Source organism: Streptomyces sp. NPDC008317 (assembly GCF_042955955.1).
Lineage (GTDB): Bacteria > Actinomycetota > Actinomycetes > Streptomycetales > Streptomycetaceae > Actinacidiphila.
In genome coordinates, this window is sequence record NZ_JBIBFQ010000001.1 from 742,879 (window position 1) to 856,226 (window position 113,348).

Genomic DNA, 113,348 nt, shown 5'->3' on the forward strand with positions numbered 1-113,348 from the left:
GGCATGGGCGGCTTCGGCGGCGGCGGACGTCCCGGCGGCGGTGGCGGTGGCCGCGGCGGCATGCCGCCCGGCATGGGCGGCGGCCCCACCAACGGCCAGGGCCAGGGCCAGGGTCAGGGCCAGGGCCAAGGTCAGGGGCAGGGCATGCCCGGCGGCCAGAACGGGCAGACCGGCCAGGGCGGCCCCTTCGGCGGCGGCCAGAACGGCCAGACCGGTCAGAACGGTCAGACCATGCCCGGCACCGGCCGCACCGGCCAGGACGGCGCCCCGGGCGCCCCCGGCGGCAACGGCGGCGGCATGGGCGGCCTGCTCAACGGCACCCAGGTCAGCTCCGCCATGAAGAAGCTGCTCCTCGCCGATTCCGGCGACTACACCTGGGTCGCCGCCGCGATCGGCTCCCAGAACCAGGCCAGCTACCAGCTCGCCACCGGAAAGCCGGTGATGTCCATCGGCGGCTTCAACGGCAGCGACCCCTCGCCCACCCTCGCCCAGTTCCAGAAGTACGTGGCCGAGGGGAAGATCCACTACTTCCTCGGCGGCGGCCAGGGCGGCGGCGGTGGCATGGGCGGCAGCGGTACCGCGTCCGCCATCACCACCTGGGTCGAGGCCCACTACACGGCCAAGACCGTGGGCGGCACGACGGTCTACGACCTGACCGCGCCCACGTCCTGACGCTCTCGTCCCCCGACCGCGCCGCGGCGGCGCCCCGCACACCCGGGGGCGCCGCCGCGGCGCATTCCTTTACGGCTTCGCAATCCACCCCATGTTTAGCTGAATCCGGCGCGACGGGTGCGACGGCCACGACGTACCCCCACGCACGCCGTACGCGGCACGCGTGAGCGCGCCAGGACGTACGGAACAGCGGAACAGGCGGAAGCGAGGAAGCCATGCGGGTGCTCATCGTCGAGGACGAGGTGTTCCTGGCCGAAGCGATCCAGACCGGCCTGCGCCGGGAGAGCATCGCGGCCGACGTGGTGCACGACGGCGACACCGCCCTCGAACACGTCGCGGTCAACGACTACGACGTGGTCGTCCTCGACCGCGACGTCCCCGGCACGCACGGGGACGACGTCTGCGCGCGGATCGTCGCCGACCACCCCCGTACCCGCGTGCTGATGCTCACCGCGGCGCGGACCCTCGACGACAAGGTCACCGGCTTCGAGCGGGGCGCGGACGACTACGTCGCGAAGCCGTTCGACTTCCCCGAGCTGGTCCTGCGGCTGCGCGCCCTGGAGCGGCGCAATCAGCCCGCCGCGCCCCCGTCCCTGGAGGCGGCCGGGGTCGGCCTCGACCCGTACCGCCGCGAGGTGAGCAGGAACGGACGGCAGGTACGGCTCAGCCGCAAGGAATTCGCCGTCCTCGAACTGCTCATGCGGGCCGGCGGCGGTGTGCTCAGCGCCGAGCGGCTGCTGGAGAAGGCGTGGGACATGAACGCCGACCCGTTCACGAACACCATCCGCGTGACCATCTCCAACCTCCGCAAGAAGCTCGGCAAGCCGTGGGTGATCCAGACCGTCCCCGGCAGCGGCTACCGCTTCGGCGCCCCCGTACCCGACGCGACCGACCGGGACCGGCCGTGACCGACAGGACGTCCCCCCTCGGCATGCTGTCCTGGCGCCCGCGGATGACGATGCGCGCCCGCCTGACCCTCACCTACGCGACCCTTCTGACGGCCACCGGCGCGCTGATGCTGGGCACCGTGTACGTCTTCATGCGGTACGTGCCGACGTACGCGATCCTGCCGTCGAAACTGGAGGAGGGCATGTCCGTGCCCGGGGTGAAGGTCGCCCCGTCGCCGGTCAGCCCCACCAACAGTGACGCCGACACGGCCTCGGCCCTGCACCTGAGCAGCGCCTCCGACATCCTCAACACGCTGCTGATCGTCTCGGCCGTCGTGCTCGTCGTCCTCGCGGTGATCGGCGCGGTGATCGGCTGGGTCGTCGCGGGCCGGGTGCTGCGCCCGCTGGCGGCGATCAACTCGGCCGCGAAGCTCGCCGCGACGGGCGCGCTCGACCACCGCATCGGCATGCGCGGCCCCGGGGACGAGGTGCACGACCTCGCGGACACCTTCGACGACATGCTCGAAAAGCTCGACAGCTCCTTCCAGGCGCACCGCAGGTTCGCGGCCAACGCCTCCCACGAGCTGCGGACGCCCCTGGCGGCCAACCAGACGATGCTGGAGGTCGCGCTGGCCGACCGCGAGCCCGACCCCGAGGTCGGCTACCCCGAACTGCGCGAGGTCGCCGAGCGCGTCTACCGGACCAACCGGCGCAACATCGAGACCGTCGACTCGCTGCTGACCCTCGCCGAGATCGGCGCGCGCGGCGTCCGCCGGGACGGCCTCGACCTCGCCCGGATCGCGGCGGACGCGCTGCGCGACCTGCACGACGAACTCGACGCCTCGGGCGTCCGGGCCGGCCTCGACCTCCGCCCCGCCGCGGCCGTCGGCGATCCCGTGCTCCTGCACCGGGCGGTCGCCAATCTCCTCCAGAACGCGGTGCGGCACAACGTGGCGGGCGGCTCGCTCCAGGTGCGTACGGGACCGGCCCCGGAAGGCGGCGCCGAGGTGCGCGTGGTCAACACCGGACCCGTGGTGCCGGAAGGCACCGTCGCCTCCCTCACCGAGCCCTTCGTGCGCGGCACGGGACGTACGGCCGGGCGGTCTGAGGGGCGCGCCGGCGGGCAGCGGCATCACGGCCTCGGGCTGGCGATCGTCGCCGCCGTCGCCGACGTGCACGACGCGGCGCTCGGCATCGCCGCGAACCCCGGCGGCGGGCTCACCGTGACCTTCGCGCTGCCCGCGCGCGGTGTCATCAAAAGCTAAAAGAATCCCTTGACTCCCTCGCAACCGCGCGATCGATGGACTGTCCGGGACGAGCGGCACCACGGGGTGCCGCGCCGAAAGGACGACACCATGTTCCTTACGAAGCAGCGCCGGCGCCTGCTCGGGTCCGTGGCCGCGGTACCGCTGACGATCGTGCTCCTCGGGGCCTGCGGCGGCGGCACCGACGGCGGCGGCACGGCTGACACCGGCAAGCCCACCGCCAAGGCGAAGAGCTTCGAGGACTGGCAGCTCGCCTTCTCCACGTGCATGCGCGACGAGGGCATCGACTTCCCCGACCCGGGCAAGGGCGGCCTCGCCGTCACCGAGTCGCAGGACGCCTCGGAGATGGCCGCGCTGGAGAAGGCCAGTACGAAGTGCCGCGGGACGCTCGGCGACCCGCCGCCCGTACCCGGCATGGAGAACAAGACGGACGAGCAGTTGCAGGAGGACGCGCTCAAGAGCGCCAAGTGCTTCCGCGACAACGGCGTGGACGTCCCCGACCCCGGCAAGGGCGTCATCGGCCTGACCGTCCCGCAGGACGCACCCAAGGACGTGGTCGCCAAGTGCGCGAGCGGCGGCAACGCGGACATGGGGGGCGTGCGCCCCAATGGCTAGGAAACGCTTCGCCGTGACCGGCGCCGCCCTCGCGGTCGTCCTCCTGCTCGGGGGCGGCGGCGCCGCCGGGATCTACGCGTACGGCAGTGACCGCTCGCCCGCGACCGCCAAGGAGACCCCGCACGTCGAGACCGCGCCGGTCGAGCGCGGCACGCTCACCGGTACGACCAAGAACTCCGGCACCCTCGCCTTCGCCGTCGCGCGCGACATCGCGGGCGGCCTGGACGGCGTGGTCACCCAACTGCCCGCCACCGGCACGCGGATCAGGCTCGGCCAGCGGCTCTTCGCGGTCGACAACGTGCCGGTGTTCCTCTTCCGCGGGCCGCTTCCCGCCTGGCGCGCCTTCCGCGCCGGGATGGACGACGGGCCCGACGTCAGGCAGTTGGAGCGCGGCCTCGCCAAGCTCGGGTACTTCGGCCTCGCACCCGACGAGAAGTTCACCGCGCGCACCGCGGAGGCGGTCCGCGCCTGGCAGAAGGCCACGGGCCAGCGCCGTACCGGCACCGTCGAACTCGGCCGCGTCGTCTTCGTGCCGGGGGACGTACGCGTCGCCGCCGTGAAGGTGTCCGTCGGCGACCGGCTCGGCGCGGGCGCGCCGGTCCTCGGCATCACGGGACTCGACAAGAAGGTGGACGTCGACCTCAAGCTCGCCGATCAGCAACTGGCCGTCGTGGGCGGCAAGGTGACCATCGACCTGCCCTCGGGCACGTCCACGAAGGGCACGATCACCGGTGTCGGGGTGCCCACGGAGAAGGAGGGCGGCACCGGCAAGGCCGTGGTGATCCCCGTCGTCGTCTCGCTGGCCGACCCCGCCGCGGTGGGCGCGCTCCAGCAGGCGACGGTGACCGTCAACTTCCCATCGGCGACGCGCGAGCACGTGCTGTCCGTACCCGTCGGCGCCCTCCAGGCCCTCGACGGCGACCGGTTCGGGGTCGAGGTCGTCGGACCCGACGGCAGGACCACGCGCGTCCCCGTGAGGACCGGCCTGTTCGCGGGCGGCCGGGTGGAGATCTCCGGCGACGGCGTCGCCGAGGGTCAGAGGGTCGTGGTGCCGGGACTGTGAGCGACACCAGGGAACTCAGCGGCGGCCGCGACGAGTTCGGCGGCGGCGACAGCGGCGACAGCGGCGACAGCGGCGACAGCGGTGACAGCGGTGACAGCGTTGGCATCGTCGTACTGCGCGATGTCGAGCGCGGTTACGGCGAGCCTCCGGTACTCGCGTGCGCGGGAGTGAGCCTGACCGTGCGGAAAGGCGAACTGGTCGCGCTCGTCGGCCCCAGCGGCTCCGGCAAATCGACCCTCCTCAACCTGATCGGGACCCTCGACCGGCCCACCGCGGGCTCGGTCGCCATCGAAGGGGTGGATGTGAACGACCTCTCCGACCGTGCCCTGTCCGCCTTGCGCGCGCACCGGATCGGCTTCGTGTTCCAGCAGTTCCACCTGGCCGACGGCGTCACCGCGCTCGACAACGTGGCCGACGGGCTGCTCTATTCGGGCGTCCCCCGCTCCGAGCGGCGCGAGCGCGCGCGGGCCGTCCTCGACCGCGTCGGGCTCGCCCACCGCCACGACCACAAGTCGAACCAGCTCTCCGGCGGCGAGCGGCAGCGCGTCGCCATCGCACGCGCCGTGGTCGGCGACCCGCCGCTGCTCCTCGCGGACGAGCCGACCGGCAACCTCGACTCGGCCTCCGGCGCGGGGGTCGTCGAGCTCCTGCACGAGATCAACGCCCAGGGCACCACCGTCCTGGTCATCACTCACGACGCCGAGCTGGCCGCCCGCCTGCCCCGCCGGATCGCCATCCGCGACGGACGAGTCCTGTCGGACTCGGGCCCGGCCGGGGCGTCCACAGCGCCCCGGCCTGCCGGAGCGGCCGAGTCTGCCGGAGCTGCCAAAGCGGCCGGTGCGGCCGGTGCGGCCGGTGCGGCCGGAGCGGCCGGTGGTGCGGGAGCCGGTGGGGATAGCGGGCCCTCCGGGGGAGTGGCGCGAGGGGCGTCCTCTGTCGCCTCCGGCGAAAGGGCGTCGGCGTGAGCGCCCAGGCCACGGCGGCGGCCTCTCCACCGCGTCCGGGCCGGAGGCCGCCCCGCTCGCGCCTGCTCGGCCGCGACCTGCTGCGACTCGGCACGGTCGGGCTGCGCACCCGTCCCGCCCGCGCGCTCCTCTCGGCGCTGGGCATCGCGATCGGCATCGCCGCCATGATCGCCGTCGTCGGCATCTCCGCGTCGAGCCAGGCGAAGCTCAACGCCCAACTCGCCAAGCTCGGTACGAATCTGCTGACCGCGCAGGCGGGCAAGAGCCTCTTCGGGCAGGACACGAAGCTGCCGCAGGACACGATCGCGAAGGTCGGCCTCCTGGACGGCGTCGAGAGCACCAGCGGCTACGGCGACCTCAGCGTCCCGGTGTACCGCAGCCACTTGTCCGACAAGGACGCCACCGGCGGCATCACCGCCCGCGCGGCCGACCTCCGCCTGATCGGCACCGTGGGCGCCAGACTCGCGGCCGGATCGTGGCTCAACGCCGCCACCGCGAAGTTCCCCGCCGTCGTCCTCGGCTCGAAGACCGCCGAGCGGCTGGGAGTTGTCTCCCCCGGCTCCCAAGTGTGGCTGGGCGACCGGTACTTCACCGTGGTCGGCATCCTCGAAGCGGTGCCGCTCGCCCCGGAGCTGGACACCTCCGCACTGGTCGGCACCCCCGTCGCGCGCTCGCAGTTCGGCTACGACGGCAGCCCGACCGTGGTGTACGAGCGCTCGGCGGACGCGGCCGTGGACTCCGTACGCTCCCGCCTCGGCCGTACGGTCAACCCGCAGGCGCCCGACGAGGTCACCGTGTCCAGGCCCTCCGACGCGCTCGCCGCGAAGAACGCCGCCGACCAGGCGTTCACCGGGCTGCTCGTCGGGCTCGGCTCCGTGGCCCTCCTCGTCGGCGGCATCGGCGTGGCCAACACGATGATCATCTCCGTGCTGGAACGCCGCCGCGAGATCGGGCTGCGCCGCGCGCTGGGCGCCACCCGCCGCCATATCCGGGCGCAGTTCCTCGCGGAGGCCCTGCTGCTCTCGGCGCTCGGCGGCGTCCTCGGCTCGGCCCTCGGCGTCGCGGTGACGGCGGGCTTCGCCGTCATCAAGGGCTGGCCGCTGTCGGTGCCGCCGGTGACCCTGCTGATCGCGGTCGGCGCGACCTTGTTCATCGGCGCGGTGGCCGGGCTCTACCCGGCGATCCGCGCCGCCCGCACCCACCCGACCGCCGCCCTGAGCGGCTGAGGGCAACGACCGCTCAGGGGACGGGAGTCGGAACCCCCGACGGGACGTGGAGTGCGCGCTACGCCAGCCGGGCCGGGAAGCCGCCGGTGGCGATGGGGCCCCACCGCTCCGGGGTGACGCGGATCAGGGACTTGCCCTGCCGCACCATCGCGGAGCGGTACTCGTCCCAGTCGGGGTGTTCGCCCGAGATGTTGCGGAAGTACTCGACCAGCGGCTCGACGGACTCGGGGCTGTCGATGACCTCGGCGGTGCCGTCGACCTGCACCCAGGGGCCGTTCCACTCGTCGGAGAGGATCACGACCGAGGCGCGCGGATCGCGGCGGGCGTTGCGCGTCTTGGCCCGCTCGGGGTAGGTCGACACGACGATCCGGCCGGAGTCGTCGACCCCGCAGGTGAGCGGGGACGCCTGCGGGCGGCCGTCGGAACGGGTGGTGAGCAGGATCGCGCGGTGCCGCGGGCGCACGAACTCCAGCAGCTCATCCAGCGTGACGGACGTATTCGTGGCGATGTTGGGAGCCATGCCAGCACCCTACGTCGGGCATCCGCGGATGCGGCCGCAGGCGCCTGCGGCCTTACGCCGAAACGGCGTCCGACGAGAGGGGGCGGGCCGCCGTGCCGTGACATCGGCTCCGGCGGCACGCCCTTCGTGCTGGGTCCCGGTGGACGGCCTCGGCCGTCCCCTGCTCCGGCCGTCCTCCGGGACCCGGTCCCGTCCGCCGCCCTGGACCTCTCCGCTGTGGGAACAGGACAGTCGGCCGGGAGTTCCTGCGGGCCGGGTGACCGGCCCTCCCGGTTACCGGGTCTGGTCGCCCGACCGGTCCCGGACGGCTTCCGCCTCGGGCGTACCCGTCTGGGTGGCGGCGATGTCCGCCGCGCCGGTCTCGGCCGCCGCCAGCTCCGCGACGGCGACTTCCGCCGCCCGGCCCGTACCCGCCTCAGCCTGCTGCAAACCGCTGCGGGTGCGCAGGGCGGTCTCCTTGACGAAGATCACCAGCAGGAAGGAGAGCAGGGCGAAGGGCGCGGCGTACAGGAAGACGTCGCCGATGCCGTGGCCGTACGCGCTCTCCACGATCCCCCTGACGGGGGCGGGCAGTTGCTCGACGTCCGGGATGCCGCCGCCGGTCCCGGCGCCGGTGATGTGGTGGTCGGCGAGGCCCGTGGTGACGAAGTGCGTGACGCGGTTGCCGAGCACCGCGCCGAGCGCGGTGACGCCGACCGCGCCGCCCAGCGAGCGGAAGAAGGTGACCAGGGAACTGGCCGAGCCGAGGTCCGCGACGGAGACCTGGTTCTGCACGGCGAGCACCAGATTCTGCATCATCATGCCGACGCCGAGGCCCAACAGGGCCATGTAGACGGCGACTTCCCAGTACGGGGTGTCGTTGCGGATCAGGCCGAGGGTCGCGGAGCCCGCGGTGAGCAGGACCGCGCCGGAGACCAGGAACGCCTTCCAGCGGCCGGTGCGGGTGATGATCTGGCCGGAGACGGTCGAGGCGATGAACAGGCCGCCGATCAGCGGGATCGTCATGATGCCGGACATCGTCGGGGTCTTGCCGCGGGCGAGCTGGAAGTACTGGCTCAGGAAGACCGTGCCGGCGAACATCGCGATACCGACGAAGAGGCTCGCGATCGAGGTGAGGGTGATCGTCTTGTTGCGGAACAGCCGCAGCGGGACGATCGGTTCGGCCGCGCGGGTCTCGGTGTAGACGAACAGCGCGCCGAGCACGAGGGACAGCGGCACCATCACGTAGCTCTGCCAGGACACCCACGCGTAGCTCTCGCCGGCGAGCGAGATCCACACCATCAGCAGCGAGACGGCCGCGGTGATCAGGAAGGCGCCGGTCCAGTCGATCCGCACCTTCCGCTTGACCACCGGCAGGTGCAGCGTCTTCTGGAGCACGACCAGCGCGGCGACGGCGAACGGCACACCGACGTAGAAGCACCAGCGCCAGCCGAGCGTGGAGTCGACGATGACACCGCCGATCAGCGGGCCGCCGACGGTCGCGATGGCGAAGGTCGCGCCGAGGTAGCCGCTGTAACGGCCGCGCTCCCGGGGCGAGATCATCGCGGCCATGATCACCTGCGACAGCGCGGACAGACCGCCCGCGCCGACGCCCTGGACCAGGCGGCAGGCGATCAGCATGCCGGGGTTGGTGGAGAAGCCGGCCACGATCGAGCCGACCACGTAGATCACCAGCGAGAGCTGGATCAGCAGCTTCTTGCTGAACAGGTCGGAGAGCTTGCCCCAGATCGGGGTGGTCGCGGTGACCGCGAGAAGCGAGGCGGTGACCACCCAGGTGTACGCGCTCTGCCCGCCGCCGATGTCGGCGAGTATGCGGGGCAGGGCGTTGGAGACGATCGTGGACGACAGGATCGCCACGAACAGGCCGAGCAGCAGCCCGGACAGCGCCTCCATGATCTGCCGGTGCGACATGGGCGCGGATTCCTGGCCGCCGTGGCCCGGTTCCGGTGCCTGCCCGTCCCGCTTGCCGGCCTGGGTTGTTGTTGCCATCTTCAGTCCTCTTCAGCCCGTCTGGGCGCGCGATATGTGGTGGGCGCCGCCGCGCGAGGCGGCGGAGCGGCAGTCGCCGAAGCTGTCACGCAGCCGGGCGAGCAGTTCGGAGAGCCGGGCCACGTCGGCGTCCGGCCAGTCGGCCAGATGGTCGGCGACCACGGCGGCGGCCCGGTCGGACGAGGACCGCAGTGTCCGCGTGCCGTGTTCGGTGAGCCGCAGCAGCCGTGAGCGGCGGTCCAGCGGGTCGGGGGCCCGGTCGATCCAGCCGCGCTCGACGCCGAAGGCGACATGACGGCTCGTCACGGACATGTCGACGTCGAGGAGTTCGGCGAGCCTGCTCATCCGCAGCTCGCCGTGGCGGTCGAGGGCGCCGAGCACCATAACCGCCGTGAGCGGGGTCTCGGGCGGCAGCCCCCGGGCGATCTCGCGGCTGACGACGAAGGTGGTGCGGAGCTGGTGTGCGAGTTCCACGCACTGCTCGCGGTCCGCCATGCGACGGTCACCTGTCCTTCCGCTGCGGGAGCTGCCTGTGAGTCCGCTGTGATCTTTGGTTGCCTGAAGCAACTGTAAAGTAGTTGGTTGTGCCAGACAAATTCTTTGCCCGGAATCGCGGCAAAGATTCAGCAAAGGAAACGCCTGTATCCGCCCAAGAGGTACGTGTCCGGGTTGCCTGAACGGCTCGGGCCGGAGGCCGTGTGGCCGCCGGGCGGGCCGGGGGTGCGGGCCCTTCCGTCGAGACGCTAGGGTCAGGCGGCATGTCGAACCCTGAGAACAACTACGACCCGGCCGGCAACACCCAGATGTTCCGTGCCTTCGTCGACGAGCAGCCGCCCGCCGCCGAGGTGCAGCGGGCGCAGGGCCGCAGCAAGGTCGGCCTGGTGATCGGTGTGATCGTGGCGGTGGCCGTGGTCATCGGAGTGGTCGCGCTCGCGATGCGCTGACCGCCCGGCCTGCCCGTCCCTACGCAGCAGGATGTGCCAACGGGGGCATATCGCCACGGATGTCCGTGGACAGGTCGGCAGGCAGGTCGGTGGGCAGGTCCGTGGACGGGTCTTGACGGGTCCGTTGTCGGGGCTGTCCTTGGGTCCACGGGCGGATCGGGGGACAGGCCGGGACCGGGTCGGCGCCAGGACGGCGCCGGTCAGGACAGCGTGACGTCCCTGGTCTCGATGTGCATGCCCAGCGGCACCCGCCAGGCGTCCACGCACAGGTCCCAGGAGGCGGTGCGCGACGCCCCGCCCGCCAGCGGCACCGGCACGGGCTTCGCCGTCTCCACGGTTGCCCAGTCGATGCCGAGCCCGCCGATGATGTGGGTGCCGAAGGTGACCGTGCCCGCCGTCACCGGCAGACCCCCGGCGTTGGTGAAGGTGACGGCGACCTTCTCGCACCAGCGGTCCGCGTCCGCCGTACGCGTGGGCGCGCTCACGGTCAGCCGCGCGGCCGTCGTGGCCCCGCCGCCCGAGCCCGTACCGCCCGAGCCCGTGCCCCCTGCATCCGTACCCCCTGAACCCGTGCCGCCGCCCGTAGCCGTGCCCGAGCCCGTACCGGAGTCCGTGCCGCCGCCCGCTTGGGCCGTCGAGCCGCTGGCCGGTCCGCCGGGGGTCGTGGGGGTCCCGTGGGGCGAGGAGGGTGTCCGGGGCGCTCCGGAGGAGGGTGTACGCGGCCCCGTGCCGGTGTCCGTGCCCGAGGGCGTACGGGAGGGCTTCGCGGCGCCGGGGGCCGGGCCGTCGAGCGGGACCAGGACCACGTCGCCGTCCGGGGGGACGTCGTGGGGAGCGCTCGGGGAGGGGCCGACGCCGCCGATCGCGACATGGCCGGTGGTGCCGCCGCCCGCGCAGCCGGTGGCCATGACGAGCAGGCCCAGCGCGGCGAGCGCCGGAGTCGTGGTGCGCAGCAGGGCTTGGGTCTTCCTCAACGCGACGTACGAGACCAACGCGACCATCACGTCAGTTTACTGACGGGGTGTCAGGTCGTCACCACCCCGTCAGTGCCACCTCATGCCTCTGCGGTGAGGCCGTCACGGAGCTGTGCGAGGGTGCGGGTGAGCAGCCGGGAGACGTGCATCTGGGAGATGCCGACCTCCTCGCCGATCTGCGACTGCGTCATGTTCGCGAAGAACCGCAGCATGATGATCTGCCGTTCGCGCGGCGGCAGTTGGGCCAGCAGCGGCTTGAGCGACTCGCGGTACTCGACGCCTTCGAGCGCGGTGTCCTCGTAGCCGAGGCGGTCCGCGAGGGTGCCCTCGCCGCCGTCGTCCTCGGGCGGCGGGGAGTCCAGCGAGCTGGCGGTGTACGCGTTGCCCACCGCGAGGCCGTCGACGACGTCCTCCTCCGACACCCCGAGGCAGACCGCCAGTTCGGCGACCGTCGGCGACCTGTCCAGCTTCTGGGAGAGGTCGTCGCTGGCCTTGGTGAGCGCCAGCCGCAGTTCCTGGAGGCGGCGCGGGACCCGGACCGACCAGGAGGTGTCGCGGAAGAATCGCTTCACCTCACCGACGATCGTCGGCATCGCGAAGGTCGGGAACTCCACCCCGCGCTCGCAGTCGAAGCGGTCGATCGCCTTGATCAGGCCGATCGTGCCGACCTGGACGATGTCCTCCATCGGCTCGTTCCGACTGCGGAAGCGAGCGGCTGCGTACCGCACGAGTGGCAGATTCAGCTCGATGAGCGTGTCACGTACATAGGTGCGTTCCGGGCTGTCCACCGGCAGTTCCGCGAGGCGCAGGAACAGCGATCGGGACAGCGTGCGGGTGTCGATGGCCTCGCCGTGAAGAGCATCGTGCGGTGCGGTCGCCGTGTCGGGCTTGAGCACCTTGGGACTGCCCACCTGTACGGACATGCCACCCCCTTGAGGTCGCGGACGGGTGTCGCGAGCGACGGTTGTTCCTCCACTGGAATACCGGAGGCCGGCTCGCGACAAACGCGGTACCCGCAGAATGTCACATGTCGGCAACACGCTGTAGCGCCATGTCGACATATCCGTGCAGGTGACTTAATCCTCTTCAGCTACGCTTCGAGCTGGTTTGCGGACCTCAGCCGCGCGAAGCTCCGGGACAGCAGACGGGACACGTGCATCTGCGAAACCCCCAGTTCCGCACTGATCTGGGACTGCGTCAGGTTGCCGAAGTAGCGGAGCAACAGGATGCGCCGCTCCCGCTCGGGAAGCTGGACCAGAAGATGGCGGACGAGGTCGCGGTGCTCGACCCCGGACAGCGCCGGGTCCTCGTAGCCGAGCCGGTCGAGCAGCCCCGGCGCCCCGTCGCCCTCCTGTGCCGCCTCCAGCGAGGTCGCGTGGTAGGCGCGGCCCGCCTCCAGGCACGCCAGCACCTCCTCCTCGGCGAGCTTGAGCCGCTCGGCGATCTCGGCCGTCGTCGGCGACCTGCCGTGCAGCACGGTCAGGTCCTCGATCGCGCCGCTCACCTGGACCCACAGCTCGTGCAGGCGGCGCGGCACGTGCACGGTCCGCACGTTGTCCCTGAAGTAACGTTTGATCTCGCCGACGACGGTCGGCATCGCGAAGGTCGGGAACTGCACGCCGCGCTCCGGGTCGAACCGGTCGATCGCGTTGATCAGGCCGATTGTGCCGACCTGGACCACGTCCTCCATCGGTTCGTTGCGGCTCCTGAAGCGGGCCGCCGCGTAGCGCACCAGCGGCAGATTCACCTCGATCAGCGCGGCCCGCACCCGTGCGTGCTCGGGGGTGCCGGGCTCCAGCTTGGTGATCTGCTCGAAGAGCACCTGGGTGAGCGCTCTCGCGTCCGCCGCATTGGCACTGGGCGTACGGGTTCTGCCTCGGGGATACGTTGTTGACGCCGTATGGGCCGACACCGGCACACCACACCCCTTATCGGTCCACTCATCCGGCAAAAGCGGTCATAGCATCACAATTCATGTCCGCTTTGTGCAAGCACCGCATATTGCCGTGTTGTACGAACCGGCGGCCCGGAAGTCCCCCGTCCGGCGGTGTGAATCCGGAGCGAAGGGTGCGCGGAGGTGGCGCGCGAGGGGGCTCAAAGGGCGCGAAAACGCCCCCCGCGGGTCGGCGGGGGGCGCGTGAACGCTCGTCGTGCGCTCGGCCGGGAGGTCAGATCTCCAGGTCCGCGATCACCCAGGTGGCGAACTCCGACCAGAGCGCGACGGCCGCCCGGTGCTCCGGGTGTTCGAGATACGCCGTCAGCGCCGCCGCGTCCGCGACGGTGGAATTGATGGCGAAGTCGTAGGCGATCGGGCGGTCCGTGATGTTCCAGCCGCACTCCCAGGAGAGCGTTTCGGGCACCTTCTCGCCGAGCTCGGCGAAGGCCCGCGCGCCCGCCTGGACACGCGGTTCGTCCTGCCGCACGCCCTCGTTGAGCCTGAACAGGACCAGATGCCGGATCATGGGACTCCCTCGCCGCCGGCATGCCGCCGCGTGCCGCTGGGTACTGGTGGTGCGCCGCCGGAGCGGCCGGGACGGCCCGCCGGTCAGTTGGCCAGGTCGTGCATGAACTTCCCGATGCTCTTCGCGGCGTTCGATATGCCCTGGAAGCCTACCTGGACGAGATCAGCGGCTCGGGCCGGCTGATTGATGATCGTGTAGAGGATGAAGATCACCAGTACGTACATGGTGATCTTCTTCGCCTGCGCCATGCGCCTTTGCCCTCCCCAGCCCGCAGCCCGCACCGACGGTCACAAGTGTGCAATCACGGAAGTCTATCCATCAGATGGCGTAATCAGACGGCCTGTTGTCCCAATCATCCTCTTAGAAGATGAAGGTCGGGCTCGGGTTTGCGGCAGGTCCGGAGCGTGGGATCGGCCTGTCGGCACCGCTTGCTGCCGCTTGCCGCTGCTTACCGCCCCTTGACCTCGCTTTGCCGTCGCTTTGTTTCCGCCCGCCCGCTGTCACGTCCTGCGGCGCCGGAGCAGCAGCAGCCATGTGCCGCCCGCCGCCGTCAGCAGCACCACCAGGGCGGACCCGCCGGCGATCTCCGTGCCGGTCAGCCGGGCGCCCCGCCCCGAGGCGGCGGGCGCGCCCGTACCCGGTCCCGCCGTCGTGGCGTCCGCGGCCGACGCCGTACCGCTGCTGGTACCGCTGCTGATACCCGTGGTCGTACCGCTCGCCGTACCGCCCGACGCGCCTTCCGGGAGCGGGGTCCGGCGGCCGGGCGTCACTCGTACCGGCACGGTCTTCGCGACCGAGCCGTCCGCGTTCAGCAGCACCGCGCGCTGCTGGGGCCGGGCGAAGTCGAACATCGGGTCGAGCGGGTGCGCGGTCGCGTCGAAGGAGCCGTCGCCGATCCGGCCCGTCCCCCAGTTGTCCTCGATGAAGCGCAGGACGGACGACTGGGTGGTCAGCGCGTGCTCGACGTGATCGCGCCGGGTGTAAGGGGACACGACCAGCAGCGGCAGCCGCGGTCCCGGACCGCAGCGGTCGAGGTAGCCGCCCGCGGCGGGCGGGCCGTCGGCGCACATCGCGGTGTCCGCGCCCGCGTCGGTGGAGCCGTTGGTGATCGCGGCGGCGACCTGGTCGTACCAGCCGTCGGAGTCGTCGTACGCCACGATCACCGCCGTGCTCGCCCACTGCGGCGACCGCTGGACCGCGTTGATCTCGCGGACCAGGAAGTGCTGCTCGTCCAGCGGGTCGGAGTAGCCCGCGTGCCCGTCCTGGTACTCGGCCGCCTTCAGGAACGACACCGCGGGCAGATTCCCGGCCGCGAGCGCCGTGTCGAAGTCGGTCAGGTCGTACTGGTGGTTGGCCCGGTCCTGGCGGCCGATCATCGCGGCGGACGTCGGCGGCAGGTGGTGCGGGTTCGCCGTCGACTCGTAGTACTGGAACGGCTCGTGGTGCGGCGAGTAGTCCACCGACGCGTTGCCGCCGACATTGGCGTGGGTCGCGCCGCAGACCGCCGTGCCGCCCGGCGAGGACGTCGGCGCGAAGCCGCCCTGGAACCAGCCCCAGCTCACGCCCTTGTCGTTGAGCAGGTCCCCGACGTTGCGGCCGCGCATCGCGGTGAGCTGGCCGCTCGCGGTGTGGTTGTTGTCCGAGCAGTCGTCGTACGCCGGGTCCGGGTCGGTGACGACCGTGCCGACCCCGGTCGTCGGGTCGGGGCTGCGTACGGTCGTGGACCGCTCCACCGGGACCTGCTCGCCGGTCTTCGGGTCGATCGAGACGCCGCCGTGCGTCTGCCCGGAGACCAGGCCGAGCGCGCCGGGCGTGGAGGGGCCGAAGACGTCGCCGAAGCTGTTGTCGCCCAGCGTGTAGTTCTGGGCGTAGTTCCACAGCGCGGTGACGGTGTTCCCGTCGAAGTAGTCCATCGTCAGGCCCGGACTCCCGTACAGGCCCGAGCACTTGTCGCTGCTCGTGTGCTGCACGAATTGGTCCATCGCGCCGCCGTCGTACGCCTGCTGCTCGGGCGTGTAGCTGTGGTTCTGGTCGCAGGTGAGCGCCTGCGACGGGCTCAGGCGGCGCGGCTGGTACTGGTTCGGGTTGTGCGTCAGCAGCCGGGAGCCGTCGCTGAGCAGATTCACCGGGGCCGGGGTGCCGGGGGCGGCCGTGAAGCGCGTGCCGTCGGTGTTCGCGGCCTTCGGATACGTACCGAAGTAGTGGTCGAAGGAGACGTTCTCGTCGAAGATGACCACGACGTGTTTGACCGGCGTGGCCGTCGCGGCCTCGGGTCCCGGAGCGCCGGACGCCCCGGACGCCCCGGACGCCCCCGGCGCCACGGCCAGCACGGCGGCGGCGGTCAGGGCCGTCGCGGCCAGCGCGATCCGCCCGCGGTGCGCGTGTCCGCGGTGCGCGTACCCCTGGTGTGCGTGTCCCTGGTGTACGTGTCCGCGCCGGACCCGCCCTCGGCTTCTCGTCCGCTCAGCCAGGTCCATGCTCCCGATCCCACCTTCGCTCTCGTGCCGCCCACACCAGACATATCAGGACACACCGACCGTCGCGCCGCCGTCGCCGATCCGCCCTTCGGTGAACGCGACCCCGACTCCGTACGAACGTACGGAGTCCGCCCTCCAAGGGGAACGCCCCCGCCCGCCCCGGCCGCCCCCCGCGCGACGAGATCAGGCCACCCCGGCCAGCCCCGCGAGGTAGGTCGCGTTGAGGGACGGTTTGACGTATTGACGGGATGATGGTGTCATTGCGTCATGTTGTATGAAACGCCTGGCCTGGACGACGTGGATGAGCGGGTCCTCGGTGAGATCGAGGGGATGCGCGACCGGCTCCGGCTCCACCTGCGGACGCCGCGCCGTTGGGAGGGGCAGCTCCGCCGCAATCTGACAGCGCGGGCGATCGCCGGCTCGAACACGATCGAGGGATACGCGGCGAGCGTCGCCGATGTCGAAGACATCATGCTCGGCGAGGCGCCGATCGAGGCCGACCAGACGGTCTCCGCCGAGATCGAGGGCTACCGGCAGGCCATGACGTACATCCAGCGACTGACGGACGCCGGGCCGGACTTCGCCTACGGCAAGGGTCTGCTCAACGGTCTGCACTTCATGATGCAAGGCCACCACCTGCTCAAACGTCCGGGCTGGTGGAGGTCCGGTGCGGTGTACGTGACCTCACCCGAGGACCCGACCATCGCGGCCTACACCGCGCCTGACGCCGACTCGGTGCCGGATCTCATCGCGGAACTGGTCGTCTGGCTCAACGAGGGCGACCTGGAAGCGCCCGCTCTGGTGCGAGCCGCGATGGCGCACCTCAATCTCGTCGCGATCCACCCCTGGGCGGACGGAAACGGCCGGATGTCCCGCGCGCTCCAGACCTTGGTCCTGGCGCGGGAAGGGATCGTCGCGCCGGAGTTCTCCAGTATTGAGGAGTGGCTGGGCCGGGCCCGCAACACCTATCGCTACTACGACGTACTGGCGGAGGTCGGCGGCCCGGTCTGGACGCCGGACCGGGACACCCGCGCCTGGGTCCGGTTCTGCCTGCGCGCCCACCATCAACAGGCCCAGGCCGTACAGCGGCAGGTCGAGACCACCCGCACGGTGTGGTCCGCGCTTGAGGAGGCCGTCGAGCGACAAGGGCTGCCCGAGCGCACGCTGTACGCCCTGTACCCGGCCCTGATGGGAAACCGGGTCCGGCGGGCGACGTACCAGGCGGACGCGGAGTTGAGCGAGCAGCAGGCCCAACGTGACATCCGTGAACTCGTCAGGGCGGGATGGCTGTCGGCCCACGGTGAAGCGCAGGGGCGCTACTACGCACAGGGCCCCGGGGTGCCGGAGGAGATCGTTCGCGGAGTACGTGATCCGCGACCGCTCATCGAGCCGTACTCCGCGACGTGAGGCCCGCGAGGTAGGTCGTGATCGCTTCGGGGGGCCAGGTGTGGGCTTCGCGGAGGCCCGCGGCGAGGTGGGCGAGGTAGGCGGGGGACGGGGGGACCGGCTGGGCGTCGGGGGCGTGCCAGGGGGCGGTGAAGGTGAGGAGGGGGTGGGTTTCGAGGTCGCCGAGGTGGAGGAGGGTTTCGTAGCGGCCGGGGCCGAGGCGGTCGCGGCCCTCGGCGAGGACCCGGGTGAGGTCGAGGTCGTGGCCGGGGGCGGCGTACATCTCCTGGGCGGCGATGTCCGAGAACTGACCGAGGGTCAGGAGGTGGGCGCGGGCCCAGGCGCGGCCGGGGGCCAGCGGGTCGTAGAAGGCGCGTCCGCCGTGCCAGACCGGCGACCAAGTGGCGAAGTACACCGTCCCCGGCAGCTCGATCCCCACCGAGCGCTCCGGCATCCGCGGGTCGCGGCAACCGGGATACGTACGCCCGCCGCCGTCCGCGGTGTCCTGGGCCGTGCCGCCCGTCAGGTAGCAACGCAGGCGCGCCAGCGACATGTTGGAGCCGTACGACACGTACCAGACCAGGCGCTCCGACGTGGCGGGCATCGGTTACGGGCCGGGGGTCGTCGGTTCCGTCGCGGGCAGGCCGCGCGGGAGGACGTCGGGGAAGAGGCCGAACCGCGGTTCGCCGTCGCCGGGTTCGAGGGCCTGGGGATTGCGCCGGTGCGGGCGCGAGGCGCGGGCCGCGTCACCCGGCACCGCGAGGAATTCGTCGTGCGTCGACCACCCCGGCCACCGCGGCGCGCCCGGCGCCGCGCCTTCGCCGGTCGTGGCGTTCACGGGGGAGGGCATGGCTCCGATTCTACCGGGGGAGCGGGCCGGGTTTACTGAGTAACCGCTGGTCACTCACGGGGTTGCTTCGGCGCGGCCAGCCTCGTCTGCGGCCTCGTGGACGTCAAAGAGGGCACATACCAAAACTGGTATGTGCCCTCTTCGTTCAGCTCGTGGCGGTAGCGGTGGGATTTGAACCCACGGAGGAGTTGCCCCCTCACACGCTTTCGAGGCGTGCTCCTTAGGCCGCTCGGACACGCTACCGAGAGAGATCCTAGCCCACGCGGGGGGGTGGTCAGAAATCGGTTGTACGGAAGAAGCGGGTGAGGAGGGCGGCGGAGGGGGTGGGGAGGACGTCGGGGATGACTTCGGGGCGGTGGTTGAGGCGGCGGTCGCGGACCACGTCCCAGAGGGAACCGGCGGCGCCCGCCTTGTCGTCGGCGGCGCCGTAGACGACGCGGTCGAGCCGGGAGAGGACGATCGCGCCCGCGCACATGGTGCACGGTTCGAGGGTGACCGCGAGGGTGCAGCCGGTCAGGCGCCAGCCGCCGACGGAGGCGGCGGCGCGGCGGATGGCGAGGACCTCGGCGTGGGCGGTCGGATCGCCGGTGGCCTCGCGCTCGTTGCGGGCACGGGACAGCACCGTGCCGTCGGGGGCCAGCACGACCGCGCCCACCGGTACGTCACCGGTGAGCGGGGCCTGTGCCGCCTCTTCAAGGGCCAGCCGCATCGCGGCGACCCAGGGGTCCTTCAGAGGGTCTGTCAGCGGACCGCCTCCAGCACGTCCCCGCACCCCAGCGCGTCGGCGATCTCGCCGAGCGCCTCACCGGTCAGCGCGCCGTCACCGCTGAGCGCCAGCAGTTCCCTGGTGCTCATGCCGAGATCCGTGAGGATGTCGGTTTCGCCGAGCGGACCGGTCGGCACATGGTCTTCCGAGGGGCCCGCCACGGCGTCCTCGGTCTCGTCGTCCTCGCCGTCCTCGGTGCCGTCGAGGTCCACGAGTTCGTCCAGGTCCTCGGGGTCGCGGCCCAGCACTTCGTCGGTGAGCAGGATCTCCCCGTACGAACTGCGGGCGGCGGCAGCCGCGTCGGACACATAGATCCTGGGATCCTCTTCACCGTCCACACGGATGACGCCGAACCAGGCGTCCTCCTGTTCGATGAAGACCAGAACCGTTTCCTCCTCGTCGCCGGCCGCGCGGGCCAGATCGCTCAGATCGGCGAGGGTTTCCACATCGTCGAGATCGGGTTCGCTCGCTTGCCAACCGTCCTCGGTGCGCGCGAGCAGTGCGGCGAAGTACACCGTGACTCTCCCACAGGGTCTCAGGCCGTCCGGACCGGATGGGGGCCGCTTTCGACTTCCGTTGGCCCCACCCACTCGGCATCGTGGCAGAAACCGGGGCGTTGCGAAGGGTCTTCTGCACCGCGACGTGCCAGGTCTTCGTCACTTCTCTGGAAAGTCCGGCCATCGGGGGCCCGGAACGGTCACCCGTACGGTACTGATCCGTCACGCTGTGTACGCGGCGCGTACGCGGCGTAAACGTGATCCGTACCCGGTCACGCGCGCGGCGCGGTCACCAACGGAAGGTGCGCATCCGCATTTGCTGACGGAGCCGGGCGACCCGGGCGCGTCGCGGCTGGACCCGCTCGCGCAGCTCCTTGGCCTCGTTCAGCTCCCGCAGGAACAGCGCGCGCTTGCGGCGCCGCTCGATGTCCGTGTCGCGGGCGGGGGAACGGCCGGGAGACCGGTCGGCGGATCGGTCAGCGGATCGGTCGGCAGTACGGTCCGCAGATCGGCCCTCAGATCGGTCCGCAGCGTCGGCGGGGGCGCCGTCGGAGGCGCGATCCGGAGTGCGGTCGGTGCGATCCGCGTCACGGTCGATGGCTCGGTCGGTTGCTCGCTCGGCTGCTCGGTCGGGCTCCGGCATCTCGGGCACCATCCCTGGGGCTCGCTTCACCCGGAAGGCACACCGGGCGTATCTGGCCAGTTTCCCTCGTTCGCGCCGTTTACCCCACGCCAGGCGCAGAAGGTGCGCGGAGCCGGGCTGCTCATCGCACTGGCGACGCGCCCCCCACCCGGCGGATACAGTCATATTCATGCGTCTCCATGTTGTCGACCACCCGCTGGTCGCGCACAAGCTCACCACCCTGCGCGACGAGCGCACCGACTCGCCGACGTTCCGGCGGCTCGCCGACGAGCTGGTCACCCTGCTCGCCTACGAGGCCACCCGCGACGTGCGGACCGAGCAGGTCGACATCCGCACCCCGGTCGGCCCGACCACCGGGGTCAGGCTCTCCTACCCGCGCCCCCTCGTAGTGCCGATCCTGCGCGCCGGGCTCGGCATGCTCGACGGCATGGTGCGGCTGCTGCCCACCGCCGAGGTCGGCTTCCTCGGCATGGTCCGCGACGAGGAGACGCTGGAGGCGGCGACGTACGCCACCCGTATGCCGGAGGACCTGTCGGGACGGCAGGTCTACGTGGTCGACCCGATGCTGGCGACCGGCGGCACCCTGGTGGCGGCGATCGACCTGCTGATCGACCGCGGCGCCGACGACGTCACCGCGCTGTGTCTGCTGGCCGCGCCCGAGGGCGTCGAGTCGATGGAGCGCGCCCTGGCGGGCAAGCCGGTCACCGTGGTCACGGCCGCGGTCGACGAGCGGCTGAACGAGCGCGGCTACATCGTGCCCGGCCTCGGCGACGCGGGCGACCGGATGTACGGCACGGTGAGCTGACAATCGGCCCGGCCCGACCCGGCGTGTCGCGGACGCCCCGGAAGGGCTGAACGGTCCGGACGGTCAGGGCGGGCTGTACGGTCCGGACACCCTGAACGCTGTCCGGCCGCTGATCCGACAAGCGGAGGGGCGGGACCTGGCTCAGGTCCCGCCCCTCTCGCACATACGCTGTCGGCCGCCACGAAGGCAGTCACCCGCGCAAGCGCCACCCGCGCAAGCGCCACCCGCCAAGGCGGCGCCCGCCACGGCGGCTAGTGCTTCGCCGGCGCGCCCGCCTTCGTCGTGGCCCCCGTCTTGCCGGGGGCGCCCCCCGACGCGCTCGGGCTCGGCGTCACGCACACCGGCTTCGGCGGCGGCGGGTTCGCCGCCACGATCCGGGCCTTCGCCACGTCGGTCGGACCGGAAAGCGCCGTGAAGGCCGTGCCGATCATCACATCGACGGTCTTGTCGGTCCGCTTGGGGTCGATCTTCACGGTCGAGCCCGCCACCTGGGTGCCCGCCGTGCGGGCCGCCGCCTCGCCCGCGGGCCCGGCGACGATCAGCGCGGACTCGCCGACCTTCTTGTCGTACGGGTCGGGCGCGTTGCCGAATTTGTTGACCTTGAAGCCGCGCTTGGCCAGCTCGTCGGCCGTGGTCTTGGCCAGACCGCCCTTGGCGGTGGCGTTGAAGACGTTCAGCGTGACGCCCGCGGGCTGCGGCAGCGGGGCCGGTTTACCCGTGGGGGCGGTGGGGGCCACGGTGACGCAGGGGCGGTTCTGCGGTGCCGCGTTCGCCTTCGTGTCGCCGTTGTCGTCCCCGCGGAAGACATGGACGAGTTGCAGCGCCCCGTAACCGAAGAGGCCGAGCACGACGACCGAGGCGAGCACGGCGGTGACGACACGGCCGCGGCGGCGCGGGCGGCGCATCCTCGGGTACTGCTTGCCGGTGACCCGGTACTTCCCGCCCATACCGGAGGGGGTCAGCATGCTCATGAGCGCAGCGTAAGCGGATTGTCAGTCCATCTCCAGGACCCGGGCGTGGAGCACCTGGCGCTGCTGGAGCGCGGCGCGTACCGCCCGGTGGAGTCCGTCCTCGAGATAGAGGTCGCCCTGCCATTTCACGACATGGGCGAAGAGGTCGCCGTAAAAGGTGGAATCCTCGGCGAGAAGTGTCTCCAGGTCGAGCTGTCCCTTGGTGGTCACCAACTGGTCCAGCCGCACGGGACGTGGGGCGACGTCGGCCCACTCGCGCGTACTCACCCGGCCGTGGTCCGGGTACGGCCGCCCGTTTCCGATGCGCTTGAAGATCACACGGAAAGCCTACCGGCCCGGCTTGTCCGGGCGCAGCACCGCTGCCGGGGTGCGATGGTGGCAAAAGCCTCATCGTCGTATGAATCGGGAGCATGTGATGACCGATCCCCAGCCGAATAGTTCCGCCGGTGAGGCCGTCACGGGTGAGGCGGCCGTGACACCGGGGTCGACTCCCGCACCGTCCGGGCCGACAGCCCCACCGTTCGGGCCGACAGCCCCACTGTCCGGGACGACTCCCGCACCGTCCGGGCCGACAGCCCCACCGTCCGGGACGACTCCCCCACCGTCCGGGCCATCAGCGGCGCCGTCCGGGACGACACTGCCGTCCCCCGCCGCCGACATCGCCCGCGGCTACGCCTTCACCGGCCCCGCGCTGGACCTCGGCGCGCTGCTCTGGGAGGGCGAGTGCCACCCCGACGCGCCGGTCCGCATCCCGCTCGGCATGCTCAACCGGCACGGCCTGGTGGCGGGCGCCACCGGCACCGGCAAGACCAAGACGCTCCAGCTCATCGCGGAACAGCTCTCCGCCCAGGGCGTCCCGGTCTTCCTCGCGGACGTGAAAGGCGACATCTCCGGCGTGTCGGCGCCGGGCCAACCGGGTGAGAAGGTCCAGCGGCGGGCGGCGGAAGTCGGCCAGAACTGGACGGCCACCGGCTTCCCGGCCGAGTTCTACGCGCTGGGCGGCCTCGGCCCCGGCATCCCGGTACGGGCGACCGTCACCGCCTTCGGCCCCGTCCTGATGTCCAAGGTGCTCGGCCTGAACACCACGCAGGAGCAGTCGCTCGGCCTGATCTTCCACTACGCCGACACCAAGGGCCTCGAGCTGTACGACCTCAAGGACCTGCGGGCGGTCATCGCCTTCCTGACCTCCGACGCGGGCAAGCCGGAGCTGAAGGAGATCGGCGGGATCTCGTCGGCGACGGCCGGGGTGCTGATGCGGACCCTGACGGCCTTCGAGGCGCAGGGCGCCGCCGCGTTCTTCGGCGAGCCGGAATTCGACACGAGCGAGCTGCTGCGTACGGCGTCCGACGGGCGCGGGCTGGTCTCCGTGCTGGAGCTGCCCGCCGTGCAGGACAAGCCGCAGCTCTTCTCGACTTTCCTGATGTGGCTGCTCGCCGACCTCTTCCAGGACCTGCCCGAGGTCGGCGACCTCGACCGGCCGAAACTGGTCTTCTTCTTCGACGAGGCGCACCTGCTCTTCAACGGCGCCTCGAAGGCGTTCCTCGACGCGATCACCCAGACCGTACGGCTGATCCGCTCCAAGGGCGTCGGCGTCTTCTTCGTCACGCAGACGCCCAAGGACGTCCCCGGCGACGTGCTCGCCCAGCTCGGCAACCGTGTCCAGCACGCCCTGCGCGCCTTCACGCCCGACGACGCCAAGGCGCTGCGCGCCACCGTCTCCACCTTCCCCAACTCCGCTTACGACCTCGGCGAGTTGCTCACCTCGCTCGGCACCGGCGAGGCCGTCGTCACCGTCCTCAGCGAGAACGGCGCGCCGACGCCGGTGGCCGCCACCCGGCTGCGCGCCCCCGAGTCGCTGATGGGTCCCGTGGACGCGGCCGTGCTCGACTCCGCCGTCAAGTCCTCGCCGCTGTACGGGCGGTACGCCGAGACGGTCGACCGCGAGTCCGCCTACGAGAAGCTGGCCGCCGCCGAAGCGGCTTCCGCCGCGCGGGCCGAAGCCGCCGAGAGCGCGCCCAAGGCCGCCCCGAAGAGCGGCCGTTCCTCCGCCAAGGGCGCCGCAGCCGACGCCGGAATCGTCGAACAGGTCGTCCACAGCGGCGCGTTCAAGTCCCTCGCCCGCTCCATGGGTACGCAGCTCGGCCGCGAGATCAGCCGCTCGCTGTTCGGCGTCCGCAAGCGGTAGCGACGCCAGGGGACATGGCGGCGGCGACGCTCACGGGCGCAGCGGGCGGCTCCATGCCTGGCGGGGGCCGTGGGTGTCGCCGAGGTAGGTCCACTCCCAGGCGCGCAGGGCGTGGACGGCGTCGGCGTCGGGCGCGGTGAGGACGGTGACGAGGGCCGCGTCGCTGCGCAGCAGGAGCTGGTCGAGCAGACCGGTCGCGATGCCCTGCCTGCGGTACGCGGGCACGACCATCAGCTCGGCGAGCGCGAAGACCTGTCCCGAGGCGGTGAGCTCCTCGATGTCCGTGCCGTCGGGCCCCGCGCCGTCGGTGCCCGCGACCGTGAAGTCCCGCCACCAGCCGTCGGCGCGGTCGAGGACGTAGCCGTACGCGACCCCGGTCAGCCGCCGCTCGCTGGCCACGATCATGTCGAAGCCGGGCCGCTGCGTGGCCTCGGCGAAGCGCCCCAGGAAATCCTCCCGGTCGTGGAATTCCTGGCCCGGCACGCCTCGGTACGCCTCGACGTAGACATCCGCGACGGCCTCGCGCTGCTGCTCCGCCTGCCATCTGGACATGCGGCGCGTGAAGACCTCGGCCACGTGTTCCCTCCCCCATCGGCCCCGTGTCCCGGCGGTCCGGAACGGTGACCTTCCATCATCGTCCCAGACACCCCGGACGGAGTAGGGTGAACGGACCGAGGGCATTCCGTACACCGGCACTCAAGTCGGCGTCGTTCGCGGTGAGCGACGGTGCCGGACCCGTTCCAGCGGGCCCGTGGACGGATTTGTTCCATGCTCTCCTCTCAGGATTCCGCACACCCCTCGGCGGTCCGTACGGTCCCGCGGCCTCCTCCCGCACCCCCCGCGCCGCGGCTCTCGCTGTCGCCCGGCGTCAGCGCCCTGCGGATCGGTTCGGCCGAGCTCGGCCACGGACCGGGGCCGCTGGACGGCGCCTGGTGGCCCAAGTCCCGTGACCTCTCCCTCGAACTGCCGTCCCTGGTCGGCGCGTTGGACCTGTTGTGGGGACGGATCACCCGGGTCACCGTCAACCCCCTGTACTGGCCGACCGTGCCGAAGAAGGTGCCGGTCGCCGGGCACGTGGTGCATGTCGGCTGGTTCGTCGAGGAGCAGGACCCGCACAAGCTGCTGGTGCTCTCGTACCGTACGGGCCGCTGGGATCTGCTGATCGTCCCGCCGCGGACTCCGGCGGCGACGGCGGCCCGGCTGATGGCCGCGGCGGCGGATCCGGCCAATGTCCGTACCGCGAGCGAACTGATGGCCCAGGCCGACCCCGACCGCGGGGCGGACGCCGCCTGGGAGGCCGAGGGCGGTCCCGCGGGGCTGGCCCGGCCGGAGCGGGCGGCCTGATGCCCCCGCGCGAGAACGAGTCGGGCGAGCCGCGCGCGGCCGGTGCGGGGACGGGGGCCGATCCGCGCATGGCGGGTACGGCCGGGCCGCCGCGGGGCCGTACCGGGGCCGGGCGCGACGACGCGGGGCGGGACGCGGCGGCGGCCACCGGCTCCGGCTCCGGCGGCGCGGAGCGGGCGCTGCCCGCGCCCGGCTTCGCCGAGGTCAGCATCGTGGCCGCGACCCCGGAGGCGGCCCGCAGGATCGCGCAGGTGCTGCGCTTCCGCTTCGCCGCGACCGAGCAGCCGCCCCCCGGCCGCCCGGTGGTGGACGAGGACGGCGGCACCCGGCTGCGGCTGACCGTGGACACCGTCCACTTCCCCGACGCGGGCCCCTTCCAGCTCCGCCTGGTCGGCGGCGAGGAGCGCGTACGGGACGGCACCGGGACGGCCGAGGTCACCGGCGTGACCGGCGTCACCGAGGCCGCCCAGGACGCGGACGCCACCCAGGACCCGGACGCCGCCCAGGACCCGGACGTCAGCCGAGGCACGGACGTCACCGAGGGGACCGCCGTCGACGGCGTACCGCCGGCCGTACGTCCGCCGTCGCCGCCCCGCCCGCCGCGGCCCGCCCCGAACACGCGCTTGGCACCACCCACCACCCCGGACGAACCGTCCGGAGACAGGCCGACACCATGACGATCACCACCGCGACCGAGACACCGCCGCCGCTGCCCGCCTGCGCCCTGCCGGTCTGGGACGGGCCGCCCGCCCGGCTGTCCCTGATCCACCCGGGCGGCAGCCCCGTACGGATCGACGGCGCCTGGTGGCCGCGGACCCGTGACGTGACCAAGGAACTGCCGCCGCTGCTCGCCGCGTTGAACGGCCGCTGGGGCCGGATCACCGACATCACCCTCGACGCGGCGAACTGGCTCGACGGGCCCTCCGCCCTGCTGCTCGGCGGCCACACCCTCCGTATCCACCGCTCCACCACCACCGGCCACCGCGACTCGGTGTGCCTGCTCTGCCGGGGCGTCGGCCGCTGCGACCTGCTCGTCGTCCCGCCCGAGACCCCGGAGCGCCAGGCCCGTCAGCTCCTCACCACCTCGACGGTCCCCGTACGCGGCTGACCGGGCCTGGTCCTACACCGCTCGCGCGTACCCGTCCAGCGCGTCCCGTACGTGGCGGGACATCGTGGCGCTGCCCTTGTGGCCCGCGTCGTCCACGACGGTCAGGGTGGCCTGCGGCCAGGCGGCGGCGAGGTGCCAGGCGGTGTCGAGCGGCGAGCTGAGGTCGAGGCGGCCGTGGAGCAGGGTGGCGGGGATGCCCCGCAGCAGGGGCGCGTCGCGCAGGAGGGCGCCCTCTTCGAGCCAGGCGCCGTGCGAGAAGTAGCGGGCGCAGATCCGGACCATGGCGAGCCGGGCGGCGGAGGGGCGGTCGCTGTACGGGCGGGCGGAGCCGCTGGGCTCCAGGGAGAGCACCGCGTCCTCCCACGCGCACCAGTCGGCGGTGGCCCTGGCCCGTACGGCCGGATCGGGGTCCTCGGTGAGGCACGCGTACGCGGCGACGAGCCCGCCCGCGATGCCGCCCGCCGTATCGGACGCCATGCCGGACGCTATGCCGGACGCCATGCCGGACGCTGAGCCGGGCGCCGTACGTGACCCCGTGCCGTCGGACGCCGGACCGGCCGCCGCGCGGAAGGCCGCCCACTGTTCGGGGAAGAAGCGGCCGACGCCCCGGTAGAGCCAGTCGATCTCCGCTCTGCGGGTGGTCGTGACGCCGTTGATGACGATCTCCGAGACCCGCTCGGGGTGCCGCTGCGCGTACGCCAGGATCAGCGTCGAGCCCCAGGAGCCGCCCGTCAGCAGCCAGCGGTCGATGCCGAGGTGGACGCGCAGGCGTTCCATGTCGGCGATCAGGTGGTCGGTGGTGTTGTGGGTGAGGTCGGTCGCCGGGTCGCTCGCGTGCGGCGTACTGCGCCCGCAGCCGCGCTGGTCGAACAGCACCGCCCGGTACCGCTCCGGGTCGAAGTCCTGCCGGTGCGACGGCCTGCACCCCGAGCCGGGGCCGCCGTGCACGACGAGCGCCGGCTTGCCCTCGGGTTTGCCGCAGGTCTCCCAGTACACGAGGTTCCCGTCGCCGACATCGAGCATGCCCCGGTCGTACGGCTCGATCGGCGGGTGGCCCCGCTGCGCCTCGGTCATGGCGGTCCGTTCCTCTCGACGGGCGCGACGCCTCAACCGTCGAAGCGCCGGGCGACTAATCTAACAGCGCTGTTATATCAGCCCGCGCCCCGCGCCCCCGACCCCGCCGAGCCTCTCCGCCCCAATCCCCGGACCCCCGGACCCCGTGGGTACGGCCGCCGCGCGGCCGCTCCGCCGTCCCGATTCGCGGCCCCGCGACCCTGCGTGCACTGTGGAACAGGTGAACGCGGATGAGTCGCTGTGGCGCGCGCTGCTGGAGGGGACGGCGGCGGGTGTCGCCGTACTCGGCCCCGACCTGCGCTACCGGTACGTCAATCCGGCGCTCGCCCGGATGAACGGCGTCGAAGCGGCCGCGCACATCGGCAGGACCATCGCCGAGACGGTGCCGGGCGTGGACGTGGGCGAGGGCGTCCTGCGGATGGTGCTCGCCGACGGCACACCGCGCGAGCTGCTCTCCAGCGGCCAGACCCGGGCCGATTCGCCGCACACCACGCGCTACTGGCAGTGCACGTACCACCGGCTCCAGGGCCGGGACGGCGGGGTGGGCGGGATCGGCGCGGTGATCATCGAGGTCAGCGAGGACCACGAGGCGCAGCGCGAGCTGGAACGGGCCAAGGAGCGGCTGCTGCTGCTCGACGCGGCGGCCGTCCGGATCGGCTCCACGCTGGAGATGGACCCGACCTGCCAGGAACTGGCCGACCTGCTGGTCGAGGTGATCGCGGACACCGCCACCGTCGAGGTGCTGGACAGCGGCCCGCGCGCCCGCCGCCGCCCCCCGCCGGACGGCGCGCTGCGGCTGCGCAGGGCCGCGATGGCCGCGCGGCCCGCGCTGCGCGAGCGGGTGCGGATCTTCGGGACGCCGGGGGAGTACGTGGTCTACCAGCGCGGCTCGGCGATCCCGACCTGCCTGGAGACCGGGCGTCCCGTGGTGCAGAATCTGCCGCGCGACGAGGAGATCGCCCACTCCGCGCCGAACGCCGAGCGGGTCGCCGCCTACCGCGCCGCGGGCATCCACTCCGTGCTGGTCGTGCCGCTGAGCGCCCGCGGCGACCGGATCGGCACGGTCACGCTGATCAGGGCCGGGACCTCGCCCGGCTTCGACGACGAGGACACCGCCATCGCCCGCGCGCTGGCCGACCGGGCCGCGATCAGCCTCGACAACGCCCGCCGCTACACCCGCGAGCACGGCATCGCGGTGGAGTTGCAGCGCGCCCTGCTGGCCACGCCTGGCGTCCCGCACCCGGGGGTCGAGGTGGCCACCCGCTATCTCCCGGCGGGCGCCACGGACCTGGTCGGCGGCGACTGGTTCGACACCCTGGCGCTGCCCGGCGGCGTGACGTTGCTGGCCATGGGCGACGTGATGGGGCACGGCGTCGAGGCGGCCGTCGAGATGAGCCACTACCGCTCGATGCTGCGCGTGGTCGCGGGAGAGGGCGACGCGCCGGACCGCGTCCTGCGCCGGATGGACGCGCTGCTGGCCGCCGCGGGCGCCCAGCGGCCGGGCACCTGCCTGCTGGGCCTCGCCGACCCGGCGCGCGGCGGCTGCTTCTTCGCCAGCGCGGGCCACCTCCCGCCCGCCGTCGTCACCCCCGACGGCCGTGTCCGGCTGCTCGCCGTACCGCCGGGACCGCCGCTCGGCGCGGATCTGCGGGGCACGTACGAGACGGTGTATGTGCCGTGGCGCGCGGGGGAGACGCTGCTGCTCTACACCGACGGGCTGGTGGAACGCCGTACCGAGGACATCGACGCCTCGCTCGCCCGGCTGGCCTCGCTCGTCCTCCCGCCCGACGGTGAACCGCTGGACGCGCTCCTGGCCCGGATCGTGCACCGCCTGGCGCCCTCCGCCGCCGAGGACGACGTCGCCCTGCTGGCCGCGCGGGCGCGGCCGTAACCTGGTACGTACGCCACCCGCTGCGTGCGCCCACGTGAGGAGCGAGGTATGACCGACCGCAAACCCGCCGGTGTCTCCTTCGAGACGTGGGTGGACAAGCAGATCCGCGAGGCGGAGCAGCGCGGCGACTTCGCCGAACTGCCGGGCGCGGGAAAGCCGTTGGCCTCGCTGGACACCCCGTACGACGACTTGTGGTGGATCAAGGGCAAGATGCACCGCGAGGGCCTGTCCGCGCTGCCGCCGACGCTCGTGCTGCGCAAGGCGGCGGAGGACGCGACGGCCGCGATAGCGCGGGCGCGCTCCGAGCGGCAGGTACGGCAGATCCTCACCGAGATCAACGACCGCATCCGCGAGGCCCTGCGCCGCCCCCCGGAGGGACCGCCCCTCAACCTCGGCCTGTTCGACGTCGAGAAGGTCGTGGCGGACTGGCACGCGGCGCGGGCCGTCGGTACGGGCACGGACGACAGCGCGGATACGGGTACGGGTACGGCCGCCGCTAGCGATACCGAAACCGATACCGATTCCGGCAGGGGCGGGCGGCGGACGGGGTTCGGACGGCTGTTCCGCAGGGACCGTTCCGCCTGATAGGGATGGGCCGTGCGCTTTGACTCCGTGCCGATGCCGCCGACCGTCGAGGTCAGGCCCCGCGACCCGCGCGGCTACCCGGTGCCCGCGATCACCCCGTGGCAGGACGACCAGCCGCAGTTCGCGCTGACCGACTACGACCGCAGCGCCAACTGCGCCCGGCAGCGGCTGTGTTCGGTGTGCGACACGCTGATGCCGCGCGGCCCGGTGTGGCGGGTGGTGGGCGGTTCCGAGAGCGCCGCGATCGGCGAGGCGCTGGCGGCCGGGCGCCCGTACCGCAATCTCGCGCCGACCCTCGAAGGGCCCGGCCACCGCGCCTGCATGCTCTACGCCTCGATGGTCTGCCCGTACCTGGCGCGGCCCAACGCGCGGCGCGGCCTGGACGCGCGGAACCCGGACGACATGACCGCTCATGTCGTCCGGGGCGCGGTGCGCGGCACGCTGGGCGCCGTCGTCGGTTTCGCCGACTACGAGTTCGCGGTCACCTCGTCACAGGTGCTGTTCCGCTTCGTCGACGTGGTGGAATTCCTGCCGCACGACACCGCCGACGCCCATCTGGACGCGCTGCGGGCCGAGTTGGCTCAGGCGCGGTAGGCCGGGAGCCCGACGTAGTCGGAGACCTTGACCGGCGCCTGCGAGCCGTCCACGGGCAGCCGCACGATGCCGTTGGGCGTACGGGCCACGACCGTCCTGCCGTCGGGCTCGAAGGCGGGCTCGGTGTAGTCGGTGGTCGCCCGCGGGGTCAGGTCCTTGTACACGGGCGCGCCGTCGTGGGGCGTCTCCAGGAACAGGTGGTCGTGGCCCCCGACGGACCGGACGAAGACGATGCCGTCGTCCTCGGTCGGCCCGATGGCGGGCTCGGACCCCGGGGTGAGCGCGTAGCCCTGCTGCCGCAGGTAGTCGTCGCGGATGTAGACGTTGCCGTCGCCGGTGTTGGCGTAGACGGCGGTGCCGTACTTCCCCGCCGAGCTGGGCCATACGTTGCCGGTCTGGGGCAGCGGCTTCACGTTCTCGTCCGACTCGTGGTTCAGGCTCAGCACCTTGGGCGTGCCTCCGTGCGCGGTGGCCGGGACGCCGTACAGCCGGGCGGTGCCGCCCCGGCGGCCGGCGAAGAGGATGTTGTCGAGGGCGGGAAGGCCGTTCTGCGGGTCCTTCGCGCGCACCTGCCAGGTCGGGTGCGACCAGTTCTGGTCGCCCGGGTTCCTGGCCACGATCACGCGCCCGCTGCCGTCGGGGTCGCTGACCGCCAGGTCGCCGTCGCCGTCGATGAAGGCGGCCTTCGCGCCGTTCGGCGACCAGGCCAGGTCGCGGACCTCGGTGCCGAAGTCCACCCGGGTGCCGTTCATGACGACGTAGCGGGTGCCGTCGCTGATGGTCAGACCGGAGTGCGCGGTGCCGTTGAGCTTGGTGCTGCTGCCCACCGGGCTGGCCCCCGAGCCGTTGGCGCCGTCGTCCCCCGCGTTCCCCCCGGTGCCGCCGCTGCCGCCCTTCCCGCTGGGGGTGGGCTGACCGCTCGCGCCGCTCGTCGCCGAGGGCGCCGGGTCGGAGGCGGTGCCGTCCGTGGGGCCGCAGGCCGACAGGAGCAGGGCGGCACCCGCCGTGATCCCGGCGGTGAGCGCGATGGCGGCGGCGGTGCTGCGACGGCCACGGGCACGAACGGACATATCGGGTTCCCCCCAGGAACGGATGCGGTGCGGCGTTCTCCGGCCGCTCGCGGCGGTGTCCCGCTGTTCCGGCCGGCTCCGGCTGTTCGTGCCGGTGACACAAAGAGTGCTCCCGCAACGTCCGTCTCCTGTGCTGCCGTTGTCACGCCAGTGCAACAGCGGGGGCGCGCGCGGCGGGAGGGCCCGCGGTCCCGCGCCGACCAGGACCGGTACGGTCCGCGTGCCCTGCGGGCGGTTCGCGCGTTGTATCGATCATGAACGTAAGCCGAATCCTCACCACCGCCGCCGCCGGTTCCTTCCTGATCGCGGCGGGCGCCCCCGCCGCCATGGCCGCCGAGCAGTCCGCCGACCTGGGCTCCACCCTGAGCAGCACCGCGATCACCGCGAGCGCCGCGGGCGAGCAGGCCAAGGGCGCCACCGCCAGCGTGCTCGGCGACTACAAGGTCGACCAGAAGGTCCAGGACGTGAAGAACGTCGCCCAGGCGGGCACCGACGCGGTCACCGCCGCCAACGACCTGGTCCACTGACCCGAGCCAAACGCCGTACGCACGGGACGCGTGCGGGCGCGTAGGCACAGACCCACCACACGCAGGGGCGCCCCGCGGGACTTCTCCGGTCCGGCGGGGCGCCCCTGCGCGCGAGTGTCGGGCTCTAACCCTTGAGGGTGCCCACCGGCACCAGGCAGTGCGCGGCGGTGCCCAGGACGTCGGTGTCCCCGGCGAAGCCCTGGAGGGTCTCCTCGGTCACCGGGGTGCCCGGCTTGGCCTCGGGCCACGGGCGGGTGGCGAGGATGAAGTACACCGCGCCCCGGTCCTGCGCCGCGGCCACCCACTGCTCGGGCACCGGGCACGCGGCGTGCAGGTACGGCATCGTCAGCACGGCCTTGCCGCCCTCGACCAGCACCTTCACCGGGACGTTCGGCGCCTGCTTGACGTCGAGGATCGCGCCGCCGACCGGCAGCCCGACCTCCTCCGCGACGGCCAGCGCCGCCTCCTGCCCCGACTCCGGGCCGTCCGGCCCGTCACCGAGCGAATAGGCCATCAGGAACGGCATGTCGCGGCCGTCCTCGTGGTGTTCACCGGCCCACGGAATCACCACGAGGGTGCCGAGTCGGCGCTGGAGGGCGGAATTCAGGGCGGTATTGGTCTGGCTCATGCGCCGGACCCTAACCGCCGGGAGAGCCCGGCCGGGGCGGATATCACCTCCGCGGGCGACCCGAGGCTCCCGGATTCCTCCGTTAGGGGAGAAGTCGGCCGCGCGTACGCACCCTAACGGCCCATCAGGGTGATGTGGATCGGCAGCGGTTGAAAACAGGAAATCCGCAGTTCACACAGTTCGCGCCGCCACCCTCGTGGGCGGCGGCCATTCTCAGCAGTTGCGGTAATACCGTCTGCTTTTCACGGTGGTGGCGTAGCTGTTCACCACCGAAGGGAACTGTTTTCCATGCGTACCCACCGGATCACCGGCGTGGTCGTCGCCTCCGCGCTCGTCGCCACCATCGCCGGCGGCGCGCTCACGACGACCGCCGCTGCCGCCACTCCCGCAGACACCAAGCCCGCGGGCACCGTGACGGCACCGGCCGCGCCGGACGCGACCGCGCTGCTCGCGCAGGCCAAGTCACTGGGAGACGTGGCAGGCGTGCTCACCCCGGTCACGAAACTGGTCCAGGACGTGCTCGCCAAGCCCGGCACCGTCAAGCCCGAGACCATCACCGCCGACGCCGCCGGGGCCAAGTCGGCGATCGACGCGGCGAAGGCCGCCGCGCCGGCCGCTCCCGCCGCTCCTGCGGCTCCCGCCGCCCCGGCGGCTCCCGCGGCTCCGGCCGCGCCGGCTCTTCCCGCCGCTCCCGCCGCCCCCGCGGTGCCGAGCCTCGGCAGCCCCTCGGGCAAGGTCGCCACGCAGCCGTCGGCGAAGCCGTCCGCCACGCGGGACCTGAAGGCCGACGCCCTCACCGCGCTCCAGACGACCGTCGACAACCTGGTCAAGGCGTCCACGGCCGGTGACCCGGCGGGGCTGCTGACCGCCGCCACGGCCGTCGTCACCGGCCTGGTCAACGTCGTCGTCGCCACCGTCCTCGGCGGTGGCCTGCCGGCGCCGAACCTGCCCGGTCTGCCCGCCCTCCCGTCGCTGCCCGGCGGCCTCCCTTCGGCCCCCGGCCTGCCGCTCTGACCGAGCGCCGGGCGTAGCCGGAGCCGTGGTTCACAGGGTTCCTGAGCGGCGCTTCGAGCCGTGCTCCGGCCGGATGTGACACCCGAAGGGGTGAGCGCGAACCGCGCTCACCCCTTCGGCCTATTTTGATACGCCGTCACCGATTCAGCCCAACATGCGTGACTATTCGTGATCTCCCCCCGTTGCGCACAGCGTCAACGCCGCAGGTATTTGCGGTTGGGTTTCGTCTCAGGGAGATCTTGATGTCGCGTATCGCAAAGGCGGCGGCCGTCACCGCCGCGGCGGGTGCCGTTCTGGCCGCCGGCGCCGGTATGGCTGTTGCCGACTCCGGCGCGCAGGGTGCCGCTGTCGGTTCGCCGGGTGTGCTGTCCGGCAACCTCATCCAGGTGCCCGTGCACGTCCCGGTCAACGTCTGCGGTAACACCGTCGACGTCATCGGCCTGCTGAACCCGGCGTTCGGCAACCAGTGCGCCAACGTCTCCGGGCACGACGGCGGCGAGTGGTAATTCCGCGCCACCGCGGCCTCCCGTCACCTTGTGTGCGGGAGGCCGTTTTCTTTTCCCTCGGCCCGTCACCCTCGGCCCGTCACCCTCGGCCCGTCACCCTCGGCGCGAGCGCGTCAGCTCTCCTCGTAGCGGTAGAACGAGCGGTGGTCGAAGTAGTCCGACGGCTTCTCGTTCCACGGCGGCATCAGCTCGTTGCTGCTGATCACGCGGCCGTGCTCGGGGTCCTTGGCCGACAGCGGCATGGACGGCAGGTACGCCGACTTCGGGTGCAGCCGCTGCCAGCGGATCCACACCAGGTCGAGGAAGGCGTGGTGCATCCAGAACACCGGGTCGTTCGGCGAGGTGCCGCCGATCATGTGGCCGCCGACCCACTGGTGGACCCGGTTGTGCAGGTAGCCGCCCTTGGTGTCGCTGACCGTCCAGCCCTCGATCTTGTTCCTGAAGCCCTTGGTGGACGGGGCGGAGTTCCACGGCGCGACGTCGTAGACCGGCATCGCGAGCGCGTTGTCCAGCTCCGCCTTCGTCGGCAGCACGATCGGCCGGTCGGGCCGCCCCATGTTGCGGGTCAGGTACTTCTCCTGCGTGACCCCGTAATTGATCGGCCAGTCGCCGGTCTGGTACGCGAACGGGCCCGTCATCACCTGGCCGTCGCTGTCGCGGCCGTTGCCGCCCATGAAGTCCGGGCCCCACAGAGAAGAGCTCTGCGCGTTGTCGTACGTCCAGTCCCAGTACGGGATGGTGACGCCCGGGTCGAACATCTGGAGATCGGCCTCGAACTGGAGCAGGAACCGGCGGTGCCAGGGGAAGAAAGTCGGCGCCATGTGGGCGACCCGCAGCCCGCTCTCGCCGTCGGCGGCGAAGTACTTGCCGTGCGTGATGACGTACTTGTCGTAGCCGCCCACACGCTTGAGCTCCAGCACGGCCTCGACGAACCGGGAGCGTTGGCTGCTGGTCAGATGCCGCTGATTCATTCGCGTGTACACAGGAACTGACCCCTCGGCGGTCGTACGGCGCTCAGCCGTCAGTGGTGGCGCGTGGTGCCGCGCTCAGTGGTGGCGCTCAGTGCGGGCGCCCGTGGACGGCGCTCAGTGGTGGTGCTCCGCGGTCGTGGACAGCTGGGCGCGGCCGAGCACGTCGACCGCGCCGCGGGCCGTGCCGAGGGCGGTGGGGAAGGGCTGGTAGTGGTTGGCCATGCTGATGAAGCTGCCGTCCACACGCCGCATCACGTGCAGCGGGCGCCCGTCGATCCGGATGTCGACGCCGCTGTCCCGCGCGGAGCTGAACCCCTGGATGCGGCGCCCGCGGTAGACCTCGTCGAAGAGGGCGGCCCCCGCGCCCGGCACCGGAGCGGGCTCGTACCCGGCGGCGGCGGTGTCGTACCCGGCGGCGGGCTCGGCGACCGCGGTGTCCGACTGCCTCGCGGCCAGCATCGGACGCAGCGCCGCGGTGGTCCCCGATACGGCGGCCACGGTCGTGATGCCGCGCCTGATCAACCGCCGTCGCGTCGCCACCCGGGGTCGTGAGTGTTTTCCGCTGCCGTTCTCGATGGCTTCGCTCATGTCCGACACACTCCTCTCCTCCGGCCGTTTCCGCGGCTCATCATGCCGCCGTAGGGGTGAGTCACCCGGATAATCGGTGGGCGATGCAAGGAATTTCATCCGCCCGAGTGATATCGCGATCGGCCCGGTGCCGGTATTGACGGACCGCCAGGTTGTTTGAGGCCGGGTAGGAACTGTCGTGGGAACCGCTTTTGGTCTACGTCAGGGGGCGCGCTTATTACTCATACGTTATGACTGATCGTTAGGAGTCCGATTTCCGTGCGGTCGCACGGCGGTCACCGCACCACGCACCACGCACCACGCACCACGCACAGCGGACAGCGAACGAGGAGTGACCATGGCCAACCGACGCCAGTGGCTGACGGGTGCGGGCGTCGGATTCGTGTCGGCCGCCTTGATCGTGTCAGGACTGTCCGGCATCGCGGGTGACCCGCCGGGCGCGGGCCGCCGCCTGGTCACCGCGCTCGCCGGTGCCGTCGGCGCGGAGGGCGCCACGGGACCGGGCGGCCCGGACGGCGTCAACGGGTCGAGCGGCGCCAGCGGATCGAACGGCCCTGACGGCCCTGACGGCCCTGACGGCTCGAACGGTCCCGCCGGTGCTTCCGGGTCCACGCCCACGCCCCCGCCGCGCGCCTCGTACGCCCCCATGGGTGCCTTCACCGACTCCGGCGCCGAGGGCGTAGCACGGATCGGCGCCCTGGAATCCTGGCTCGGCGGTACGGAGGCGACGGTCGGCCATACGTATCTGCCCGGTGACGACTGGTCCGGCATCGAGGGCAGCGGCGGGCTGCTCCAGCCGTGGGCCGCCTGGAAACGCGCGAAGCCCGACCGGCTCTTCGTCCTCAACGTGCCGATGCAGGAGCACAACGAGGACCGCGTCCCCGACCGCGACGTACGCGAACTGATCCAGGAGGGCGCGCGCGGCGACTTCGACGGCCACTTCACCCGGCTCGCCCACCGGCTGGTCGACCTCGGCGTGCCCGACACCGTGATCGTCCTCGGCTGGGAGATGAACGGCACCACGTACACCCACCGCTGCGGGCCCGACCCGTCCGGCTGGAAGACGTACTGGAACCGGATCGTCAAGGCCATGCGCGCCGTCCCCGGCCAGCGCTTCCGCTTCGACTTCACCCCCAACCGCGGCCAGGACGCCATCGGCTGGACCGAGTGCTATCCCGGTGACGCGACCGTCGACATCGTCGGCATGGACTCCTACGACCAGCCGCCCGGCGAGACCTTCTACGACCAGGTCAACGAGGCGTACGGGCTCCAGGCGCAGGTCGACTTCGCCGACCTGCACGGCAAGGAGATCTCGTACCCGGAGTGGGGCCTGTTCAGGAACGGCGACAACCCCGACTACATGCGGCAGATGCTCCAGTGGATCAACGACCACCAGCCGGTGTACCAGACCATCACCGACTACTGCCCGCACGGCGTGTGGCAGTGCACGGAGAACCCGAAGTCCTCGAAGGTGTATCGCAACGCGCTGTTCGACCTGAAGCCGGCGCCTGCTCCTTCGGAGACGCCGACGCCTACGGAGACGCCGACGTCCACGGGTACGCCCACGCCGACGGAGACTCCGACGCCGACCGGCACTCCGACTCCCACGGACACGCCGACCGGCACTCCGACGCCCACGGACACGCCGACCGTCACGCCGACGCCCACGGATACGCCTACGGTGACGCCGACGCCCACGGATACGCCTTCGGGCACGCCCACGGATACGCCGACCCCCTCGGTCAGCCCGTCCGCGACGCCGACCGAGACCCCGACGCCTACGGACACGCCCACGGTGACGCCGACGCCGAGCGGCACGCTCACCCCGGAGCCGTCGCTGTCGCCGAGCCCGACTCCGACCGTGCCGACGACGCCCTCGGTGTCGCCGTCCCCCGACCTGTCGCCGAGCCCGGCGGTCAGCCCGAGCGCGAGCCCGACGCCCAGCGTGCTGCCGCCCGTGACACCGACCCCGGCGCTCACACCCGTGGCCGTACCGACTCTGCTTCCGGCCGTCACGCCGGGCCCGACGCCGGTGCCGCAGGCCGGGCCCTCGCCGCTGCCGCCCGTGGTGGAGGCGTGCCTGCCGCTCCAGCTCAGCGAGGAAATGCAGAAGCAGTACGCCAGCGGTCAGGTCTGCATCAAGCTGCAACCGAAGGCGCCGGGGGAGCAGACGGCGACGCCGACGCCGAGCGCGTCGACACTCGGTTCGCCGACGCCTGGTTCGCCGACGCCGACGCCGACCGCGCCGACGTCCGAGTCGCCGACGCCTGAGGCGCCGACTCCGGCCGTGCCGACGACACCGACACCCACGTTGCCGCCGACGGCCACGTCCGCCGTGAAGCCGGAGTCGGTGCAGGAGGCCGCGCCCGCGACGAGCCCGACGCCGCCGGCCGGGTAGCCGCAGGGCGGCTTACGCGCCCTGAGCCTTGCCGCCGCGCCTGGCGAGCCGGTCGTTCAGCCCGGCCCGCCAGGCGCGCAGCACCGGCAGGCGGCGCTTGGCGGTCGCGACCAGGCGCGTGCGGGCGGCGGCCAGGGCGACGCGGCTGTGGAGGACGACGGCCAGCGGGCGGGTGGTCAGCAGCAGGCGGCGGTTGGCGAGGTGGTCGGGGCGCCAGTGGAATTTGTGCGGCTCCGCGCCGCGCAGCAGGCTGAGGGCGGCCCGGCCGCCGTCCTGGGTCTGCCGGACGCCGTGCCGCATCAGCAGCGTCGTGACGTCGACCTTGGTGGTGCGCAGGTCCGGGTGGGCGCCGTAGAGGTAGCCGCCCGCCAGGCTCGGGCAGAGCACGGTGAGATTCGCGGCCACCACCTCACCGCCGAGGCTGAACTCGGTGACCGCCGCGTCGCCGTTCGCCACCATCAGCCGCGCGGCGCGGGTCAGGTGCTCGGCGAAGCGCGGGCGTACGTGCTCGGGGGTGACCCCTCGGCCCTGCCACTGGAGCAGGTGCAGCCGCAGCATCGTCTCGACGGCGGGCGCCACCTCGTGCGCGGGCACCGCGCGTTCCTCGACGCCCGCCGCGTCCAGCTTGCGCAACTGCGAGCGGATGCGCTGGCCGCGCGAACTGCCGACCCTCGCGATCAGGCCGTCCATCGGCAGGCCAGGCAGCTCCAGGCAGACCGAGTCCTCCAGGTCCTTGCGCGGGCCGCGCCACGCGCCGTACACCCGCTCGGCCGCCGCGCCCGGCCGTACCTCGCGCAGGTCGATCACGGCCGTCCGCGCCAACCGCCGCAGCGCCCCGGTCAACGCCGCCGCGTACGCCGGATCCGCGTCGTCCACCAGCACGTCCGCGTAGTCCGTGATCGCCCCGCCGAGCGCCACCAGCACCGGCACCGGCCGGTACGTCACCATCAACGGCGCCGCCGCGACCAGCTCCTCGCCCCGCCGCACCACCACGACCCGCAGCCGCCCGCGCTTGCCGTACGACAGCCACCACGAATACAGCCACGCGTGACTCTGGAACGGCGTCGCCGCCCCGCACCGCCCGTACAACCGCCCCCACTGCGCGGCCATCCCCCCGAACGCCTCGCCGTCCCGGCACACCTCCACCCTGAGCCCGCCCCCGTCCCCGTCCGGTGCGCCGATGTCGGCGCCGGGGGCAGTGCGTGGCTCGGATACGCGTCCGGTCGCGTTGCCGCCCGTGCTGCCGGTGGTCGCTCGCGGTGCCTGCGCTGGCGTGGGCGCAGCCATCGGCGTTGTCGCAGGCCCGGGGGCGGGCGGGGGCTTCGGGGGTGTCTCGGGCGTGGGCCGGGGGTGGGCGGAGGCGGGGGTGGTCATACGGATTCCCTGGGGATCGCTGTCGGGGCGTGGCCCGGGGTGGGGGCCGGGAGGGAGGCGCCGTAGGCGGGCTCGCGGCGGGAGCGGGGGCGGACCAGGAGGAAGAGGGCGCCGAGCAGGCCGCCCGCGCTCGCGCCGACCGCCGCGGACAGGGCGGTGGAGGGCGAGGAGGGGGAGGTCGGGGCGGTGGCGGGGGAGAAGACCAGCAGGCGGACGCCGGTGCTGCCGGCGTTGCGGTTGCCGGTCGCGGCCAGCGAATCGGCCACGGCGTTGGCGACCTTCGCGGCGGTCGCCCCGCGCCGGGCCGTCCCGGTGATCGAGATCATCGGCGCGTCGGGCGAGGTCGCGGCCTGCACGCTGCCCTTGAGGTCGTCCACCGCCATCCCGGACGCGGCCTGCGCCCCCGCGAGCACCGCGGAACCGGTGACGACCCGCCCGTACGCCTGCGCGAAACCGGTGGTGGTCGTCGCGTCGCCGTGCTGCGGCACCACGATGACGTAGCTGGTGGCGGCGTACTGCGGGGCCGCCGTCAGGCCGTACCCGAGGCCGCCCGCGAGGCCGATGCCCAGGCACAGGGGCAGCGGCAGCCAGCGCGGCGGCGTCCGCCACGAAGCGCGGCGCCCGCGCCCCTGCCTGCCCGCGGGGGCGCGGCCCTCGTCGCGGATCGCGGCCTTCTCCTGCACTGCGGTGTCCTGCATGAGCGGTCTCATTTCTTCTGTCCCGGCCCCACGCCGGTGGCGGATGCGGATGCGGATGTGGTTGCCGTTGCGTACAGCCGCATCACGCGGTCGGCGGTGTGGGCGATGTGGTAGCTGTCGACGGCGGCGGGCACCGGCAACCGCCGTACGCCCGCGCCCTGTTGGGCGTGGAGCGCGGAGACGAGGTCCCGCGGGCCGGTGCCGATCCGGCGGGCGCCGGGCGCGCTGTCCGGCGGCAGGTCCTCGATCGCGGGGCACGCGGTGTGCAGCACCGGCAGCCCGGCCGCCAGCGCCTCGACCATGGCGAGCCCGAAGGACTCCTCGCGCGACGCGGACACGAAGACGTCCATCGCGGCCAGCAGCGCGGGCATGTCGGGCATGACACCGCTGCCGTCGTCCCCGCCCGCCGCGCCCACCAGATGCACGCGCGGCGCGACGCCGGTCGAACGGGCCAGCCGCAGCAGGGCGTCGTGCTCGGGCCCGGTGCCCGCGACGAGGAGATGGGCGTCCGGGACACCGGCCAGCGCGCGGATGACGGTGTCGAAGTTCTTGCCCGGTACGAGCCTGCCGACCCCGCCGACGACGAACGCCCGCTCGGGCAGACCGAGTTGGGCCCGAGCGGCGGCGCGCACCGCCGGGTCGAAACGGAAGCGGGCCGGGTCGATGCCGTTGGGCACCAGGTGGATACGCGGGTCGGGCACGCCCCACTCGCGCAGCCTGCGCGCGACCGTCGCGGAGACGGCGACGGTGGCCACGCCCAGCCGTTCGGTGGCCCGGTACAGCGCGCGGGTGCCACGGGTGAGCGGGCGGCCCTCGATCTGGGAGTCGCCGAGCGAGTGCTCGGTGGCCACGACCGTACGCACCCCGGCCAGCCGTGCGGCGAGGCGGCCGTAGACGCAGGCGCGGTAGAGGTGGGTGTGCACGACGTCGTACCGGCCCGCCCTGATCTGCCGGGCGAGCCGGGGCAGCGCGGACAGGTCGCGGTTGCCGGTCATGCCCAGGTGCGTGACGCGTACGCCGTCGGCGCGCAGCGCGTCCGCGACCGGGCCGGGGTTGGTGAGGGTGATCACCTCGCTCTCGCAGGAGGCGGGCAAGTGGCGTACGAGCAGCCGCAGTTGCTGCTCCGCGCCGCCGATGCCCAGACCGGTGATGACGTGCAGGACCCTCACCTGGGCTCCTCCGGAGCGGCCGTCCCCCGGCCGGACCCCGGGCCGGACCGCGCGCTGGTCTGCCCGCCGTCCCGCACGCCGGGCAGGACGCTGATCCCGTCTCCCGGCACGGGCGTCGGCGCGGGCGCGGCGGGCGGCCCTCCGGCGGCCGTCGCCGTCCGCAGCTTGTGCAGCAGCCGCTTGGCGTTCAGCCGCCCCGCCGCGTCCCGTTGGCCGACGTACGCGCGCGGCAGCGCGAACGTCCCGGCGAGCGGGCCGGGGTCGACCGAGCACGCGTAGCGGTAACCGGCGCTGCGGGCGGCGGCCACCGTGCGGGCGTCGGTCGCGCCGTACGGGTAGCAGAAGCCGTCGGGCTCGTGGCCGGTGATCTCCCGCAACAGCTCGCGGCTCTCGGTGAGTTCGACGGTCAGCTCGTCCTCGTCGACCGCGGTGAGGTCCAGGTGCAGCAGGCCGTGCGAGCCGACCTCCATCCCGGCCGCCGCCGCCGCGCGGATGCCGTCGGCGGTCAACAGCGGCTTGCGCGGGCCCTGTTCGTCCCAGGCGTTGACGCCGCCGAGCCTGCCGGGCAGCACGAAGACCGTCGCGGTGTGGCCGTACCGGAGCAGCAGCGGGACGGCGTACTCCAGGAAGTCGGCGTAGCCGTCGTCGAAGGTCAGCCCGACCATGCGGCTCGCGCGTCCGGCCGCGTGGGCGCGCATCAACTCGCCGACGCCGACGCCGGTCAGGCCCCTGCGGCGCAGCCACTCCAGTTGGCGGCCGAGCCGTTCGGGCGAGACGGTCACCAGATACGGGTCGTCCCGGCAGTCGCCCACCGAGTGGTACATCAGCGTCCACGGCAGCGCGGCCTGCCGCCTGCGGCTGCGCGCGGCGCTGTGCGCGCGGGCCCGGTCGGCGGCGCTGTCGGGCCGGGGACCTGGGACGGGTCCTGAGCCGGAGCGGGCGCCGGAGGCGCACACGGGCGACGGGCGGAACGCGGTCGTCCGCGCGCTGGTGCGTACCGAGGCCGGTCCGCTGGGGGACACGGGCGCGGATTCGGGGGCCGGGCCGGGGGACGGCCTGCGTACGGATCGGAGGACGGATTCCGGCACGGAGCCGGGCATGGCGTTCGAACTAGGCATGGGACAGCCTTCGTTTCGCTGTGGCGAGCAGGTGCGGAACCTCCGGCACCCGCACCGCGGCGGCCGCCGCGGCGAAGGTGACGGGCACGGCGATGCAGCACACCGCCGTCGCGGCCAGCGGATCGGGGATCAGGGATCCGAGGCCCCAGCCGGCGACGGTGGCCACCGCCGCGGCAAGCGTGATCCGGCCTACGCCGGTGAGGAGTTGGCGTGCGCCGATCGCGATGGTGTGCGCCGCGAGGCCGCGGACCAGCAGTCCGGCGGTCACGGTGATCCCGGCGGCGTTGCCCGCCGCGATGCCGTACGCGCCCCACGCGCCGACCGTCGCCGCGTCGGCGCCGATCGTGACGAGCAGGCCCGCGGACATGGCGGCGGCCGGGTACCAGGTCGGCCGGGCGGCCGAGAAGTACGGCCTGATGAGCGCGCCCACCAGGCTCTGGCCGAGCAGCCCGAGCGCGTACACCCGCATCACGGCGGCCGTCGCCGCGGTGTCGGAGGCGTCGAACGCGCCGCGCTGGAAGAGCACCTGGATGATCTGCGGGGCGCAGCCGATGATGAAGGCGGTGCCGAGCAGCACCACGACGCACACCACCGTCAGGTCGCGCTGCACCTGCCGTCTGGCCCGCTCCCGGTCGCCGCGGGCGAGCGCCTGCGAGACGACGGGGAAGGTGACCGTGCAGATCATCACCGACAGCACCATCGGCATCTGCGCCACTTTCTGGGCGTAGTTGAGGTGCGAGATCGCGCCCGACGGCAGGGGCGCGGCGAAGAACCGCTCGATCAGCACCTGGGCCTGGCGGCTGACGGTGAAGAATATGACGGGCGCGACCAGGGCGAGGCCGAGGCGGGGCGCCTTGGGCCGCGTGGGGAGTTGGGGGCCGGTCCGGACGCGCGGGGCCCGGTGGGAGCGGGCTCCGGCGCACGCTCGGCCGCCTGCCGGGGCGGATTCGCGTGTCAGTGACGGCGCTTCGGGCCCGGACCGGCCCGCGTTCCTCAACTGCCCTTCTCGCTGCGGCTGTTCGGGAATGGCCGCGGTCTTCGCCGGTACGGTCCGCCGCCCGGTGCGCAACTCGGCCAGAAACGCAGGCAGTTGGATGAGCACCATCAGCAGGCCGCCGACCGCGACACCGGCCGCTGCGGCCCGCGCGCCCCAGCGGGCGTGCAGCGCGAACAGCGTGCCGATGATGCCGACGTTGTACGCCACGTAGATCGCGGCGGGCGGCAGGAAGCGGCGGTGGGCGCGCAGCGCGGCGCTCAAGTACCCGGCGAGGCCGAAGGTGAAGACCGTCACGGCGGTCAGCCGCGTGCAGTCCACCGCGAGGCGGTGGTCGGTCAGTCCGGGCGCGAGGACGTCGACCACGAGCGGCGCGGCCACCGCGATGGCGGCTCCGACGGCGGCCAGCAGCAGCGTCAGCCGCGGCAAAGTGGCGGCCAGCAGGGCCCGTACGGGATCGCCCGCCCGCCCCGCCCGGCCGTCGGCCGCCCTTCCGTCCGCCCGCCTGCTGAGGGCTGCGGCGAAGGCCGGTACGAGCAGCAGCGCCATCGCGTCCTCGATCAGGACGGTCGCCGCCAGCTCCGGGACCGTCCAGGACACGAGGAACGCGTCGCTGGCCGCCCCGGCTCCGAAGAGGTGGGCGATGGCCTGGTCGCGCACCAGCCCCAGCACGGAACCGGCCACCGACAGCACGGCGGTGACCAGGGCGGCCCGCGCGAGCCCCTTCGCCCCCCGGTCGCCCCCGGAGCCGGAACCGGAACCGGAACCGGAGCCGGAGCCGGAGCCGGGACCGGAGCCGGAGCTCGGGCCGGATTCGACGCCGGTGTCGACGCCGCTTCTGGTGCCGCTTCCGGTGCCGGTGCCGCTTCCGTTGCCGTTGGCGTCGCCGTCGCCAGGAGCCGGGTCCGGGGCCCGGAGCGTACGGCCGGTCGGCGCGTCGTCCTCGTGGGCGGCGGTCGCCGCACTCGCGGTCATCGGCGGCGGCCGTCCGTGGCGTCGGCGCCGAGGTCAGCACCGGCAGCGGCGTCCGCCGCGGGCGACAGCGCCCACCAGGCCGTCAGGCCGAGCAGCACCGCGGTCAGCACGGTGGAGGGCCCGCCGATGTCCGCGTAGAGGAAGTCGACGCACTGCCAGATCAGCAGCCCGACGGCGGCCAGTCCGCTCGCGGCGGCGCCCGGTGCGCGGTTGCCCGCGCGGCGGGCGCGCAGCAGACGGTCGGTGCCGCGGGTGAGGAAGGCGGCCCAGCCGCCGACGAGGAGAGCGAAGCCGATCAGACCCTGCTCGCTGAGCGCGAGCAGATACATGTTGTGCGGCGACAGCAGCGGTTCACGGGTGAAGCGCTGCCCGGCCCCCGCCGTGTCGCTGCCCGACGACAGCGCGAGCGAGGCGTGCCCGTCGCGCTCGTCGGGGAAGCGCTTGAGGCCGACGCCGGTCGCCGGGTGCTGGCGCCACATGCTGACGGCGGCGGCCCACAGCGTGTACCGGTCGGTGACCGAGGGGTCCGGGTCCGCGGTGACCTGCGTGATGCTGCTGACCCGCTGCCCGATCATCTGCGAGCCCACGCCGAGCCCGCCGACCAACAGCACGGCGGAGGCGGTCAGTACGCCGAAGACGCGCAGCGCCTGACGCCGCCCCGACAGCACGATCATCGCCGCGCACGTGACGGCCGTGGCGATCCACGTACCGCGGCTGAAGGACACCGCCAGCGGTACGAGCAGCGCCGCCGCGCAGGCCAGCGCGGCGGGGCGCAGCCAGCGGGGCGCGCCCGCCGCGGCCGGTACGAGCGCGCAGCCGGTGGCGATGACCAGGCCGTACGCGACGACCGTCGCCATCCCCATGATGTCCGAGGGGCCGAAGGTGCCGACCGCCCTGATGTCCTCGCCCATGTAGGAGGCGCCGGTCGCGGTCGCGTACTGCCACACGCCGATCGCGCCCTGGACGAGGGCGACCGCGACGACGGCTCCCGCCACCACCGCGAAGTCCCGCCGGTCGCGCAGCAGCAGCACCAGCGAGGCGGGCACCAGGACGAACACCTGGGCGTAGCGCAGGAATCCGGCGAGTCCGGCCGCCGGGTCGACCGAGGTCATCGCGGACAGCGCGAAGCCGACGACGGGCGCGCCCAGCACCACCGCGGCGGTCGCGGTCAGCGGCCGTGCCCGGTCGCGCAGCAGCCGTACGGCGACGGTCAGGATGAGTACGGCGGACGCGGCGTCGGCCGGGGTGACCTTGCCCGAGGTGCTGACGTCGCCCGTGCTGACCGGCGCCGCGAGCAGCAGCACGGTCGCCAGGGCGGGCAACAGCGGTGCCAGCCAGCGGTATCGGGCGAGGCCCGGGGGGATACGAGGGGCGGGTTCGGCTCTGTGCGCGGGCGCCGTGTTTCGCGCGGGCGCGGGCGTGGCGATCGTGGCCATGATTCAGCTCCCACCGAACCGGAAGAGCGAAGTCGCCGTGCGGGCGAGGATTCTGACGTCCTGCCAGAGCGACCAGCTGTCGATGTAGTGGTTGTCGAACCGCGCGCGGTCGGCGATCGAGGTGTCGCCGCGCAGCCCGTGCACCTGGGCGAGCCCGGTGATGCCGACCGGCATCCGGTGCCGGTCCTGGTAGCCGGGGTGGGTCTGGCTGAACTGCTCCACGAAATAAGGGCGTTCGGGGCGCGGTCCGACCAGGCTCATGTCGCCGCGCAGCACGTTCCAGAACTGCGGCAGCTCGTCGAGCGAGGTGCGCCGCAGCAGTCGGCCGACCGGGCTCACCCGGCGGTCGTGCGCGATGCTCCAGCGCGTCGCGGACTCGCCGGGGTCGGCCGGCCGCAGCGTACGGAACTTCAGGAGCGTGAACGGGCGTCCGCCCAGGCCGATGCGCTCCTGCCGGAACAGCACACCGGGGCCGTCGGTCAGCCGTACCGCGAGGCCGCAGCCCGCGAGGACCGGCGCGAGCGCCAGCAGGGCGGCCGAGGCGAGCACGATGTCGAGGGCGCGCTTGCCCCAACGGCCGGGCGGCGCGGGCGGATACGGGTCGAGGCGGCGGCACGCGAAGCCCCACAGGTGGCCGGGGGCCGCCTGGCCGTCGCCGGGGCCGGGACCCGCGGTGACCTGCCAGACGCAGGCGCCCTGCGCGGCCAGCAGCCGTACCGTCGCGGTCGTACGCGCGTCGAGCGGCTGCGGTCCCGCGACGACCGCGTACCGCACCGAGTTCTGGATCACCGCGCGCGTGATGTCGCCGTGGCCGGTCAGCACCGGCAAGGGGAAGTCGTCGGGCGCGGTGCCGTGTCCGGGCCCCGGGCCCTGCTCCTGCCCCGGCACCTGGCCGGTGGCCGCGATGCCCACCGGGTGCATCCCGTACTCGGGATGCGCGTGCAGCACGGCGGCGACCTCGCGTACGGACCCGTCGCCGCCCACGATCAGCGTCGATCCGGGGTGCAGTCGCGCGTACCGGCGCCGCGCGCCGTGCACGACCCCGCGCAGCACCCACTGGCCGAGCACGGTCAGCACGAGCGCCGTCAGCAACTCGCCCCATCCGAGGGCGCTTTCGGGCGCGGTCGCCGCGGCCGTCACGGCCACCAGGCCCCACGCCAGCGTCGCGCACAGCGCCAGCGCCGGCACCTCGTCCGACGCCGTCGGCGCGAACCCCGGCCGGTACAGCCGCGCCCTGCGCAGCGCCGGGACCAGGCACCCGAGCAGCGGCGCCAGCAGCAGCGGCCCCACATCCGCCCGCACCGCGAACGCGCCCATCAGCGCCGCCGCGCAGTCCGCCGCCACCAGCGGCCCCGCCACCCGCTGCCGAAACGCCCGGTGCCGCGGTCGGGACACCGTCGCGGGCGTCTGCCGCGGTGCCGACGCGGGCGTCTGCCGCGACGCCAACACGGGAGCCCGCCCTCCGCCGTCGCCGCCCTGCCCCACGACCACCCCGAGCACCCGCCCGGCCGAGGACGCCTCAGCCGCCTGCCCGTTGCCCCGCCCGGCTGAGCCGGTCCCGGGCCCCGTGTCCAGCGCGACACCGACCCCCCGGTCCACGGCCCGCCCGGGCGCCGGGCCCGCAGCGGCTTCCGGCTCCTGGCCGCGCGTGACGGCGCGGGGGCGTTCCGGGGCGCGGGTGGCAGTCGCGGGGGTCGTGGACTCGGGGCGTGGGCCGAGGGTGAAGCGGAGGCTGCGGTCGCCGCCCCACCTCGGGGGCGTGCTGGACGCGGTGTCGGAGGCCGGGGCGAGCGCGAAGCTGAGCCTGCGGTCGGCGGCGCGCGCGGGCGCCGGTTCTGGCCCGCCCCCTTGGGCGCGGTCACCGCCCTGGCCGGGCGTCGCCGTGGTGTTCTCCGCGGCCTGGCCGACGACGCCCAGCACGCGCTCGCCACGGCCCCCGCTCGCGGGCGCGCGGTCGGCCGTACGGGCCGCGGGTGCGGGTGCGCGGTCGGACGTACGGGCCCCGGGTGCGGGTGCGCGGTCGGCGGGGCGGCTTCCCGACGCGGGCGCGCGGTCGGGCGTACCGCCTCCGGACGCGGGTTCGCGGTCGGCCGTACGGGCCCCGGGTGTGGCTGCACCGCCTCCGGACGTGGGCGCGCGGTCGGGCGTACTGCCTCCGCGGTCGGGCGTACGGCCCCCTGGCGCGGGTGCGCGGTCGGCGGGGCGGCCTCCTGAGGGGAGGGGGCGGCCGGTGGGGGTGGGCGGCGGCACGCGCGCGCTCTCCCACGTCATCGGGTGACCCTCTCGGTGGGGCGGCCCGGCTGGGGCAGCGCGAGGACGTCGCGGTAGAGGTCGGCGACGGCGGCAGCGGTTCTTCGTACGTCGTGCCGTTCGCGGACGTGCGCGAGCGCGCGGTGACCGGCGTCGGCGCGCCGTACCGGATCGGTGAGGAGCCTCAGCATGGCGTCGGCGAGGGCGCGTTCGTCCTCGGCCGGGACGACGGAACCGGCGGCGTCGGCGGGCGGCACGCTCTCGCGGGCGCCGCTGACGTCGGTCTGGACGACCGGCCGTCCGCAGGCCATCGCCTCCAGGGGCGCGAGCGCCATCCCCTCCCAGCGGGACGGCAGGACGACGACGTCGGCCGCGCGGTACCAGGGCGCGGTGTCCACGGTGCTCCCGGCGAACAGCACACCGGGCGGCGCGTCCCGCAGCAGCGGCCGCAGCGCGGGGCCTTCGCCGACGAGCACGAGACGGGCGTCCGGCAGCCGCTCGCTGACCCGGGGCCACGCCCTGAGCAGCACGTCCTGGCCCTTCTGCGTGCAGAGCCTGCCGACGCACACGACCAGCGGGGTGTCGGGCCCGAGGTCCGACAGCGCGGGCAGCGCGGCCCGCGCCGAACCGACGTCCGCGGTGGGCGTGAAGTGCGTGAGATCCACGCCGTTCGGCACGACCGCCCACGTACCCCGTACCCCCGCGTCCTGTCCCGCGCGCCGCTCCGCGTCGCTGACGCACAGCACCCGGTCGGCCCAGCGGGCGGCGTACCGCTCCCAGCGCAGCGCGGCCCGCGCGGTCGGTCCCGTGACGGCGTCGAACGACCAGGCGTGCGGCTGGAAGACGGTCGGCAGGCCGCCGCGTACGGCCAGCCGTACCGCGAGCCCGGCCTTGGCGCTGTGGACGTGCAGCAGGTCGGGGCGGACGGCGCGGATCAGCCGGGCGACGGTACGGACCTCGCGCGGCAGGCCGGGCCCCGGCGAGCGGCCGGCCGGCCACCGTACGACGTGGCCGCCGGCCGCCGTGACGGCCTCGGGGAGCGCGCCGTGCGGCGGACAGGCCACCACCGCGCGCGTACCGCCGTCGAGCTGGGCCCGGACCAGGTCCGTGACGACGCGGGCGACTCCGCCCTCGACGGGCTGGGTCACATGGAGCACCGTCAGCCCGGCGAGTTCGTACTGGTGTTGCGGCATCGCGCGCCGTCTCTCTGTCCGTGACCATCTCCGTGACCGTCTCCGGTGGACCGACCGGGGCCGAGGAGAAGCCGATGGGTTTGCTGCGTGTCATGTGCGCGCCCGCGCGTTCGAGCGGGCTGCGTGGAGTCAACGAATCCCGTGCCTGTCAGGTAATCCTCGTGAAACAGGAATGCACGGTCGCAGACCTCGGCGCACGATTCACGTAAGGCGCGCGGCCCGCCGAGCAGGACGAATGTCTTATGACGATCACATGACCGGTGTTGACGAGACGTCAACCCACGTCACCGCCGTCACCCTTCCGATACGCCCTGGCGCCCGGCCTCCGGGGGTTCTATCCATTCGGGTGAAACATCATTACTAATCGCCTGGGAGCCGGTTGGTCAGTGCGACCCATGTAGACCCATGTACAGGGCAATCTCACCCAAGAAGGACCAACCGTGATCAAGAAGTTCCTCGCCACGGCCGCCGTCGCCGTCTCCATCGCGGGCGTCTCGGCGTCGGTGGCCCCCTCCGCGATGGCCATCGGTGACGACCACGGAACCACCACCGCCAACGGCAACGGTTCCGAGCAGAGCTACGGCAACACGTACACCAGCGGTTACATGAGCCCGTCGTTCGCGCTGGTCCAGGGCTCGCTCAACAAGCCCTGCCTCGCGCTGCCGCTCAAGGGCAACGTCGGCTCGCTGGTCGGCGTCGTGCCGGTCACCGTCCAGGACATCAACGTCCTGTCGTCGCCGCAGAACCAGCAGTGCACCGAGAACTCCACCCAGGCCAAGGGCGACGAGCCGCTGTCGCACATCCTGGACAACATCCCGGTGCTGTCCGGCAACGGTGCCGCCAACCACTGAGCCATTCCCCTGGCTCCGTACGGCCCCGGCCGTCGACTTTCCGTCGACGGCCGGGGCCGTACGCGTTTTCCGCGCCGGGTTTCCGCGCCGGGTTTCCGCCCCGCGCCTTCCGCCTCGGGGTTTCCGCTCCGGGCGGAAAAAGCCGAGCCATTCGAGTGGATGATGGAAGGCGCCGCACGCTGGGGAGTTGCTTACGGTCGGCACCCGTCGTTAGCCCGGTCGGTAGTGGTGTTCACGGACGCGGATTTCCTGTGTCCGGCCCGTACGAAGGACGTGCTGGTGCCAGACACCGCTCCGGAAAGGGAGCTCAACGTGAAGTACTCGAAGGTCGCGGCGGTCGCTGCCGGAACGCTCATGGCTGTGGGTGTCGCGGCCCCCGCGTTCGCCGACTCCGACGCCAGTGGCATCACCTCGCACTCCCCGGGCGTCCTGTCCGGCAACAGCATCCAGGTGCCGATTCACATCCCCGTGAACGTGTGCGGCAACACCGTCAACGTCATCGGTCTGCTGAACCCCGCGTTCGGCAACACCTGCGTCAACAAGTGACGAAGTGAAGTGACGTCGTCCTGTCAGGCCGTCAGGTTCTGATCCCGGACCGCCCCGGAGCGTGTGCGTCGCGCTCCGGGGCGGTCCGTCTTACGGGATGGGCACGGGACGGCCGCGGGACGTATTCGGCGCAGCCGAAGAACCGAGCGGAGAAAAGAAGTCGATGCGACACATCTTGAGCCGGAGCCTGCTCACCGTCGCCGCCGCCAGCAGCATCCTCGCGGCCACCGGGGGGTACGCCAACGCGGATTCCGACGCGCAGGGCGGTGCGTCCAACTCACCCGGCCTGCTGTCGGGCAACAGCGTCGAGGCACCGGTCGACGTCCCGCTGAACGCGTGCGGGAACAGCGTGAACGTCGTGGGAGCCGACAACGCCGCGCTGGGCAACCACTGCTCCAACGAATCGCATTCCCACCACCACACCGCTTCCGGCGCCCCCTCCTCCGCCCATTCGTCGGGCACCCAGGGCTCCGCGGGCGTGGCCTCAGGGAACTCGGTGCAAATTCCGGTCGACGTTCCGCTCAATGTGTGCGGAAACACCGTGGACCCCCTGGCGCTGCTGAATGCGGTGTCCGGGAATTCCTGCGACAACGACGGCACGGGCGCGCACGCGGTCACCGGCACCGACACCAGTTCGGTGCACACCGATCCGACGGTCGACGTCCGGAGGCTTCCGCCGGCTCCCGAGCCGAACCACGCGGTCCCCGCCGTCCTGGACGGGGTTGACCAGCAGTCGCTCGCTGAGACCGGCGTCGCCGGCGGCGAGTTCGGGGCGGCCGGGGCGACCAGCGCCGCGCTGCTGCTCGGCGGCGCCATGCTCTACCGCCGCGGGCGCGGACCGCGGGTCGCGCACGCCGCCGCCCACGGCGCGCACGCCGCGTCGGGCGCCCACGCGGCCTCCATGGCCCGTATTCGCCGCACGTATTCGTAACCCTGGGCAACGGAATTAATACGAGAATTGGGCGAGGCGGCTCTCACGTTCGGGTGATTGTCGAGAGGCCGGTTTACTCCTCGTTTCCGTTGCTATCCGCGGTCGTTGACCATGCCGACAGACACCGGCACTGAAAGGGTGGCAATGAAGTACTCGAAGGTCGCAGCAGTCGTGGCCGGATCGATGATGGCGGTCGGCGTCGCCGCGCCTGCCTTCGCCGACGGTATGACGGCGCCCGAGATGCCCACCGCGGCCACGATGCCCACCAGCATCAACGGCGGTGTCGAGCAGGCCCTGAACGAGCAGCCGCTGCAGCAGCTCAGTGACGGCCTCAAGGTCGACTCCGCGCTCCGGACGGTCAGCGCCGCCGCCGACCGCCTGCGCGGTGAGACCTCGACCGACGCGCTCCTCGGCCAGGCCACCTCCGCCACCAAGGATGCCGCCACCTCCACCGTGACCGGTGCGGTGCCCGGTGCCTCGCTGCTGGGCGGACTCCCGCTCGGCCGCTGACCCGGCCCCGGCTCCCCTCACCTGCCGCGCGTCGGCTTCGGCCATCCTCGCGGCAGCACTCCGCCATCGGAGTGAATCGCCGGAACCAAACCCCACGTGAGCGGTTGATCAGATCGCTCCAGAACCGTGCAATCGAGCACCAAAAAGGGATTTCAGATGATCAAGAAGATGCTGGCCGGCGCTGCGCTCGCCGCCTCGGTTGTTGCTGTCGGCGTCACCGCCGCCCCGCAGGCCATGGCCCTCGGCGACGACCAGGGCACGACCACGGTGAACGGCAACGGCGCCGAGCAGAGCTACGGCAACACCCACACCGGCGGCACCCAGAGCCCGCAGATCGGCCTCGTCCAGGGCACCCTGAACAAGCCCTGCCTCGGCGTCCCGGTCAAGGCCAACGTCGGCTCCCTCGTGGGCCTCGTGCCGGTCACGGTCCAGGACATCAACGTCCTGGCCTCCCCGCAGAACCAGCAGTGCGCCGAGAACAGCAGCCAGATCAAGGGTGACGAGCCCGCCTCGCACATCCTGGACCAGATCCCGGTCCTGTCCGGCAACGGCGTGCACAACGGCTGATCCGCCCCCCACGGCTGATCTGCTCCACCGCACCGCACAGCGAACTGCCCGACCCGGCCGCACCGGCCGGATCGGGCAGTTCGTCGTTGAGGGGTGTTCCTAGCGCAGCGTGGACGCGTCGCGGCGGCGGGTGACGCGGGTGACGTACCAGTGGATGAGCAGGCCGGTCGCCATGACGATCGTGACGATCTGGGACCACACGGCGAGCTTCTTGTCGTAGAACCAGACCGGCTCGTACATGTTGGGGAACGGGCCGTGCGCGCCGACGTCCACATAGCGGTAGAGCATCAGGGCGAAGAGGCCGCCCGCGGCGACCAGCCAGGCCAGGGCGGCGCTGAGCGGGCGGCGCCAGACCAGGATGAGCAGGGCCGCGAACGACGCCATGCCCGCCTCGATCCGGAAGAGGGTGCCCTGGCTGATGTCGGCGGACACCGCGTCGTACTGGTCGGCGAGCTTGGCGTGCACATAGGCGTCCACGGCGAGCCCGGCGGCGGCGACGAGGCGTGCCGCCAGGTCGAGCGCTCGGCCGGTGGAGCTGACCCCGGCTGACGGCATGACGGATCCTCGTTTCCTCGTACGGCGCGTACGGGTCGTACGGCCACGGTGGGGGGAGCGGAACGCGCGGTGATCCGACGGCGCGTCAGTTCACGGTGAGCGTGCCCTTCATGAACTGGTGGATCGTGCAGATGTAGTCGTACGTGCCCTTGGCCGAGGGGGCCTTGAAGGTCACCGTCTTGCCCGGCGCGATGTCGTTGGTGTTGAACTGGCCGCTCTTGACCGAGGTGACCGTGTGCGCCGTCGAGTCCTTGTTGGTGACCGTCACGGTGGCGCCGGCCGCGACCGTCAGCGACGCGGGCGTGAAGGCGAAGTTCTGGATGACGATGGTGTCCGCGCCACCGCCGCTGGAGGCCGACGCGGAACTCGACGCGGAACTCGACGCGGACGAGGACGCCGACGTGGCAGCCGCCGACGTACTCGTACCGCTACCGCCGCTCGAACCCGAGCTGGAGCAACCGGTCAGGGCCAGCGCGGCGCAGGCGGCGGCCAGCAACGGCGCACGGCGTACGCGTACGGGGACGCGCGAAGGCACGCGTACGGGGACGGGAGCGGTGCGTGCGTGGAGCCGGGTGACGATCAACTCGGGCTTTTCCCTTCGGAATTCGGGCGAGGCACGGGACGGCCCGTGTGGGGGTGCGGGCCGTCCCGTACAGGTGGGGTCAGACGGTGAGCAGGGTCGGGCTGGCCGCCTTGTCCACGGGCAGGAAGTCGTCGGGGACCGGGTACTGGCCCAGGACGAAGTTGAGGATCGCGGCGTGCTGCGCCTCGACCGGCGCGATGGTCGCGGCGGTCGCGATCCCGGCGGGGCTGGTGACGTTGTAGGTCGCGAAGAGATACGTCTGCGCGGCCTGGTCCTCCAGTTGCAGGGCCAGCTTGGCGACGGCGCCGTAGGTCTTCGCCTCGCCGAGCGCCTTGAGGGTGGCGGCCTGGTTGGACAGCGGCACATTGGTGATGGCGGGCTTGCCCGCACCCGTGAGTACCGCGTTCCACGCCTTCGCGTGGTCCGCGTGCTGAGCCATCGCGGTCGTCACGAAGGTGGCGACGGCCGGCGGCACCGTACCGAGCTTGCCCGCCTTGGCCGCCTCCAGCGTCGCCTTGTAGGCGCCGACGGCCTGGTTCTCCAGCGCCGTCGCCAGCGCGACGACCTTCAGGTCACCGGTGTACTGGCTGCTCCCGGACGCCGACGCCGAGGCGGTCGGCGAGCCGCCGGGCGCACCGGTCGCGGAGTCCGCGGAGGTCTTCTTGTCGCTGCTGGAGCACGCCGCGAGCGCGAACGCCGCCGCCACCCCGCCGGCGCCGAGCAGGAAACGCCGCCGGGAGGCGTCGGCCACCCCGCCGCGCCGGTCGCTTTGTGCCTTGTCGCGCTGTTCCGCTGCGAGGTCCGCGGCCGCCGCACGCATCGCGGGCAGCGTGTCGCGGTGGGCCTCTTCCATGTCCTGGGTGAGACGGGCGAGCTCGCGCTCGCTGATCTGCAGCTCCCAGCCGTCGCGTGCGGTGGTCACTTCACGGCCCCCTCAGAGATCGGTGAAGCGTTCTTGGTCGGGTAGAAGGCGTTGGGGAAGCCGACGCTGCCTGCCGCGGCGGGCAGCTTGGCGACGTCCGTCGGGATGGCGATCAGGTCGCCCATGTTCCCGGCGAGCAGCGCCTGTACGGCCAGCAGCGTCGCGCGGTGCTGGGCCTCGACGGGCGCGACGGAGGCGAAGAGCTTGCGCAGGTCGCCGTTGCTGACCTGGCTGACGTTCTTCGTGTACGTCTGGGCCGCGACGTCCTCCAGCGTGATCGCCAGCTTCACGACGTCCGCGGGGGTCTTGATCGACGGCAGCGCCTGCTTGACCACGGCCGCGTACTTCGGGTCCGGCTGGTCCTGCGCCTTGCCGCCCGCCTGGGTGGCGGCGGAGTTGAACGCCTTCGCGTGCGCCTGGTGCTGCGTGGTCGTCTTGGCGATGAACGCCGCGATCGTCTTGTTGCCGTCCTTGATGAACGGCAGTCCCGCGGCCGTCTGGTAGACGCTGATCGCCAGGTTCTCGATCGACGCCGCCGTCTGCAGCGCCATGATGTCGTCGCTGGAGGAGGCCGCGGCGACCCGCGAGGTGTGCAGCAGAGCGGCGGCGCCCGCCACTCCGGCGACCGCTCCGCCGCGGTGCCACCAGCGGCGCGAGGACGCCGGCGCGGGCTGTGCCGCCGCGCGGAAGTCGTCCAGCGCGCTCGCGGTGATCCGCAAGGCGTCACTGTTCAGGTCTTGTGACTGCTCCGTCAGTTCTTCGAGCAGCCGGGTGTCGATGCGCTCTACGCCCATCACGCCCCATCTCTCACGGTGCCCGCTCTTGTGAGGGCACTCCTGCGACAGGTTCGTGGCGGCGGCTCATCCGGATTGGTCCCGTCCTCCGTACGGGCACCGAGACCACTCTTCCGGGTGACGGCAGGGGGCCGTTCCGCCCAGTAAAAGCGTCTGTACGGTGCGTGGCGGTACCGCCAGGTGTCACATCGGGCCCGTCCGGCGGGTCACTGCCACGACGACGAGGTGACGGAGGTGGGTGGCCCGATGGACGAGTACGAGTTCCTGGCGGCGCGTTTCGAGGAGCAGCGCGGCCGGTTGCGCGCGGTGGCGTACCGGGTGCTCGGCTCCACCGGCGAGGCGGACGACGCGGTGCAGGAGACCTGGCTGCGGCTGAGCCGGATCGACGCCGACGAGGTCGACAATCTCGCCGGGTGGCTGACCACGGTGGTGGCCCGGGTGTCGCTGAGCATGCTGCGCTCGCGCGGCAGCCGCCGCGAGGAGCCGCTGGAGACGCCCTCGGGAGGCCCGGTCACGCGCGCCGCCGCGGCCGAGGACACCGACCCGGAGCAGCAGGCGCTGCTCGCCGATTCGGTCGGGCTCGCCCTGCTCGTCGTCCTCGACACGCTCGGTCCCGCGGAACGGCTCGCCTTCGTCCTGCACGACATGTTCGCCGTTCCCTTCGACGAGATCGCGCCGATCGTGGAGCGCTCGCCCGCGGCCACCCGTCAGCTCGCCAGTCGCGCCCGGCGCCGGGTGCAGGGGGTCGCCGTCGTCGACGAGGAGCGCTCCGCGGTACGGCGCCGCGCCGTGGTCGACGCCTTCCTCGCGGCCTCCCGCGGCGGGGACTTCGAGGCGCTCCTCGAACTCCTCGACCCCGATGTCGTGCTCCGGGCCGATCCCGCCGCCGCCCTGTCCGGCGCCACCTCCGTCCGCGGCGCCGCCGCCGTCGCCACCACCTTCCTCACCCGGGCCAAGGGGGCTCGCCGCGTCCTCGTCGACGGCGTCCCCCAGCTCGCCTGGATGCACGACGGCCGGGCCCGCGCCGTCTTCGCCCTCACCGTCAGCCCATCCGGGCGCGTCGCCGAAATTCACGTCCTCGCGGACGAGGCCCGCCTCTCGCTCCTGCGGGTCGTCGTCGTGGACGAGTGACCCTCCCCCGCGCCGCGAGGACGGTTCCTCTGCCGTGGGGGGCGCCGATGGTTTTGGGGCGCGGCCCCTGGGCGGTTCTTCTGCCGGGTGCCGGGCCTAGCGGGCGCGGTAGGCGTCGATCGCCGCGAAGGTCGCCTCCGGCTGCTCGATCTGCGGGAGGTGGCCCGCCTTCGGGACGACCTCGAAGCGCGCGTCGGCGAAGGCGGCGGCGTACGCGGCCCCGTACCCCGGGGTGAAGACGCGGTCGCTCTCGCCCCAGAGGACGAGGGTCGGGACGCGGACGTCGGCGAGCCGTTCGCGCAGGCCGGGCGTGTGCATGTACGGGTCGCCCGCGATGATCCGCATGGTGGCCATGTTCGCCTGGCGCGCGGCCAGTTGACCGGCCGGGAGGGTGGCGGGGTCCACGAAGAAGCGGTCGGGGTCGTGGAAGGAGTGCTCGGCCACGCCCCGCGCGTCGAGCGCGAAGAAGTCCGTCATCGGCTCGCCCTCGACCAGCACTCCGGCCGCGTCGATCAGGACGAGCCCGGTGATCAGGCCCGCGCCGTCCCGTACCGCCATCTCGGCCGCGATCCAGCCGCCGAGCGAGGAGCCGACCACCAGGACGTCACGCAGCCCGCGCTCCCGAAGCAGCTCCAGGTACGCCACGGCGAGGTCGTCCACACCGTCGTACGCCTCGGGCCGGGGCGTGCCGTCCCAGCCGGGGAGGGTCGGGGTGAGGACACGCGCGGTACGGGCGAGGTGGGCGCCGAGGCCCGCGACGGTGAAGGGGCCTCCGCCGCCGTGCAGCAGCAGTACGGGGCGGGCGGCGGCGGCATCGGTCTCCGGGTCGGCGGGGCCGGTCTCGGCAACGGTGAGCTGCGATGGGGTCGTCATACCGTCGACTGTAACTAAGGATATTTATATAAGCAAGCTTAGTTGGAGTGTTAGGCTGTGCCCATGCCCGTTGAACTCCAGCTCCTCGGACGAGCCGTCAAGCAGGCGCAGTACCGCCAGCACCGCGCCCTCGACAGTCGCCTGGCCACCGTCGGCACCACCCTCGCCCAGTGGGACGCCCTGCGCGCCGTCGCCCGCACGCCCGGCGCCTCGGCCCGCGACCTCGCCGCCGCGACCTTCCAGACCGAGCAGTCCTTCGGCACCCTCGCCACCCGCCTCGCCGACCGCCACCTCATCGACCGCCGCCCCGGCCGTGGCCGCCGCATCGAACACCACCTCACCCCCGCCGGCGAAGCCCTCCTCTCCGCCGGCCACCGCATCGCCGACGACGTCCTCTCCTCCGCCTTCTCCGCCCTCGACGACACCGAACGCGCCACCCTCCTCGCCCTGTTGCGCCGCATCGGCGAAGAACCGACGTGAGCCCGTGACCCTGTTACGGGTCACGGGCTCACAAGGCGCGGTCGCGTGGCGTCAACGACCCCTGCGGGTCAGTCCAGTTCGGTCAGCCGGGTCAGGGTGTAGCCGGCGATGCCCTGGCCGGCGGCGATCGCGTCGTCGTCCTTGACGCCCGCGGTGCCGTTGTTGGGACCGGCGATCGTCGTGTAAAGGTAGCGGTCGTGGACGGCGTGGGTCACCGCGCACGCGACCTTCTCGCAGAAGTTCGGGATACCCGACTTGTTGGTGAGCGGGATCAGTTCGCCCTTGAAGGCGCTGTTCACCGCGTTCGCCTCCTTGGCGCTGGGGAAGACCATCACGCCGACGGTCACCGACGACTTCGCCGAGGTGTAGGTGGCGAGCACGACCTGGGCGCACTTGTTCGGCCCGAGCGTCGGCCCGAGACCGCTGCGGGTGGCCTTCCAGCACGGCGCTTCGTGGCTGGTGGTCTTGCGCGTGAAGGTCTGGCCGTTGACCCGCGTGGACGTGTCGGAGAAGAGGTCCTTGCCCTGCATCGTGGGCGTCGAGGTGGCGCTCGGTGATCCACTCGGCGATCCGGTCGGTTCCGTGCTCGGCGAATCGCTGGCGACATCGCTCGGCTGGACGGCCGGCGCGGTCGTCTGCTTGTCCTTGTCGTCCTTGGCGACGGTGTCGCCGTCCTTCTTGGACCCGCCCATCAGGAACAGCGCGGCGCCGCCCGCCAGCGCGAGGACCACGACGGCGGAGACAGCGATGATCAGCATCCGCTTCTTGCGCGCTCGCTGCTCGGCCACGTGCTGGTCCGCGAGCGCCGACCAGTCGGGCTCGTTGGGGTTGGGCACATACGGCTGCGGATGCGGGATCTGCGGAACCCCGGGCCTGATCTCGTACGGAGAACCCTGGTGGACCGGCTGCGAGAACTGGGTCGGGGGGAAGCCGTAGCCCGGTTGTGCCGGTCGCGCCGGTTGCGTCCGCTGCGCCGGTTGTACGGGCGGTGTCTGCCGCGCAGGTGGCGTCTGCTGCCGGTCGACCTGCGGTACGGCACCGTTCTGGTGCGGTATGCGAGGATCTTCCGGGGGCCCCGTGGGAGTACTCATGGCCGGAGGAGTTCGCCTTTCCCGTCACTCATTTCGGTGAATCATAGCGTCAGACATGTACGCGGGGTGTCTTCTCCCCTTATTGGGGCGCATCGGGAGTGACCGGCCACGGGCTCAGGGTGAGGGAATCAAGTCCCTTCCGGAATGCGGCCTTGGTCTGCGGATTGACGTCGAAGCGGTAGTCGTACTGGCCGCCTTCGTCCACGCTGTGCTGGAACCACACGAAGCCGATCACATTGGGCGTCCGCTTGATCCAGCGGAAGAGGTCGGCGGTCCAGCCGGGTTGCTGCGGTCCCGGTGAACTGCCGGTCTCGCTCAGCAGGATCGGCTTGCGCGAGAACTTCGTGATCTCGTCCACCGTGGGCTGGATCACCTCGGTGGCCGTCTTCTCGCCGAAGCCGTAGCCGTCGACACCGATCCAGTCGACGTAACTGTCGCCGGGGTAGAGCGGCTTGAGCGGGACGCCGCGGGCGCCGCGGAGCGCGTTCGGGCTCCAGACCCAGATCACCTCGGTCGCGCCCACGGCCTGGAAGAGGTCGTGGATGTGCCGCCACGCCTTCACGTAGTCGCCCCGCGAGTTGCCGCTGTTCTTCTCGGACCAGGGGTACCAGTCGCCGTTCATCTCGTGCGCGAAGCGCAGGGCGATCGGCTGTCCCGCCGCTTTGACCTGGCGCGCGAATCGGATCACATAGGAGTCGAACGACCCCGACGCGATCTTCTTCAGCGAGTACTCCGGCTGGTCGGCGGCCCGTGACTTGGCGAACGGCTCCCAGGTGAGCAAGGGCACCGCGCCCTGTTTGTAACTGAGTTCGGCGTCGGCGGCGGAGAAATCCTCGTTCCAGCCCTGGTAGTACTCCAGCATTCGCGGGTGACGCCCCGACGCCACGGTCACGGCCGCGGTGGTCGCCCATGCCGGCGCGTGGAATGTCGCGACGCCGAAATAGACGCCTTTCGGATGCAGATACTCCGCCTTGCTCAGGGTTTTGGTGCGCGTCACGGGGTCTGCGGCGGATGTTCCGGAAGGCGTGGACTGTGAGGGATTGCCGGAGTCGTCGATGCGCTCCTGGCCTCCGGAGGAGCACGCGGCCAGCGGCAGCAGCAGGGCGCCCACGAGCGCGCCTGCCAGGGCGTTCACCAGGAAGGGCCGCCGCCGCGTCCCTCGTGTGAGCACATTCATTCCCGGCCATTCTGCTCGGCGAACCGTCACGGGAAGCATCTCATCAGACGAACCTATGGTCGTCTCTAGGTGTGCGGGCGGTGCGGCCGTGGCCGGTTCCACGAGCCGGGCCTCCGGGTCGGCCGGGCCGTCGCGCACCGAACCGGTGCGACGGCCGGACGGCCGCACGACCGCACGACCGCACGGCCGCGGAGGCGCGGAGGCGGGGAGGTGGGGAGGCGGGCAGGCGCGGAAACGCGGAGGCGCGAAACGGCGGCGGGACGGGGTGAGTCACGGGCGGGACGGCAGTGACAGCAGTCCGATGGACACAGGACCTACACGACTGTGACCGGGATTTCACCGCTCCGGTCGTTTGTCCAGGTAATTCGCCGCCGGGCGGAACGGACTTGTCGTCGGGGTGTAACACAGCTCACGCGACAGGGCCGTTGTGTACGTGGCAGAGGCGTTACTCAAGGTGATCCTGTGAGGGACGCTAAGGTTCATATGATAAAAATCGTGTCACCACTTACGCTCTCTGCGGCACGCCGCCTTGTATGTGGCTCGGGGGAATCGGCGCGATAAGGAAGACATGCTGGCGTTCTTGCTGGAGATCCGTGAGTTGCGGCTCCAGGGGGTGGTGTACCCCTTCGCCGCCTTCATGGCGCTGATCTGGTTGCTGTGGCTGATCAAGGTCGTCCTCGCGCGTCGCTACAAGCCGTGGAAGCGCCCGTTCCAGACCACCACCTCCGTGATCATTCCGGTGGTGGACGAGCCCGAGGACCTCTTCCGCGAGGTCGTCGGCCGGATCATCGACCAGCGGCCGACCGAGATCATCGTGGTCATCAACGGCCGCCGCAACGAGGCGCTTGAGCACATCTGCGACGACCTCGGCGTGTTCTGGCGGTGGACCCCCGTCCCCGGCAAGCGCAACGCGCTCAAGGTCGGCCTGGCCGAGTCCAGCGGCGAGATCGCCGTACTCGTCGACTCCGACACCATCTGGACCGCCAACACCCTCAGCGAACTGGTCAAGCCCTTCCGCGACCCCCAGGTCGGCGGGGTGACGACCCGTCAGCGCATCCTCCAGCCGAGCCGCACCGTGCTCACCCGCTGGGCGGACTGGCTGGAGAGCGTGCGCTGCCAGTACGCGATGCCCGCGATGAGCGTGCTCGGCACCGTCGGCTGCCTGCCCGGCCGCACCATCGCCTTCCGCAGCCACATCCTCTTCGACTGCATGGACGCCTTCCTCGGCGAGAAGTTCCTCGGCGTCTTCCTGGAGGTGAGCGACGACCGCACGCTCACCAACTACACGCTCAAGGCCGGGTACAAGACCGTCTACCAGTCCACGTCGCTCGTCTACACCGACGCCCCGCTCCAGTTGAAGAAGCTGGCCAAGCAGCAGTACCGCTGGGCGCGCGGCTCGCAGTACAACACGCTGCGGATGATGCCGTGGATGCTGCGCAACGCGAAGATGCTCGCGCTGTTCTACTTCGCCGACGTCGCGGTCCCCTTCGTGCTGCTCGGCACCTTCGCCTCCTGGCTGATCGCCGCCTTCCACCGGGGCCGGCCCACCATCTACCAGGACCTGCCGCTGCCCGGCGACCCCACCAAGGCCCTGGTGCTGCTCCTCGCGCTGGCCGCCGTGATGTCGCTGTTCTCGCTGATGTTCCGCTTCGGGCGGCACTTCGCCTACCGGCCGCAGGACCTGCTCTTCCTGCCCACCTTCATGGTGATCAACACCCTGCTGCTGCTCCCCGTGCGCCTGCTCGGCTTCTTCCGCTGTGCGCACAACGCGAGTTGGGGCACCCGCGCCGACAGCTTCGCGGGCGAGAAGTCGCACAGCGCCCTGGTCCTGGTGCCGTACCTGATCGGCGGCCTCATGCTCGGGGGGTCGGTGATGATGAGTGTCTAGCCACAACGGGCCGGCCGCCAACCGGTCCGGGAGCCGGGCGGAGGCCAAGCGACGGCGCAAGAAGCCGTCGCACTGGTGGAGCCGCGGCACGGGCATCCGGCTGCGGATCTGGATGGCCGTCAACGCGGTCCTGCTCTCCGCGCTGTCCTACGGCGTCTACATGGCAGTCGTCTCCAACGCGGAGGGCACCGGCTACTCCGGACTCGGCGGCGGCAGCAAGAGCAACCCGGGACTGCTGGACCGGCTCAAGGGCAAGAGCGACCCGAACGTGCCGACCAAGCAGCAGTTCATGAAGCCGGACGGCATCTACTTCGGCGCGGCCACCGTCAAGGCCCCCTACGACGCCAAGGAACTGGACGAGTTCACCACCGACGACGGCGGCATCCGGCCGACCATGGCCTCGTTCTTCCTCGACTGGGAGCACGAGTTCAACCCGTACTCGATGACGGCGGCCTACGAGCACGGCACGCTCCCCGTGCTGACCTGGGAGCCCTGGGCGGGCGGGGTGCAGAATCCGGCGGGCGGCGTCATCCTCGACACGAACACCGATCAGCCCAAGTTCCGGCTCGGCAACATCATCAGCGGCAAGTTCGACGCCTACATCACCCGTACGGCCACGGCCATCGCCGACGCCAAGTGGCCCCTGGTGCTGCGCCTCGCGCACGAGATGAACGGCGGCTGGTACCCCTGGTCGGAGGCGGTGAACGGCAACAAGCCCGGCGAGTACGTGCAGGCGTGGCGACACGTGCACGACCTGTTCGACAAGGCCGGGGCCACCAATGTGATCTGGACCTGGTCGCCGAACATCATCCGTCCGAAGCCGAAGGTGAAACTCCAGCCGTACTACCCGGGCGACGACTACGTCGACTGGATCGGCATGACCGGCTACGGCGTGCGCGAGAAGACCCCCGCGATCACCTTCGGCGCGACGGTCAAACAGGTGCGGACCTTCGCCGACAAGCCGCTGATCATCATGGAGACCGGCGCGCAGATCGACAAGCAGCAACTGAACTGGGTCCGGGCCTTCTTCCCCTGGCTCCAGGCCCATCCGGACATCGTCGGCTTCATCTGGATGCAGAAGGACCGGGACACCGGCGCCCGCGCCAACTGGCGCTTCACCTCAAGCAAGGCCGAACAGCAGGCGTTCCAGGCCGGTCTGGCCACACTGCGGCTGGCGACCGGGCAGACGAAGACGTCGTCCGGTCCTTCACCGGGCGCGCCGCCGAGCGGTTCACCCGGCACCTCCCCGTCTTCCGGGAGCACCCCATGAACGAGCGGGAAGTGCTGGATCCCCACCCCGATCACCCCGACACCATTCCCATCTCGATCATTCCGCAGCCGCGGAACTCCCATCACGGCCAAGGCGAGTGGGAGATCCAGGACGACAGCACCGGGGACCGCCCGGCCCCGGGCGGGCGGGCGGCGCGCCGGCGGGAGGAGAAGCGCCAGGAGGAGAAGCGGCGCGGGATGGGCCGCGCCGCGATCATGCTGCCGCCGATGCTGGTGACGCTCGTCGCCGGCGGGTACCGGGTGGGTGCGGCGCAGGTCAGGGAGGACGAGGCGGCGACGTGGTGGGCGGCGCATCTGTCGTGGTCGGACCTCGGGCGGCTGCTGGACAACACCGATGTGGTGCTGGCGCCGTACTACGTGCTGATGCACATCTGGGTCGCGGTCGCCGGGAGTTCGCCCGCGATGCTGCGGGTGCCGTCGGTGGTGGCGATGGCGGTGACGGCGGGACTGCTGGCGCTGCTCGGCCGCCGGATGTTCGACGCGCCGACCGGGCTGGTCGCGGGGCTGGTGTTCGCGGTGCTGCCGGTGACGACCCGATTCGCTCAGGAGGCACGGCCGTTCGCGCTGGCGGCGCTGTCGGTGGTGGCGGGGGCGCTGCTGCTGTACCGGGCGCTGGACCACGTGGGGGCGGACCGGTGGGGCGGATACGCGTTCGGGATGCTGTGCACGGGGCTGTTCCACCCGGTAGCGGCCACGGTCGTGGTGGCGTATCTGCTGATCACGCTGGCCACCGAACGCCAGCGCACCGGGGCGTGGTTGGCGGTGACGCTGGTGCCGGTCGCGCCGCTCTTCGCGGTGCTGATGCTGGCGCGCGGCCAGAACCACCAGGACCCGCAGGGCGGCACCGACGTGCACGCGCTGCTGCGGCTGCCGCAGGAGCTGATCGGCTCGCAGCACGCCGCCCTCGCGGTGGGCGGCCTCGCGCTGCTCGGGGTGCTGCTCGGCCGCAGGAACGGCGTACCGCTGCTGGTGTGGGCGGTGCTGCCGCCGGTCGCGCTGTTCGGACTGCGCTCTTACGGCAACCTGTTCACGCCGTCGTACTTCGTCTTCACCGTGCCCGCCGTCGCGCTGCTCGCGGGCGCCGGGGTGTGCGGTCTGGCCAAGCTGCTGCCGGGCAGGGAGCGCGGGGCGGCGACCCGGCAGATCGTGCTCGGCGCGGTCGCCGCCGTCGCCGTGGCCGCGGTCTCGCTGCCGGCCTTCAACGGCCTGCGCACCGACCCGCGGCCCGGACTCCCCGACTACCAGGCGGCGTCGGCCTGGCTGCGGACGCAGACGCGCGGCGGCGACGGGGTCGTCTACAGCGGTGAGCTGGACAAGGCGATGCGGGGCACCGCGTACCAACTGCGCGCCGTGGCCGACCCGCCGGACGCGGTGTACGTGACGGTGTCGCCGCAGCGGGACGGTACGTACACCGGACAGCCGTGCTCCGCGCCCGTGGTGTGCACCAAGGACGTCCAGCGGATCTGGCTGGTGGCCACCGCGCCGCGCACGCCGTACGCGGGGATGACGGCCGACGAGGGGAGATTCCTCCAGACCGAGTACAAGGCGGGCACCGCGAAGGACTTCGCGGGCGGCCTGCGGATTACGCTGTTCGACCGGCTGCCGCGGAAGTCGGCGCGGTAGCGGACGCGTTGGGCGCGCCGACTCGGCCGGTCGCGGGCGTGGCCGGGCCCGAAGGGGGCGGGGCGCCGGGGGCGGGGCGCGCGGGGCGTTCAGGGAATCGTCGGGGGAACGGGTGACGGAGGCGGGGGAGCATGCTCGGGGGAAGACGCGACCGGTGGACGCGCGGAGGTCCGCTCGTCAACTGGCCGGGGCGGCTGTCCAGCCCCTTCTACGGCCAGGTCTGGAGGCGGGCGAAGTACGTCGTGCCCGCCGCGGTCCTCGCGCTGCTGATCGGGGTCGCCGCGCTCGCCTGGGGTGACGGCGGGGACGGGGGCGGCGACCGTAGCGCGGGAGCCGACCGAGCGGCCGACAGCAGCGCGGCCGACGGCGACGGGGTGTCGACCATCGCGCCGGGACCGCCGCGGACCGCCGTGCCCGGCAAGGACGCCATCCGCCGACCGCTCGCCGGGACCACGTACTTCGGCGTCGCCAAGCCCGACGCGCCCTGGAATTCGGCCGTCCTGGCCGGAGTCGGCCGCGACGCGGGCGGAGTCACGCCCAACATGGTGGAGTACTACGTCAATTGGACCCGCGGCTTCGACCCGGGCCCGGTCCGCGCCGCCTACGCCCAGCACGCCGTGCCCGTCGTCTCCTGGGAACCGTGGGCGGGCTCCGCGAAGGGCACCGAGCAGCCCTCGTACGCGCTGCGCACCATCATCGACGGTGCGCACGACCCGTACATCAGGTCCTTCGCCGAGGCCGTCAAAGCCAACCGCTTCCCGATCGCGCTGCGCTTCGCCCACGAGATGAACGGCCACTGGTACCCGTGGGCCGAGCCCAACGGCGGCAACAGACCCGGTGAGTACGTCGCCGCGTGGAAGCACGTCCACGACATCTTCCAGCAGGCCGGTGCCACCAATGTGATCTGGGTCTGGGCCCCGAACACGCTGCGCGGCGCGGACGACATCAGCCTGAAGTCCCTTTATCCGGGAGACGGTTACGTCGACTGGGTCGGCCTGGACGCCTACGGGGTCGCCGAGCGCACGGCGGGCGAACTCCTCGACCCGTCGGTGAACGCCCTGCGCGCGTTCACCGCGAAGCCGCTGCTCATCACCGAGACCGGCGCTCAGCCGGGCGGGCGCAAGGCCCCCTGGATCGCCAGCCTCTTCCCGTGGCTGGCGAGCCGCCATGACGTCATCGGCTTCATCTGGTTCCAGTACACCCACGCCGAAGGCGGCGGCTCCGACTGGACGTTCATGTCCAGCACTGCGGCGCAGGAGTCCTTCAAGGCGGGAGCGAGGACGTTGCGGCTGGCGCAAGTGCCGTGACGCGTAAGGCTGTTCGTACGCGGGCCGCCCCCGGCGCGTGCACCGGGGGCGGCCTTTGATGCTTACGTGCTCACGTGCTCACGTGGTCCTGAGGGTCAGGTGCCGAGCACCTGGAACTCCCAGAGCGAGTAGCCGTACTGCGTGGCGCGCGCCGTCCCGTACATCCGCACGTACCGTCCGGTGCCGGTGACGTTCAGCGTCTGATTGCCGCCGGTGCCGGTGGTCGTGGAGTAGACGTCCGTCCAGGTGGTGCCGTTCGCGGAGGTCTGGATCCGGTACGCCGTCGCGTACGCGGCCTCCCAGTTGAGCTTGACCTGGCTGACGGTGTGGCTGGCGCCGAGGTCGACCTGGAGCCACTGCGGGTCGCTGAAGGTGCTGGACCAGCGGGTGCCGGGGTCGCCGTCCACCGCGCTCGCCGCCGTGAAGCTGCCGTTCTCACTGGACGAGGCCGTGGCCGTCTTCCCCTGCGACAGCAGGGTGGGCGTGCCGGGTCCGCCGGGGTCGCCGCCGCCGGACGTCGGTGTGCCGTACAGCGCCAACTCGTACAGCGAATCGCCGTATTGGGATGTTCTGGCGGTCGCGTAGACCCGCACGTAGCGGGCCGTGGCCGACAGTGCGGTGTCCTGGATGTCGGCCGGACTGTTGTTGTTGGAGTAGACCGTCGTCCAGGTCGTGCCGTTGGCCGACGTCTGTAGCTGGTAGGCGGATGCGGCCGCCGCCTCCCAGACCAGACTCGCGTGCGTGAGGTTGTAGGACTGGCCGAGGTCGACCTGGACCCACTGCGGGTCGCTGAAGCCGCTCGACCAGCGGGTGGTGACATCGCCGTCGGTCGCGTTCGACGCGGGGAACTGCGCGCTCTCGGTCGAGGAGGCCGTGGTCGGCTTACCCTTGGCGATGTTGGTGCCGGTGCTGCCGGGCGCGGCCTTGTTGTAGACCGCCACGTAGTCGACGTTCAGCGAACCGCCGCTGACCGTGGCCGCGTTGGGGCCGCCACCGAAGGCGGCGGGGAAGCCGCCGCCGATCGCCAGGTCGAAGATGATGTAGAAGCTGTGGTCGACGGCGTTGGCCCACGCCGTGGCGTCCACCTGGTTGGAGCTGAGCGTGAAGTAGTTCGCGCCGTCCAGGTACCAGCGGATCTGCTCGGGTGACGTCGAGCGGTCGATCTCCACCGCGTACGTGTGATAGCCCGTCTGGCAGCCGGAGCAGGCCCGTTCACCGCTGCCGACGCCGCTGGACTCGTTGCACGCGCCGCCCGGATTCGTCCCGCAGTGCAGGGTGCCGAACACCGAGCTGCGGCCGTTGATGTCCTCCAGGATGTCGACCTCGCCGGAACCCGGCCACGGCACGCCCACGCGCAGCGGCGACCCCAGCATCCAGAACGCGGGCCAGTAGCCCGCGCCGTTGGCCGTGGTCACGTTCGGCTGCTGGATCGACGCCTGCATCCGGACCACGCCGCCGGGCTGCGCGCCGAAGCCGTCCGCCTGGGTCTCGACCCGTCCCGACGTCCAGCCGGTGTTCGGGTCCGTGCCCGAGTGCAGTGCCTTGAGCACCAGATGGCCGTTGCCGTCCTGGTAGACGTTGGCCGTGCTGTTCGTCATCGTCTCGATCTCGCCGGTCCCGAAGGTCCAGCCCTCACCGGCGTCGTAGCGCCATGTCCCGGTGTCCAAGCCGGTGTTGGCGGCGCCGTTGAAGTCGTCGCTCCAGGTGGTGGTGAAGCCGCTCGGGGCGGCGGGGACGGCGTTCGGCTGTACGGCGGCCGGTTGTGCGGCCTGTCGCGCGGCCTGTTGCGCCGCCGGTTGTGCGGCCGTTTGTGCCGCCGCGGTCCGGGTCGCCGTCTGTGGGGAGACGGTGCCCTTTCCTACGGCGGACGCCGACGCGGACGCCGAGGCCTGCGGCGAACCGGCCAGCGCCACCGCGGCCATCGCGCTGACGGCGACTAATCCGACGCCCAGCCGTTTCCGCAAGCGCTTGTCTCTCATCGACATGCCTGCTCCTTGTGTGGGGGGTTGCGTGAGAGCGCTCTCTCCACGCGAGAGTCGGCCTTGCCCCAGCCCCTGTCAAGGCTTCCGGCAACGTTTACGGAGCCGTCCGCGCGCCGTACGGGAGGAGGACGGTGCCCGGCCAGGGAGGTATGCGGCAGCGGTGTGCACCCAGTGCAATTCCGGGCCGTGGCCGTCCCCGTGGGGCGCGGGTCTGCGTAGCGTGGCAGCTCTGTCCGTCGAGGGGAGTGCGCGGTGTCGGGACGTCCGGAGAAGGAGATGGCGCCGGGCGACGACCCGGTACGCCAACTGGCGCGCGAGCTGCGCGACTTGCGGGAGGCGGCGGGCAAGCCGACGTACCGGACGATGGCCAGGGGCGCGGGTTTCGGCGCGAGCACGCTGTCGCGGGCCGCCTCCGGCGAGACGTTGGCGACGCTGCCGGTGGTCCTGGCGTACGTCCGCGCGTGCGGCGGCGATCCGGCCGACTGGGAGCGGCGCTGGCGGGCGGCGGCCACGCGGGCCGCGGGGCCGCGGGACGCCGAGGACGGCGACGACCCGGCGCCCTACCGCGGCCTGGCCCGGTTCGAAGCGGGCGACGCCGACATCTTCTTCGGCCGCGACCGCCTCACCGACCGCCTGCTGGAACTCACCGCCCGCCGCCGCTTCACCGCCGTCTTCGGCCCCTCCGGCAGCGGCAAGTCCTCCCTCCTGCGCGCCGGCCTCATCCCCCGCCTCCAGCAAGTCGCCGACCCCGCCACCCGCCCCGCCGCCCTCCGCATCCTCACCCCCGGCGCCCATCCGCTCCGCGACCACGCCCCCCACCTGACGCCTGCGGCGAGCTCCACGTACGACCCTGCGGCCAGCACCGCGGGCATCCCGGCCCCCGGCCCGGCGGGCGGTCGTGCGACGGGCACGTCGGCCGATCCGGAGGGTGGTCCCGCGACGGCCTCGGCCGCGAGTGCGGCGACGGATTCGACCGACGGTCGGGCGGCTGGGCTTGCGGCTGGTCCGGGGCCTGGCGTGGCGGGTGGTCCGGCGACTGGGCACGTGATCGGCTCCGAGCCCAGCCCGGAGGGCGGTCGCCCTGCCGGGCACGCATCCGGTCCGGCGTCCGGCTTGGAGGGCGGTCGTGCGACGGGTACGACGGCCGATCCGGAGCGAGGCCCGGAGGCCGGTCCGGCGGACGGGCACGCGTCTGGTCCCGCGACGGCCTCGGCCGCGAGTGCGGCGACGGATTCGACCGACGGTCGGGCGGCTGGGCACGCGTCCGGCCCGGAGCCTGGCCCGGCGGTCGGTCGTGCGACGGGCACCGCTGGTCCGGCGGCTGGGTACGCGGCTGACGCGGGGTCCGGCTCGTCCGGCGGTACGGCGGCTGGGCATGTGACCGGCTCCGAGTCCGGCCCGGAGGGCGCTGGCGCGGCTGGCTTCACGGCTGGTACGGCGATCGGCGCGACCGGCGGTCGGGGGGCTGGTCCGGGACTTGGGCCGGTGGGCGGTCGGGGGGTTGGTGCGGGGTCCGGTGCGGAGGGTGGCGGGGGGGATACATGGCTGATTGTGGATCAGTTCGAGGAGCTGTTCACGCTGTGCGCCGACGCGGCGGAGCGGGAGGGGTTCATTGAGCGGCTGTTGGCCGCGGCGCATCCGGCGGGGCGGACGCGGGTGGTGATCGCGGTGCGGGCGGACTTTCTGGGGCGGTGCGCGGAGCATCCGCGGCTGATCGGGGCGTTGCAGGACGCGACGCTGCTGGCGGGGCCGATGGACCGGGACGAGTTGCGGGAGGCGGTGGTGCGGCCGGCGCAGGCCGCGGGGCTGATCGTGGAGAGGGCGCTGTCCGCACGGGTGGTCGCGGAGGTCGTGGGGGAGCCGGGCGGGCTGCCGTTGATGTCGCACGCGCTGCTGGAGACGTGGCGGCGGCGCGCCGGCCGGGCGCTGACCGAGCGGGCGTACGACGAGGCCGGTGGTCTGCACGGCGCCATCTCCCGTACGGCGGAGGACCTTTACCACCGGCTCACCGCCGAGCAGGCGGCCCTCGCGCGCCGCGTGCTGCTCCGCCTGGTCATGCCGGGCGACGGCACCCCCGACACCCGCAGACCGGTGGCCCGCGCCGAACTCGCCCTGGGCGCGGACGACACGGCCGTCGTCCTGGACGAGCTGGCCAGGGCCCGGCTGATCACCGTGGACGACGGGACCGTCGACCTCGCCCATGAAGCCCTCATCCAGGCGTGGCCACGCCTGCGGTCCTGGATCGACGCCGAGCGGACCCGGCTGCGCGTGCACCGTCGGCTCACCGACGCGGCGGTGATGTGGCACGAACTCGACCGCGAACCGGGCGCGTTGTACCGGGGCTCGCGGCTCGCGGCGGCCGAGGAGGCGTTCCCGGCCGAGGAGGCGTTCCCGGCGGCGGAGGCGAACGGCGGACCCGACGAACTGACGCCCACCGAAAGGGCGTTCCTCGACGCGAGCACCGCCGCCCGCCGCCGCGAGGAACAGGCCGCCGCCCGAACCACCCGCAGACTCCGCGCGTTGACGGCGACCCTGTCCGTACTCCTCGTCCTGGCCGTGGCGGCCGGGGCGACGGCGTGGACGCAGAGCCGAAGCAACGAGCGGCAGCGCAGGGCCGCCGACGCCGCCCGGCAGGTCGCGCTGTCGCGGCAGCTCGCCACCACGTCGGACGCGCTCGTCGGCTCCGACCCCGAACTCGCCTCGCTGCTGGCCGTCCAGGCGTACCGCGAGAGCCCCACCACCGAGGCGGTGGTCAGCCTCGAAGCCGCCGCAGCGCTGCCCCTCAAAGCCGTCCTGCGTCCGCCGGACCGCGAACACGACGTGGAGTCACTGGCGTTCAGCCCGGACGGCCGCACCCTCGCGACCGGCGACAGCGCGGGCACGGTGATCCAGTGGGACGCGGCGGGCGGCCGGGTCCGCTCGACGGTAGGCCACCCGAGCGCGGGCGCGACCGCGCTGGCGTACGGCGCGGACGGCCGCACCCTCGCGATCACCGGCTGGAAGGGGGAGTTGGACCTGCGCCCGGTGTCCGCCGAGGGCGGCCGGGCGGCCAGGACCGTGGCCCTCGGCCCTGAGCCGCCGCTGGACTGGGAACTCGGCCCCGACGCCCGCACCGCCGTCACCGCGGACCGCGGCGGCGCGATCAGGCTGTGGGACGTGGCGACCGGCCGCGACCGGCGGATCGTCACCAGCCGCGAGAAGATCCCGGGACCGGTGGCGTTCTGCGCGGGCGGGCGCGTCGTGGCGATGTCCGACGCCGGGCGGATCCGCGAGTGGGACACCCGGACCGGCCGCCCGCTGGCCGACTTCGCCGCCAGGTCGCAGGCCCACGAAGTCCCGGACGACGGAGGGGACTTCCTCGACCTCGCGTGCGGCCCGGACGGCCGCAGCGTGGCCACGGGGGACTTCGCCGACGGCAAGGTGCGGATCCGGGACGCGGCGACCGGCCGCGTACGCGCGGTGCTGTCCGGGCACGCGGGCCAGGTCGGCGCGCTGGCGTTCAGCCCGGACGGCCGCACCCTCGCGACCGGCGGCGACGACCGGACGGTACGGATCTGGGACGTGGCCACCGGCAGGGCCCGCGCGGTGCTGTCCGGTCACACGGGCACCGTCCGCGCGCTCGCCTTCAGCCCCGACGGCCGCACCCTCGCGACGGCGGGCGCGGACCGCACCGTACGGCTGTGGGACGTGACGAACGGCCCCGCCGTCCTGCCAGGCGTCGCGGCGGCGGCCTTCGGCGGCGGTGGCGTCGTACTGGCCGGAACGGACGGCGGACTCCGGCTGCGCGACACGGCCACCGGACATGTGCGCGTCCTGGCCGGTCCGTCCTCGGGACCGCCGCCGGTCGCGGTCGCTGTCACCAAGGACGGTCGCGCGGTGGCCAGTTGGGACGGCGACGGCTCGGTGCGGCTGTGGGACACCGTGTCGGGGCAGGTCACCGCCACCCTTGCGGCGGTCGGGAACGCGGGCGGCCTGGCGTTCAGCCCCGACGGCCGTACGCTCGTCATCGCCGACTACGACGGCCGGTTGCGGCCGTGGGACGTGCGCGCGCACCGCTTCCGTACGACCTTCCGCGTGTGGATCGCACCCGGCACGGGACCCGTCTTCGGCCCGGACGGCCGGATCGTGGCCGCGCAGACCGTGGACGGCGCGGTCGCGCTCGTCGACCTGGGCACGGGGGAGACCCGGTCCATCCTCAACGGCGCTCCTGTGCACGGCAGTTCGGGCAGCATGCCCATGGTGGACTCGGGCGTCGCGCTCAGCTCGGACGGGCGCACGGCCGCCGTCGGCACCTGGGACGGCCACGTCCTGCTCGCCGACCTGACGACCGGCCGCACCCGCGCGCTGGCCACCGGCCGTACCGCGCCCGTGACGTCGGTGGCCTTCACCCCCGACCGCCGGACCGTCGCGGCGGGCGACTGGGACGGGCCCGTGCACCTCCTGGACGTGGCCACCGGACACGTGCGGGCCACCCTCACGGCGGCGCCCCGCTCCGCAACCGACCTCGCCTTCGGCCCCGACGCGCACACGCTCCTCGTCCTCGACCCGCAACAGACCGTGCGGCTGTGGGCCGTTGACCTGCCGGACCCCGCGGCGGCCGTCACCGCCGTCTGCCGCGCGGTCGGCCGCGACCTCACCCGGGTGGAGCGCGGCACGTATCTCCCCGACGAACCGGCCCACCCGGTCTGCGGCACCACCACGGACCGCTGAGGCCCGCCCGGTCTGCGGCACCACGGCCCGCTGAGGCCCGCCCGGTCTGCCGCACCACCGCCCGCTGAGGCCCGCGCCGCGCGGGCCCGGCATTGCGCTCTCGGTCAACTCCCTTGCGCACAGGGCCGATGACGGGCGGCTCGGCCCCCGGCAGACTCGGTGGCCCGGCGCACGGGGGAGGGTGCCCGGGGCCGGTGGGCCGAGAGCGCGGCGCGCGGTGCGGGTCGTCAGTGGCGACGACGATCGGGGAGGACGACCGCAGTGAGCCGCGATGGGGGCAGGGGTCGCGCCTCGGCCGACCGGTCGTGTGGGGGCGGGGAGTTCGGGCGTACGGTCGCCCGCTCGGCGGGCGTGCGCGGGGGCGGTGTGGACGCTCACGCGCTCAACAGCCGCCTGCGGTAGGCGCCGGGCGCGACGCCGTACTCCTTCTTGAAGGCACGGCCGAAGACCGCCGCGTCCGGGAAGCCCCACCGCGCGCAGATCCGGTTGACGCTGCGGTGCGCCATCCGAGGGTCGGCCAGATCGGCCCGGCAGCGGTTGAGCCGTTCGGCGCGGACGTGTCCGCCGACCGTACGGCCGCCGTCCTGGCGGAAGAGGTGGTGCAGGTAGCGCACCGAGATGTGGTGCGCGGAGGCGATGGCGGCGGGCGACAGCCAGGGCGCGGCGAGGTGGCGGTCGATGTACTCGCCTATGGCGCAACGGAGTTCGAGGGTGCGGGACGCGGGTACCGGCGCCGGTTCCGCGAGCTGGGCCAGGAAGGCCGTGGCCAGGCTCAGCGCCGCCGAGCCGAGGCGCGCGCCTTGCGGGGCGAGCACCGAACCGGCCGCCTGGTCGGCGAGCCCTTCGACGTAGTGCGCCAGCAGCGCGGCGGGTCCGGTGTCGGAGGGGAGCGGGCGCGCGACCAGGTGCCTCAGCGACCTGGCGGGCACCGGCACCGCCTCGCGCGGCAGGTGCAGCACGATCGCCCGCCCTCGCGGCGCGGCGGACTCAACCGCCCTGACGAGCAACGGCCGTGAGGGCTCCCACAGCCCCAGCTCGCCGGCCTCCAGCCGCGTACCGGCCCGGTCGCGTTCCGCGTCCCCGCCGAGGTCTCCGCCACCGGTCCGGCCGACGTTCGCGGCACCGTTCCCGGCAACGCTCAGGTCCCCCCGGTCCACCCCGTCCGCCCTGCGCAGCGTCAGCGGCCCCTCCGACACCAGCGCCAGCCGCCAGTGGTCGACCCCCGGCCCAGGCCCATGCCCCGGTCCACGTCCAGGCCCCTGCCCAAGCCCAAGCCCAAGCCCCGGCCCCGATCCCCGCCCCGGCCCCGGCCGTACGGTCAGCGGTCCCGGCGGGCGCACCACCGTCAGCCAGACCTGCCCCAACTCCCATGCGTGCGGACGTGCTTCGTCCATCGGCGGTGCTGCCCTTCCGCGACGATCCCCGCGGACCCCGTATGCGACGCCCGCGAGATTGATTCCACGGCAGCGCGCATTGATGGGCAGCCCCCGCCCGCCGGGTGAATCAATTCCGTTCGGGGCGACGGCCGTTCGCCGGGAACGTCTCGACCAGCTCTTGCGGCGCCGCCTGCTGCCACGAGTCGAGCAGGATGTCGTACAGCTCGCCCTCGTCCTCGAGCGCCGCCAGCCGCGCCCGTACCCACGACGAGTGGGCCTCGTGCGCGGGCACCCAGAACTTCTCCGGCTCCGAGGCGATCAGCTCCGCGCGCTCGTGCCGTGGACAGCGCACCGCGAACGACGTCCCGTCGTCGGGCACCGTCACATACATCCGGCGGCCGACATGGAACGTGGGATGTCCCCACAACTCCTTCTCGACGGTCCCGGGCAGCCCGAGCGCCACGCGCCGCACATCCCCGCTCCCCAGCACTGCCCGCCGCCCCACGACTCTCCCCATCCCGGCTCCGTCCGCGTGCCCGCGCGCCCGCCTCGCTCGAACGCACCCAATTCCACCACGGCGGGGCGCGCGTGCGGGGGAGGCCGCCGCCCGGCGCCGCGGGCGGGCCTACGGGTGCAGCACGATCTTCCCCACGTGCCCCCTGCGGGCCAGTTCCTCCTGCGCCCGCGCGGCCCGCACGAGCGGGAACGTCGCCGCGACGACCGGGCGGACAGCGCCCTCGCGCGCCAGGTCCATGAGGAGCCCGAAGTGCGCGGGCGTGTGCATCGAGGAGCCGATCACCCGCGCGTTGTGCAGATACAGACGGCGTACGTCCAAGGTGACGCCGTACCCGCCGAGCGCCCCCGCGACCACCCACCGGCCGCCCTCGCGCAGCAGTGGCAGGCACGCGCTCACCAACTCCCCGGCGACGACGTCGAGTCCGATGTCGATGCCGTCCGGGGCGGCGGCGCGGATCTGCCCGGCGACGTCCCGCGCGCGGTCGATGACGACGTGCGCGCCCGCCGCGCGGACCGCGTCGGCCTTGGAACCGCTGCTGACGGCGAGCACCTTCGCGCCGCGCGCGCGGGCGAGTTGGGTCAGGGCGAGGCCGACGCCGCCGGACGCGCCGGAGACCAGGGCGGTTTCGCCGTCCCGCAGCCCGCCGCGCTCGATCATGCCGAGCGCCGTGCCGTACGCGGTCGGCAGCGACGCCAACTGGTCGTCCGTGAGCGGGGATTCGGTCATGTCGTGCACGCGGCCGACCGGCGCGGTCACGTATTCGGCGTAGCCGCCGTCGCGTTCGCTGCCCATGAGGCCGATGGGATTCGCGTCCTGGCGGTCGGAGTCGTAGACGGCCGGGTCGATGACGACGCGGCGGCCGAGGAGGCCCGCGTACGGGTTCGGCTCCGCGGCCGTGCCCCGGGCCGCCGCCTCGGCGGCGTTCCCGGCGACCGCCCGCGCCGTGTCCCCGTCAACCGCCCGCGCCGTGTCCCGGTCAACCACAGCGCCCCCGTCGAGGCCAGTGCCCCCTTCGAAGCCAGCGCCCCCGTCGGCGGAGACGTCCTCCCGTGGCCCGACCGCCACGACCCGCCCGGCCACGTCGGCCCCCTGGATCCGCGGAAAGTCGATCGGCCCGCGCCAGCCGGACAGCGCCGTCGCGTCCTGCGGGCTCCCGTACGCACCCTCGCGCGTCCACAGGTCGGTGTTGTTGAGCGCGACGGCGGCGACCTCGACCAGCACCTCGCCCGCCCCCGGGGCGGGCACAGGCACCTCCACCGCCTCCAGCACCTCCGGCCCGCCGTGACCGGCGATCCGTACCGCACGCATGGTCCCGGGCACGCTCATCGCTCCACCGTCCTCCTGAGTACACTGATCTGTGAACATCAACCCACGGTACACCGATCAGTGAAGGGGGGCCCGATGCCGGAGGTCCAGGAGACGGAAGCGGGCGACGTAAGGCCCATGACCGCCGCGGGCCGCCGTATCGCGGCGGCTGCCGAGGAGCTGTTCTACGGGCGCGGGATCACGGCGGTGGGCGTGGACCTGATCGCCGAGCACTCGGGCGTGACCAAGCGGACGCTGTACAACCAGTTCGGCTCGAAGGACCGGCTCGTGGCGGTCTACCTCGGCGAGCGCGACCGGCGCTGGCGGGCCCTCGTCCGCGCCGCCGTCGACGCCTGCGACGACCCCGTCGAGGCCGTCACCGCGCCCTTCGAGGCGCTGCGGACCTGGAGCGCGACCAACACCCGCGGATGCGCGTTCATCAACGCCCTGGCCGAACTCCCCGACCCCGCGCACCCCGCACACCGCGTCGCCGCGGACCAGAAGCTCTGGCTGCTCGGGCTCTTCGAGCGCCTCGCCACTGCGGCGGCCTGCGCGTCCCCCGCCGCCCTGGCCACCCGGCTCCTCCTGCTGCACGAGGGCGCGCTCGCCACCCAGCCGCTGCCGCTCGACACACTCGCGGAAAGCGTCGGTCTGGCACGGGAGTTGGTACGGGCGAGCGCGCCGTCCTCCGGCGCGGCCTGAGCGCCGACGGGTGAAGTCGGCTGCTAGCCAGGGGCCTTGGGCGTGAAACCGTCCGGGTCCTGCGCCAGCAGCCCGTGCACCCGGCCGACGAGGCTGCTGTCCTCGGACGGGCTCAGCCCCTCGCGCGCGGTGCGCAGCACGGCTTCCACCAGGTGCCAGCGCTCCTCCAGGCGGTCGTACGCGCCGGAGGGGATGGCCGAGGCGGCGTCGATGTCGCGCTTGCGGGCCGTGAGGTCGCGCAGCTCCTCGGCGGCGTCGGGGCGGCCGACGTCCTCGAACTGCTCCGGGCGTACGCCGACGACATGCGCCATCCGGGCCAGCGTCTCGTCACGGCCGCGGACGGGGACCGGTGTCCCGTCGACCGACTGGTAACCGCTGACGATCTGCCGCCACCGCGTGTCGCTCATGCCGGCTCGCCGCGAGGCCTCCCGCTGGGAAAGGCCGGACGCCGCGAGCGCGACCTTGATCAGCTCCCCCTCGGGCGGCGCGTCCGGGCGCTCAGTCATGCGGCGAGCTTCGCACAACTACGCATTATGCGTCCAGCGATACGGCGAAGAGGGGCGGGTATCGGCCGGTCTGGCCTGCGCATATGCGCGGCGCAACGTGCGCAGGTGTGCGTAGTTCCCGATAAATACTTGTGCTACGCGCTACTACGCGCTAGTTTTTGCCCATGTCGCACCGCACCCGGCCGAGCAGGCTCCATCAGGAGCCCGAGGCCGTCACCTGGGCGCGGGAGAAGTCCGGGCTGACCAAGCGGGCGCTCGCCGACCAGGTCGGCATCTCGGAGCAGCTCATGGGTGAGATCGAGTCGGGCTGGCGCAGTGCCACCCCCGCCAATCTCATCAAGATCGCCGATGCGCTGAACTGCCCGCTCGTCGTCCTGGAGCGCAAGCGCCACGCGGGCGCGGTCCGTACCGCCGCTCCTGAAGGCGCGGCCGAGTGAGGCCGGGGGGCGCACGCCGCGGCCGAATGAGGCCGGGGCGCGCACGTGAAGGAACGCTCGACGGGTGGATTGGCATATGCCAAAGTCGTGCGACTCGCGGCCCGCGGGGCCGGGGCGGCACATCATGAGATGAGTACGCGGAGGCCGCCGCCGCATCCCACGAAGACGGCCCCCGCCCAGCCGGATTACCGGTCGTTGACGTGCTGATGGATCCAGACGGCAATCTGGACGAGCCACCAGCCCATGCGTAATCGATCGGTAGTCCGCAGCCTCTTCGGCCTGCGGTGACGCGCCACTGCACTGCTCCTCTCTCCGGACACCGCCGAATGCGATGTACGGAGAGGGCACCAGCGTCCAGGCGCCCGGCTGACGGTCAGGTTACGCGGCCGTACTCTCCGTGTCCGGCGGTCGGTGAATTGCCCCGCTTGACCGTTTCTGCCGGTGCCGTCGCTTGTCTTCCGGTGCCATCACTTATTTTCCGGTGCTGCCGCTTGTCCTCCGGTGGTGCCGTCTGTCCTCCGGTGCTGCTGCTTGTCCTCGGTGGCGCCGCCCCCGTCTGCGTACGGCTTCGGGCGCGGCTCCGCGTAAGGCTCCGGGTACGACGCTGCCCGCCGTCCCCGGCCGGGTGCGGAACCGGGGGTGGCGGGCAGTGGGGCGATCCGGAAAGGGGAAGGGGCAGGTCAGACGGTGGCCCCGGCCTCGCTGTGGACCAGCAGGACCGACACGGGAGAGGACTTCGCGACGGCGCGGCTGACGCTCGGGTGCAGAAGCGCGGAGATGCCGCTGTAGTGGCCGGGGCCGACGGCGATGAGGTCGCTGCCGAGGGCTTCGGCGCGCTCGACGAGTATCGCGGCCAGGTCCTCGGTCAGGCCCTCGTCCACCTCGCCGTCGGCGGTGATGCCGTCCGCGCGCAGCCGCGCGAGCGCGTCGTCCACGACCTTGCGGCTCTCGGCGCTCTCCTCCACCGGCACCACTGTGCTGGTGATCCCCCCGGAGATCACCTGCGACGGCCGGATGTGGATGATCTGCACCGTCCCGCCGGTCAGCTTGGCGAGCGCCGACACCGCGTCGAGGACGGCACTGCCGTGGGCCGAACCGTCGACAGCGGCGAGGATCTTCTTGTACATGGGGTCAACTTCCTTGTCCGAAGGGGTCTCACGGGAGGTGCGGCCTCCGTACTCCCTCAGCCTCCGGCCGCCGGGCGCGCATTCCCGGAACGGTGGTGACCATGGCCACTTCGTGCGTTTCCGCTTTCCGTCGCCCGTCACCGTTGCCTCGCCGTGCGGGGAGCGCGAGGACTGACTAGCGTGGAGACGTACGTAAGTGACGTACGTCACATTCGTTGGGACGGAGTCGCGGGTCATGACTGATTTCCCGGAAGGCGCACCGTGCTGGGTGGACGCCATGTTCGTGGACCTGGAAGGGGCCAAGCGTTTCTACGCCGACGTGCTGGGCTGGACGTTCGGGGAGAGCGCGAGCGAATTCGGCGATTACGCGCAGGCGTTCTCGGACGGGGAGGCCGTCGCGGGCGTGGTCCCGCCGATGCCGGGAGAAGAGGGGAAGTCGGCCTGGAACCTGTACTTCGCCACCCCGGACGCGGCGGCGACTGCGGAGAAGGTGAAGGCGGCGGGCGGCGAACTGCTCATGGAGCCCATGCAGGTGGGTCGGCTCGGCACGATGGCGCTGGCCAAGGAGCCGACCGGCGCGGCCTTCGGGCTCTGGCAGCCGGATCAGCACAAGGGCTTCGCGAAGGTGGGCGAGCCGGGCGCCTTCTGCTGGGCCGAGTTCTTCACGCGCGAGCCCGACGTCACGGACGCCTTCCTGACGAAGGCGTTCACGTACTCCGCGCAGCAAATGACCGACGCCGGGGTGGACTTCAAGGTCTTCAAGGTCGGCGGCAGCCCGAATCCGGTGCTCGGCCGCATGACCATGGGTGACGAATTCCCGCCGGAGGTACCGGCGTACGTGAACGTCTACTTCGCGGTCGGCGACTGCGACGCCGCCGTACAGAAGGCCGTCGACCTCGGCGCCACCCTCCGCTTCGGCCCGATGGACAGCCCCTACGGCCGGTTCGCCGCCGTCACCGATCCGCAGGGCGCGAACTTCTCGGTCATCGACACCGCGCGGACGGTGGGGGAGATGCCGGAGTCGGCGCAGGCGTAGGGGTTTCGCCGCCGCTTGTCCGCCGGGCCAGGTCGGCGCGGGCGCGGGGCCGGACCGGTCCCGAGGGCGTACGGGCGGCAGGTCGGCGCGGGCGCGGGCCCGGGTTTCGGCGGGCGGCCACGTACGCTCGATGGGGGACGGGGCTGGGATCGGGAGGTGTGCGGTGCGGCGTACGTACCTGCTGTGGGCGACCGCGGCCGTCGGGCTCGTAGTGGACCAGACCACGAAGGCCGTCGCGGCGGTGGTGGTCGAGGGGCACGAGGCCAGCCACGCGTTCGGCGGCGCTGTGACCTTCACCGCCATCCGCAACTCCGGCGCGGCCGGTTCCTTCGCACCCCGCGCCACCCTCGTCTTCACCTTCCTCGCCCTCTGCGTCCTCGTCTTCATCGCCCGCGTCGCCCCCGCCGTCCGCTCCACCGGCTGGGCCCTCGGCCTCGGCTTCCTCTTCGCGGGCGCGGGCGGCAACCTCGCCGACCGGCTCTTCCGCACCCCCGCCTTCGGCCGCGGCGCCGTCCTCGACTTCATCCAGGTCGGCAACGGCGGCATCTTCAACCTCGCCGACCAGTGCGTCACGGCCGGCGCCCTCTTCGTCCTCGTCCAGGCCTTCCGCGGCGTTCCGATGCGCGCCGCCAAATCTCCTGGCGGAGAGCCGGACGCGATGGGCAGCGCGTAGCCCACTGGCGGGTCGCCGTCTTGACGCGCGTCCCGGGCTGGACGCGGGCCCGTCCTTCCACGGCCACGTGGTGCGGCCTCGCCTTGACGCGGCCCCGTCCTTCTGCGGCCTCTTGGCGCGGCCTCGCCTTTACGTGCCACGTATGTCCTGGTCAGGGAGCAGGGAGCAGGGGGTCAGGGAGTCAGGCGGCGCTGTCTCCGCGCGCCCCGGTGTGCCTCCGCCCGCGTGTCGCGGAGGCGGGGAATCGGACTGGCGTGCCATGGGTGAATATGCGCGGATCGGGATGTGCCGGAGGCCAAGTGCCAGGACTCTGTGAGGTGTTGATCCAATTGCGGTGACGGTGACGGCCGGGGGCACCTGTGACGGTGGAGCGAGACAGCGGCACTTCGGTCGTATGGGACACCGGAGTCCGCGTGGGCAGACAGCCGCGACGGGCCACGTCACTGACCCCGGCCCCGCGGCACGTCGCGTGTGTGATGGACGGGAACGGCCGCTGGGCGGAGAGCCGTTCGCTGCCGCGGACGGCGGGCCACCGCGCGGCGGAGACGACGGTGATCGACGTCATCGAGGCGGCGCGCGGAGCCGGGGTGGAGTGGCTGAGCCTGTACGCGTTCTCCACCGAGAACTGGAGCCGCCCGAGCAACGAGGTCGACTACCTGATGCGCCTGGTGCGCCGCGTCGTACGCAAACACGCGGCACTCCTGCACGCGCGCGGCATCCGCTGCCGCTTTCTCGGCGTCGCCGACCCGAGAATCCCGGCTCCGCTGGCCCGCGACTTCGCCGACCTGATGACACTCACCCGCACGAACCGCCGCATGACCCTGACCGTCGCGTTCGACCACGGCGGACGCGGCGACATCGTTGAGGCGGCCCGCTCCCTGATCCGCAGCGGGGTGTCCGCCGACGCCGTGGACGAGAGCCACTTCGCCGCACACCTGCCCTTCCCCGACACACCCGACGTCGACCTCGTGATCCGGACCTCCGGTGAACAGCGCATCTCCAACTTCATGCTCTGGCAAGTCGCTTACGCGGAATGGACCTTCCCCTCGGTGCTCTGGCCCGACTTCCGCGCGCCGCACTTCCTGGAGTGCCTGCACACGTACCAGCAACGCAAGCGCCGCTTCGGCGGCGTGCCGCCGCACGCGAACGGAGAGTCCCGCACGTGACGGAGACAGGCAGTAGCAGCAGCATCAACCGGCCTTCCAAGCGCGTGCGTTCGCGGGCGGCCGGGGCGGCCGGGGCGACCGGGGCGGCCGAGGCGGTCGGCACCGTGAAGCCGGACGCGGCGAAGCGGAAGGCGGTGAAGCCGCGGGCCGTGAAGCCGGACGTCGTCGAACCGCGGGCCGTCAAGCCGCGGGCCGTGAAGCCGAAGCCGGTGCAACCGGTGCAACCGGTGAAGCAGGTGAAGCCGGTGAAGCCGAGAGCGTCGAAGCCGGACGCCGTAGGACCCGACCCCGTAGCACCGGACGCCGTAGGACCCGGCGCCGTAGCACCGGACCCCGTAGCACCGGACCCGGCCAAGCCGCCCGCAGGGCCACCTCCGGCGGCGCCCGCCCCGCGGATCGAGTCCCTCTTCGGCCCCGACTCCCAGTTCCACCGCTTCTTCAACGACCCCCGCTGGGGCCTGGCGGTGATCAGGGCGACGGTCCTGGAGGCGGCGCACCCGCAGATCGGCGCGGCCCTGGCCGACAACTCCACCTTCGTCGCGCACCCGTGGCGGCGGCTGCGCAACACCCTCGTGAGCCTCCAGCGGATGTTCGGCGCGGACGACGCGGTACGGCAGCGGGAGGCGGCGCGCCTCAACCGCCTGCACGCGCGGCTCAACGGTGCGGACGCCCGGCACCGTCCGTACGACGCGATGGACCCCGAGGTCCGCGCGTGGGTGGTCGCGACGCTCTTCGAGAGTTCGGTCACGATGTGCCGGCTGAGCGGGCAGCCGCTCGACCAGACGACGATGGAGCAGCTCTACGCCGAATTCCAGGCGTTCCTCGGTGCCTTGGGGGACCCGGCAGGTCAACTGCCCGCCACACTTCCGGAGTTCTGGCAGTACTTCGACCGCATGGTCGAGGAGAAGCTGGAGAACACCGAGGCGCTGCGCATCATCCTCTACAAGCTCTTCGACCACCTCCCCGCGCCGCCCCTGCTGGACGGCCTGCCCACCGTCTGGGCGGCGGGCCGCGCGCTCGCCGGGCCCGTCATCGGGCAGATCACCGTCGCGTCCCTCCCCGAGCCCTTCCGCCGCCGGGCCGGTCTGCCCGAGATCCCCGGCGCCCAGACGCTGATGCAGGGCGCCTACATGGCCGCCGGCCTGGCCCGCTTCCTCCCCGAGGGCTGGATCAGGACCGAGACCCTCACCAACCTGATGGCCCTCACCTCCGACAGCGACGACCCCGCCTACGCCACGGTCACCGCCGTGCGCGACCGCATGAAGCAGGCGGGCGCCTTCATCCGCCTCGTCACGCCCTTCCCCGCCCAGCGCGAGTCCGCCGACGACGGCCCCACCGCCACCGGCGCCTCCGCCACGGGCGGATCGCGGCGCAGCGCCGACGAGTTCTTCAGCGAAGTCCTCGACCAGACCGGCGACGGCTTCCTCGACTGGCCCGATCTCGCCGCCATGGCCCGTGAGTTGTCCTCCCGCCTCGACCTCGACGAGCCCCAGGAGACCAAGCTCTACAACGCCTACGCCGACTGGTGGCGCGAGCTCCAGTCCGCCCTCGACACCGACGGCGACGGCCGCGTCAGCAGAGCCGAATACACCGCCGCCGCCCCCACCCTCGCGGGCCCCGCCCTCATCCGCGTCGCCGAAGTCCTCTTCGACGTCACCGACAAGGACGGCAACCAGACCATCGACGCCACCGAATACCGCGCCCTCTTCCGCACGGCCTTCACCCGCACCGTCCCGGCCACCGCCTCCACCTACACCCGCTCCGCCTTCATCACCGACTTCCTCACCTTCATGTCCGCCCGCCACCGCTCCACCCCCTACGACCCCCTCCTCGCCGACGCCTGACCCCGTTCCGGCCCCGGGGCTCATGGACTGTGGTATTCGTGGCCGGTCGACCTCAGAGGGGGCGGGGGAGCGGATGACCGATCAGTCGGTGTTCGTGCTGGGTGCGGATCTCCAGGCTCTTGAACCGGCCGGGTTCGAGAGCGAAGCCGAGTTCCAGGAGCTTCTCGCGCGGCATCCCAGGGTGCTCGACTTCGGTTCGCTGGCGGACGGTCAGCCGCTGCGGCTGGTGCTGGTCGCCCGGGAGATGGCCGTACCGACGAGCCCGGACGGTGGTTCGGCGTACTGGCTGGACCACCTCTTCGTCGACGCGGACGGTGTGCCGACGCTGGTGGAGGTCAAGCGCGCGAGCGATACGCGCATCCGGCGTGAGGTGGTGGGCCAGATGCTGGACTACGCAGCCAACGGCGCGCGTTACTGGCCCGCGGCACTGCTTCAGCGTTCCTTCGAGGAGACCTGCGCCGCCGACGGCCGGTCGCTGGAGGAGGCGTACGGGGAACTGCTCGGTGCCCGCGCGCCGGAGGACTTCTGGGCGACGGTCGAGGAACGGCTGGCCGCCGGGCAGATGCGTCTGCTGTTCGTCGCGGACCGGATCCCCCTGGAGTTGAGGGCGATCGTGGAATTCCTCAACCGTCAGATGCGGCAGACCGACGTGTACGCGGTCGAGTTGACCCAGTACCGGGGCAGCGGCGACGTCCGCGTCCTCGTGCCGCGCATCCACGGCGAGGTCGCCACCGCGGCCAAATCCCCCTCCGGTCGCCGTACCGCGCAGCGCACCACCCGCGCCGACATGGACGCGGCGATACGGACCCGCCTGTCCCCGGAGCCGGGTCTCATCGCGACCGCCGTGCTCGACCACGCTGCCACTCTCGGCCGATTGGTGAGCGGCACGGCCAGGTACCTCAGCATGTCCGGCTACTACCCGATCGGCGGTAAGCAGGTACCGATCTGGACCGTGTCGCTCTTCGACGACACCGGCAAGGCCGAACTCGCCTTCAACTTCACCTCGGTCACCCATCACCTGGGCCTGGAAGCGTCCGCCGCCTTCGCCGACTCGCTCTCGGCCGTCCCCGCGCTCACCGAGAAGCTGCGTGCGTTGCGCACCAAGAGCTACACCGGCTGGCCGACCGTCCCCCTCACTGCCCTCGCCGCCGAACCCGCCTCGACAGAGGCGATCATCAACGCGATCCAACACCTCATGGACGCCCACGAGCCGTCGGCCTGACCGCCCCCCCGGTCAGCCGGGGTCGACGCGGTAGACCCGGGGCGGAGTGGGGGGATGGGTGGGGGTGTCAGGATTTCAAATACGTTTCAATTGGATGGGGTTGATGCTTTGTGGTGGGGCTCTTGACCCTTCGGTGGGTGGCCGCTTAGGTTCGCGGCCACGGACTTGAAACGATTTTTTCGTGGGCGACGCGTGGGGTCGACGCATGGGGAGATCGTGCCGAAGCAGAGATGCAGAGGAGACCCCGGTGATCGTGCGTGCGGTGACGGCGGTGCTGAGCTTGGTGGTCGTGGGGGTGGCGCCCGCGCAGGCCGGTGGGGCCGGGCACGGCGGCGGGGGCGGCGGGGTGCGGGCCGGGGGGTTGACGGTGGAGCATCAGACCGAGCCGCTCGGGGTGGACGAGGCCAAGCCGCGGCTCGGGTGGACGCTGAGCGCGAGCGGCGACGCGCACGGCGCCAGGCAGACGGCGTACGAGATCGCGGTGTCGAGCACGCGCGACGGCCGCGCGGATGTGTGGGACAGCGGCGAGGTGCGCTCGGCGCAGTCCTTCGATGTCGAGTACGCGGGACGGCAACTGCGGTCGCAGAAGCGGTACTTCTGGCGCGTGCGGGTCTGGGACGGCGCGCACAAGGTGTCGCGGTGGAGCCAACCGGCCTCGTTCGAGACGGCGTTCCTCGATCCGTACCAGTTCAAGGGTGGTTGGATCGGCTCGCCGACGAAACCGGCGACCACGACGCTCACCGGCGCGGACTGGATCTGGTACCCGGAGGGCAAACCGGCCGATTCGGCGCCCGCGGCCACGCGGTACTTCCGCCGCACCGTCGACCTCCCCGCCAACGCCGCCGTCACGGCGGCCCCGTTCGAGCTGACGGCCGACGACAGCTTCGTCCTCTACGTCAACGGCAAGGAGATCGCGCGCTCGCCGCAGGTCAGCAACTCCTGGAGCACGGCCACCGTCACGGACATCGCGGCCGACCTGCGGCCCGGCCGTAACGTCATCGCGGTCCAGGCCGTCAACACCTTCCCCGGCCCGGCCGGGGTGATCGGCACGCTGCACATCGACGGCTCGGCGGGCGTCCCGCCCGACCTCGTCACCGACGCCGCCTGGAAGGCGAGCGACACCGCGCCGACCGGCTGGCAGCAGCCGGACTTCGACGACGCGGCCTGGCCCGCCGCCCTCGAAGCCGCGCATTACGGCGACGCGCCCTGGTACAGCTCGGTCAGCGTCCCGAGCCCGCCCGAGCCGCTGCTGCGCAAGGACTTCACCACCGGCGGCGCGAAGGGCAAGGCCCAGCGCCCCAAGAAGGTCGCGTCCGCCCGCGCCTACGTCGCCGGGCTCGGCTACTACAAGCTCTACCTCAACGGACAGCGCGTCGGCGACCACGAACTCGACCCGGCCTTCACCGTCTACGACAAGACGGTGCTGTACGCGACGTATGACGTCACCAAGTCCCTGCGCAGCGGCGGCAACACGCTCGGCGTGAGCCTCGGCCGCGGGTACTACGCGATGACGAACCCCGACGAGTGGAACGCCTCGCCCTGGCACAGCGAGCCGAAGCTGAAGCTCGAACTCGACATCACCTACACCGACGGCAGCACCCAACAGGTGACCAGCGACGGCAGTTGGCAGGCCGCCGACGGCCCGACGCGCACCGAATCCGTCCTGTACGGCGAGACGTACGACGCGCGGCTCGAACAACCCGGCTGGAACAAGCCGGGGTTCGACGCCACCGCCTGGAAGCCCGCGCTCCCCGTCACCGCCCCGGGCGGCACCCTCCGCGCGCAGGCGTTCCCGCCGATCAAGGTGACCGGCACCCTCCCGGTCAAGCAGGTCACCACGCCCAGGAGCGACGCGACGAGCACCGTCAAGGTGTACGACTTCGCCTCGCCCACGGCGGGTTGGGCGGACACCGCGCTGCGCGGCCCCGCCGGCTCCGTCGTCACGATCACGTACGGCGAGAAGCTGCTCGCCGACGGCACGGTCGACAACGCCGGGCTCCAGACGTACACGTACACGCTCAAGGGCGCTCCGGGCGGCGAGAGTTACCGCCCCAGCTACAGCTACGACGGCTTCCGCTACGTACAGGTCGCCGCGCCCGCGGGCGTCACCGTCACCTCCGTCAAGGGCGAGCGGGTGCACACGGCGGTCACCGCCACCGGCGACTTCAGCAGTTCGAGCGACCTGCTCAACCGCTTCCAGGACGCCCAGGCGAACACGACGCTGAACAACCTGCACTCGATCCCGACCGACACCCCGATGTACGAGAAGCGGCCGTACGACGCGGACGCGCACCTCACCGCCGACTCCGCCATCGCCAACTTCGACATGGAGAACTTCTACGAGAACTGGATGCGCGCCCACCGCGACGACCAGAACGCGGACGGCACGCTCGGCCACACCGTGCCTGGCACCGTCGGCGCCAAGGGCGTGAACGACCCGGTCTGGTCGGCGAGTTTCGTGCTGATCAACTGGGATCTGTACTGGTACTACGGCGACATCCGGCCGCTGGCGGACAACTACGCCGCGATGAAGCTGTGGCTCGACCACTACGAGCAGACCATCGCGAAGACGGGCAACGTCTACACCGGTTTCAGCTACGGCGACTGGGTCGCGCCCGGCGCCGCGTTCCCACCGGAGGGCACCCGGCTCTCGGGCACCGCGTACATCCACCAGACGGCCACCATGATGGCCAGGATCGCCCGCGCCCTCGGACACGGCGCCGACGCCGCGCACTTCGACGCCTTCGCGACGACGACGGCGAACGCCATCAACGCGAACTTCTACGACGCCAAGGCGAAGGCGTACTACGACAACAAGGACGCGGGCTACCGGCAGACGTCCAACCTGCTGCCGCTCAGCCTCGGCATCGTCCCCGCGTCCGAGCGCGCGGCCGTCGTCGCCAACCTCACGAACGGCATCAGGACCCGTGGCCGCCACCTCAACACCGGTGCGCTCGGCACCAAGTTGATCCTCCCCGTCCTCACCGACACCGGCAACGGCGACCTCGCCTACGACGTCGCCACCAACCCCACCTACCCCGGCTGGGGTTACTGGTTCCAGGGCCTCGGCGCCACGACCATGTGGGAGGAGTGGCAGGACACGTCACGCTCCCACGACCACGCCTTCCTCGGCACGGTCGACGACTGGCTCTACCAGCGCGTCGCGGGCATCGAGCCCGCCGCGCCCGGCTACACCCGGATCACGATCCGGCCCCACCCGGTCGGCGACCTCACCGAAGCCTCCGCCCACATCGAGTCCCCGCTCGGCCGCGTGGCCTCCTCCTGGACCTTCGGCCACGGCCGCTTCACGCTCCGCGCGACCGTCCCCGTGGGCGCCTCGGCCCAGATCCTGGTCCCGGCCCGCACCCGCGCCGCCGTCCACGCCCCCTCCGACGCCCGGTTCACCGGCCTGAAGGACGGCTACGCCGCCTACGAGGTCGGGTCCGGCGACTACGTCTTCCGCGTCGCCGGCTGACGGCGGAGCGGCGGGGCGGCGCGACGGCGGGGCGGCGCGACGGCGGGGCGGCGCGACGGCGGAGCGGCCCGGCGGCACCGGCTTGCCGCCGAGGCGGCGATATCCGGCCACGGCGGCAGGGGCCGGTGAGGGGGCCGCGCGAGGTGGTTCCCGTGGGGAAAGTGGGGCCAGGGCCGGGGGCGGGAGAAATGGATTTCCCGTGCGTGGCGGGGCGCCGCCCTACATGTGTATGCGGCATGGCGCATGCCAAAACACCGTCCCGCGGAATCTGTCGACCGTGTGACGGGCGGGGTGGATGTTTTGGCTGAGGCCGGTTGGGGCCCGTTGGGGCCGGGCTGAGGGGAAAGGGAATTCGGCGGGCAGAAATTCACCGACGGGCAAATTCCGACCGCATATTCCGTCCGGCAGGGCCGGTGGAGCCGGGGGTGCCGGGGGTGCCGGTGGACCCGGCGGTGCCGTTGGACCCGACGCGGCGGATGGAGCGGATGGAGCGGATGGAGCAGGTGGAACGGATGGAGCGGGTGGAGCCGGTGGGGCTCAGACCTCCAGGCCGTTCTCGACCTGCTTGAGCACGTGCCGCGCCAGGGCGAGGTTGGCCCGGCTCCGGTCGAGCGCGAGGTAGAGGAAGAGCGAGCCGGTGCTGCTGCCGAGCAGGCGGATCAGGTGGTACTGGGTGCCCAGCGTGATCAGGATGTCCTCGATCGTGTCGTCGATGGCGAGCATCGACAGCGTGCGGACCTTGGCGCGTACGACCTCGGTGTTGCCCGCCGCCGCCACCTCCAGGTCCAGGCCCCGGCCGCCGCCGAGCGTGCCGAGCGCCATGCCGCTCTCGTAGTCGACGAGCGCGACCCCGATGGCGCCTTCGACGGACATCGCTTCTTTGAGTGCCGACTCAATGTTCACGGGAATTCCCTTGGTTGTGCAGGTCCATGGGTGTCGCGGACCGTACGGGCGAGGATCGGCGTGAGCGGAAAACAGCTATGCGCGATCACAGGTGAAAGAGTTCGGCGTTAAAGTACTCTGCCAGGTGTTCGAAAGTGAAGGGGTGCCTGTGGACGCGCTGGAGTCGGTACTCGGCGAAGTCCTTTCCGCTGCCGGGACGTCAGGGACTGCTGGGACCTCGGGTGCGTCCGGGACGTCCGGTGCGGCCCTGGTCGACGCGGTGACCGGTCTCACATACGCCGAGAGCGGGGACTGCGCGGTGGCCGGAAACGGACCTGAAGTCTGCCGTCTGCTGAGCCTCATCGAGGACGGGCTGCACGAGGCGGGAGCGGAGGGCGAGTTGGAGAGCGTGGTGGTGACCGGGCGGCGGACGTACCACGTCGTGCGGGTCGTGGCCCGGCAGGGCGACCCGGTGCTGATCTCCACGGTGCTCGACCGCGCCAACACCAATCTGGCGCTGGCCGCCCGGCACATCGCCACGGCCGCCGAGGGCCTGTTCGCATGACGGCTGACAGCGGGACCGAGCCCGACGACGTGTCCGAGCCTGAGTCCGTGTCCGTGTCCGAGCCCAAGTCCGAGCCCTGGGCAGCGTCCGAGCGGGAGATTCCGTCCGACGCCCCGGCCCCCGCGCGCTCCGACACCCCGGCCATCGACCACCCCGACGCCGAGCCCGAGTCCGTGTCCGAGCCCGATCCCTCGCCCGACTCCGACTCCGACTCCGACCCCGAGCTGCGCGTGCCCCGGAACGTCCCCGCTCTCCTCGCCCAGCTCCGCCAGGAGCGCTTCACCGGAGCCGTCACCGTCGAAGGCGGCCCCGGCGGCACCCTCTTCCTCCGCGAAGGACTGGTCGGCGCCGTCGAGACACCCGCCGCCCCCTCCGCCCGGTCGCTGCTGCTGAAGTCCGGGCGGATCGACGAGCGGGAGTGGGAGGCCGCGCTGGCCGCGCTCCCCGAAAACGGCGAACTGGGCGCGGTGTTGACCGCGCGCGGATCGGTGACGGCGGCGGAGCTGTTCGTCGTCTGCACCGCCGCGCTCTTCGACGGCGCCTTCGCGATGGCCCTGCAACCGGTGACCGGCTGGCGCACCGACCCGGAACGCGGCCCAGGACACGGTCCCGCACGCGGCCCCGAACTGGCCGCCTGGCCCGGCCAGGAACCCGCCCGCCTGACTGAGGAGACGGCGCTGCGGCTGCGGACGCTGCGCGAAATGCTGCCGTCCGTAGGGGAGTTCGCGCGCGGTGCGGTCCGCGCGGAGGCCAGGTCCGACGCGGACCGTATCGGCGAGCGCGGCCGTACGCTGCTGCTCGCCGCCAACGGCCGCCGCACACCGCGTGATCTCGCGTTCGCGCTGGGGCGCGGGGTGTACCCGGTGATGCTCGACCTGGCCAGGATCGCGACCCGCAGGGCCGCCGCGCGCGACGACGACCCGCTCGCGCCGCGCCCGCTGCTGACCGCGCGGGCCGCCGACCGGCAGTCACCGCCGCCGCCAGGCGCCGACGACAGGCCGCTTCCGCGCCGCCAGCCCGGCGGCCAACTGCCGTCCACACGAACGCCGTCGGAGCGCAAGCCGCCCGGTCACCCCCATCACTCGTCACCGAACCACCCGTCACAGAACAACCTGTTGCCGTGAGCGGGACAGCGACCGGCCTGCCCGAGGAGAGTGCACCATGACCAGTGCCGCCCCTTACGAAGCGCTCGTCGCTTCGCTCAAGTCCCTGCGTGAACGCGTGATGGGCGTCAACGAAACGGTGATCTCCACCTCGGACGGGCTGCTCGTGGCCGCCGACACCGCGACCGTGCAGCCCGAGTCGGTGGCGGCGCTCGCCGCCGCGAGCCTCGGCGTCGGCCGCCGCACGGCGGCGGAGGTCGGTCTCGGCGGGCTGCGCGACGTCGTCGTCCGCTGCAACGGCGGTTACATCGTCGTCCTGTCCGTAGGCGAGCACGCCCTGTTGGTGATCCTCGCCGACGAGGGACTCGACCTGCCGGGCCTCCACCGCGAGTCCCCGGCGACGGTCGACCACCTCGTCTCCCTCCTCAGCGCCGCCTGACGCCTTCGGCCCGGACGACATCCCGGCCCGACACCGCCCGACACGGCCCGACACCGCCCGACACGGTCCGGACACCGACGCGGCCCTGACACCGACACCGACACGGACGCGGCCCCGACATCGCCCCGCATCGGAAGCGGGGCGGAAGCGCCCGGCGGGTACCCGCGGAAGCGCCCGCCGCGGTCGACTGAGGTGTGCGCGGCCGGCCGGGCCGACGCCTCGGGCGGGACGGGGACGGGCAGATGGGCGGGTACAGCCGGTCGTACGGTACGGGCTCGGGGACGCGTACGGTCGCGGCTACGGCTACGGCTACGGCTACGGCTACGGCTACGGTCGCGGCGACGACCACGCACCCGCCGTCACTCGGCCAGGTCCGCCCCCGCGAAGGGCTCCGCGATCTTCTCCGCGCGCCCCGCGACAGCCCCCTCCGCGACCCTCTCCACCACCGGCCGCCCACCCGGCTCCGCCACCGCCTCCCCGTACCGCTCCTCGAACCGCCGCTCCACCGGCGACAGATCAGTCCTGCCCAGGTCCTCGGGCCTGATGACGATCCGCAACTCCGGTGTCAGCGCCGCGTATCGACGGCACGCGCCGATGAACGAGTCGACGATCAGGGCCGCGAGCTGACCGCGGTCGAGGTCGGTGACGCGCGCGAGTCCGGAGCCGATGAGCGGGACGGCCAGCGGCTTGAACAGGCCGTGCACGGCCACCGACGCCCAGAGGCTGTCCAGGCTGGCCCGCAGGTCGTCGTGGCCGGAGTGCGCGACGAGGTCGTTGCCGATCCGCGAATACGCCGTCGCGAAGACCCGACGTCCGTCCACCGGTACGGCGACGGTCGTGCCCACCGGGTAGCGCACGCGCCGGCCGCGCGGTTTGGCGCGGCTGCTCTCCGTCCCGACGGCGGGCACCGCGCGCAGCCCGGCCCGCAGCTTCTCGTCCAGCAGGCGGCGCTGGCCGGCGAAGAGCCGGTCCACGAGCTGGCCCTGGACGCTGCCGCGGCTGATGACGACGTCCTCGTCGGTCGCGGTGTCGAAGGTGTCGGTGAAGCCGACCACCAGATTGGCGTCCGTCTGGTCGAACAGGTCGCCCTGCACGAGCACGACGTCCACTTGTCGGCCGGGCAACGGCACCGCGTGGCGCAGCAGTTCGGCGCCGTGCCGCGCGCGCAGGGCGGCCCGCAGGGCTTCGAGCGTGCGGGCCGCGTCCCGGTCGCCGGGATGCTCGCGGGCGATCAACTCGGCCACCGGCAGGGCGAGATCGGGGCGGCCGAGTTCGGTGCGGGAGCGGACCAGACCGCGCCGGGCGGAGTCCTGGAGCGCGGTGAGCCGCCGGACGAAGTCGACGGCGAACGCCTCCCCGTTGACCTCGGCAAGCGGCCGTCCGCGCACCATGCCCAGCGCCTCGGCCAGCCGGTGGGCCGCGGTCGCGGGCGGCGCGAGCAGCGCCTCGCCGACGACCGCCGTGAACCGGGCGCTGTCCAACTCCTCCGCGCGCGGCACCAGTCGGTACGCGGTCTCCGCCCCGCCCACGGTGACCTGCTGCTCGGTCCGCAGCAGCCGGGCGGCCGTGCCGTCCTGACCCGGGTCGAGGGCGCGCCGCAACTCCAGGACACGCTTTTGCACCTCGTTGCGATTGCGCTGGGCCTGATGCCGCGGCTCGTCGGCCAGCCCCCAGACGTCGCGGCGCAGTTGACGTACGGGAACGGCCTCGCCCTCGGCGGCCACCAGCCGGACCAGCAGCCGGGTCGTGAGCGGTGTCAGCCGTACCGGAAGACCGTCGACTTCGAGCAGTACGGGCCCCAGCACATTTATCCGAACGTGCGTCATTGCTTTCCCCACCCGTTTCCGCCTCCCTCGACGCAAACCCCCGGAGGCGAATGCCAGATTATCAAGCCGCCTAGGAAAAACCATGAGTTCCGCTGATCCCACAGGCCCGGTTCCGGCCCGCCCGCCGACAGGGGTGCGGCGCAGGATGCGCGTGCGCGCGCGGTTACGCGTGCGGTTACGGCGCGGATCGCCTACCGGGCCGCGTTCCCCGTCGCTTCCCCCGTCGCTTCCCCCGCCGCGTTCTCCGTCGCGTTCTCCGTCGCGTTCCGTGTTACGGACTCGGCTCCGCGCTCGCTTACGGTTGCGTGTGGCGCGGCGCGCCCGGCAGATCTTCGTGCGCAATGCCATTGCGGCATTCGGCGGAATATCCGCGGTCCTCCAGTTCGTGGGGCAGCTCTTTCCCCAGAGCTTTCCCGATCCGGCCCCGGTGACCGCGGCATCGGTGGCGGCCTGCGTGCTGTGGGGCATCGGCAGGGCCCGGCCGGTCACGCGCGTGCGGCAGGAGTTCCGGCGCCCCGACATGACGGTGGTGGTCGAGGAGGGCGACCTGTTCGAGCAGGCCGCGCACCTCGTGATCGGCTTCACCGACACCTTCGACACCGCCCCCGAGGGCGGCCTGGTCATCAACGAGGCGAGCGTCCAGGGGCAGTTGCTCGCCCGCCGCTACGACGGCGACCTCCCGCGCCTGGACGCCGAGTTGGACGCGGCCCTCGGCGCGGTGACGCCCGTCGCGCGCGAGGACCGGGCGCGCAAGCCGCTGGGCAAGCTGGACCGCTACCCGATCGGCACGGTGGCGGTCCTCGGCACCCGCCCGCGGCTGACGTTCGCGGCGGCGTACAGCCGTATCGGCAACGACTACGTGGCCGCGTCCAGCGTGGAGGACCTCTGGTTTAGCCTCAACCGGCTCTGGGACACAGTGAGCCGGTACGCGCGCCCGGAGGCGGTGGCGATGCCGCTGGTCGGTTCGGGGCTGTCCCGTCTCGACTACCTTGACCAGGACAGCCTGTTGCGGCTGATCCTGATGTCGTTCATCGCAAGGTCCCGCGAGGGCGCGGTCTGCCGTGAGCTGCGGGTGGTGGTCCGGTCCGCGGACTTGGAGCGCGTCAACATGCCGGAAGTGGCCGCTTTTCTGCGGACGTTGGCGTCGGGCGTCGACCGCGCGTAAGGCGGACGCCGGATGGCGCGTGCGGACCGTACGAGAAGGGGCGGCCGGTCTCCGGCCGCCCCCTGCTCCGTCCTGCGAGGTGATGCGGTGCGTGTCCGGCGGGCCGCGGGTCAGGCGAGCCGCCGATAGGCCGACAGATTCTCGAAGTACGACGTGTCGCGCCAGTCGGAGCGGCTGTCGTCCACCGGGCACTCGGCCACCTTCAGCCGGGCGACGACCTTCTCCAGCGACGACTGCGAACCGTCGAAGCGGATCACGTTGAGGCCCTCGATGTCGGTGGCGTGCCGCAGCCGGCCCACCTCGACGATGACCGTGCGCGCGCGGTACGCCATCAGCACCATGCCCAGCTCGATCAGCACATTCTGCCGGGGCTGCCCGGTGTACTGCACCTCGTCCACCCGCTCGTAGTCACCGAGGAGTTCGGGGTGCAGCTTGGCGGTGTCGTCCGGGGTGAGCAGCACGAGCGCGGCCTGCGCGAGCGACGGCGCGTTCGCGATCACCTCACCGATGTAGGGCGAGGTCTTGCCGGTCGCCCGCACCAACTCCTCCCACTCCAGCGGGCGCAGGTCGAGCCGCCGCAGCAGGCCGAACATCGCGAGCCGCGCCTGTTCGTCCCGGCCGTGCACGACGAAGACGTTGCGGCTGCGGAGGCCGTCGTACGGCGTCGGCGCCGGGGAGTCCGGCCGTGCGGTCCCGGTGGCGGCCGGCTTCTGCGCGGCGGCCAGAACGGGACGGTATTCGTACCCGAAGTGCTCATTTCCGGAACCGGAAACGGTCATGCGCTTGTCCTGGTGATCCATTTCGTCGCCCATGCCGCTCAATCCCCTTGGCCGTTCGCGGTTCCGCCGTTGCCCGGCGCGTACTCGTAGCCGAAATTCCTGTTGTTGTCGCCGGAGACGTGCATGCGCTTGTCCTCGTAGTTGAGGATGTTGTTCTGCGCCCTGTCGTGGTCGGTGAGATCCACATTGTGGTCGTTCAGGAACGTCCGGATGATTTCCAGCAGACGGCGCTCGACGATCTGCGTGTACTTCACGGCGTCGGACTTCTGGAAGAAGGCGTGGTAGTAGTCGTTCGTCGCCAACTCGCGCACGCTGGTCAGCGCGCCGCAGTTGACCGACTTGGTCACGTAACGCCCCAGGCGGAATTCGCTGCTGTCGACCGAGGTCACGCTCGTGCCGATCCGGATGGAACTGGGGCCGCGGCGGCCGGGCCGGACCAGGGAGCGCAGCGGCGACGGCAGGAAGCGCTCGGGCAGCAGCCGCAGCGGCGAGAGCAGCAGGCTGAACCCCCAGCGCGGCGTCGCCTTGACCATGTCCCAGGCCACCCGCACCGCCAGCCGCCCGTCGAAGGCGTCCGGCAGCCGGTCGACCAGGTGGAAGTCCTCCACGAGCGGCCCGAGGACGTACGGGTAGAACTCGGTGTGGAGCGTGTTCCCCTTGAGGTCGAAGCCGACGAAGATCGAGGTCACCAACTCCTCGTTCCACGAGCCGATCCGCACGCACAGGTACTCGCGCGCCGAGTCGTAGTCCTCGCGCCAGTGCAGGTCCGGCAGATCGCCGATGCCCGGGAGCCGGGACCAACCCTCGCCGCTGGTGCGGTCGTTGGTCCGGATCGCCGTGGTGAAGCGGCGCCGCTCGACGGCCAGGCCCTCGATGCGCTCGCCCGGCTTCGCGCCGTCGCGCAGTTCGGCGGCCATCCGCTCGCCGACGTATGCGGTGATCTTGTCCACGGTGAACGGCAGGAGCGGCTTGCGCTCGTCGGTGTCGAGACCCGGCGCCGTCCCCTCGACGTCCCGCTTCCCCTCGTGGTCCCTCGACTTCAGGCGCAGCTTCCGCGCGCCGATGAGGAGTTGGGCGTTCGCCCAGTCGCGCAGCGGTTCGCCCGCGCCGACGAACGGCCGGAAGCCGCCGTAGAAGACCAGGCTGTCGCTGGCGGACTGCTCCCGGTCGATCTTGCGGATCAGGGTCTCGGTCAGGCGCGCGTTCGCCGGGTACGCCCCGTCGAAACCGCCGTCGGTGCCGGTCTCCTTCAGCCGCGTCATCAGGATGTTCAGGGTCACGATCCGGCGCAGGTACGCCAGCGCCCACAGCGCCCAGAACACCAGCAGGACGGCGATGACGGGATTGACCGCGCCGCTCGCGGTCAGGATCAGCGCGGCGACGACCGATCCGGCGCCCAACCACCGTTGCAGACGCCGCAGTCGGCGGGCGGCGAGGGCGTGCGCGAGGACGGACACGTTGTCGTAGCCGTAGGACGGCGCGACCACGCGGAAGCGGTTGCGCAGCAACTCCCTGATGACGGTGCCGCGGTAGACGGGGTCGAGGTACGTGCCCGCCGACAGCAGACGGGTCGCCTTCGTACGGGCGTACGCGCGGGACACCGGCGGCGCCTGCGGGGGCTCGGCGGTGTGCGGGAGCACGGTCCGGGTGACGGTCATGGCGGCTCAGCGCTCCGCTCTCAACAGGTCGTCGGCGGCGGCGCGGTGTGCGGGCGCGCCGTGGGCGGAGCTGAGGCCGGTGCGCGCCCCGGAGGTGAGGCCGCTCGTCGGGTGCAGCGCCGAGCCGGCGACGAGGGCGATCAGCGCGATCAGCAGCAGGGGCGCGGCGGCGACGACCAGCCCCCACCCGCGCGCGGGCCCGGCGCTCGGTATCAGGCCCACGTGCCGGTACGGCGTCGGACCGGGCGCGGACACGTACGGGGGGAACTGCGCCGGTACGGAGACCGGTTCGGAGGCCCGTACGGGTACGGGTACGGGTACGGACGGCGGTGTGGACGGCGGCACCGATGGCGGCACCGGCAGGTCGGCGGATCTGGGATACGGGTACGGATTCGGGTCGGGGGACGGGAGGCCGGGGTCGCTCATGGACCACTCCAACGGTCGGTGCGGTGTGCGCCCGATCCCGCTCGGCACGCTGGCGTACGCGCCTGCGCGGAAGGGCTGTTGACACCTCAGATGCGACCAGTGCCGCCGCTTCCCCGGCCAGAACCGGACCGCTTCCGATCCGCTTCCGCCGCCCGTTCCGGCTGGACGCCAGCCGTTCCGCCCGGACGCCGCCCGTTCCGGCTGGACGTCAGCCGTTCCGCCCGGACGCGGCCCGTTCCGGGGCGCGTGGCAGCGTGTCCGGATGTGGCCGGAGGCGTCGGCGTCGACCTGGAGGACTCCCTCGCGGCGGGCTGCGTACGCCGAAGCCCGGCGCCGACAGCATCTTCGTCCCCGGCCTCGTCGACCTGCCCGCCGTGGCGGCCCTCGTCCGCGACAGCCCGCTGCCCGTCGACGTCATGGCCGGTCCCGGCTCGCCGTCAGGGGCCGACTTCTCCGCCGTCGGCGTCCGTCGGATCAGCGTCGGCACCGCCCTGGCCCAGGCCGCCTGCGGTGCCGCCCGGCGGGCCGCCGCTGAACTGCTCGGCGAAGGACCGTACTTCGGGATGGCACACGGCCTGGACTTCGGCGCGCTCAACGCCGCCGTCAACAGGGCTGCCGGGAGCGGGCGTTCGTACTCGGCCCGGTCCGCCCGTCCGGGTCGCGGGGCGGGCCGCCGCCCGGAGGAGGTCCGCCAGGAGCCGGGCCGAGGGGAGGGGGGACGGGGGAAGCGCGGTGTGGACGGTGCGGCGGGGGAACGGGGGCGCCAGGGGGCGGAGGGCGAGGTCGGGCGGGACGGCCCACAGCGCGAGGGAGGGCACGAGGGCGACGCCGAGCCCGGCGGCGACGTAGCCGAATTTCCCGCTCCACTCCGCGACGCGGATCAGCTTGCGCGGCGCGAAGCCCGCCTGCGCGCAGGCGTCGAGCAGGAGGGCCGGGTGCCCTCCGGCGGGCGCGTCCTGAATCCAGGACTCGTCGCGCAGGTCGCCGAGGCGGACCGCATCCGCGCTTGCGGCCAGCCGGTGGTCGCGCGGCAGACCCACGTACAGCTCGTCCGCCAGCAGCGCGTCCGTCGTGACGCCCTCGGCCGACGGCAGGCCCGACGGGTAGTCGCTGACCACGGCGATGTCGAGCGCGCCGTCCGCGAGGCGCTGGACCAGCGCGTCGCTGCGGCCCTCGACCGCGACGACCTCGACGTCGGGACGCGCGCGGGTGAAGGCACGCAGCGCGGCCGGTACGAGGGCGATGTTCGCGGTGGCGAAGGCACCGACGCGCAGGGTGCCGCCCCGGCCCGCGTGGATGGCGGCCAACTCGGCTTCGGCGCGGGCCAGTCGGTCCAGCACCTCGGTGGCGTGCCGGTGCAGGGCCGCTCCTGCGGGCGTCAGCCGTACGCCTCGCGGCAGGCGGACGAACAGCGGTCCGCCCGCCTGCCGTTCGAGCGCGGCGATGCGGCGGGAGACGGCGGACTGCGTGTAGGCGAGCCGCTGCGCGGCGGCGGTGAAGGAGCCGGTGTCCGCGACGGCGAGCAGCAGCCGCAGCGCGTCCGTACCGAAGGTGTCGCGCACGCCATTCCCTCTCTGCATGGGTCACATGAAATGTAGTCGCTGGTGGAATGGGGCGGGGGTTCCTACCGTCGAGGGGACCGAACGGGGCCTGGTCCGACCGGACCTGAGCCCGTTCCCTCTGACGCGGGAGTCGCCATGGCGCAGCCGAAGTCCGAACCCCCTTTCTCCTTGCGGGAGATGCTGTCCGACCTTGAGGAGCTGGTCGTCTGCGAGTCCTTCTCCGCCGACCACGTCGCACTCGCGCGCAGCGCCGACGTGGTCGGCGCGCTGGGCGCCCGCCTGCTCGGCGCCGCGCCGGAGACGATAGTGAGCGACGGCGTACCGCACCTGCGGTGGGCCTTCGGCTCTCCGCGCGTCCTGCTCGTCGGGCACCACGACACCGTCTGGCCGGCCGGCACGCTCGCCACCCACCCCTGGTCGGTGACGGACGGGATCGCGCGCGGCCCCGGCGTCCTGGACATGAAGGCCGGGCTGGTGCAGATGTTCCACGCGCTCGCCTCGCTGCCGTCCCTCGACGGCGTCTGCGTGCTGGTCAACGGTGACGAGGAGGTCGGCTCCCCGACCTCCCGCGCGCTGATCGAGGAGACCGCGCGGGGGTGCGCGGCGGCCTTCGTCCTTGAGGCGTCGGCGGACGGGACCGGCGCGCTCAAGACGGCGCGCAAAGGGACGTCACGCTACGAGGTGGTGGTGCACGGCCGCGCCGCGCACGCGGGACTGGAGCCGGAGAAGGGGGTCAACGCGGCGGTCGAGGCCGCTCACCAGGTGCTGGCGCTGGCCGAATTGGCGTCGCGGGAAAAGGAGTTGGGCACGTCGACCGTCACCCCCACCCTGCTGTCGGCGGGCAGCACCCGCAACACCGTTCCGGCCCAGGCCGTCGTCTCCGTCGACGTCCGCGCGCCGACGCGTGCCGCGCAGGACCGTATCGACGTCCTCATGCGCGGCCTCACCGCCCGTACCCCCGGCGCCCGGCTCTCCCTTCGCGGCGGCCCCCGCCGCCCCCCGATGGAACCCGCCTCCTCCGCCGACCTCTTCGCCCTTGCCGCCGCCCTCACCGCCGCCTCGGGCCGCCCCCCATTGCGCGGCCTCCCCGTCGGCGGCGCCTCAGACGGCAACTACACGGCCGCCGTCGGCTGCCCCACGCTCGACGGTCTGGGCGCCGTCGGCACCGGCGCCCACGCCCCCACCGAACACGTCCTCACCTCCGAACTCATCCCCCGCACCCGCCTCCTCGCCGCCCTCGTCACCCGCACCCTCCACCCCTGACCCCGGCGCCGCCGTCCCGCGCGGCCTCCACGGACGGCACACCGCCCCCCGCCCGGCTGCCGCAGCCGTACGCTCTACGTGGCCACGAGCGGGGATGGCCCCGAATTGCGTGACCGCTGATTCGGTACCGTCCACGGCTCCCCGCACGCGCGGGGACGGACGCCGGCCGGGCCGCCGAGCGGCTGCTCTCGGTTCGCGCGGGGAGGCTGCTACCAACTGCCCGCGTTGCGTTGGGCGATCGCCAGATTGCGGGCGATGTCCTCGCGGAGCGGATGGCTCGGGGGGAGGCGTTGGGCGGAGGCGTGGGCTCGGCGGAGGAGGGTGAGGCCGTCGGAGCGGGCACCGGCGGTGAAGAGCGTGGCGCCGAGGGTGTTGGCGGTGGTCAGGGTGTCCTCGTGGGCGTCGCCGAGGCGGCGGACGCGGCGCTGGAGGGTGTCGTCGAGGACGGATACGGCGTCGGAGGTGCGGCCCTGGACGGCCAGCGCCGCACCGTAGTTGTGGGCGTAACCGAGCGTGGCGGGGTCGTCGGACCCGAGGACGCGGGCGGCGCGGGCCATGGCCTCGCCGTGCAGGGCGGCGGAGGCGCCGAGCTTGCCCTGCTGGTAGAGGACCGAGCCCAGCAGATTGCGGAGGCCGATCGACTCGCGGTGGTCGCCGCCGAAGGCGTCGTCGCAGTCGGGCATGAGGCTGCGGAGCAGCGCTTCGGCCTCTTCGAGGGCGCCCTCGTCGAACAGGGCGCGGGCCGTACGGACCTGCCGGTGCAGCCGCCTGCGGGTCGAGCCGTTCCCCATGGCTGCCCCCTCCCTCGCCGCGCGGGCGTGACCAACAAGGCTAACCGCCGGGCGGTTCGGTGGCACGATGGAAGCACCTGGCCACGCCGCGGAAGGAAGCCGATGATCGAATCCCTGGCGACGCTTGCCGCAGCCGCGTCCACGACGCTGGTCGCCGCGATGGCCACGGACGCCTGGCAGACGGCGCGTACGGGAATCCTGCGGGTGCTGCGTCGAGGTGGCGAGCACGAACCGGCCGCGCTGGCTGCGCAGTTGGACAGCGAGGCCGCGCTGGTGGTGGCGGCGGACGACGCGGGGGCGGCCAGGGAGAGCTTGCAGCCGGGCTGGCGGCTGCGCCTGGAGCAGTTCCTGCGGGACAACCCCGAGGCGGCCGAGGCCATTCGGGAGTTGACGGTACGGCTGGAGGCCGAGCTGCCGGGTTCCGAGCAGCAGTGGGTGCGATACCACCAGAACGTCGAGGCACACGACAACGCCCGCGCCTTCGGCGTCCAGAACGGCAACGTGATCATCCACGAGGCCCCGGCGGCGGGCCCCGTAACGCCGAGCGCCGGAGGCGTGGCTCCGAGCCCCGTCACCCCGAGCACCGACCCCGTCACCCCGACGCCCCACGCCCCAGCGCCCCACGCCCCATCGCCCGACGGCCAGGCACCCGGTGCCCGCCGCGACGGCGGACCCATGACGTGACCAGCCAGAATGTCACCGCGGTCGGCGGCTTCGCCTACGGCGCCATCGGCGCGGACATCCACGTCTTCGGCGACGGCACCCCCCTCTACCTCCTCAGGCAGTGGTCCCCGGCCCCGGAGCCCGCGGCTGAGTGGCTGGCCCAGCAGCCCAGCCGGATGCTCAACGCCCGTTACGCCGTGGCCCCCTTCACCGGCCGCGACACCGAACTGGCCTCCCTGCACGCCTGGTGCGCGGACGGCCCGCGGCGCGCGGCCCGCTGGCTGCACGCGCCCGGCGGCCAGGGCAAGACCCGCCTCGCCCAGCAGCTCGCGGGGCACCTCGCCGAGCAGGGCTGGAAAGTGGTCACCGCGGTCGAGGGACCGGGCACCGTACTGCCGCCGCAGGGCAGCCAGGATCTGCGGCTGGATGACGCGGCGGGACTGCTGCTCCTGGTCGACTACGCCGACCGCTGGGCGCTGACCAGCCTGACGTGGCTGTTCAGCAACGCGCTGCTGCACCGGCCGGACGTGCCGACCCGCGTCCTGCTCCTGGCGCGGAGCACCGACCCCTGGCCCGCGCTGCGCGCCGCCCTGAGCAATGAGCAAGTCGACGTCTCCACGCAGGCGTTGGGCCCGCTGGACATGGAGGAGGGCTTCCGGCGACGGGCCGGTGACCCGCGCCGCGACGACCGCGGCCCGATGTTCCGCGCGGCGCGCGACGGCTTCGCCGCCCGATACGGCATCCCCCCGCCGGACCGCCAACCCGACTTACGGCCGCCCGACTTCGGCCTCACCCTCGCCGTCCACATGGCCGCGCTCGTGGCGGTGGACGCCGAGGCCACCGGCCGCCGCGCCCCGGAGGACCTGGCCGGACTGACCGTCTACCTCCTCGACCGCGAGCAGTTGGGCTGGGCGCTGCTGCACGGGACGCCGGGCCGCGTCACCGTCCCGCCCGCGGTGATGAACCAGGTGGTCTTCGCCGCCTCGCTGGGCGGCGCGCAGCCCACCGCCCGCGGCACGCTCCTGGTGGACGAGTTACGCCTCGGCCACCCGCCGCCGACCGTCCTCGCCGATCACGCGGTGTGCTACCCGCCGCCCGAGGAAGCGGCCGACACCGTACTCGAACCGCTCTATCCCGACCGCCTGGCAGAGGACTTCGTCGCCCTCACGCTGCCGGGCCACCCGGCCGACTACCCCGCGCAGCCCTGGGCCCCGGAAACGGCGGCGACCGTACTGCGCCGCTGCGGCGGTCCCGCCCGGCCGGTCACGGCGCTCGCCACGGCCGCGGGCCGCTGGCCGCACGTCGGACGCACGTGCCTCTACCCGCTGTTGGCCGCCGAGCCCGCGCTCGGCGTCGCGGCCGGGGGCGCCGCGCTCACCGCCCTGGCCGGTCTGCCGGACATCGGACCCGACCTCCTCGAAGACGTCGCCGCCGAGCTGCCGGAACCGGTGCCCGCGGACCTGACGGTAGGTCGGGCGGCGCTGCTGGTACGGCTGTTCGAGCACCGGCTGGCGGCGGCGGACGACGTGGACGCGCGAGCCAGGCTGCACGTCAACCACGGCAACAACCTGGACGACCTGGGCCGTACGGAGGAGGCGCTGCGGGCCACGCGGCGCGGCGCGGACCTCTTCGCCGAGCTGGCCGCGACCGACCCCCGGCGGTACGAGGAGCACGTCGGCCGCGCCCTGACCAATGTCGCCAACCACCTCGTCTCGCTGGGCCGGTTGGAGGAGTCGCTGAGCACCCAGCAGCGGGTCGTGGACCTCTTCGAGCGGCTGGTCGCCGAGGACCGGCCCGACGACGCGTCCGCTCCGGTGACGGACTACGTGTCCGCGTACACCCCCCACCTGGCCACCGCGCTGGCCAATCTCAGTACGCGGCTGGAGGCGGCCGGTCGCTGGGAGGACGCGTACCGCGCCAACGAGCGGGCCACGCGCACGTATCGGACCGTCGCCGCGCGCGATCCGTCGTACCGCAGGGGGCTGGCCATCGCCCTGGTCAACGGCGCGACGCTGACCTTCCGTCCCCCGGCAGGCGCCGACGCGCTGCGCGAAGGGGTCGCCCTGAGCCGGGAGTTGGTGGCCGAGGGCGAGCAGGTCGAGGACACGCCGCTCGGCAGGTCGCTGTCCCTGCTCGGGCGGCAACTGACCGCCGAGGGACGGCACGACGAGGCCGTCGAGGTGGCGGAGGAGGTGGCCGCGATCAACCGCCGCCTCGCCCGGGCCAACTCCCGGCACTACGAGGAGGCTTGTGTTACCGCGCTGAGGCTGCTGCACTCCGCCCTCCTCGACGCGCGCCGCCCCCGCGAAGCCATGGAGGTGGGCGAGGAGGCGATCGCGATCCTGCGGCGGCTCGTCGAAAAGGCGCCCGCCACGTACGAGATGGAGCTGGTGGGCGCGTTGCACGCGCAGAACGACGCGCGGCGGTCGGCGGGCCTGGCGCAGGACCCGGAGGCCGACGCCCGCTCCCGGCGCGTCGAGCTGAGGGATACGTACACGGTCCCGGGCGTTACCGTCACCGTGCACGGCTGGCAGCCGGAGTTCCTGCCCCGGCCGTCCCCGCCAGCCGCCGCATTCGGCGCGGAGGCGGCGCGGCTCGCGGACGCGCGGGACTGGCCCGCGTACTGGGAACGGATCTGCGCCGCGCCCCTGGCCGAGGCGGTACGGCTCGCGCGCCGCGTTCCCCGGCGCGGCTGGCTGCCCGCGTCCCGCTCGGACCAGGAACTGCTGGCCTGGCTGCGCGAGACCTCGCCCCGCAAGGCCGAGGCGCTGATCGCCGAGGCCGCGAAGGCCGCCACCCGCCCGCTGCCCGCCGACCTGACCTTTGTCTCGCCCTCGTTCTCCGCCTTCTCCCACGGCGGCGACGTCCTGGCCCTGGTCCCGATCGACTACGTGCCGGAGCGGGGGGACGCGGAGGCGACCGAGCGGATCGAGACCCTCGACCTCGGCTCGGGACCGAAGCACCTCGGCTCGGGACGGAAGCACCTCGGCTCGGGACCGGAGTCCGGCCCGGAGGCGGGACTCGACCCCGCCCGGCGGACCGTCCTGTACGAAGGCCCCGCCTGCCACAGCACCCTGGCCTGCCTGAGCGCCACCGAGGTGATCGCGGTCCGGCGGGGGGCCGGACGCGACGCGGGCACGGAACTCGTCCGCCACGGCCCGGACGGCACGACGGTCCTCGCGCAGGGCACCCAACTCCTGGGAACGCGGCTGGCTTCCACCGCCCGCGGCTGCGTGGCCACCCTCGCGCTCCATCCCGCGGCGCTCACGCTCGGCCCCAACGGACGGCTTGAACAGGTCAACCTGGAGGCGTGGGGCCTCGGTTACGACAACCGGATGGCGGTGACGCCCCGCGGCGACCGCCTCGTCCTGTCCGACGGCGGCCGGATCATCGCCACCGACGCCACGCTCAGCTCGGTGTTGGCCGTGGGCGCCGTGCCCCGGTACCACGCGCCGGTGTCGGAGCTGGTCTTCGCCGACGACGACCTGCTCATGACGGCGGGCCACCAAGGCGGCCTGATGCTCTGGCAGTTGGACGGCACCGAGCTGACGCCGGTCGCCCACCGCGACACCGTACGGCTGTCCGGACTCTTCGCCGTGCCGCAGTGGGGCGTGGCCGGCGGCCAGGCGGGCTCCGAGGACCGCGTGCACTTCTTCGACCCGGCCGACGGTCTCGCACCGGTCGCCGCCCCGGCCGCCTTCGTCGGCGACCCCGGCCACCTCAAGGCCGTGATCACCTCACCCGGCGGGCGCCACGTCGTCTACTACGGCCAGCTCGACGTCACGGCCCCGGCGCGCCGCCGCTCCTTCGACTGGATCAGCAGAGTCCACGACCTCCAGCACCCCGGCGCGCTCCTCCAGCGCCCCCTCGCCGCCCTCGACACCCCGCAGCTCGACGTCCTCGCCCGCGCGACCGCCGCCGACCCCCGCCACCGCGACCTCCTCCGCCTCGCCCACACCCTCGGCGCCCGGCCCCGCCCCGGAATCATCTAGCGCCGAATGGGCTCTGACCAGCGCCAACACCGAACGGACGGAGACGCGTCATCGCGGACAGAAGCTGACCGCAACAGCTCCTAGGGTGGTGATCAACGGGGGACCGAGCAGCACTGCGAAGGGCGTGGATCATGAGCGAGACCATGACGGTGAACGCGGCGGAGAGCACGGCGGAGAGCACGGCGGCGAAGGCTGCGGAGGACGCCGCCGGGGCCGTCACCGATGAGCGGGCGGACCTGCTGGCGATGCTCGCCCAGCACCGGTACTTCCTGCGCGTCACCACGCGGGGCCTCACGGACGAGCAGGCGCGGCAGCGGACGACCGTCAGCGAGCTGTGTCTGGGCGGCCTGATCAAGCACCTGACCGGAGGCGAACGGGCCTGGACGGACTTCATCGTGGCGGGCCCGTCGGCGATCGGGGACGCGACGGCCATGACCGAGGCCGACTGGCAGCGGCGGACCGACGAATTCCGTCTGCTGCCCGGCGAGACACTGGCCGGGGTGCTGGAGGAGTACGAGGAGCAGGCCCGCATGACCGACGAACTGGTCGCGGCACTGCCCGACTTGGACGCCTCCCAACCGCTCCCGAAGGCGCCCTGGTTCGAGCCGGGCGCTCTCTGGTCGGCGCGGCGGGTGCTGCTGCACCTCATCGCCGAGACCGCGCAGCACGCCGGTCACGCGGACATCATCCGCGAGTCGTTGGACGGCGCCAAGACCATGGGCTGAGCGGCGTACGCGGTACGGGACACGGGGGTACGGGGACAACGCGGACAACGGGAGTACGCGGACAGCGGGAGTACGGGGCCGCGCGCGGTACGGGGGTTCGGGCCATGGGGGGTCTGCCTCGGGGCCGCCCCGGCTTCGCGCTCGGCGCAACCGCACCGCCCCCAAATCTGTTGTCCGCCGTGCGGACCTGGGACAGCATGCCGTAAATGGGATCCCTCCTCCGCACCGAAGCCGCAGCCCGCGCCGCCCTGCTCGACGTACGGTCGTACGCCGTGGCCCTGGACGTCACGCGCGGCGACCGTCTCTTCCGCAGTACGACCACGATCCGGTTCGGCTGCGCGGAGCCGGGCGCGTCGACCTTCGTGGAGATCCAGCCGGAGACGCTGCTGCGCGCCGAGTTGAACGGCAGGCCGCTCGACCTCGCGCGACACGTCGACAACAGGCTGGAGTTGGCGGACCTGGCGGCGGACAACGAGCTGCTGGTCGAGGCCGACATGGCGTACTCGCGTACGGCGGAAGGGCTGCACCGCTTCACCGACCCGGCGGACGGTGCCGTCTACGTGTACTCGGCGTGCGCGCCCGACCTGGCCTCGAAGCTCTTCGCCTGCTTCGACCAGCCGGACCTGAAGGCGCCGTTCACCTTCACCGTGACCGCGCCCGAGGGCTGGACGGTGGTCGGCAACGGCGCGTCGTCCCAACTCAAGGACGGCCGCTGGGAGATCGCGCCGGTCGGCCCGATCTCCTGCTACCTGGTCGCCGTGGCCGCCGGGCCGCTGTACGCGGTGCGCGCCGAACACGACGGCATCCCGCTCGGCTTGTACGCGCGCCGCTCGCTCGCCGCCGAACTCGACCGCGAGGCGGCGGACTTGTTCGCGGTGACCCGAGCGAGCTTCGACCGGCTGCACGGGCTCTTCGAGGAGCGCTACCCCTTCGGCGGCTACGACCAGGTGTTCATGCCCGAGCTCAACTGGGCCGCGATGGAGAATCCGGCCTGTGTCCTCTTCCAGGACGAGATGCTGTTCCGGTCCGCGCCGACCGACACGCAGCGCGCGCTGCGGGCCGTCGTGGTGTGCCACGAGATGTCCCACATGTGGTTCGGCAACCTCGTCACCCTGGCCTGGTGGGAGGACGTATGGCTCAACGAGTCCTTCGCCGAGGTGCTCGGCTACCGCATCGCCGCGGAGTCCACCCGCTACGACAGCGCCTGGACGCTCTTCTCCCGCCGCAAGAGCTGGGGTTACGACGCCGACGAGCGCCCCACCACCCACCCGGTCGCCGCCACCGGAGCGGAGTCCGCGGCCGAGGCGCTGTCCGCCTTCGACGGCATCTCGTACGCCAAGGGCGCCTCCGCACTGCACCAACTCGTGCACTGGATGGGCGACGAGGCGTTCTTCGCCGGGCTCAACAAGTACTTCGCCGCGCACCGTTGGGGCAACGCGAACCTCCGGGACTTCCTCGGCGCGCTCGCCCTCCCCGCCGGCCCGGCGGGCGCACAGGGACCGGACGTGTCCGGCTGGGCCGACGACTGGCTGCGGACGACCGGCGTGGACACGCTGCGCATCGAGGTCGAGGCCGAGGCCGAGGCCGATGTCAAAGCCGAGGCCGACGTCGAGCCTGAGGCCGAGGCCGACGTGGATACGGCGCCCGGCGTCCTGACCTCCGCCGTCCTCGTCAACGACGGCACCCGCCCGCACCGCGTACGCGTCGGCGTGTACGACCGGGACGGCGCGGCGGTCGTCCCGCGCCGACAGTTGGACGTCGAGGTCGCGCCGGGCGGCCGTACGCCGCTGTCCGAACTGGCAGGCGCCCCGCGCCCCGCCCTGCTGCTGCCCAACGACGGCGACTTCACCTGGGCGCGGCTGCGCCTGGACGCGCACTCCGCGGCCACCGTCGCCGCCTCGCTGTCGGCCGTCACGGACGAACTGGCCCGCGCGGTCCTGTGGGAACACCTCCGCGACCTGACGCGCGGCGCCGAGACATCGGCCGCCGCGTATCTGGACCTGGTCGCCGCGCACCTGCCGGGCGAGACCTCGGACTGCGTCGTCGAGGCGGTGCTGGCCTTCGCCGCCGACCACGTCATCGGCCGCTATCTCGCCCCCGCCGACCGGCCCGCCGCGCTCGCCCGGCTCGGCGACACCGCCCGTGCCGTCCTGGCCCGCCCGGCCGCGGCCACGGGCAGGGGTCTGCGGCTGGCCGCCCTGCGCACCGCCGTCGCCACCGCGTCCGGTGACGCGCAACTCGTGCAGCTTGAGGGCTGGTTGGCGGGTGATGACGTGCCGGACGGCATCGCCTTCGACGCCGATCTGCGCTGGTCGGCGCTGGCCCGGCTGGCGGCGGCCGGGGCGGCCGACGAGGAGCGGATCGCGGCCGAGCTGGCGGCCGACCCCGGCAACGTCAGCGAGGTGGGCGCGGCCCGGGCCCGCGCCGCGCTCCCGGACGACGCCGCCAAGGAACGCGCCTGGCACCTGCTCTTCGCCCCGGGCGAGCTGACCATTCATCAGCTCGTCGCGACCGCCGAGGGCTTCTGGCGCTCGGGCGCGCCGGAGGTCCAACGAGCCTACGTACAGGCGTACTTCGAGCGGCTTCCGGCGGCCGGTGAGCGCGGCGGCGCGGTGGTCCAGGCGCTGAGCCGGGCGCTGTTCCCGGTCGGTGCGGCCGACGCCGACACCGTACGCGCGGCCGAGGAATGCCTCGCCCGTACCGATCTGGTCCCGTCCATGCGCCGCCAGCTCGCCGACGGCCTGGACGACCTCCGCCGCGCCCTCGCGCACCGGGTCTGAGCGCGGTTATGCCGAGCGCGGCCCGCCCCTGACCTGAGGGCGGCGTTCCGCTTCCCCCTTTAACGGCGCCTTTTTCTCATTTTTTCTAACGATGCAAAGAGCCGCGAGGCGCGCGGGGACGGCCTCCGGCGGGGAAGGTGCCGGGCCGGAGGACTCCGGTGCGGCCCTCGTATGCCCGCGCGCCTTCGCAGTCCGCACCCCCCGTGCCTCCCCTGTGCCCCATGTGGTGAGCCGTGCCTGGTGTGATCGGGCCGCTCGATTTTTCACAAACTTTGCGCGGAGGGTGGACGGCGCTGAAGCCTGCTGGTTTCATGCTCCCGGTCCAGGTTTCTAACGTTGGAAAGTCGGCAGGGCCCCCAAGGCGCTGTCGTGGAGCCGCACGTCCTCACCCGCTTCCTGGACGCCGAGTTCTCTTACGGAGAGGTGTATCCGCAGTGAGATCAGGCATATCCCGCACAACGAACAGCCGCCGACCGGCGGGCACGACCGGGTCGTCCCGGCTGTCCCGGACGGCCCGGCTGACCGCACTGGTGCCGCTGATACTGGGCGCGGCGCTGCTGACCCCGGCCGCGGCGGGCGCGGCCCCGGCCGCCGCACCGGCCTCGTCCACCGCCGGGGCGTCCGCCGCTCCGGCCGACACCGCTCAAGGTCTGCGCGGCGACTACTACCTGAGTACCGACGCCACCTCGCTCGACTTCGCGCAGTACAGCAGCACCGCGGTCGAGCCGTCCTTGAACGTGCCCGACCTGATCCCCACGCTGCGCGGCTACGCGGGCTCGACGGAGAACGTCGCCGTGCACTGGACGGGCCAGCTCGACGTCCCGGCCGACGGCACGTACACCTTCTACATCAAGGGTGACAACGGCTTCCGGATGTCGCTCGACGGGTCGAGCGTGATCGACCACTGGACGACCGACTGGGACGTGCAGACGACGTCCGAGCCGGTCACCTTGACCGCCGGCGCCCATCAGTTGGCGTTCGACTACAACCAGGGCAACGGCGGCGCGTACATCAAGACGGAGTGGTCGGGTCCCGGCATCGCCCGCCAGGCGATCCCGGACGCGGCGCTGCATCTGCCGGTCGGCTACGCGCCGTCCGACGTGCACGCCGTGGTCGCCCCCTCGGGGAAGACCGCCACGGTGCAGTTGGCGGGCCCGGTCACCGCGGTGCCGTCCGACATCACCAAGCACCTCGCGGTGATCGCGGGCGCGGGCCGGTGGACGCCGGGCGTCTCCGTGAACCCGGCAAACAGCTCCCAACTCCTGCTCACGGCCGGGGAGTCGGACACGCCGGTCTCCCTGCACTCCGATGTGCGGATCAGCTACGACGGCCTCGGCGGCCTGACGACGTCCGCCGGTCCCGTACCGCTCTTCTCGGGTCTGGCGACCAACAACTCCACCTGGTACTTCGCCAGCAAGTACGCCAAGGACGTCGACCCGTCCCACGTGCTCCCGGACTACCCCCGGCCGCAGTTGACGCGGGACAAGTGGCAGAACCTCAACGGGACGTGGCAGTTCCAGGGCACCTCGGAAAGCGCGCCGCTGCCCACGTCGAAGCTGAGCGGCAAGATCCTGGTGCCGTACCCGATGGAGGCGCCGCTGTCCGGCGTCGCCGAGCACCACGACTGGTCGCTGTACCAGCGCACCTTCTCCGTACCCGCCAACTGGCGGATCGGCTCGGGCCAGCGCCTGCACCTGAACTTCGGCGCCGTCGACTACGAGACGTGGGTGTACGTCAACGGCCGCCAGGTCGCCCACCACGTGGGCGGATACGAGGCGTTCACCGCCGACGTCACCGACGCGCTCACCCGCGGCGGGCCGCAGACCGTCCTGCTGAAGGTGAAGGACACCACCGACGACGGCACGCCCGTCGGCAAGCAGTCGCGCAGCCCCAGCGGCATCTGGTACACCCCGACCTCCGGAATCTGGCAGACGGTGTGGCTGGAGCCGGTGGCCGCCGCGAGCATCGACTCCCTCGTCCTGACGCCGAATGTGAAGGACGGCACGCTGTCCGTCACGGTGCGTCCCGCGGCCGGTACGTCGTCCTCCTCGCTGGTGGCCGCCGTCGCGTACGCGGGCCACAAGCCCGTCGGCGCGGCCGTCGGCCGCGCGGGCGCCGAACTGCGGCTGCGCATACCGCACCCGGAGCTGTGGAGCCCCGACCACCCGTACCTGTACAACCTCCAGGTCACGCTCACCAACGGCCGCTCGATCGACACCGTCGGCTCCTACTTCGGCATGCGGTCGATCTCGGTCGGCAAGGTCGGCGGCGTGAACAAGATCGAGCTCAACGGGAAGCCGACGTTCGTCCTGGCCACCCTCGACCAGGGGTTCTGGCCCGACGGCATCTACACCGCGCCGACCGACGCGGCCCTCAAGTCCGACCTCGAACTGCACAAGCAGCTCGGCTTCAACGCGGTGCGCAAGCACATCAAGGTCGAACCCGCCCGCTGGTACTACTGGGCGGACAAGCTCGGCCTGATGGTCTGGCAGGACATGCCGAGCCGCAACACCGGCCCGGACTCCACCCCGGCCAGCGACGCGGCCTTCACCAGCCAGGTCCACGAGATCGTCGACCAGCACATCAGCAGCCCGTCCATCGTCATCTGGACCATGACGAACGAGGGTTGGGGCGAGAAGACCAAGGAAGCCACCGGCGCCCTCGCCGACTCGGTCAAGCAACAGGACCCGAGCCGCCTGGTCGACCCCGCCTCCGGCGTCAACTGCTGCGCCTCCAAGGGTGATTCGGGCCGAGGTGACCTGATCGACTACCACCTCTACCACGGTCCCGCCTCCCCGGCCCCCGACGCCACCCGCGCCGCCGTCGACGGCGAGCACGGCGGCTACTCCCTCACCGTGCCCGGCCACATCCTCGGCGTCTCCGGCGGCCAGAACTACGGTGACGTCCCCACCATCGAGGAGCTCACCAAGGCGTACGTCGCCAACACCGCTCTTCTCGTCCCCGACGCCTCCACCGACCTCTCCGGCTCGGTGTACACCCAGATCAGCGACGTCGAGGGCGAGTTGAACGGCCTCATCACCTACGACCGCGAAGTCCTCAAGGTCCAACCGGGCCCGGTCCGCGACATCAACCGCAGGCTCATCGCCGCCGGCGCCGCGGCAGGCACCACCGGCTGACCCCCCTCCCTCCCCGAGCCCTCGCGGGCGGCCCGCACCCCGGGTCGCCCGCGAGGGCTCTTTCACAGGCGGCGGGCCGCTTCCGCGACCTCAGGCGTGGCGGCCCCACTGGCCGCGGTGGACGACCTCTCGGGGGTCGCGGCGGCGGTCGCGGGTGCGGGGGCTCTGCGGGGGAAGGTCGTCGGCGCGGTAGCCGATGGTGATGCCGCCGAGCGGCGCGTACGCGTCGGGGACGCCGAACTCGTCCCGGAACGGCTGGAGATGCTCGGGCATGATGCCGAAGAAGCAGGCGCCCAGGCCCTCGTCCACGGCGCTCAGCAGCATGAGCAGCGAGGCCATCCCCGTGTCGATGTACCAGTACGGCGCGGGCCAGCGCGCCTCGGCGCGGTCCTCCCAGCCCTTGTCCGGCTCCGCGTACCGTTCGAGGTACGTCGCCTTGTGGGCCAGGGGCACCACGACCAGGGGCGCGTCCTGCATGGTCGGCGTGTTCTCGACCCGCGTGGGCACGAAGGGCCAGAACCGCGCGCGGTCGGCCGCGTCGGTCAGCGCGAGGAACGCCCACCCCTGCGAGAAACCGGCCGAAGGCGCCCGCAGCGCCGACGCGAGAATCCGCTCGGTCACCTCGGGGGCCAACGGCTTGTCGGAGTAGTGCCGGATCATGCGTCGACGGCGGACGACCTCGGAGAATTCCATACCCCCAGATGCTGCCACGCCGCCCCCGCCCCGCG

At 72.6% G+C, this 113,348-nt stretch carries 97 protein-coding genes, 1 tRNA gene and 6 pseudogenes (1 of these 104 running past the window's edge); 52 read left to right on the forward strand and 52 right to left on the reverse strand.

The features are described 5' to 3' along the window. The 7 genes and pseudogenes from ACFY9V_RS03070 to ACFY9V_RS03100 all read left to right on the forward strand — a co-directional run. Positions 1–672, forward strand: the end of a protein-coding gene (locus ACFY9V_RS03070; RefSeq protein ID WP_391159006.1) for a glycosyltransferase family 39 protein. The gene continues 1,569 nt to the left of window position 1, outside the view; only the last 672 of its 2,241 coding nucleotides appear in the window; the start codon falls outside the window, past its left edge; the stop codon is at positions 670–672. 215 nt (positions 673–887) lie between these two features. Continuing rightward, the gene (locus tag ACFY9V_RS03075) at positions 888–1,580 is read left to right on the forward strand and encodes a response regulator transcription factor (RefSeq protein ID WP_355336540.1); all 693 of its coding nucleotides are present in this window, start codon (positions 888–890) and stop codon (positions 1,578–1,580) included. Then, positions 1,577–2,824, forward strand: coding sequence for an ATP-binding protein (locus ACFY9V_RS03080; RefSeq protein ID WP_391159008.1), 1,248 nt, complete (start codon positions 1,577–1,579; stop codon positions 2,822–2,824). Before ACFY9V_RS03075 ends, ACFY9V_RS03080 begins: the two co-directional genes overlap by 4 nt. Before the next feature lie 90 nt (positions 2,825–2,914). Beyond that, on the forward strand, positions 2,915–3,439 hold the full coding sequence (locus ACFY9V_RS03085; protein ID WP_355336538.1) for a hypothetical protein: 525 nt from the start codon (positions 2,915–2,917) through the stop codon (positions 3,437–3,439). Beyond that, positions 3,432–4,502: a peptidoglycan-binding protein gene (locus ACFY9V_RS03090; RefSeq protein ID WP_391159010.1), complete on the forward strand. Its 1,071-nt coding sequence runs from the start codon at positions 3,432–3,434 to the stop codon at positions 4,500–4,502. Before ACFY9V_RS03085 ends, ACFY9V_RS03090 begins: the two co-directional genes overlap by 8 nt. A gap of 104 nt (positions 4,503–4,606) precedes the next feature. Further along, a pseudogene (locus ACFY9V_RS03095) lies at positions 4,607–5,281 on the forward strand (ABC transporter ATP-binding protein); the annotation flags it as partial. Positions 5,282–5,463: 182 nt separating this feature from the next. Continuing rightward, positions 5,464–6,693 (forward strand): FtsX-like permease family protein, encoded by a 1,230-nt coding sequence (locus ACFY9V_RS03100; protein ID WP_391042295.1) that lies wholly within the window; start codon positions 5,464–5,466, stop codon positions 6,691–6,693. Positions 6,694–6,751: 58 nt separating this feature from the next. Here ACFY9V_RS03100 and ACFY9V_RS03105 read toward each other — a convergent pair whose 3' ends face one another. The 3 genes and pseudogenes from ACFY9V_RS03105 to ACFY9V_RS03115 all read right to left on the reverse strand — a co-directional run bounded on the left by ACFY9V_RS03105 (position 6,752) and on the right by ACFY9V_RS03115 (position 9,697). After that, positions 6,752–7,213, reverse strand: a complete 462-nt coding sequence (locus tag ACFY9V_RS03105) for a TIGR03618 family F420-dependent PPOX class oxidoreductase (protein ID WP_391042297.1) — start codon at positions 7,211–7,213, stop codon at positions 6,752–6,754. Between the two features lie 303 nt (positions 7,214–7,516). Further along, a pseudogene (locus ACFY9V_RS03110) lies at positions 7,517–9,202 on the reverse strand (MDR family MFS transporter); the annotation flags it as partial. A 12-nt stretch (positions 9,203–9,214) separates the two neighbouring features. Next, entirely contained in the window at positions 9,215–9,697 is a 483-nt protein-coding gene (locus tag ACFY9V_RS03115) for a MarR family winged helix-turn-helix transcriptional regulator (protein WP_355336535.1), read from the reverse strand. 263 nt (positions 9,698–9,960) lie between these two features. On the opposite strand from ACFY9V_RS03115, the gene ACFY9V_RS03120 reads away from it, so the two are divergent. Continuing rightward, complete coding sequence (locus tag ACFY9V_RS03120; protein ID WP_355336534.1) at positions 9,961–10,146, forward strand: hypothetical protein; 186 nt, start codon at positions 9,961–9,963, stop codon at positions 10,144–10,146. Between the two features lie 200 nt (positions 10,147–10,346). Here ACFY9V_RS03120 and ACFY9V_RS03125 read toward each other — a convergent pair whose 3' ends face one another. From ACFY9V_RS03125 to ACFY9V_RS03150, 6 genes are all read right to left on the reverse strand, one after another. Beyond that, the gene (locus ACFY9V_RS03125; protein ID WP_391159013.1) at positions 10,347–11,147 is read right to left on the reverse strand and encodes a hypothetical protein; all 801 of its coding nucleotides are present in this window, start codon (positions 11,145–11,147) and stop codon (positions 10,347–10,349) included. Between the two features lie 53 nt (positions 11,148–11,200). Next, positions 11,201–12,043 (reverse strand): RNA polymerase sigma factor SigF, encoded by an 843-nt coding sequence (locus tag ACFY9V_RS03130; protein ID WP_093712083.1) that lies wholly within the window; start codon positions 12,041–12,043, stop codon positions 11,201–11,203. Positions 12,044–12,210: 167 nt separating this feature from the next. Beyond that, positions 12,211–13,032 (reverse strand): SigB/SigF/SigG family RNA polymerase sigma factor, encoded by an 822-nt coding sequence (locus tag ACFY9V_RS03135; protein ID WP_391042301.1) that lies wholly within the window; start codon positions 13,030–13,032, stop codon positions 12,211–12,213. Between the two features lie 256 nt (positions 13,033–13,288). Further along, positions 13,289–13,582: a Dabb family protein gene (locus ACFY9V_RS03140; protein WP_355336532.1), complete on the reverse strand. Its 294-nt coding sequence runs from the start codon at positions 13,580–13,582 to the stop codon at positions 13,289–13,291. 83 nt (positions 13,583–13,665) lie between these two features. Beyond that, on the reverse strand, positions 13,666–13,830 hold the full coding sequence (locus tag ACFY9V_RS03145) for a hypothetical protein (RefSeq protein ID WP_188284483.1): 165 nt from the start codon (positions 13,828–13,830) through the stop codon (positions 13,666–13,668). A 252-nt stretch (positions 13,831–14,082) separates the two neighbouring features. Then, positions 14,083–16,059 (reverse strand): alkaline phosphatase family protein, encoded by a 1,977-nt coding sequence (locus ACFY9V_RS03150; protein WP_391159015.1) that lies wholly within the window; start codon positions 16,057–16,059, stop codon positions 14,083–14,085. 267 nt (positions 16,060–16,326) lie between these two features. On the opposite strand from ACFY9V_RS03150, the gene ACFY9V_RS03155 reads away from it, so the two are divergent. Beyond that, positions 16,327–17,466, forward strand: a complete 1,140-nt coding sequence (locus ACFY9V_RS03155) for a Fic family protein (protein ID WP_355336530.1) — start codon at positions 16,327–16,329, stop codon at positions 17,464–17,466. Here the strand turns inward: ACFY9V_RS03155 and ACFY9V_RS03160 are convergent. The 6 genes from ACFY9V_RS03160 to ACFY9V_RS03185 form a co-directional block, all read right to left on the reverse strand. Continuing rightward, on the reverse strand, positions 17,441–18,049 hold the full coding sequence (locus tag ACFY9V_RS03160) for a histone deacetylase (protein ID WP_391159017.1): 609 nt from the start codon (positions 18,047–18,049) through the stop codon (positions 17,441–17,443). The genes ACFY9V_RS03155 and ACFY9V_RS03160 overlap by 26 nt on opposite strands. A gap of 3 nt (positions 18,050–18,052) precedes the next feature. Next, a complete protein-coding gene (locus tag ACFY9V_RS03165; RefSeq protein ID WP_391159020.1) occupies positions 18,053–18,295 on the reverse strand; it encodes a hypothetical protein in 243 nt (80 codons plus the stop codon). A gap of 153 nt (positions 18,296–18,448) precedes the next feature. Beyond that, a tRNA-Ser gene (locus tag ACFY9V_RS03170) sits at positions 18,449–18,538 on the reverse strand. Between the two features lie 31 nt (positions 18,539–18,569). After that, entirely contained in the window at positions 18,570–19,004 is a 435-nt protein-coding gene (locus tag ACFY9V_RS03175; protein ID WP_355336525.1) for a nucleoside deaminase, read from the reverse strand. Positions 19,005–19,036: 32 nt separating this feature from the next. Beyond that, a complete protein-coding gene (locus tag ACFY9V_RS03180; protein WP_355336524.1) occupies positions 19,037–19,576 on the reverse strand; it encodes a hypothetical protein in 540 nt (179 codons plus the stop codon). Positions 19,577–19,847: 271 nt separating this feature from the next. Beyond that, entirely contained in the window at positions 19,848–20,156 is a 309-nt protein-coding gene (locus ACFY9V_RS03185; protein ID WP_391159570.1) for a hypothetical protein, read from the reverse strand. Positions 20,157–20,370: 214 nt separating this feature from the next. Here ACFY9V_RS03185 and upp point away from each other — a divergent pair, with 214 nt between their 5' ends. Then, positions 20,371–21,006: a uracil phosphoribosyltransferase gene (upp, locus tag ACFY9V_RS03190; protein WP_355336522.1), complete on the forward strand. Its 636-nt coding sequence runs from the start codon at positions 20,371–20,373 to the stop codon at positions 21,004–21,006. Between the two features lie 251 nt (positions 21,007–21,257). On the opposite strand, the gene ACFY9V_RS03195 is transcribed toward upp, so the two are convergent. Further along, positions 21,258–21,977 (reverse strand): LytR C-terminal domain-containing protein, encoded by a 720-nt coding sequence (locus ACFY9V_RS03195; protein ID WP_391042312.1) that lies wholly within the window; start codon positions 21,975–21,977, stop codon positions 21,258–21,260. A gap of 21 nt (positions 21,978–21,998) precedes the next feature. Then, on the reverse strand, positions 21,999–22,295 hold the full coding sequence (locus ACFY9V_RS03200) for a type II toxin-antitoxin system VapB family antitoxin (RefSeq protein WP_093712089.1): 297 nt from the start codon (positions 22,293–22,295) through the stop codon (positions 21,999–22,001). 97 nt (positions 22,296–22,392) lie between these two features. On the opposite strand from ACFY9V_RS03200, the gene ACFY9V_RS03205 reads away from it, so the two are divergent. Further along, positions 22,393–24,162, forward strand: coding sequence for a helicase HerA-like domain-containing protein (locus ACFY9V_RS03205; protein WP_391159024.1), 1,770 nt, complete (start codon positions 22,393–22,395; stop codon positions 24,160–24,162). Between the two features lie 30 nt (positions 24,163–24,192). Here the strand turns inward: ACFY9V_RS03205 and ACFY9V_RS03210 are convergent, their stop codons facing one another. After that, on the reverse strand, positions 24,193–24,714 hold the full coding sequence (locus ACFY9V_RS03210; RefSeq protein ID WP_355336519.1) for a GNAT family N-acetyltransferase: 522 nt from the start codon (positions 24,712–24,714) through the stop codon (positions 24,193–24,195). A 216-nt stretch (positions 24,715–24,930) separates the two neighbouring features. Here ACFY9V_RS03210 and ACFY9V_RS03215 point away from each other — a divergent pair, with 216 nt between their 5' ends. Genes ACFY9V_RS03215 through ACFY9V_RS03225 form a run of 3 tightly spaced genes read left to right on the forward strand, consistent with a single transcriptional unit; the run spans position 24,931 to position 26,614 of the window. Next, the gene (locus ACFY9V_RS03215) at positions 24,931–25,506 is read left to right on the forward strand and encodes a DUF5994 family protein (RefSeq protein ID WP_391159026.1); all 576 of its coding nucleotides are present in this window, start codon (positions 24,931–24,933) and stop codon (positions 25,504–25,506) included. Next, the gene (locus ACFY9V_RS03220; protein ID WP_391159028.1) at positions 25,506–26,183 is read left to right on the forward strand and encodes a hypothetical protein; all 678 of its coding nucleotides are present in this window, start codon (positions 25,506–25,508) and stop codon (positions 26,181–26,183) included. Before ACFY9V_RS03215 ends, ACFY9V_RS03220 begins: the two co-directional genes overlap by 1 nt. Next, entirely contained in the window at positions 26,180–26,614 is a 435-nt protein-coding gene (locus ACFY9V_RS03225; protein ID WP_355336516.1) for a DUF5994 family protein, read from the forward strand. Before ACFY9V_RS03220 ends, ACFY9V_RS03225 begins: the two co-directional genes overlap by 4 nt. Before the next feature lie 12 nt (positions 26,615–26,626). On the opposite strand, the gene ACFY9V_RS03230 is transcribed toward ACFY9V_RS03225, so the two are convergent. Continuing rightward, a complete protein-coding gene (locus ACFY9V_RS03230) occupies positions 26,627–27,688 on the reverse strand; it encodes an alpha/beta fold hydrolase (protein WP_391159030.1) in 1,062 nt (353 codons plus the stop codon). A 220-nt stretch (positions 27,689–27,908) separates the two neighbouring features. Between ACFY9V_RS03230 and ACFY9V_RS03235 the strand changes: the two genes are divergently transcribed. From ACFY9V_RS03235 to ACFY9V_RS03245, 3 genes and pseudogenes are all read left to right on the forward strand, one after another. Then, complete coding sequence (locus tag ACFY9V_RS03235; RefSeq protein WP_391159032.1) at positions 27,909–29,579, forward strand: SpoIIE family protein phosphatase; 1,671 nt, start codon at positions 27,909–27,911, stop codon at positions 29,577–29,579. A gap of 48 nt (positions 29,580–29,627) precedes the next feature. Further along, a pseudogene (locus tag ACFY9V_RS03240) lies at positions 29,628–30,020 on the forward strand (DUF1992 domain-containing protein); the annotation flags it as partial. A gap of 156 nt (positions 30,021–30,176) precedes the next feature. Further along, on the forward strand, positions 30,177–30,758 hold the full coding sequence (locus tag ACFY9V_RS03245) for a hypothetical protein (RefSeq protein ID WP_391126729.1): 582 nt from the start codon (positions 30,177–30,179) through the stop codon (positions 30,756–30,758). Here the strand turns inward: ACFY9V_RS03245 and ACFY9V_RS03250 are convergent. Next, the gene (locus ACFY9V_RS03250; RefSeq protein WP_391159034.1) at positions 30,746–31,828 is read right to left on the reverse strand and encodes a hypothetical protein; all 1,083 of its coding nucleotides are present in this window, start codon (positions 31,826–31,828) and stop codon (positions 30,746–30,748) included. The two genes, ACFY9V_RS03245 and ACFY9V_RS03250, sit on opposite strands and share 13 nt — an antisense overlap. A gap of 254 nt (positions 31,829–32,082) precedes the next feature. Here ACFY9V_RS03250 and ACFY9V_RS03255 point away from each other — a divergent pair, with 254 nt between their 5' ends. Continuing rightward, entirely contained in the window at positions 32,083–32,355 is a 273-nt protein-coding gene (locus tag ACFY9V_RS03255) for a hypothetical protein (protein WP_188284469.1), read from the forward strand. 124 nt (positions 32,356–32,479) lie between these two features. On the opposite strand, the gene ACFY9V_RS03260 is transcribed toward ACFY9V_RS03255, so the two are convergent. Next, a complete protein-coding gene (locus ACFY9V_RS03260; protein WP_355336511.1) occupies positions 32,480–32,983 on the reverse strand; it encodes a DUF5949 family protein in 504 nt (167 codons plus the stop codon). Positions 32,984–33,271: 288 nt separating this feature from the next. On the opposite strand from ACFY9V_RS03260, the gene ACFY9V_RS03265 reads away from it, so the two are divergent. Next, positions 33,272–33,997 (forward strand): hypothetical protein, encoded by a 726-nt coding sequence (locus tag ACFY9V_RS03265; protein ID WP_391159037.1) that lies wholly within the window; start codon positions 33,272–33,274, stop codon positions 33,995–33,997. Positions 33,998–34,239: 242 nt separating this feature from the next. Next, complete coding sequence (locus ACFY9V_RS03270; protein WP_188284466.1) at positions 34,240–34,503, forward strand: chaplin; 264 nt, start codon at positions 34,240–34,242, stop codon at positions 34,501–34,503. A 113-nt stretch (positions 34,504–34,616) separates the two neighbouring features. Here the strand turns inward: ACFY9V_RS03270 and ACFY9V_RS03275 are convergent, their stop codons facing one another. Continuing rightward, the gene (locus tag ACFY9V_RS03275; RefSeq protein ID WP_355336509.1) at positions 34,617–35,486 is read right to left on the reverse strand and encodes a tyrosinase family protein; all 870 of its coding nucleotides are present in this window, start codon (positions 35,484–35,486) and stop codon (positions 34,617–34,619) included. A 102-nt stretch (positions 35,487–35,588) separates the two neighbouring features. Further along, positions 35,589–36,062, reverse strand: a complete 474-nt coding sequence (locus tag ACFY9V_RS03280) for a tyrosinase family oxidase copper chaperone (RefSeq protein WP_391042324.1) — start codon at positions 36,060–36,062, stop codon at positions 35,589–35,591. Between the two features lie 337 nt (positions 36,063–36,399). Between ACFY9V_RS03280 and ACFY9V_RS03285 the strand changes: the two genes are divergently transcribed. Then, complete coding sequence (locus tag ACFY9V_RS03285; RefSeq protein ID WP_391159040.1) at positions 36,400–38,460, forward strand: glycosyl hydrolase; 2,061 nt, start codon at positions 36,400–36,402, stop codon at positions 38,458–38,460. Positions 38,461–38,472: 12 nt separating this feature from the next. On the opposite strand, the gene ACFY9V_RS03290 is transcribed toward ACFY9V_RS03285, so the two are convergent. The 8 genes and pseudogenes from ACFY9V_RS03290 to ACFY9V_RS03325 all read right to left on the reverse strand — a co-directional run bounded on the left by ACFY9V_RS03290 (position 38,473) and on the right by ACFY9V_RS03325 (position 49,667). Next, on the reverse strand, positions 38,473–39,570 hold the full coding sequence (locus tag ACFY9V_RS03290) for a GNAT family N-acetyltransferase (RefSeq protein WP_391159043.1): 1,098 nt from the start codon (positions 39,568–39,570) through the stop codon (positions 38,473–38,475). 260 nt (positions 39,571–39,830) lie between these two features. After that, positions 39,831–40,532, reverse strand: coding sequence for a lipopolysaccharide biosynthesis protein (locus ACFY9V_RS03295; protein WP_355336506.1), 702 nt, complete (start codon positions 40,530–40,532; stop codon positions 39,831–39,833). A gap of 8 nt (positions 40,533–40,540) precedes the next feature. Further along, positions 40,541–41,701 carry a glycosyltransferase gene (locus tag ACFY9V_RS03300; protein WP_391159046.1) on the reverse strand — a complete coding sequence of 387 codons (1,161 nt, stop codon included), beginning with the start codon at positions 41,699–41,701 and terminating at the stop codon, positions 40,541–40,543. Between the two features lie 140 nt (positions 41,702–41,841). Beyond that, positions 41,842–42,525, reverse strand: a pseudogene (locus ACFY9V_RS03305) (polysaccharide deacetylase family protein); the annotation flags it as partial. Positions 42,526–42,811: 286 nt separating this feature from the next. After that, positions 42,812–44,788: a lipid II flippase MurJ gene (gene murJ, locus ACFY9V_RS03310; protein WP_391159048.1), complete on the reverse strand. Its 1,977-nt coding sequence runs from the start codon at positions 44,786–44,788 to the stop codon at positions 42,812–42,814. Then, positions 44,785–46,224 (reverse strand): O-antigen ligase family protein, encoded by a 1,440-nt coding sequence (locus ACFY9V_RS03315; protein WP_391159050.1) that lies wholly within the window; start codon positions 46,222–46,224, stop codon positions 44,785–44,787. Before ACFY9V_RS03315 ends, murJ begins: the two co-directional genes overlap by 4 nt. Positions 46,225–46,227: 3 nt before the next feature. Further along, on the reverse strand, positions 46,228–47,541 hold the full coding sequence (locus ACFY9V_RS03320) for an exopolysaccharide biosynthesis polyprenyl glycosylphosphotransferase (protein WP_391159573.1): 1,314 nt from the start codon (positions 47,539–47,541) through the stop codon (positions 46,228–46,230). Positions 47,542–48,491: 950 nt separating this feature from the next. Further along, positions 48,492–49,667, reverse strand: a complete 1,176-nt coding sequence (locus ACFY9V_RS03325; protein ID WP_391159053.1) for a glycosyltransferase — start codon at positions 49,665–49,667, stop codon at positions 48,492–48,494. A gap of 440 nt (positions 49,668–50,107) precedes the next feature. Between ACFY9V_RS03325 and ACFY9V_RS03330 the strand changes: the two genes are divergently transcribed. The 5 genes from ACFY9V_RS03330 to ACFY9V_RS03350 all read left to right on the forward strand — a co-directional run bounded on the left by ACFY9V_RS03330 (position 50,108) and on the right by ACFY9V_RS03350 (position 53,072). Then, a complete protein-coding gene (locus tag ACFY9V_RS03330; RefSeq protein WP_355336500.1) occupies positions 50,108–50,518 on the forward strand; it encodes a rodlin in 411 nt (136 codons plus the stop codon). Between the two features lie 312 nt (positions 50,519–50,830). Next, the gene (locus tag ACFY9V_RS03335; protein WP_355336751.1) at positions 50,831–51,064 is read left to right on the forward strand and encodes a chaplin; all 234 of its coding nucleotides are present in this window, start codon (positions 50,831–50,833) and stop codon (positions 51,062–51,064) included. A gap of 163 nt (positions 51,065–51,227) precedes the next feature. Further along, complete coding sequence (locus tag ACFY9V_RS03340) at positions 51,228–51,995, forward strand: chaplin family protein (RefSeq protein ID WP_391159056.1); 768 nt, start codon at positions 51,228–51,230, stop codon at positions 51,993–51,995. Between the two features lie 144 nt (positions 51,996–52,139). Further along, positions 52,140–52,505: a hypothetical protein gene (locus ACFY9V_RS03345; RefSeq protein ID WP_355336498.1), complete on the forward strand. Its 366-nt coding sequence runs from the start codon at positions 52,140–52,142 to the stop codon at positions 52,503–52,505. A gap of 156 nt (positions 52,506–52,661) precedes the next feature. Then, positions 52,662–53,072 (forward strand): rodlin, encoded by a 411-nt coding sequence (locus ACFY9V_RS03350; RefSeq protein WP_355336497.1) that lies wholly within the window; start codon positions 52,662–52,664, stop codon positions 53,070–53,072. Positions 53,073–53,171: 99 nt separating this feature from the next. Here the strand turns inward: ACFY9V_RS03350 and ACFY9V_RS03355 are convergent, their stop codons facing one another. The 4 genes from ACFY9V_RS03355 to ACFY9V_RS03370 form a co-directional block, all read right to left on the reverse strand. After that, positions 53,172–53,627: a hypothetical protein gene (locus ACFY9V_RS03355; protein ID WP_355336496.1), complete on the reverse strand. Its 456-nt coding sequence runs from the start codon at positions 53,625–53,627 to the stop codon at positions 53,172–53,174. A gap of 85 nt (positions 53,628–53,712) precedes the next feature. Next, entirely contained in the window at positions 53,713–54,162 is a 450-nt protein-coding gene (locus tag ACFY9V_RS03360; protein WP_355336495.1) for a cupredoxin domain-containing protein, read from the reverse strand. A gap of 127 nt (positions 54,163–54,289) precedes the next feature. Beyond that, positions 54,290–55,132 carry a ferritin-like domain-containing protein gene (locus ACFY9V_RS03365; protein ID WP_355336494.1) on the reverse strand — a complete coding sequence of 281 codons (843 nt, stop codon included), beginning with the start codon at positions 55,130–55,132 and terminating at the stop codon, positions 54,290–54,292. Next, entirely contained in the window at positions 55,129–55,926 is a 798-nt protein-coding gene (locus ACFY9V_RS03370) for a ferritin-like domain-containing protein (protein ID WP_355336493.1), read from the reverse strand. Before ACFY9V_RS03370 ends, ACFY9V_RS03365 begins: the two co-directional genes overlap by 4 nt. A 246-nt stretch (positions 55,927–56,172) precedes the next feature. Between ACFY9V_RS03370 and ACFY9V_RS03375 the strand changes: the two genes are divergently transcribed. Further along, complete coding sequence (locus ACFY9V_RS03375) at positions 56,173–57,057, forward strand: sigma-70 family RNA polymerase sigma factor (RefSeq protein WP_391159059.1); 885 nt, start codon at positions 56,173–56,175, stop codon at positions 57,055–57,057. Positions 57,058–57,153: 96 nt separating this feature from the next. Here the strand turns inward: ACFY9V_RS03375 and ACFY9V_RS03380 are convergent, their stop codons facing one another. After that, a complete protein-coding gene (locus ACFY9V_RS03380) occupies positions 57,154–57,930 on the reverse strand; it encodes an alpha/beta fold hydrolase (protein ID WP_391159062.1) in 777 nt (258 codons plus the stop codon). 63 nt (positions 57,931–57,993) lie between these two features. On the opposite strand from ACFY9V_RS03380, the gene ACFY9V_RS03385 reads away from it, so the two are divergent. Further along, positions 57,994–58,410 (forward strand): MarR family winged helix-turn-helix transcriptional regulator, encoded by a 417-nt coding sequence (locus ACFY9V_RS03385; RefSeq protein ID WP_355336490.1) that lies wholly within the window; start codon positions 57,994–57,996, stop codon positions 58,408–58,410. A gap of 68 nt (positions 58,411–58,478) precedes the next feature. Here ACFY9V_RS03385 and ACFY9V_RS03390 read toward each other — a convergent pair whose 3' ends face one another. Together ACFY9V_RS03390 and ACFY9V_RS03395 are read right to left on the reverse strand one after the other, a co-directional pair. Further along, positions 58,479–59,501 (reverse strand): hypothetical protein, encoded by a 1,023-nt coding sequence (locus tag ACFY9V_RS03390; RefSeq protein WP_391159065.1) that lies wholly within the window; start codon positions 59,499–59,501, stop codon positions 58,479–58,481. Positions 59,502–59,580: 79 nt separating this feature from the next. Then, the gene (locus tag ACFY9V_RS03395) at positions 59,581–60,678 is read right to left on the reverse strand and encodes a glycosyl hydrolase (protein ID WP_391159068.1); all 1,098 of its coding nucleotides are present in this window, start codon (positions 60,676–60,678) and stop codon (positions 59,581–59,583) included. A 568-nt stretch (positions 60,679–61,246) separates the two neighbouring features. Between ACFY9V_RS03395 and ACFY9V_RS03400 the strand changes: the two genes are divergently transcribed. The 4 genes from ACFY9V_RS03400 to ACFY9V_RS03415 all read left to right on the forward strand — a co-directional run bounded on the left by ACFY9V_RS03400 (position 61,247) and on the right by ACFY9V_RS03415 (position 66,786). Further along, the gene (locus ACFY9V_RS03400) at positions 61,247–62,566 is read left to right on the forward strand and encodes a glycosyltransferase family 2 protein (protein WP_355336487.1); all 1,320 of its coding nucleotides are present in this window, start codon (positions 61,247–61,249) and stop codon (positions 62,564–62,566) included. Next, the gene (locus tag ACFY9V_RS03405; protein WP_355336486.1) at positions 62,559–63,836 is read left to right on the forward strand and encodes a glycosyl hydrolase; all 1,278 of its coding nucleotides are present in this window, start codon (positions 62,559–62,561) and stop codon (positions 63,834–63,836) included. Before ACFY9V_RS03400 ends, ACFY9V_RS03405 begins: the two co-directional genes overlap by 8 nt. Next, positions 63,833–65,479: a glycosyltransferase family 39 protein gene (locus ACFY9V_RS03410; protein WP_391159071.1), complete on the forward strand. Its 1,647-nt coding sequence runs from the start codon at positions 63,833–63,835 to the stop codon at positions 65,477–65,479. The genes ACFY9V_RS03405 and ACFY9V_RS03410 overlap by 4 nt, the downstream gene beginning before the upstream one ends. Positions 65,480–65,610: 131 nt before the next feature. After that, positions 65,611–66,786: a glycosyl hydrolase gene (locus ACFY9V_RS03415; protein WP_391159073.1), complete on the forward strand. Its 1,176-nt coding sequence runs from the start codon at positions 65,611–65,613 to the stop codon at positions 66,784–66,786. 95 nt (positions 66,787–66,881) lie between these two features. Here the strand turns inward: ACFY9V_RS03415 and ACFY9V_RS03420 are convergent, their stop codons facing one another. Next, positions 66,882–68,771 carry a discoidin domain-containing protein gene (locus ACFY9V_RS03420; protein ID WP_391159076.1) on the reverse strand — a complete coding sequence of 630 codons (1,890 nt, stop codon included), beginning with the start codon at positions 68,769–68,771 and terminating at the stop codon, positions 66,882–66,884. Between the two features lie 249 nt (positions 68,772–69,020). Between ACFY9V_RS03420 and ACFY9V_RS03425 the strand changes: the two genes are divergently transcribed. Further along, positions 69,021–73,478: a hypothetical protein gene (locus ACFY9V_RS03425; RefSeq protein ID WP_391159078.1), complete on the forward strand. Its 4,458-nt coding sequence runs from the start codon at positions 69,021–69,023 to the stop codon at positions 73,476–73,478. Between the two features lie 374 nt (positions 73,479–73,852). On the opposite strand, the gene ACFY9V_RS03430 is transcribed toward ACFY9V_RS03425, so the two are convergent. From ACFY9V_RS03430 to ACFY9V_RS03440, 3 genes are all read right to left on the reverse strand, one after another. Beyond that, a complete protein-coding gene (locus tag ACFY9V_RS03430) occupies positions 73,853–74,674 on the reverse strand; it encodes a helix-turn-helix domain-containing protein (RefSeq protein WP_391159079.1) in 822 nt (273 codons plus the stop codon). A 307-nt stretch (positions 74,675–74,981) separates the two neighbouring features. Next, positions 74,982–75,371: an MmcQ/YjbR family DNA-binding protein gene (locus ACFY9V_RS03435; protein WP_355336481.1), complete on the reverse strand. Its 390-nt coding sequence runs from the start codon at positions 75,369–75,371 to the stop codon at positions 74,982–74,984. Between the two features lie 108 nt (positions 75,372–75,479). Beyond that, positions 75,480–76,697 (reverse strand): zinc-binding dehydrogenase, encoded by a 1,218-nt coding sequence (locus ACFY9V_RS03440; RefSeq protein WP_391159081.1) that lies wholly within the window; start codon positions 76,695–76,697, stop codon positions 75,480–75,482. A gap of 117 nt (positions 76,698–76,814) precedes the next feature. On the opposite strand from ACFY9V_RS03440, the gene ACFY9V_RS03445 reads away from it, so the two are divergent. Next, a complete protein-coding gene (locus tag ACFY9V_RS03445) occupies positions 76,815–77,378 on the forward strand; it encodes a TetR family transcriptional regulator (RefSeq protein ID WP_391159575.1) in 564 nt (187 codons plus the stop codon). A gap of 23 nt (positions 77,379–77,401) precedes the next feature. Here ACFY9V_RS03445 and ACFY9V_RS03450 read toward each other — a convergent pair whose 3' ends face one another. Next, positions 77,402–77,884 carry a helix-turn-helix transcriptional regulator gene (locus ACFY9V_RS03450; RefSeq protein ID WP_355336479.1) on the reverse strand — a complete coding sequence of 161 codons (483 nt, stop codon included), beginning with the start codon at positions 77,882–77,884 and terminating at the stop codon, positions 77,402–77,404. Positions 77,885–78,048: 164 nt separating this feature from the next. Here ACFY9V_RS03450 and ACFY9V_RS03455 point away from each other — a divergent pair, with 164 nt between their 5' ends. Continuing rightward, positions 78,049–78,321, forward strand: a complete 273-nt coding sequence (locus ACFY9V_RS03455; protein WP_355336478.1) for a helix-turn-helix transcriptional regulator — start codon at positions 78,049–78,051, stop codon at positions 78,319–78,321. Positions 78,322–79,001: 680 nt separating this feature from the next. Here ACFY9V_RS03455 and ACFY9V_RS03460 read toward each other — a convergent pair. Next, positions 79,002–79,448 (reverse strand): universal stress protein, encoded by a 447-nt coding sequence (locus tag ACFY9V_RS03460; RefSeq protein ID WP_391159083.1) that lies wholly within the window; start codon positions 79,446–79,448, stop codon positions 79,002–79,004. A 235-nt stretch (positions 79,449–79,683) separates the two neighbouring features. On the opposite strand from ACFY9V_RS03460, the gene ACFY9V_RS03465 reads away from it, so the two are divergent. The 6 genes from ACFY9V_RS03465 to ACFY9V_RS03490 all read left to right on the forward strand — a co-directional run bounded on the left by ACFY9V_RS03465 (position 79,684) and on the right by ACFY9V_RS03490 (position 88,864). Next, a complete protein-coding gene (locus ACFY9V_RS03465) occupies positions 79,684–80,484 on the forward strand; it encodes a VOC family protein (protein WP_391159085.1) in 801 nt (266 codons plus the stop codon). A 163-nt stretch (positions 80,485–80,647) separates the two neighbouring features. Continuing rightward, positions 80,648–81,157 (forward strand): signal peptidase II, encoded by a 510-nt coding sequence (locus ACFY9V_RS03470; RefSeq protein WP_391159088.1) that lies wholly within the window; start codon positions 80,648–80,650, stop codon positions 81,155–81,157. Between the two features lie 443 nt (positions 81,158–81,600). Next, complete coding sequence (uppS, locus tag ACFY9V_RS03475; protein WP_391043522.1) at positions 81,601–82,323, forward strand: polyprenyl diphosphate synthase; 723 nt, start codon at positions 81,601–81,603, stop codon at positions 82,321–82,323. A gap of 395 nt (positions 82,324–82,718) precedes the next feature. Then, positions 82,719–84,167, forward strand: coding sequence for an oxygenase MpaB family protein (locus ACFY9V_RS03480; protein ID WP_391159576.1), 1,449 nt, complete (start codon positions 82,719–82,721; stop codon positions 84,165–84,167). Between the two features lie 73 nt (positions 84,168–84,240). After that, positions 84,241–85,389 carry a hypothetical protein gene (locus tag ACFY9V_RS03485; protein WP_391159091.1) on the forward strand — a complete coding sequence of 383 codons (1,149 nt, stop codon included), beginning with the start codon at positions 84,241–84,243 and terminating at the stop codon, positions 85,387–85,389. A gap of 247 nt (positions 85,390–85,636) precedes the next feature. After that, positions 85,637–88,864, forward strand: coding sequence for a family 78 glycoside hydrolase catalytic domain (locus ACFY9V_RS03490; RefSeq protein WP_391159093.1), 3,228 nt, complete (start codon positions 85,637–85,639; stop codon positions 88,862–88,864). 537 nt (positions 88,865–89,401) lie between these two features. On the opposite strand, the gene ACFY9V_RS03495 is transcribed toward ACFY9V_RS03490, so the two are convergent. Beyond that, entirely contained in the window at positions 89,402–89,767 is a 366-nt protein-coding gene (locus tag ACFY9V_RS03495) for a hypothetical protein (protein WP_355336472.1), read from the reverse strand. 259 nt (positions 89,768–90,026) lie between these two features. On the opposite strand from ACFY9V_RS03495, the gene ACFY9V_RS03500 reads away from it, so the two are divergent. Genes ACFY9V_RS03500 through ACFY9V_RS03510 form a run of 3 tightly spaced genes read left to right on the forward strand, consistent with a single transcriptional unit; the run spans position 90,027 to position 91,853 of the window. Further along, positions 90,027–90,311, forward strand: a complete 285-nt coding sequence (locus ACFY9V_RS03500; protein WP_391159095.1) for a hypothetical protein — start codon at positions 90,027–90,029, stop codon at positions 90,309–90,311. Positions 90,312–90,358: 47 nt separating this feature from the next. Continuing rightward, positions 90,359–91,435, forward strand: a complete 1,077-nt coding sequence (locus ACFY9V_RS03505; RefSeq protein WP_391159097.1) for a hypothetical protein — start codon at positions 90,359–90,361, stop codon at positions 91,433–91,435. Positions 91,436–91,472: 37 nt separating this feature from the next. Continuing rightward, the gene (locus ACFY9V_RS03510; RefSeq protein ID WP_355336469.1) at positions 91,473–91,853 is read left to right on the forward strand and encodes a roadblock/LC7 domain-containing protein; all 381 of its coding nucleotides are present in this window, start codon (positions 91,473–91,475) and stop codon (positions 91,851–91,853) included. 359 nt (positions 91,854–92,212) lie between these two features. On the opposite strand, the gene ACFY9V_RS03515 is transcribed toward ACFY9V_RS03510, so the two are convergent. Beyond that, positions 92,213–93,679 carry a macro domain-containing protein gene (locus tag ACFY9V_RS03515; protein WP_391159100.1) on the reverse strand — a complete coding sequence of 489 codons (1,467 nt, stop codon included), beginning with the start codon at positions 93,677–93,679 and terminating at the stop codon, positions 92,213–92,215. A gap of 334 nt (positions 93,680–94,013) precedes the next feature. Here ACFY9V_RS03515 and ACFY9V_RS03520 point away from each other — a divergent pair, with 334 nt between their 5' ends. After that, the gene (locus tag ACFY9V_RS03520; RefSeq protein WP_391159102.1) at positions 94,014–94,844 is read left to right on the forward strand and encodes a macro domain-containing protein; all 831 of its coding nucleotides are present in this window, start codon (positions 94,014–94,016) and stop codon (positions 94,842–94,844) included. A gap of 110 nt (positions 94,845–94,954) precedes the next feature. On the opposite strand, the gene ACFY9V_RS03525 is transcribed toward ACFY9V_RS03520, so the two are convergent. From ACFY9V_RS03525 to ACFY9V_RS03535, 3 genes are read right to left on the reverse strand one after another with little or no spacing between them, the layout of a single operon-like run. Beyond that, on the reverse strand, positions 94,955–95,656 hold the full coding sequence (locus ACFY9V_RS03525; protein WP_391159104.1) for a TIR domain-containing protein: 702 nt from the start codon (positions 95,654–95,656) through the stop codon (positions 94,955–94,957). A gap of 5 nt (positions 95,657–95,661) precedes the next feature. After that, the gene (locus ACFY9V_RS03530; protein WP_391159105.1) at positions 95,662–97,281 is read right to left on the reverse strand and encodes a hypothetical protein; all 1,620 of its coding nucleotides are present in this window, start codon (positions 97,279–97,281) and stop codon (positions 95,662–95,664) included. A gap of 6 nt (positions 97,282–97,287) precedes the next feature. Further along, a complete protein-coding gene (locus ACFY9V_RS03535; RefSeq protein ID WP_391159107.1) occupies positions 97,288–97,707 on the reverse strand; it encodes a hypothetical protein in 420 nt (139 codons plus the stop codon). Here ACFY9V_RS03535 and ACFY9V_RS03540 point away from each other — a divergent pair. Next, a pseudogene (locus tag ACFY9V_RS03540) lies at positions 97,629–98,186 on the forward strand (isocitrate lyase/phosphoenolpyruvate mutase family protein); the annotation flags it as partial. The gene ACFY9V_RS03535 and the pseudogene ACFY9V_RS03540 sit on opposite strands and share 79 nt — an antisense overlap. 159 nt (positions 98,187–98,345) lie before the next feature. On the opposite strand, the pseudogene ACFY9V_RS03545 reads toward ACFY9V_RS03540, so the two are convergent. Continuing rightward, positions 98,346–99,287 (reverse strand): annotated as a pseudogene (locus ACFY9V_RS03545) (LysR family transcriptional regulator); the annotation flags it as partial. 117 nt (positions 99,288–99,404) lie between these two features. Here ACFY9V_RS03545 and ACFY9V_RS03550 point away from each other — a divergent pair. Continuing rightward, the gene (locus ACFY9V_RS03550) at positions 99,405–100,532 is read left to right on the forward strand and encodes a M20/M25/M40 family metallo-hydrolase (protein WP_391159110.1); all 1,128 of its coding nucleotides are present in this window, start codon (positions 99,405–99,407) and stop codon (positions 100,530–100,532) included. Positions 100,533–100,741: 209 nt separating this feature from the next. Here ACFY9V_RS03550 and ACFY9V_RS03555 read toward each other — a convergent pair whose 3' ends face one another. Continuing rightward, complete coding sequence (locus ACFY9V_RS03555) at positions 100,742–101,323, reverse strand: tetratricopeptide repeat protein (protein ID WP_355336463.1); 582 nt, start codon at positions 101,321–101,323, stop codon at positions 100,742–100,744. A 102-nt stretch (positions 101,324–101,425) separates the two neighbouring features. Here ACFY9V_RS03555 and ACFY9V_RS03560 point away from each other — a divergent pair, with 102 nt between their 5' ends. The 5 genes from ACFY9V_RS03560 to ACFY9V_RS03580 all read left to right on the forward strand — a co-directional run bounded on the left by ACFY9V_RS03560 (position 101,426) and on the right by ACFY9V_RS03580 (position 112,620). After that, entirely contained in the window at positions 101,426–102,007 is a 582-nt protein-coding gene (locus ACFY9V_RS03560; protein ID WP_391159112.1) for a hypothetical protein, read from the forward strand. Continuing rightward, positions 102,004–105,978, forward strand: a complete 3,975-nt coding sequence (locus ACFY9V_RS03565) for a hypothetical protein (protein WP_391159115.1) — start codon at positions 102,004–102,006, stop codon at positions 105,976–105,978. The genes ACFY9V_RS03560 and ACFY9V_RS03565 overlap by 4 nt, the downstream gene beginning before the upstream one ends. A 131-nt stretch (positions 105,979–106,109) precedes the next feature. Continuing rightward, positions 106,110–106,703, forward strand: coding sequence for a DUF664 domain-containing protein (locus tag ACFY9V_RS03570; protein ID WP_391159117.1), 594 nt, complete (start codon positions 106,110–106,112; stop codon positions 106,701–106,703). A 206-nt stretch (positions 106,704–106,909) separates the two neighbouring features. Beyond that, a complete protein-coding gene (pepN, locus tag ACFY9V_RS03575) occupies positions 106,910–109,483 on the forward strand; it encodes an aminopeptidase N (protein WP_391159120.1) in 2,574 nt (857 codons plus the stop codon). Between the two features lie 434 nt (positions 109,484–109,917). Next, positions 109,918–112,620 (forward strand): PA14 domain-containing protein, encoded by a 2,703-nt coding sequence (locus tag ACFY9V_RS03580; protein ID WP_391159123.1) that lies wholly within the window; start codon positions 109,918–109,920, stop codon positions 112,618–112,620. 90 nt (positions 112,621–112,710) lie between these two features. Here ACFY9V_RS03580 and ACFY9V_RS03585 read toward each other — a convergent pair whose 3' ends face one another. Beyond that, positions 112,711–113,313, reverse strand: coding sequence for a nitroreductase family protein (locus ACFY9V_RS03585; protein ID WP_355336458.1), 603 nt, complete (start codon positions 113,311–113,313; stop codon positions 112,711–112,713). Positions 113,314–113,348 lie beyond the last annotated feature (35 nt).

Coding starts and splice junctions, on each gene's coding strand:
- ACFY9V_RS03075 (WP_355336540.1), top strand. CDS start 888: ATGCGGGTGCTCATCGTCGAGGACGAGGTGTTCCTGGCCGAAGCGATC.
- ACFY9V_RS03085 (WP_355336538.1), top strand. CDS start 2,915: ATGTTCCTTACGAAGCAGCGCCGGCGCCTGCTCGGGTCCGTGGCCGCG.
- ACFY9V_RS03090 (WP_391159010.1), top strand. CDS start 3,432: ATGGCTAGGAAACGCTTCGCCGTGACCGGCGCCGCCCTCGCGGTCGTC.
- ACFY9V_RS03105 (WP_391042297.1), bottom strand. CDS start 7,213: ATGGCTCCCAACATCGCCACGAATACGTCCGTCACGCTGGATGAGCTG.
- ACFY9V_RS03115 (WP_355336535.1), bottom strand. CDS start 9,697: ATGGCGGACCGCGAGCAGTGCGTGGAACTCGCACACCAGCTCCGCACC.
- ACFY9V_RS03120 (WP_355336534.1), top strand. CDS start 9,961: ATGTCGAACCCTGAGAACAACTACGACCCGGCCGGCAACACCCAGATG.
- ACFY9V_RS03125 (WP_391159013.1), bottom strand. CDS start 11,147: ATGGTCGCGTTGGTCTCGTACGTCGCGTTGAGGAAGACCCAAGCCCTG.
- ACFY9V_RS03130 (WP_093712083.1), bottom strand. CDS start 12,043: ATGTCCGTACAGGTGGGCAGTCCCAAGGTGCTCAAGCCCGACACGGCG.
- ACFY9V_RS03140 (WP_355336532.1), bottom strand. CDS start 13,582: ATGATCCGGCATCTGGTCCTGTTCAGGCTCAACGAGGGCGTGCGGCAG.
- ACFY9V_RS03145 (WP_188284483.1), bottom strand. CDS start 13,830: ATGGCGCAGGCGAAGAAGATCACCATGTACGTACTGGTGATCTTCATC.
- ACFY9V_RS03150 (WP_391159015.1), bottom strand. CDS start 16,059: ATGGACCTGGCTGAGCGGACGAGAAGCCGAGGGCGGGTCCGGCGCGGA.
- ACFY9V_RS03155 (WP_355336530.1), top strand. CDS start 16,327: ATGTTGTATGAAACGCCTGGCCTGGACGACGTGGATGAGCGGGTCCTC.
- ACFY9V_RS03160 (WP_391159017.1), bottom strand. CDS start 18,049: ATGCCCGCCACGTCGGAGCGCCTGGTCTGGTACGTGTCGTACGGCTCC.
- ACFY9V_RS03165 (WP_391159020.1), bottom strand. CDS start 18,295: ATGCCCTCCCCCGTGAACGCCACGACCGGCGAAGGCGCGGCGCCGGGC.
- ACFY9V_RS03175 (WP_355336525.1), bottom strand. CDS start 19,004: ATGCGGCTGGCCCTTGAAGAGGCGGCACAGGCCCCGCTCACCGGTGAC.
- upp (WP_355336522.1), top strand. CDS start 20,371: ATGCGTCTCCATGTTGTCGACCACCCGCTGGTCGCGCACAAGCTCACC.
- ACFY9V_RS03195 (WP_391042312.1), bottom strand. CDS start 21,977: ATGAGCATGCTGACCCCCTCCGGTATGGGCGGGAAGTACCGGGTCACC.
- ACFY9V_RS03205 (WP_391159024.1), top strand. CDS start 22,393: ATGACCGATCCCCAGCCGAATAGTTCCGCCGGTGAGGCCGTCACGGGT.
- ACFY9V_RS03210 (WP_355336519.1), bottom strand. CDS start 24,714: ATGTCCAGATGGCAGGCGGAGCAGCAGCGCGAGGCCGTCGCGGATGTC.
- ACFY9V_RS03215 (WP_391159026.1), top strand. CDS start 24,931: ATGCTCTCCTCTCAGGATTCCGCACACCCCTCGGCGGTCCGTACGGTC.
- ACFY9V_RS03220 (WP_391159028.1), top strand. CDS start 25,506: ATGCCCCCGCGCGAGAACGAGTCGGGCGAGCCGCGCGCGGCCGGTGCG.
- ACFY9V_RS03225 (WP_355336516.1), top strand. CDS start 26,180: ATGACGATCACCACCGCGACCGAGACACCGCCGCCGCTGCCCGCCTGC.
- ACFY9V_RS03230 (WP_391159030.1), bottom strand. CDS start 27,688: ATGACCGAGGCGCAGCGGGGCCACCCGCCGATCGAGCCGTACGACCGG.
- ACFY9V_RS03250 (WP_391159034.1), bottom strand. CDS start 31,828: ATGTCCGTTCGTGCCCGTGGCCGTCGCAGCACCGCCGCCGCCATCGCG.
- ACFY9V_RS03255 (WP_188284469.1), top strand. CDS start 32,083: ATGAACGTAAGCCGAATCCTCACCACCGCCGCCGCCGGTTCCTTCCTG.
- ACFY9V_RS03260 (WP_355336511.1), bottom strand. CDS start 32,983: ATGAGCCAGACCAATACCGCCCTGAATTCCGCCCTCCAGCGCCGACTC.
- ACFY9V_RS03265 (WP_391159037.1), top strand. CDS start 33,272: ATGCGTACCCACCGGATCACCGGCGTGGTCGTCGCCTCCGCGCTCGTC.
- ACFY9V_RS03270 (WP_188284466.1), top strand. CDS start 34,240: ATGTCGCGTATCGCAAAGGCGGCGGCCGTCACCGCCGCGGCGGGTGCC.
- ACFY9V_RS03280 (WP_391042324.1), bottom strand. CDS start 36,062: ATGAGCGAAGCCATCGAGAACGGCAGCGGAAAACACTCACGACCCCGG.
- ACFY9V_RS03285 (WP_391159040.1), top strand. CDS start 36,400: ATGGCCAACCGACGCCAGTGGCTGACGGGTGCGGGCGTCGGATTCGTG.
- ACFY9V_RS03290 (WP_391159043.1), bottom strand. CDS start 39,570: ATGGCCGCGCAGTGGGGGCGGTTGTACGGGCGGTGCGGGGCGGCGACG.
- ACFY9V_RS03295 (WP_355336506.1), bottom strand. CDS start 40,532: ATGCAGGACACCGCAGTGCAGGAGAAGGCCGCGATCCGCGACGAGGGC.
- murJ (WP_391159048.1), bottom strand. CDS start 44,788: ATGACCGCGAGTGCGGCGACCGCCGCCCACGAGGACGACGCGCCGACC.
- ACFY9V_RS03315 (WP_391159050.1), bottom strand. CDS start 46,224: ATGGCCACGATCGCCACGCCCGCGCCCGCGCGAAACACGGCGCCCGCG.
- ACFY9V_RS03320 (WP_391159573.1), bottom strand. CDS start 47,541: ATGGGCGCGTTCGCGGTGCGGGCGGATGTGGGGCCGCTGCTGCTGGCG.
- ACFY9V_RS03325 (WP_391159053.1), bottom strand. CDS start 49,667: ATGCCGCAACACCAGTACGAACTCGCCGGGCTGACGGTGCTCCATGTG.
- ACFY9V_RS03340 (WP_391159056.1), top strand. CDS start 51,228: ATGCGACACATCTTGAGCCGGAGCCTGCTCACCGTCGCCGCCGCCAGC.
- ACFY9V_RS03345 (WP_355336498.1), top strand. CDS start 52,140: ATGAAGTACTCGAAGGTCGCAGCAGTCGTGGCCGGATCGATGATGGCG.
- ACFY9V_RS03350 (WP_355336497.1), top strand. CDS start 52,662: ATGATCAAGAAGATGCTGGCCGGCGCTGCGCTCGCCGCCTCGGTTGTT.
- ACFY9V_RS03355 (WP_355336496.1), bottom strand. CDS start 53,627: ATGCCGTCAGCCGGGGTCAGCTCCACCGGCCGAGCGCTCGACCTGGCG.
- ACFY9V_RS03370 (WP_355336493.1), bottom strand. CDS start 55,926: ATGGGCGTAGAGCGCATCGACACCCGGCTGCTCGAAGAACTGACGGAG.
- ACFY9V_RS03375 (WP_391159059.1), top strand. CDS start 56,173: ATGGACGAGTACGAGTTCCTGGCGGCGCGTTTCGAGGAGCAGCGCGGC.
- ACFY9V_RS03380 (WP_391159062.1), bottom strand. CDS start 57,930: ATGACGACCCCATCGCAGCTCACCGTTGCCGAGACCGGCCCCGCCGAC.
- ACFY9V_RS03385 (WP_355336490.1), top strand. CDS start 57,994: ATGCCCGTTGAACTCCAGCTCCTCGGACGAGCCGTCAAGCAGGCGCAG.
- ACFY9V_RS03390 (WP_391159065.1), bottom strand. CDS start 59,501: ATGAGTACTCCCACGGGGCCCCCGGAAGATCCTCGCATACCGCACCAG.
- ACFY9V_RS03395 (WP_391159068.1), bottom strand. CDS start 60,678: ATGAATGTGCTCACACGAGGGACGCGGCGGCGGCCCTTCCTGGTGAAC.
- ACFY9V_RS03400 (WP_355336487.1), top strand. CDS start 61,247: ATGCTGGCGTTCTTGCTGGAGATCCGTGAGTTGCGGCTCCAGGGGGTG.
- ACFY9V_RS03410 (WP_391159071.1), top strand. CDS start 63,833: ATGAACGAGCGGGAAGTGCTGGATCCCCACCCCGATCACCCCGACACC.
- ACFY9V_RS03415 (WP_391159073.1), top strand. CDS start 65,611: ATGCTCGGGGGAAGACGCGACCGGTGGACGCGCGGAGGTCCGCTCGTC.
- ACFY9V_RS03420 (WP_391159076.1), bottom strand. CDS start 68,771: ATGTCGATGAGAGACAAGCGCTTGCGGAAACGGCTGGGCGTCGGATTA.
- ACFY9V_RS03435 (WP_355336481.1), bottom strand. CDS start 75,371: ATGGGGAGAGTCGTGGGGCGGCGGGCAGTGCTGGGGAGCGGGGATGTG.
- ACFY9V_RS03440 (WP_391159081.1), bottom strand. CDS start 76,697: ATGAGCGTGCCCGGGACCATGCGTGCGGTACGGATCGCCGGTCACGGC.
- ACFY9V_RS03445 (WP_391159575.1), top strand. CDS start 76,815: ATGACCGCCGCGGGCCGCCGTATCGCGGCGGCTGCCGAGGAGCTGTTC.
- ACFY9V_RS03450 (WP_355336479.1), bottom strand. CDS start 77,884: ATGACTGAGCGCCCGGACGCGCCGCCCGAGGGGGAGCTGATCAAGGTC.
- ACFY9V_RS03455 (WP_355336478.1), top strand. CDS start 78,049: ATGTCGCACCGCACCCGGCCGAGCAGGCTCCATCAGGAGCCCGAGGCC.
- ACFY9V_RS03460 (WP_391159083.1), bottom strand. CDS start 79,448: ATGTACAAGAAGATCCTCGCCGCTGTCGACGGTTCGGCCCACGGCAGT.
- ACFY9V_RS03465 (WP_391159085.1), top strand. CDS start 79,684: ATGACTGATTTCCCGGAAGGCGCACCGTGCTGGGTGGACGCCATGTTC.
- ACFY9V_RS03485 (WP_391159091.1), top strand. CDS start 84,241: ATGACCGATCAGTCGGTGTTCGTGCTGGGTGCGGATCTCCAGGCTCTT.
- ACFY9V_RS03510 (WP_355336469.1), top strand. CDS start 91,473: ATGACCAGTGCCGCCCCTTACGAAGCGCTCGTCGCTTCGCTCAAGTCC.
- ACFY9V_RS03515 (WP_391159100.1), bottom strand. CDS start 93,679: ATGACGCACGTTCGGATAAATGTGCTGGGGCCCGTACTGCTCGAAGTC.
- ACFY9V_RS03525 (WP_391159104.1), bottom strand. CDS start 95,656: ATGGGCGACGAAATGGATCACCAGGACAAGCGCATGACCGTTTCCGGT.
- ACFY9V_RS03530 (WP_391159105.1), bottom strand. CDS start 97,281: ATGACCGTCACCCGGACCGTGCTCCCGCACACCGCCGAGCCCCCGCAG.
- ACFY9V_RS03535 (WP_391159107.1), bottom strand. CDS start 97,707: ATGAGCGACCCCGGCCTCCCGTCCCCCGACCCGAATCCGTACCCGTAT.
- ACFY9V_RS03550 (WP_391159110.1), top strand. CDS start 99,405: ATGGCGCAGCCGAAGTCCGAACCCCCTTTCTCCTTGCGGGAGATGCTG.
- ACFY9V_RS03555 (WP_355336463.1), bottom strand. CDS start 101,323: ATGGGGAACGGCTCGACCCGCAGGCGGCTGCACCGGCAGGTCCGTACG.
- ACFY9V_RS03560 (WP_391159112.1), top strand. CDS start 101,426: ATGATCGAATCCCTGGCGACGCTTGCCGCAGCCGCGTCCACGACGCTG.
- ACFY9V_RS03570 (WP_391159117.1), top strand. CDS start 106,110: ATGAGCGAGACCATGACGGTGAACGCGGCGGAGAGCACGGCGGAGAGC.
- pepN (WP_391159120.1), top strand. CDS start 106,910: ATGGGATCCCTCCTCCGCACCGAAGCCGCAGCCCGCGCCGCCCTGCTC.
- ACFY9V_RS03585 (WP_355336458.1), bottom strand. CDS start 113,313: ATGGAATTCTCCGAGGTCGTCCGCCGTCGACGCATGATCCGGCACTAC.